The following is an 83,980-nucleotide window of genomic DNA, read 5'->3' on the forward strand; positions in this document are numbered from 1 at the left end:
AGGCGGGCATTCGTCTGGCAAGGATCACCCGTCATGGCGGCATGGAATGCGGTCGCGGGAATGGATCGAGACAAGAGCGGAGATCAACGATCTGGCGCGAGAGATAAGAGAGATCGAGCGCTTGATTTAGGTAATCGCACGAGCCACTTTAGTTCTTTTTTGGTGCCAAACGACATATTAAGCTTGCGCAAACACCTTTTAGTGCTAAATAGGAATCATCTAACCGGTGGGGTTCGCGCCATCGGATAAGCCGCTCGCAAGGGCGGCTTTTTCATTTATAGAATTGGTGAACACATGACTGCACATCGTGTTTCGGTCTACATCGATGGCTTCAATCTCTATCACGCTCTCGATGATCTTGGCGAAAGTCATCTAAAATGGCTCGACCTTTGGGCGTTGTCCGAAACACTGATCCGACAGAACGAGGCAGTCACTACTGTAAAATACTTCTCAGCGTATGCGACGTGGATGCCGGCTAGCTATCGCCGCCATCAGAGATACGTGGCTGCATTGCAAGCCCGAGGCGTCCAGTTCATTGAAGGCCGCTTCAAAGAAAAGCCGATGCAGTGCAAGAGTTGCAATGTACGCTATAAAGCTCACGAAGAGAAAGAAACCGATGTGAATATCGGCGTTCAGCTTATGGCTGATGGCTTAAAGGATAGGTTCGACCGTGCCCTGGTCATTTCCGCTGACACTGATTTGAATGAGGCTGTGACGCTTACTAAGGCAGAAACAGCAGGCAAACAGATCGACCTGGTAGCCCCTCCAAAGCGCAAGGGGCGAAACTCAGTAGCTTTGTTCGAGGTAACAGTAGGCCGCGTACGGCGCTCTCTACTGCCCCCTCAGATCGTTCTGGAGGACAAAACCATCATCCGACCAATTGAATACGACCCTCCGATAACCTAATCAAACAGCGCACTACCGCACTACCGCGCAATCCTGCCACCTCCGCCATCAGGCCCCTACCTCTGCCGGAACTACCTGCGTGATGCTGGCTTTGCTGGTCTTTGATCCTCAACAAGCCGCTCGGCTCGGTCAAAGTGCTTTCTAAGGTCTTCAAATTGGCTTGCGACAGCGGTCGCGTAATGCGTTACAACTCAATAATGGAATTTGTTAGGGTAGCTAATAGACAACGGCCCGCAAGAGCGGGCCGTTTGGTATAGTTTCACCTGATTAACAGCCACAGGTTGGGCAAGTATATTCGTTGAGCTCTTTGATGAATTCACAGCCAGGGTCGAGAGCGGGTTTGCGGTCTGCAATAGCTATTGTAGCAGTCGCACCAAGCAGCGTCATCGCAACTGCGGCGGTTTGAATAAGATGTTTCATGGCAAAGGTTCCTTTCGGTTTGTTGCCGTGATCCAAACATACGGTCAGAGTGTTGTTGACCAAAGAAGCTAAAGGAAAAGTGTGTTTGTTGAGTCGCCGTTAATATGGCCTTTTGGTCACAGGTCATAGAGATTGACTTGTATATGTAGGGCCATAAAAGTCAGCGACTTAAACTCCAATATCGTAGTATTCCTTCAGTATGCTACGAAAATGTGATCACAAAAAATAGGCGCTGGCAACGGAGCTTGAACCTCCGTCCACCCAGCTCGATCACCGATTTTCGAAAGTTGGGAGTGAGTTTTTCTCGGTCCAACACAAACCGCCGCAAGTTTGGCCATCTGGAACACCTAATTTCCCCAACTCAAGGATGTGCCGTAGTTCGTCCTTCTTGAAAGTCTCAGATGTTTTCGCCGGCCAGCTGGCGGTGAAAGCAGTAGATACAGGCGCAGCGAATAGATGCCTTCGAATGAGAGAACTGCAAGGCGTGACGATGGAACTGAAAAACACTTCTTGTCCCGAACCCGCACTTCGATAGTCTGTCCAAACAAGCGCGTGGAGTTTGGACATGTTTCGAAAGTTATTCGGGTTTAAAAAAGACAATAGCCCGGACGAACCAACAACCAAACCACGGTCTGTTCAACTGGACTCAAACCAACAGGTTCAATTTCTCTCCCTCTTTACTTCACCCGCTGATGTAGCGAAGCGCCTGAACGCCAATCATACGGCCCTTTGGGAAGATAAGTTGGGTGCGCCAGTCTTTGACGTAATTGCCGCTCTGACAGACGCAGAACTACTGCGAGAGGCAACCCTTTCCGAAAAGCTTGAAGCCTCTTTCAAGTTGAGCGAGCTGAAGGAAATGGCTTCTTCTCAAGGTGTGAAAGCGAGCGGTAAAAAAGCAGATATCGCAGAACGGATCGCAAGTAGTTCACGCACTGGCTTTTGCGATGAACTTGGAGGTCGGAACATTTTGATCTGCACCGACAGAGCCCAAGATGCGGTTTCGGAACACAAGGCCGCAAAAAAACTGGACTTAGAGCGAGCTCAATTGCGCACTTTAGAATTATTGCGGGCCCGTAATTTTTCCGAAGCTTGTAATATCGTTTGTCGGTATGAGGAGGCTCAGTTTTATCAACGCGGTATAGGTGTGAATTGGAAATCTGCCGACCAGAGGCTTTTCAAAGAAATTACCATAATTTTCAAAGCGAACCCTGGATTTCACAAGTCCCGTTATGGCGGCGTATCCCAAGCCAGCAGAGAGCTTGCGGCAATGTTTTCCTTGTGGGGAACTGAACGTTTCGGGCGGGTAATATCAGATGAGTTGTTAGACAATAACGACAAAAACAGAGTACTCGCCGCGCGTATGCTTTTGTTCTTTGCCCGCAACAAACTGCAAGTCGATCAGGCCAAGAGATTGTCACAAGGTTATCGGTTTGAAGTTTTGAAGGTCAAGGATCGAAACTCGACCTGTCTCGCCTGTCGAAGCGATGACGGGCACCTTTATGATTTGGATAATGTTCCCGAGTTGCCGCACCCTGACTGCAATTGCGAAGTAGGTTGCAGGTGCAATGCGGTGCTGGTGCCGCCCAGCAACCGCTAGAGCTTGGCCTAGATCGAAAATGAACCGAAAGGGCAGAACTGCGAGGGCACTGAAACTTTCTTAACAATTCAGAAGGTCGCTTTCACCAACAGCGATAAGGGGGATATTTAGGGGGATACAAAAACTCGAAAATCCACCAACGCATTGATAAGAAATGGGATTTATGGATAATATGGTGCCCAGAAGAGGACTCGAACCTCCACGTCCATACGGACACTAGCACCTGAAGCTAGCGCGTCTACCAATTCCGCCATCTGGGCACGGGTTGGTGAAGCAGGCATTTAGTCCTGTGGGCGGGGGGTGTCAACGCGATTCGATGGAAATTCCCAAATTTGTTCAACCTCTCTGTGCCGGCCCAACGTAAAGGTACAAAGTCGTGATGAAAAACCTGGGGTTTCATGTCGCGGTCTGGCCTTGCGACTTGTTCCGGAGCGCGCGGGGGGCTATTGCATCAGACACGACACCAGCGGAGGCGAGCCATGTCGAAACTTGTCACTATTTACGGCGGGTCCGGATTTGTCGGACGCCACATAGCACAGCGTATGGCCAAAGAAGGCTGGCGTGTGCGTGTCGCAGTGCGCCGTCCGAATGAGGCGATGTTCGTAAAACCTTATGGGTCGGTCGGACAAGTGGAGCCGGTATTCTGCAATGTGCGGGATGATGCGTCTGTGGCCGGTGTTATGGCCGGGGCTGATGCGGTAGTGAACTGTGTTGGCATTCTGTCGGATCGGGGCAAGAATACTTTTGATGCGGTGCAGCATGAGGGTGCCGAGCGCATCGCGCGCATCGCGTCCGAGCAAGGTGTGGCGACGATGGTGCATCTGTCGGCAATTGCCGACACCGAGACGGAAAGTGATTACGCAACCTCAAAGGCGCTGGGCGAAGAGGGTGTGATTCAACACATGCCGAACGCAATGATTTTGCGGCCTTCTGTGATCTTTGGGCAGGACGACGGCTTCTTTAACCGTTTTGCGTCGATGTCGCGCATGGGTCCGATGTTGCCGATCATTGGGGGCGAAACCAAGTTCCAGCCGGTGTTCGTCGATGATGTGGCGCAGGCTGCTGTCATGGGCATTTTGGGTCAGGCCGAGGGTGTTTATGAGCTTGGTGGTCCTGAGGTGAAGACGCTGCGAGGCTGGATTGGTGAGATGCTTGAGGTCGTACAGCGCAAGCGCATTGTAATGAACTTGCCGTTCTGGCTGGGCCGGGTGATGGCCTTTGGTTTTGGCTTGATGCAGACCGTAACCTTTGGCTTGGTGCACAACTCGGTGCTGACTAAGGATCAGGTGAGGCTGTTGAAGATAGACAATGTTGTGTCCGAGGGTGCGAAAGGGTTTGACGATCTGGGTATTCGCCCGCTGGCACCCGAGACTATTTTGCCGGACTATTTGTGGCGCTACCGCCCGTCCGGTCAGTATGACGCAATCAAGGATTCAGCGCGAAATATGAAGATCTGATTGCGCGACATTAGAGATATAGAGGCGGGTCCAGGTGGCCCGCCTTTTTTGTTAGCTGTACGCGATAACTAGCAGTGTTGCGCCAAGGATCACGCGGTAGATGACGTAGGGTGTGAAACTGACGGATTTCAACAGGCGCATCATCAGGGTCAGTGCAAGTAGGGCTGCAAAGAAAGAAAAGACCGCAGCCAGAGCCATATCGCGCAACATTGCGACATCGGCTTGGGTTGCGACGTCCAAACCGAGCAAGGTGCCGCTGGCAAAGATGGTCGGGATCGACATCAGCATGGCAATCTTAGCGGCGTCAGAGCGTTCATATCCAAGAAAGCGCGCGCCGGTGATCGTTATACCCGACCGTGAGGTTCCGGGGATCAGAGCAACGGCCTGCCAAACACCGAGCAGCCAGGCGTCTTTGGTGGACCAGTCCGCTTCGGTTTTTGTGCTGGCGCCTTTTTGGTCTGCCCACCAGAGCACGAGTCCGAAACCCAGCATGGTCCAGCCAATCAGTGCAACAGACCGCATTGCGTCGTTGAGGCCTGTGACCTTTAGGAAAAGCCCTGCGATTATCACCGGGATTGTCGCGACGATCAGCAGATAGGCGAGTTTACTACCGGGCGTGTCGCGCTTTCCGGTCAGGGCGCGTGGCAGGCCAAGGATGGCAAGGCGGACGTCGGACCAGAAATAGAGGATCACTGCGCCCAGTGTGCCTACGTGGGCAGCGACGTCGATGGCCAGTCCCTGATCGTCAAGCCCAACCAGATTCGGCAGCAAAATCAGATGGCCCGAGGAGCTTATCGGAAGAAATTCTGTGATGCCCTGGATGACGGCGACCAAAAGAATGTGAAAGATTGGCATGGCCATCAGGTTCCTTGCATTGATACACAACGTATAAGTGCCCAATTTTTCAAAGGAAATATGCATTTTAGATCCGACTCGGACCTAAAAAACCGGATTGATCACCAAAATTGACCCCATGCCACATAAAAAACTGATATATACGTCAGTATGACTGACTTTTATATCCTTTCCGAACTCTTTACAGACACATTCTGACGGAAAAGCAGGAGGCAGCGACGTGGCTAAGCAACCGATGTTGAAATTTGTATCTGTGGAACGTGACATGCCGGTGAAGCGGGATGCCAGCGTGCGCAAAGAAGATTTCAATGAAATCTATGCGGAGTTCGCCAAGGCCAAGGCCGAGGAGCAGTCAAGCCGGTGCAGCCAATGTGGTGTGCCGTATTGCCAAAGCCATTGCCCGTTGCACAACAATATCCCTGATTGGCTGCGCCTGACGGCGACGGGTCGGTTGGAAGAAGCCTATGCTGTCAGCCAAGCCACCAACACCTTTCCGGAAATCTGTGGCCGTATCTGCCCGCAGGACCGTCTGTGTGAAGGCAACTGCGTGATTGAACAGTCCGGCCACGGCACTGTGACCATCGGCTCGGTTGAGAAATACATCACCGATACCGCGTGGGAAAAGGGGTGGGTCAAACCCGCGTCTCCGAGCCAAGAGCGCGCTGAAAGCGTTGGCATCATCGGGGCGGGTCCTGGTGGTCTGGCCGCCGCAGATCGCCTGCGTCGCGCGGGCATTCAGGTGACGATATATGACCGTTATGACCGCGCTGGCGGCTTGCTGACCTATGGCATTCCCGGCTTCAAGTTGGAGAAAGACGTGGTCATGCGTCGCAACCAGCTGCTGGCTGACGGTGGTGTGACCTTCAAGATGAACTGTGAAATTGGCACAGACATCTCTTTTGCTGAAATCCGCGCTGCGCATAACGCGGTGATTATCGCGACTGGTGTCTATAAAAGCCGTGATTTGCAAGGGCCGGGCGCCGGTGCCAAGGGCATCGTAAAGGCGATTGATTATCTGACGGCGTCCAACCGTCAGGACTTTGGCGACAGCGTGCCGGAGATCGAAAGCGGTGAGCTGAATGCCGAGGGCAAGAAGGTTGTTGTGATCGGTGGCGGCGACACCGCGATGGATTGTGTGCGCACAGCGATCCGCCAAGGCGCTGACAGCGTGAAATGTCTGTATCGCCGCGACAAGGCCAACATGCCCGGCTCGCAGCGTGAAACGCAGAACGCCGAAGAAGAAGGTGTGGAATTTGTCTGGCTGAGCGCGCCCAAAGGGTTCACCGGCGGCGACGCCGTAGAAGGTGTGATGGTGCAGAAGATGCGTTTGGGTCAGCCCGATGCGTCGGGCCGTCAAAGCCCCGAAGTGATCGAAGGCGCGGATTATGTCGAAGAAGCCGATCTGGTGATCAAGGCGCTGGGCTTCTCTCCTGAAGATCTGCCGACCCTTTGGGACGAACCTGAGCTGGGAGTGACCCGTTGGGGCACTGTAAAGGCGCAGTTCACCACGGGTGCGACGGACCTAGAGGGCGTTTATGCGGTGGGTGACATCGTGCGCGGCGCATCGCTTGTGGTTTGGGCCATCAAAGACGGCCGCGATTGCGCCGATGCGATTGTTGAAAAGCTGGGCGTTCCGACGGCTGTGGCCGCCGAATAAGGCACTCGGCATCGCGTCGGTATTGCGTCTGTATCGCGACAGTGCCGATGCACGCCCCCAAAACACGAAACGTCAGAACAGCTGACCAAGATGATGAAAAGGTAAATGGCATGGTAACCCGAAGCGGACATTGCATGTGTGGCGCGGTGACTTTCACCGCGACCGACGTGTCGTCCGAATTCGGGGCCTGTTATTGCGAGATGTGCCGCCGTTGGAATGGCGACCGTTTTGTCGGGGTGCATGTGCCGATTGCCGCGATGCAGATAAACGGCGCGAACCAGATATCTACTCACAAAAGTTCGGATTGGGCCGCGCGGTCGTTCTGCAAAGCCTGCGGATCGAACCTTTGGTATCGTCTGACCGATGGGCCTGATGCTGGGAACTACTCTGTGGCGCTGGGCCTGTTTGACGATGTGAGTGGCATGAAGCTGGCGCGGGAGTTTTTCGTGGACCGCAAGGATTGTCTGTTCGACCTGCCGGAAGGGCGGATCCAGATGACCACGGCAGAGATTAACGCGAAATATGGTTTGTCTGAGGAGGCACCATGAAAAAATCACTTTCTGCCATAATCGGGCTAATCACCGCAACTTCTGCGATGAGCGCTGATGTGTCCGTTGGGGATGTTTTTCTTTGCACCTCTGAACATGACCTTCCACCCGTGGCTGCCTTGGTGGGCAAATTGGAGACTTGGGGCGATCTAGAGATCGGCGGCGAGGTTGAGAATAAGATCATCGCGCATCTTCAACTGACCGGCATTTCCGAAACTCAGGAATTGCCAACAGTGTTTCATAGTCCGTTCGCTTTGGAGGCGATTGCGCCTTGCTTGGCCGAGCGGATTGATCAAGGAAAGCAACCGCAAGATCCATTTCTTGGCGGTCGTGACGAGTGGCTTACGGCCGTTCGAAAATCAGAAGCTGGGGTCTTCTCGATCAGTCCCGCGCAAGCGTATTGGATGATCTTGGGGGTCGTGGACCAGAATGGAGGGTTCAACCAATGACCAAGTATGACGACAACTGGGTGCGCGAAGAAGAAGCCAAGCGCAAGTTCATGGCCGAGAACGGTCTGTATGAAGAGAGCGAGGAGCACTCGTCTTGTGGCGTGGGCCTTGTGGTCAGCATTGATGGCAAACCCAGCCGCAAAGTGGTTGAGGCGGGCATTACTGCGCTGAAGGCGATCTGGCACCGTGGTGCTGTGGATGCGGACGGCATGACCGGCGATGGTGCGGGTATTCATGTGCAAATTCCGGTCAACTTTTTCTATGATCAGATCAAGCGCACGGGCCATGAGCCGATCAAAGACGAGCTGATGGCTGTGGGTCAGGTGTTCCTGCCGCGCACCGATCATGGTGCGCAGGAAAGCTGTCGCACGATTGTGGAAACCGAAGTTCTGAAGATGGGCTATCGCATCTATGGCTGGCGCCACGTGCCGGTGGATGTGACCTGTCTGGGCGAAAAGGCCAACGCGACGCGGCCCGAGATCGAGCAGATCCTGATCACCAATTCCAAAGGTGTCGATGAGGAGACGTTTGAGCGCGAACTGTATGTGATCCGTCGCCGTATCGAGAAAGCCGCGTTGGCGGCAAACATCAACGGGCTTTATATCGCGTCGTTGTCGTGCCGCTCGATCATTTACAAAGGCATGATGTTGGCCGAGCAGGTGGCGGTGTTCTATCCCGACCTGCTGGACGAACGTTTTGAAAGTGCGTTTGCGCTGTATCACCAGCGGTATTCGACCAACACTTTCCCGCAGTGGTGGCTGGCACAGCCGTTCCGCATGTTGGCCCACAACGGTGAGATCAACACGCTCAGGGGCAACCTGAACTGGATGAAAAGCCACGAGATCCGCATGGCGTCGGCCTCGTTTGGCGATCACGCCGAAGACATCAAGCCGATCGTGCCAGGTGGCGCGTCGGATTCCGCGGCTTTGGACGGTGTGTTTGAGGTTCTGGTGCGCGCTGGGCGCTCTGCTCCGATGGCAAAAACCATGCTGGTGCCCGAGAGCTGGTCCAAGCAGGCAGTTGAGCTGCCGCAGTCGTGGCGCGACATGTATTCCTATTGCAACTCGGTGATGGAGCCATGGGACGGTCCGGCCGCCTTGGCGATGACCGATGGTCGTTGGGTGTGTGCGGGTCTGGACCGCAACGGCCTGCGCCCGATGCGCTATGTTGTGACGGGCGACGGGTTGCTGATTTCCGGTTCGGAGGCCGGAATGGTGCCGATTGACGAGGCAACGGTTGTTGAAAAGGGTGCGCTTGGTCCCGGTCAGTTGCTGGCTGTGGATATGAAAGAGGGCAAGCTCTATCACGACACAGAGATCAAGGATAAACTGGCGGGCGCACGTCCGTTTGGCGAGTGGGTTGGCAAGATCCGCGATTTGGCCGGCGAGCTGCAAAGCGTGACCGAGACCGCAACGTTTGCCGGCGAAGATTTGCGGCAGCGACAAATCGCGGCCGGGTATTCGATGGAAGAGGTCGAGCAGATCCTTGCGCCGATGGCTGAGGATGGCAAAGAGGCGCTGGCGTCGATGGGGGATGACACCCCGAGCGCGGTTCTGTCCAAGCTTTACCGCCCGCTGAGCCACTTCTTCCGCCAGAACTTTTCTCAGGTGACAAACCCGCCAATCGACAGTTTGCGTGAATACCGCGTGATGAGCCTGAAGACGCGGTTCGGCAATTTGAAGAACGTGCTGGGCGAAGACGGCAGCCAGACCGAGATTGTCATGCTGGAAAGCCCGTTTGTGGCCAACAAGCAGTTCGACATGCTGCTGGAAGCGTTTGACGACACGGTTGTGCGGATTGAATGTACTTTTGATGCGGGTGAAGGCGCGTTGCAGGCGGGTCTGGAGCGTATTCGCGCGGAAGCCGAAGACGCTGTGCGGTCCGGTGCCGGGCATATCGTGCTGAGCGACGAAGCGCAGGGGGCCGACAAAGTTGCCATGCCGATGATCCTCGCGACCAGCGCAGTGCACAGCCACCTGACACGCAAAGGTCTGCGGACTTTCTGTTCGCTGAACGTGCGCTCCGCAGAATGTATCGACCCGCATTACTTTGCTGTGCTGATCGGCGCAGGCGCCACGGTGGTGAACGCCTATCTGGCGGAAGACACGCTGGCAGATCGCATTGCGCGCAATCTGGCGGATGGCACTTTGACCGAGAACATGGCGCGCTATCGCGAAGCCATCGACCAAGGTCTTCTCAAGATCATGGCGAAGATGGGCATCTCGGTGATCTCGTCTTATCGCGGTGGTCTGAACTTTGAAGCTGTGGGTTTGAGCCGCGCGATGTGTGCGGAATATTTCCCCGGCATGACCAGCCGGATTTCCGGCATTGGCGTCAGCGGCATCCAACGCAAGGCCGAGCAGATCCACGCCAAAGGCTTCCTGAGTGGCACAGACGTGTTGCCCGTTGGTGGGTTCTACAAAGCGCGTAAGTCGGGTGAGACCCACGCGTGGGGCGCACAGTCGATGCACATGCTGCAAGCGGCCTGTAACCGCGCGAGCTATGAGCTGTGGAAACAGTATAGCGCCAAGATGCGGGCCAACCCGCCCATCCATTTGCGCGACCTGCTGGACATCAAGGCGATTGGCAAACCGATCCCGATTGAAGAAGTTGAAAGCATCACCGCGATCCGCAAGCGGTTCGTAACGCCGGGCATGTCGTTGGGGGCGTTGTCGCCTGAGGCGCACAAGACACTCAACGTGGCGATGAACCGGATCGGTGCCAAGTCGGATTCCGGTGAGGGCGGCGAAGATCCGGCGCACTTTGTGCCGGAGCCAAATGGCGACAACCCGTCAGCAAAAATCAAGCAGGTGGCGTCGGGTCGTTTTGGCGTGACAGCCGAATATCTGAACCAGTGTGAAGAGCTGGAAATCAAAGTTGCACAGGGCGCCAAGCCCGGTGAGGGCGGCCAGTTGCCGGGTATGAAGGTCACCGACCTGATTGCGCGTCTGCGCCACTCGACCAAAGGTGTGACGCTGATTTCGCCTCCGCCGCACCACGACATTTACTCGATCGAGGATTTGGCGCAGCTGATCTATGATCTCAAGCAGATCAACCCGCGCTGTAAGGTGACGGTGAAGCTGGTGGCGTCTAGCGGCGTCGGCACAATTGCTGCCGGTGTGGCGAAAGCCAAAGCCGACATCATCCTGATCTCGGGCCACAATGGCGGCACCGGTGCATCGCCTGCGACGTCGATCAAATACTGTGGTCTGCCGTGGGAAATGGGTCTGACCGAAGCGCATCAGGTTCTGGCGATGAACAAGCTGCGCGAGCGGGTGACTTTGCGGACCGACGGTGGTTTGCGTACAGGTCGTGACATTGTCATGGCGGCGATGATGGGTGCCGAGGAATACGGCATCGGCACCGCGGCGTTGATCGCGATGGGCTGTATCATGGTGCGTCAGTGCCAGTCCAACACTTGCCCGGTTGGTGTGTGTACACAGGACGAAGACCTGCGTGCGAAATACACCGGATCTGCGGACAAAGTGGTCAACCTGATCACCTTCTATGCGCAGGAAGTGCGTGAGATTCTGGCCAGCATCGGGGCGCGTAGCCTTGGGGACGTCATTGGTCGCGCGGACCTGTTGGCGCAGGTTAGCCGTGGGTCGGCGCATCTGGATGATCTGGATCTCAACCCGCTGTTGATCACCGTCGATGGCGCGCATGACATCGTTTATAATCGCGACAAAGACCGCAACTATGTGCCTGATACGCTGGATGCGGAAATCGTGCGGGACGCGGCGCGGTTCCTTGAGGACGGCGAGAAGATGCAATTGTCGTATGCGGTGCAGAACACGCACCGGACCGTGGGCACACGCACCTCGAGCCATATCGTGCGCAACTTTGGTATGCGCAATGCGCTGCAGGATGATCACCTGACGGTCAAGCTGACCGGGTCTGCGGGTCAGTCGTTGGGTGCGTTTGCGGCGCCTGGTCTGAAGATTGAAGTGTCGGGTGATGCCAACGATTACGTCGGCAAAGGCTTGTCGGGCGGCACCGTGGTGGTGCGTCCGCCAATGGCAAGTCCGCTTACGGCGGCTGATAACACGATCATCGGCAACACCGTGCTTTATGGTGCAACCGATGGCCATCTGTTTGCGGCCGGTCGCGCAGGGGAACGGTTCGCTGTTCGAAACTCTGGTGCGAAGGTTGTGATTGAGGGCTGTGGCGCCTGTGGGTGTGAATACATGACTGGCGGTATTGCCGTGATCCTTGGTGAGGTCGGCGCGAACTTTGGCGCGGGTATGACCGGCGGCATGGCTTATCTGTATGATCCCGATGGCAAAGCCGAAAACGTCATGAACATGGAAACCTTGGTGACCTGTCCAGTGACGGTTAAGCACTGGGAAGATCAGCTGAAAGGTTTGGTGGAGCGCCATGTGGCAGAGACCGGCAGTCGCAAGGCTGCGGATATCCTGCAGCACTGGGACATGGAGAAGGGCAACTTCCTTCAGGTTTGCCCCAAAGAGATGCTGGTGCATATTCCTCATCCGCTGACCAACGAAAGCGCGGCGGTTCCGGCGGAATGAGGCTGCAATAGAGACTTAAAATCCCCCGTTGGTGACAACCGGCGGGGGTTTTTGTTTGCGTTTTCAGCTTTGGGCGGTACACCGCCCGCTGTTATCTGAAGTCTCGCCGTGACGCGGGAATTGATTTAGAACCATCAATATCAACTTGGCTGCGGAGTGGAGTTTCATGCGATTTATTAAACCGATGTTGGGTTTGATACTGTTGGTGCAGGCAAGCGCCTCGCGTGCGGGGGATTGCGGATATGAGGCATGCTGGGGCGCAGTGGCGATTGGGCCAAACGGTGCTTGGGGCTATTCTCACAGCCAACAGAGCGAAAGCGAAGCGCGGCTTTCGGTGCGCAGTGCCTGTGAGGACGATTGCAACGTGATCGAGACGTTTTACAACGCCTGTGGCGTCCTGGCAGAAGCCAGCAATGGCGGCTGGGGTTTTGGAACGGCTGACACAACTGCGCGGGCAGCGGAAACCGCACTAGAATACTGCGATGGCTATGGGTCGAACTGTGAGGTTCGGGTTTGGGTGTGCTCGAAGTGAGCGAGGAGGCTTGCGAGCGCGGGTAGGACGCTTTACTTCCTTTCCTTGAGAGCGGCAGCGGGCGTCCATGGCAAAGAAGTCAAAGAAAAAGCAGAAGAAACCCGAGCCACGTTGGTTGCGACGGCGGTGGTTGAAGGCGCGGTATTGGCTGCGCCGTGCGGCGGTTTGGGGTGTCTCTTTGACGTTTTTGGCCGTGGTGTTCTTTGCGATTGTGAACCCGCCAATCACCTGGACGATGCTTAGCGAAAAGCGCCGCGTGGGGCATCTGGATCATCAATGGACCCCGATGGAGCAGATCGCACCGGTGATGGCGCGGTCTGTCGTGGCGGCAGAAGATGCCAATTTCTGTCTACACTGGGGGTTTGACGTGGCCGCGATCCGGGACGCAATCGAGGATGGCGGCGGGCGCGGGGCATCGACCCTGACACAGCAAACGGTCAAGAACGTCTATCTGTGGCAAGGGCGCAGTTATGTCCGCAAGGCGCTGGAGGCGGTGTTGACGCCTTTGGTGGAAATCGGCTGGTCCAAGCGGCGAATTCTTGAGGTCTATCTTAACATTGCCGAATTTGACGAAGGTGTTTTTGGTGTCGAGGCGGCGGCGCGGCATTACTTTGGCGTGGGGCCTGAGAGTTTGAGCGCCACACAGGCGGCGCGGTTGGCGGCGGTGTTGCCCAATCCGAAAGCCAGATCCGCGAGCCAGCCAACGGCGCGGTTGCGTCGACGGGCGGCAGCGATCATGGATGGAGCCGAAACCATACGCGGGGAGTCGCGCGACGCTTGTTTTGCGGATTGAATTACCCGTAAGGTCGGGGCATTGAAGGCGAAATGCTCAAACCAAGTGATGTTGTGATGAATCGACTGTTCCATGTGCCTATGTCTCCGTTTTGCCGCAAGGTGCGCCTGTGCATGGGCGAGAAGCGGCTGGAGGTGGAGCTGGTGGAGGAGCGGTATTGGGAGCAAGATCCCGATTTTCTGCGCCGCAACCCCGCCGCGAAGGTGCCGATCCTGAAGATGGACGGCAAAATGATGGCCGACAGCAATGCCATTTGTGAGTATCTGGAAGAGAAATATCCGGAGCCTGCGCTGATGCCGCGCGATGCGGATGGCCGGTATGAAGTGCGGCGGCTGGTGGCGTGGTTTGATGACAAATTCCACCACGAGGTGACGTCCAAGCTTTTGTATGAGCGGGTCAACAAGAAGCTGATGGGGGCCGGATATCCGGACAGCGGCAACGTGAAGGCAGGCGCCAAGGCGATCAAGTATCATCTGGATTACATGACCTGGCTGCTGGATCACCGGCGTTGGCTGGCTGGCGATGTGATGACGATGGCGGATTTTGCTGCTGCCGCGCACTTGTCGGCGTTGGACTATATTTCGGATGTGGACTGGAACCGGTCTCAGGTGGTCAAGGATTGGTACGCGACAATCAAATCGCGGCCCGCGTTCCGTGCCATTCTGGCGGATCAGGTGCCGGGATTTCCGCCGCCTGCACATTATGCCGATCTGGATTTTTGATCCTGTGACAGCGCAAGGGGGCTGTCTGCCCCCTCGGCCTGCGGCCGTACCCCCGAAGGTTTTTTGGGAACAAAAAAGCCGGGGTGCGCAATGAGTGACGACCTGAAAGCGCGATTGGTGGCGGAGGCGCAAGCCATCGGGTTTGATATGGCACAGGTGTGTCGGCCGGATGCGGTGCCGCAGGTTGCGGCGGGTTTGGCGGGGTTTCTGGCCAAGGACTATCACGGAACAATGGGATGGCTGGCGGATCGCACACATTGGCGGTCCGATCCGGCGGCGCTGTGGCCGGAGGCGCGGTCGGTGATCGTTCTGGGTGAGAGTTATACGCCCCAGCATGATCCGCTGGCTGTGCACCAGATGCCGGATCGTGGCGCGATTTCGGTTTATGCGCAAAACCGCGATTATCACGACACGGTCAAGAAGCGGCTCAAGCGGTTGGCGCGGTGGTTGATTGCCGAAACTGGGGACGCGACGCAGGTGAAGGTGTTTGTCGACACGGCGCCTGTGCCGGAGAAACCGCTGGGGCAGGCCTCGGGGCTGGGATGGCAGGGCAAACACACCAATCTTGTGAGTCGTGATCTGGGGTCCTGGTTCTTTATCGGGTCGGTGTTCACGACCGTGGAAATAGAGACTGATCCAGCGGAAATTGATCATTGTGGATCTTGCCGAGCTTGTCTGGATGCCTGTCCGACGGGGGCGTTTCCCTCGCCGCATCAGATTGATGCGCGGCGCTGTATCTCTTATCTGACAATCGAGCATCACGGGCCCGTCGCGGAAGAGCTGCGCGCCCTGATGGGCAACCGGATTTATGGCTGTGACGACTGTCTTGGGGTGTGTCCGTGGAACAAATTCGCCCAAGAAGCGCGGGAGGTGAAATATCACGCCCGCACAGAGTTGGTGGCACCCAAACTGGCAGACCTTGCGGCGTTCGATGATGCCGGGTTTCGAGCCCATTTTTCTGGGTCACCAATCAAACGGATCGGGCGCGACAGATTTGTCCGCAATGTGCTTTACGCCATCGGAAATTCGGGAGATTTTGCCTTGTTAGAGACTGCGTTAGGGCTGTGTGAAGACACCGATCCGGTTGTGGCAGATGCCGCCCGCTGGGCCGTGGCGAGGCTGCGGGATGAGTGAGCGGCCTGACCTGATTGGCTATCGCTATAGCGTTTACACGTGGATTGCGCGGCTTGCGTTGCGGGTGATCGAACAGCCATACAATTACCACGAGATCAATCCGTTTGAACCCATGACGGTTGCGGAAGCGGAGCTGCTGCCGTTTGGCCGCGTGCCGGTTTTACGCCATCAGGGTCAGACGGTATACGAGACAGGCGCGATCACTCGCTATCTGGCGCGTTGTTTTGATCGTGACGATCTGCTGGGGATAACGCCACAGGTCATGGCGCAGGTGGACCAGGTTATCGGGATCATCGACGCATATGGCTATTGGCCGATGGTGCGGCAGGTGTTTTCGCATGGGATGTTCCGGCCGCATCTTGGTCTGGAAGCAGACGCGGATGTAATCAGAGAGGGTCTTATGAACGCGCGACCGGTTTTGCAAAAATTAGAGTCTATTGCTGCGGAAAAGAGGGTTCTGAGCGGTATTGATTGGTCCCTTGCGGACGTGCATTTGGCGCCGGTTATGGACTATTTTCTGCGTGTGCCTGAGGCCCGGGATCTGCTGAAAACCTATCCGGCGCTTTGGGCGTGGTGGGAGGACATTTGGACAGCTGACGCCCTGCGGGAGACGGTGCCGGAATTTGGCGCAGGATCAGCCGGATAAGGATGTAAGAAGGGCTTTTCTCAAGCCCAGACGTATCAGAGACATGGACAAGAAAACCCGCCAGATCTGGCGGGCTATCTCGCTGTGATTTGATGTGGGCTTAGCGCCCTCTGTGACGACCACGCATGGCAATCAGGCGCAGACGCCAAACGTCCACACCCGCATAGCTGGCTTCGGTCGGGCAATCGCGGTCTCGCATTCTCTTTGCAACCTTCCAGACAGGGCCAATTTCCACGTGGAGTCCGGGCGCGCGAAACTCGTCGTTGTGGTCACTTCGCCGCCATCAGTTGTAAGCTTTGCCTCACCTACTTTGAGGGCGCCTGATAGCGGGAATCCCGATGATTCCAGGATCCCCTGAGATTGCAAGATACGCGCAGCGAGGCGTTGAACGTCTTTGTTATTCTTCAGCCCATACTCAACAATCTGATTGAGAATACTGTCGTTGTAAGCGGTCCACCATGTTGCGTCATTCTTGCGTGCCGGTGTCGCGGATTCCTTCAGGAATTTGTCCGGCAGACCTATCTCGGGTTTTTCAAATTCAGGCCCGATCGGCGCGCAACCAGAAAGCAATCCAAGCACAACCGCCCGCCGCGAAAGAAAGAGGGCGGAAGAATTTGACCTCATGCGTCTTTGGTCTCCGGTTCTGCTGCGGCTTTGGCTTCATGCGCCAGAGGTTCGTCCCAATCAACGTCTGAAACCTTCAATTCAACAGTGTCTGCCTCATAGTTCGGCGTCATGATTTGCACGTTGTTTTCATTGAACACGTCGGTGATGTTCTTGTGCAACTCGCTGAGCAGCAAAGGCAGGTAAGAGCCTCGGGTTGTAAAGGCATTGATCTGATAGTTCGCGGCGAAATCCAGCAGACCGGTGATTAAAACGAACGGGGCAGGTGATTTCTTGAGGCCGCTCGTACGTCGTGCTGCTTCGACCAGCATGGCCTCGATCTTTTTGCGTGGTTCCTCATAGCCGATGCCAACGGTTGTGTGTAAAACCAGCCCCTTGCCGTCGATCTTGCTGGAATAGTTGATCACTTCGGTTGAGAGCAGGGTTGCGTTCGGGATCGAGATCAGCTCGTTTTTGACGGACTTCAGATAGGTTTCCATCAGCCGGATCTGCATCACGTCGCCATAGTGGTCGCCCACGCGAATGCGGTCGCCCACGTTCATGGAGCGTTTGTAGAGCACAAACAGACCGGCCAATACGTTGGAAATCACCGAGTTTGAACCCAGCGACACCATGACCCCGACGAGAATTGTCAGGCCTTGAAAAGCCGCCGAATCCGAGCCCGGAATATAGGGGAAACAAATTACAGCGGCGGTCAGGATCAGACCGCCACGGATCAAGTTGTAGGTTGGCCAGATCCAGTGATCCTCAAAGGATTTGAGTTCCACCACCCCCTGATCAACGCTTTCGAAGAACAGATAGACGCCGCGGATCAGCCAGCGGGTGATTGCGATGATGATGGCGATTGTGATCAGGTTAGGCAGATACGCGACAAAGCCATTAAGCAGGCCGAGGATCGGATCCGTCACGTAGCGGATCAGCAGTTCGGCGACCGGACGCGTGTTGGGGAAAGATCGCAACACAAAGGATAGATAGTAGTAGAAGCCGGTGAACAGGGTGATGTCGACCAAGAGCCGGATCACAAATTTGGCAATGTCTGACACAGCCTGACTTTGGACGATGTCGCGTGTGGCTTCCTGAATGGCGAGGGTGCGTCGCTTGACGATCTGCGCCACAAGGCGGGGCGCCCGTTTGCGCAGCCACAGCAAAAGGACGCAATAAAAGGCAAAGGCAACCGACCAACCGAGTGCTGTGTAGGTGCTGTGAGAAAAGGCTTCGTCCGTGCGATTGGCGCGGTAGCGCAGGATGGCCTCCTTGATGGCGTCAGATTGCAATGAGGACAGAACCGGCAATTCCGTCTGTTCGAAGTCGGAGTCGGCCTGTGTTGTGACGCTAACCAAAACGCCATCGGCGAATATAGATCGGCCCAATTCATTGCGCTCAATGGTCATCACAACGGATGTGGTTTCGTTGGATCCTGCCACCTGAATGATACGCGCGACCACCAATGCAGCCCGCTCTTCGGCCGGTAGTGCTGTGGAACCACGCACGGCAAAGAGCACTTCGCCGTCCACTTCGACCGCCTGCACAAAGGTTTCGTCGTCAAGCGCGGGTTGGCCGGAGTCTTCAAGCGCTTCTTCCTGCGCCCAGACAGGGGCTGCGCAAAGAAGCAGAACCATCAGGAGTCGCAACATGTGTGAGACAATTGCCATTCCGGCGGCCCTCCCCGGTTCAAAAAAGGTTGTTGAAAATGCTTTTATGAGAACGCTAGACGCCACGTGGCGGTTCTCAAAGGGGTTTTTTGAAAAGGAAAAGCCGGGCACAAAAAAGCCCGCCGAAATTGGCGGGCTTTTTCGGGATAAATTGGGCTTATCTGTTGTGATGCCGGTTGCGCATCGCAATGAGGCGTAGGCGCAGGGCGTTGAGCTTGATAAAGCCCGCCGCGTCGCTTTGATCGTAGGCGCCTTCGTCATCTTCAAAGGTGACGTGCTCTTCGGAATAGAGCGATTCATCAGACCAGCGGCCGACGGTGCTCACCGAGCCTTTGTAGAGTTTCAGGCGCACGGTGCCGGAGACATGTTCCTGGCTGATGTCGATGGCCGCTTGCAGCATTTCGCGTTCCGGCGAGTACCAAAAGCCGTTGTAGATCAGCTCGGCATAGCGCGGCATGAGTTCATCTTTCAGGTGCATCGCGCCGCGGTCCATGGTGATGGATTCGATGCCGCGGTGGGCTTCTAGAAGAACGGTGCCGCCGGGGGTTTCGTAAACCCCGCGCGATTTCATGCCAACAAAGCGCCCCTCAACCAGGTCGAGACGGCCAACGCCGTGCGCGCCGCCAACTTCGTTGAGCTTGGTCAGGATCGTTGCAGGGCTCATGGCCTCGCCGTTGATGCTAACGGGGTCGCCTTTTTCAAAGCCGACCTCGATGAACTCGGGGGTGTCGGGCGCGTCTTCGGGGTGCACCGTGCGCTGATAGACGTAATCCGGTGCCTCGACAGCGGGATCTTCCAGCACTTTGCCCTCGGATGAGGTGTGCAGCAGGTTTGCGTCGACCGAAAACGGCGCTTCGCCACGCTTGTCTGTGGCGATCGGGATTTGGTTCTTCTCAGCGAAATCCAAGAGCTTGGTGCGCGAGGACAGATCCCATTCACGCCAAGGTGCGATCACCTTGATGTCGGGGTCCAGCGCGTAGGCCGCCAGTTCAAAGCGCACCTGATCGTTGCCCTTGCCGGTGGCGCCGTGCGACACGGCATCGGCGCCGGTTTCCTTGGCGATTTCAATCAGACGTTTGGAGATCAGCGGGCGCGCAATCGAGGTGCCCAGAAGATACAGACCTTCGTAGACCGCGTTGGCGCGGAACATCGGGAACACAAAGTCTCGGACGAACTCTTCTCGGACATCTTCGATGTAGATGTTCTCTGGCTTGATACCCAGCAGTTCAGCCTTTTGACGGGCTGGTTCAAGTTCTTCGCCTTGACCCAGGTCCGCGGTAAAGGTCACCACTTCACAGCCATATTCAGTTTGCAGCCACTTCAGGATGATCGAGGTATCCAGACCACCGGAATAGGCCAGCACAACTTTCTTCGGAGCCGACATGTTTATTTCCCTCTTCGTGTAACGCCAGCGCGATAACGGGTTTTGGCAGGCAGGGCAAGGTGACGGGTTAACCGGACTTGCTTTTGTTGCCCTGCATGGTGTTTTCTGCCGGAAAGAAAACGAGATTTGAGGGTGATATTATGCAAGGTTGGACTATTTTCGCGCATTCGGTGCGCTTGGTGGCGCGAAATTGGCGGGAGGCGCTGAAGATCTTCTTGGTGCCAAGCTTGATTGCTGCGGTCATCGTCGGGATCGCTCTGACGTCTAGCGGGTTCTCTTATTCGATGGTGACGAGCGAAAGCACGTCATCGGCTGAGTTCGCTTCCGGGACGACGATTGCTGCGATTTTACTCGGCTATCTTGCAGTCTTGATCATCGCCTTTTGGTGCGTTGTGACTTGGCATCGGTTTGTTCTTCTTGAGGAATACCCCCAAAGCTGGATTCCTCCCTTTCGGTTTGATCGTATCCTGTCCTACTTCGGGCATGGTTTGCTGCTGGGTTTGGTTGCAATTGCATTGATGATCCCGATTGCAGCGATCATCGCGTTGATGGCGAGCATGGGTCTTGAAGGATTGGCCGTAGTCATCGCCATTCCGGTGTATATTTTCGTTATCGTCGTTATGTATCGCCTTGTCCCCATTTTGCCAGCTGCCGCGATTGGCAAACCGCTGAAACTTAGAGAAAGCTTTGACGCAACAAAGGGTGCGGCGGGCGCGATCCTGTTGCTTCTGGTCATCAGCTTTATTGTTAATTTTCTGGCACAGTTCGTTGCTGGCCTGATTGGCAGTTTGGTGCCAGCAATCGGAGTGGTGGCGCTGTTCCTTGCGAGCCTATTCTTGTCGATGGTCAATATCTCCGTCCTGACCACCTTTTATGGCCTGTACATCGAAGGTCGTCCCATCGACTGACCCTTGCCACCGACACGCACTTCGGTATGTGATCGGGCATGTCTGATTTTAAATCCAGTGCCCGGTCCGCCGTTGCCGCCATGCGCGAGGTGTTTCCCGCGACGCCGCTGCAACTGAATGCCCATCTGTCGCAGCGCTTTGGGGCGGATGTCTGGCTTAAACGCGAGGATTTGACGCCGGTGCGGTCCTACAAATTGCGCGGCGCGTTTAACGCGATGCGCAAGAAGCGGGCCGAAGCGCCGGATCAGCGTATTTTTGTTTGCGCAAGTGCGGGCAATCACGCGCAGGGCGTGGCATTTATGTGCCAGCATTTTGATGTGCAGGGTGTGATCTTTATGCCGGTGACAACGCCGCAGCAAAAGATTTTCAAGACGCAGGTTTTTGGCGGTGACAACGTCGAAATCCGCCTTGTTGGGGACTATTTCGACGACACGCTGGCCGCCGCCAAAGTTTATTGCACAGAAGCCGGTGCGGTTTTTTTGTCACCGTTTGACGACGAGGAGGTGATCGAAGGGCAGGCGGCTGTGGCTGTCGAAGTCGAGGATCAATTGGGCCGTGTGCCGGATCACATCATTCTGCCAGTGGGTGGCGGCGGGCTGAGTTCCGGTGTGCGTAGTTATTTTGGTGAGGCCACGCGATACACGTTTGTGGAACCGTCCGGTGCCGCCAGCCTTGCCGCCGCCGTTGAGGCGGGACATCCGGTCACGCTCAATCAGATTGACGGGTTTGTGGATGGCGCCGCTGTGGCGCGCATTGGCGATCTGACCTTTGCGCGGTTGGCGGACGTTTCAGGCGACGATGTGATTGCCGCCTCGGAAGACCGCATTTGCGCCACGATGATGGAGATGCTGAACGTCGAAGGCATCGTGTTGGAACCAGCCGGCGCCTTGGCCGTTGACGCGCTTGGCGATGTGGCTGATCAGATCCGTGGCAAGACCGTGGTCTGCGTTGTTTCGGGCGGGAATTTTGATTTTGAGCGGCTGCCCGAGGTGAAAGAGCGGGCGCAACGGTTTTCCGGCGTGAAGAAGTATTTCATACTGCGTATGCCGCAGAGACCGGGCGCGTTGCGGGATTTTCTTGAAACTTTGGGGCCTGAAGACGATATCGCGCGCTTTGAGTACCTTAAGAAATCTGCGCGCAATTTCGGGTCGGTGCTGATCGGAATTGAAACGGCGCACGCCGAAAATTTCGAAGCGCTGTTTGAGCGCATCGAACAGGCCGGAATGACGTTTACCGACATCACCAACGATGAAACGCTGGGTGAGTTTGTGCTTTAGGCTGCGGCCAGCTTTTGCTCAAACGCCACTTTGCTGTCGGCAAAGGCATTGAGGATCGCTGAAAGATCGACCGTTGCTGCCTTGCCGGCGGCAGAGGCAGCTTCGCCCGCTTGGCACAGTTGAGAAAATGTCTCAAACCCGAGATTAAGTGCACTGCCTTTCAGGAAGTGCAAATCCGCCTCAAGTGTTGACAGCTCGGGCGCTGCGCGCAGGCGCGCGATGGCTTCTTCCACCTCATCGAGGAAAAGCTCGACAACTTCGTCAAAATCTTCAACTCCGATTTCGTCTCGCAGCTCTTGCACCCGGTCCCAATCGATCATGGGTCACTCCTTTTGTCTTTGGTTTGGAGTATCTCAGAAAAGTGTTAACAAAAGCTGGTCGATAAAATTTTTACTAAACATTGCTTTTTGTTGACGCTCCATTAAGTGAATGGACCCTAGAGTTTGTTAAGATTCCCAAGAATCTGAAGGATTAGCCGAACGTGTTGAACACCAAAATGCAAACTGCAGAATTTGCGCCTAATACCGGTGTGATTCGTCGCGTTCTTGTCGTGGACGATAGCCGGGTCCAGCGTCGCATTCTGAGTGTTTCGCTTAAACGCGAAGGATATGAGGTGATCGAGGCCGCTTCAGGCCAGGATGCGCTTGAGATTTGTCGCGAAGATTTGCCTGACCTAATCTTGTCGGATTGGATGATGCCGGGGATGTCCGGTCTGGAATTTTGTCGTGAGCTGCGTGCCCTGCCGCAGGACGCTTATTGCTATTTCATCCTTCTGACCTCCAAAAGTGAAAAAGGTGAGGTTGCGCAGGGGTTTGATGCAGGTGCGGACGATTTTCTGACCAAGCCGGTCAATGGCTATGAGTTGCGCGCGCGGATCAGTGCGGGTGAGCGAATTTTGCGGATGCAACACGAACTGACCAACAAGAACCGCGTGATCGGCGACACATTGGATGAGCTGCAGCGCCTGTATGATTCGTTGGATGCAGACCTTTTGGCCGCAAAGAAACTGCAGCAATCGTTGGTGCCGGATCGGTTTCGTGATTTTGGTCCGGCTGCCGTGTCGCTGCTTTTGCAATCTTCGGGTCATGTCGGTGGCGATCTTGTGGGGTACTATCGCATTTCCGATACGCGCGTCGGGTTGTATTCCATCGACGTCTCCGGCCACGGTATCAGCTCTGCGTTGATCACTGCGCGGTTGGCGGGGTATTTGTCATCCTCGTCTCCTGAGCAGAACGTCGCGATGCAGGTTTATCCGGATGGGTCACATGAACATCTGGAACCAAAAGAAGTTGTGGCGCGCCTGAACGAGATCATTCTCGACGAGATGGAGACCGAGCATTATTTCACCATGCTGCTGGCGGACGTCGACCTTGAGACTGGCAAAATTGTTATGGCGCAAGCCGGACACCCGCATCCGCTTATTCAGCGCGCCGATGGCACCATTGAGCAGGACGGGCCCGGTGGTTTGCCGGTTGGCCTGATCCCGGGCGCGGAGTTTTCGCAGTTTGAATTGGCACTGCACCCAGGTGATCGACTGTTTATGATGTCGGATGGCGTGACCGAATGCCCCGACACTGCAAACGGCATGCTGGGCGAAGACGGTTTTGAAAAGATGGTGCAGGGCCTCAAAGGTCACGCGCTTGACGAAACCCTGCAGGCGATCGTCTGGCAGTTGGATTCGTTTAAGGGCGGTCAGGGATTTCCGGATGACATCTCTGGCATCCTATTTGAATATCGCGGCGCCTAAGTCAGAAATGTTCTGACAAAATGCCGGTCACCGGAATTGGCCAGTGCTTTTGTGGCGACCTCAATCGGCATCCAGACCGCCGTGTGATCTGCTTCGGGTGGTGGTCCCAAACGTCGCGCTGGGCGAGCGGCGTAGATGGTGCAAAGCTTCTCGGCCCATTTGTCGTACTCCGGCATATATGTGAACCGGCGAAACGCCCCTAAACGACGCGGCGCACCCATGGAATATCCAGTTTCCTCATAGACTTCGCGATGAAGCGCCGACACCGGCGATTCGCCTGCATCGATTCCGCCGCCGGGCAGTTGAAACTCGTCATGCGGCGCGCCTTGGTAGGTCACCAGCATGTCCGACCCACGCAACAAGATTGCATAGGCGCCGGGTCGCAGCACATACCGTCGACCGACCTCTGGCGGTTTGCCAAAACGTGGTATCATTGGTGAAACCCCTTTTTGTGGCCCTTGCTGGCCCTATATAGTCGCGGTATGGCAAGCGAAGGCCGATAAGGAAACCCCATGAAACCCGCAAACACTATCGCCTGGGACGACACAGTTCTGCCGTTCCAATTGGACAAATCTGACATTCGCGGCCGCGTGGCGCGTCTTGACGGCGTGCTGTCGGGCGTTCTGAAGCAGCATGCGTATCCGGAAACGGTTGAGGCGTTGGTGGCCGAAATGGCCCTGCTGACCGCGTTGATCGGGCAGACCATCAGCTTGCGTTGGAAGCTGTCGCTTCAGGTGCAGACCAATGGTCCTGTGCGCATGATTGCCACGGATTATTTTGCTCCCACCGCTGAAGGTGAGCCAGCGCGCATCCGCGCTTATGCCAGCTTTGATGAGGAGCGTCTGACCGATGGCGCGCCGTTTGATCAGCTTGGCAAAGGCTATTTTGCGGTGCTGATCGACCAAGGCGAAGGCACCAAACCCTACCAGGGCATCTCTGCTCTGACGGGTGGTTCGCTGCAGGCCTCGGCGGAGGCGTATTTCGCGCAGTCCGAACAGCTGGCGACGCGGTTCTCTCTCAAGTTCGGCAAGTCGATTGAACCCGGTGTGGGTGAACATTGGCGCGCCGGCGGCGTCATGCTGCAACACATGCCTAAAGCCAGCCCGCATGTTTCGGGCGAAGGCGGCAGCGGCGAAGAAGGTCTGTTGTTGGCTGAAGATGTGTTGAACGAAGATGAGGCCGAGAACTGGAACCGTGCCAACATTTTGTTGGATACGGTTGAAGAGCTGGAAATGATCGGCCCCTCGGTGCCGCCGACCGACCTGTTGGTGCGTCTGTTCCACGAAGAGCAGCCGCGTGTTTACGATGCACAGGCTGTGAAGTTTGGCTGTACCTGTTCCGAGGAGCGTGTACGTCAATCGCTGTCGATCTATTCGGCGAAGGACATCAAAACGATGACCACAGACGATGGCCGCGTGACCGCCGACTGCCAGTTCTGCGGCACACATTATGTCCTTGATCCGACCACGGTCGGGTTTGAGGCCAAGACATCTGATGGAGACGCCGCGGGTGTCTGACCCCACAGTCTCCCTGAGGGCTGCGCTGTCCCTAGATAGCGCAGCCTCTTCCGATTTTGATCTTAATCCGGACGTTGTTTTGCCCAAGGGTCGCAAGCTGCGCCCCGCAGGCGTGCTGGTGCCGATTGAGATGCGCGGCGACGTTCCGCATGTGATCCTGACCAAGCGCGCCAGCCACCTAAAGCATCACCCCGGCCAGATCGCTTTTCCCGGCGGTAAGCAGGATGAAAGTGATGCGGATGTGATTGCCGCGGCCCTGCGTGAAGCACACGAAGAGATCGGCCTGCCGACCGGCCATGTGGATGTGATTGGCACTTTGCCCACACATGAAACCGTGACCAGTTTTACCATCACACCTGTTTTGGGCCTCGTTAGAGACGCATTTGACGTGAAACCCGAACCTGGCGAGGTCGAAGAAGTGTTCCGTGTGCCACTTGCACACGTGACGGACCCGCAGCGCTTTTCAGTGCAATCGCGCCGCTGGCAGGGACATCGCCGTCACTACTTTACCGTTCCCTTCGGCCCCTATTACATATGGGGGGCAACAGCGCGCATCCTGCGGGGGCTGGCGGAACGAATGGACAGGATATGAAAGTCACCGGCGACTGGTTGACCGATCCAGCCACGCAAAAAGTCTGTGCGGCCTTGACCGATGCGGGGTTTGACGCGCTGTTTGTCGGTGGTTGTGTGCGCAATGCGCTGCTGGATGCGCCGGTGAATGACATCGACATATCCACCAACGCGTTGCCGGAACAAGTTATGGACCTGGCCAAGGCGGCCGGTCTGAACGCGGTTCCGACAGGCATCGAGCACGGCACAATCACAGTTGTGTCGCACCATATTCCACATGAAATCACCACCTTTCGCCGGGACGTGGAAACCGATGGTCGCCGCGCGGTGGTGGCGTTTTCCGACAGCGCCGAAGATGATGCCCGTCGTCGGGATTTCACAATGAACGCGCTTTATGCGGCGCCTGATGGCACGGTTGTTGATCCGCTGGGCGGGATGGTGGACCTGAAGGCGCGTCGGTTGCGGTTTATTGATGATGCTCAAGACCGCATTCGCGAAGATTACCTCCGCATCCTGCGGTATTTCCGGTTTCACGCAATCTATGGCGACCCCAATGCAGGTATGGATTCGGATGCGTTGGCGGCGATTGCCGCAAACATTGATGGGCTTGCAGCCTTGTCGCGCGAACGGGTTGGGACCGAGATCAAGAAACTGCTTGCCGCGCCCGATCCGGCGCCGGCGGTGGCCGCGATGCGGTCTACCGGCGTGCTGACAGCGACCTTGCACGGCACCGATGACAAAGCGCTCGCGCCGCTTGTGCATCTTGAAGGGGTTTTTGGCATCGCGCCTGAACCAATCCGTCGTCTCACCAGTCTGGGTGGCGTTGGACTTACCGAAGCCCTGCGGCTGTCCAAACGCGATTCGCGCATGTTGGCGGATCTGCGGGACGGGGTGGAGAACACGATGGGCCCTGCCGAATTGGGATATCGGTTGGGCATGGACGCCGGCCTGTCGGTGATGCTCTTGCGGTCCGCGATGATGGAGCTGCCGATGGATCCGACCGCGCCAGTCGAGGTCAAACGCGGTGCTGTGGCGGAGTTTCCGATCCGGCCCGCCGATCTGATGCCCGATCATTCCGGCCCCGCGCTGGGCGCGGCACTCAAGGCGTTGGAGCAGCGTTGGGTCGACAGCGGTCTGACGATGGGGAAAGCGGATTTGTTGGCCACTTTGGACGGCTGAGGCAGACCTATGTCGACACGTGCCTTATCAGGCGGCGTTTCTTGCGGTTTCAAAGGTATGGGAACTGTCACCGCGCATTCACGGCCGCACCGATTGACAGCGTGCGGACCATGCGGCAATCTGGCCGAACCTGAAATGAAGGAGGGTGCAAGATGTATCGCGGAATCTGGTTGTCATAAGCACAAGCTGACCGCATTCGCGTGGCCGGCGGCTGCGCTTTCACATTTTGTCCTGTCTTTCTTTGGGTTTCCCCATGTTTAAATTTTTCGAAAACCTCGTCGACCCGTATTGCGACTACGTCGAATCCGACCAGCCGCCCACTGATCTATGGCCCTTCATGAAGGGCTATTCCGAGCCTTTCAAACGGGTGTTTTTGCTGGCTGCGATCATGTCTGTGGTGGTTGCCGCCGTCGAAATCGGTCTTATCGGCTATATGGGCCGCATCGTTGATCTGTTGGTTGGCGATCCGGCGCAGGTCTGGTCCAACAACAAGGTCGAATTCAGTCTGGTCATCGCGTTTGTGCTGTTGATTCGGCCGCTTCTGCAGGGGCTGGACGTGCTTTTGTTGAACAACGCCATGTTGCCGAACTTTGGCACGTTGATCCGCTGGCGGGCGCATAAACATGTTTTGCGTCAATCGGTTGGCTGGTTCGAAAACGACTTTGCCGGTCGCATTGCCAACCGCATAATGCAGACGCCGCCCGCGGCCGGCGAGGCGATGTTTCAGGTTTTTGACGCGATCACGTTTTCCATCGCTTACGTGGTTGGCGCGACGATTTTGCTGATGGATGCCGATCCACGTTTGGTTCTTCCGATGCTGATTTGGTTGGTGCTTTATGGTGTGCTGGTGCGGTGGACGGTTGTGCGCGTTGGCCCGGCCTCGCAAAAAGCATCGGATGCCCGCTCACAAGTGACGGGCCGCGTGGTGGATGCCTATACCAACATCCATTCGGTGAAGCTTTTTGCGCACAATCAGCGGGAGCTCGAATACGCCAAAGATGCCATCGAATATTCGCGCGAAACCTTTCAGGCAGAGATGCGGATTTTCACCATCATGGATGTGGTTTTGGTGTTCCTGAACGGCCTGTTGATTGTGAGCGTCGTTGGCTGGGCAATCTGGCTTTGGATGCAGGGGCAGGCCAGCGTGGGTGTTGTTGCTGCGGCGACGGCATTGACTTTGCGGCTCAACGCGATGACCGGGTGGATCATGTGGGCGCTGACCTCGTTCTTTCGGCAACTTGGTGTGGTGGCCGAAGGTATGGAAACCATCGCGCAGCCGATTGATCTGGTGGATGACGCGTCAGCAAAACCTTTGCAACTGTCTGATGGTAAAGTGGAAATCGACGCGCTGTCGCACCATTATGGGCGCGGGTCCGGTGGGTTGGATGCGATTTCATTGACCATTAACCCGGGTGAAAAGATCGGCCTGATCGGGCGCAGCGGCGCGGGAAAATCGACCCTCGTGAAGCTGTTGCTTCGGTTTTACGATGTCGAATCCGGTCGGATTTTGATCGACGATCAGGACATCGCCAAAGTCACGCAAAACAGTTTGCGCGACGAGATCGGCATGGTGCAACAGGACAGTTCGTTGCTGCACCGGTCCGTGCGGGATAATCTGTTGTATGGCCGCCCAGATGCCTCTGAGGACATGATGATTGCCGCGGCGAAGAAGGCCGAAGCGCATGAGTTTATTCTTGATCTTGTCGATCCACAGGGGCGGGCGGGGTATGACGCACACGTGGGCGAGCGCGGGGTGAAACTGTCCGGTGGTCAGCGTCAACGGATCACGCTGGCACGGGTGATTTTGAAGGATGCGCCGATACTGCTGCTGGATGAGGCAACCAGTGCGCTCGACAGCGAGGTTGAGGCCGCGATTCAACGCACGCTTTACGGCATGATGGCGGGCAAAACCGTGATCGCGATTGCGCACCGACTTTCGACAATCGCGGAAATGGACCGGATTCTGGTTCTGGACGCTGGCAAGATTGTTGAACAGGGCAGTCACGCGGATCTGTTGGCCAAGGGCGGGCTGTATGCCGGATTCTGGGCGCGGCAGTCTGGCGGGTTCCTCAACGCGGATGAAACCCCCGAGTAAATTGACCCATGCGCGTCCGCCCTGTAGGGGACGCGCATGAGCCAGATTACCATTCAGCGACTGGGCTTGCACGGCGACGGGATCGCCGACGGGCCGATTTATGCACCTTTGACCCTACCGGGTGAGGAGGTCAGCGGCACCATCGATGGCGACCACCTGCACGATGTGCGGATTGTGACGCCCTCGGGGGATCGGGTGAAGGCGCCGTGTCGGCACTTCAAGGCGTGTGGCGGATGCCTGTTGCAGCACGCGTCCGACAGTTTCCTGCAGAGCTGGAAGGTGGACGTTGTGCGAACCGCGCTGGCGGCGCAGGGGCTTGAGGCCGAGATGCGGCCTATCATCACGACACCTGCCGCCACGCGCCGACGCGCGGTGTTTTCGGCGCGGCGCACCAAGAAGGGCGCAACAGTTGGCTTTCATGCGCGCGCGTCGGGCGTGATCACGGAAATACCGGATTGTCAGTTGCTGGACCCCGCTTTGTTGCCTGCAATGAAGATCGTCGGGGAGTTCGCCCGAATCGGTGGGTCTCGCAAAGGTGAAATCAGCGCTACGGTGACGGTGTCTGCTGGCGGATTAGACGTGTCGATCAAAGGGGGAAAACCTTTGGACGGTCCGTTTTTGTCGCAACTTGCACAGGAAACCGAGCGGCATAAATTGGCGCGCCTGACGTGGGACGGCGAGGTCGTTGCCACGCGCGTGACGCCATATCAAACGTTTGGTGCTGCGAAGGTTGTGCCACCTCCCGGCGCCTTTTTGCAGGCCACCCCGCAGGGCGAATCGGCGCTTTTGGCGGCGGTTCAAGACGCGATTACCCAAGGCAACAAGGGGATCGACCTGTTTGCCGGATGCGGCACGTTCACCTTGCCGATGGCGCAGCGCGCGCAGATGCATGGCGTTGAGGGACAGCGCGACATGTTGGATGCGTTGGACGCAGGCTGGCGCATGGCAGACGGGCTAAAGCACGTCACCACTGAGGCGCGCGATCTGTTCCGCAATCCGATTATCGCCGAGGATTTGCAGTTTGATTTTGCGGTTATCGATCCACCGCGCGCCGGCGCAGACGCGCAAGTTGCGGAACTGGCGGCGTCTGATGTGTCCGAAATCGCGTTTGTCAGCTGTAACCCCGTGACGTTTGCGCGTGATGCAGCGCAGCTTGTACAGGCGGGATATAGATTGGATTGGGTGCAGGTTGTGGATCAGTTCCGTTGGTCCAGCCACATCGAAGTGGCCGCACGGTTTAGTCGCAATTGAAGATAGTAACGGCGACGTGACGGGTTTTTGCTACTTTCTTCTGGTATGAAATCGAGGCAAACAGGCAAAAACAATAATCCACTGAGGCCACGTCGATGCGTTATATTTTTATGAGTCTACTTCTTGTCGTGTCCTTTGGCATGGCGGGATGTGCGTCCAAGTTCAAAACCTACAATGGTCCGGAAGTGACGCGAATCGTGGTCTTTAAGGAAGACCGGCGCATGCATTTGATGCACCACGATAAGGTGCTGAAGTCTTATGATGTCGACCTTGGCTTTGCTCCGGACGGTCACAAGCAATTCGAAGGCGACGGGCGTACGCCGGAAGGGCAATACTGGATCGACCGACGCAATCCAAACAGCCAGTTCTACCTGTCGGTTGGTATCAACTATCCAAACAACGCCGATCGTGCCTATGCCCGGGCACAAGGAAAATCACCGGGCGGGGATATCTTTATTCACGGCCAGCCGGAGGTGTTTCGCAACAAGCGAGCGGATTGGACGGCGGGCTGTATTTCGGTAACCAACAAAGAGATGCGCGACATTTATGCGATGGTTCAGAAAAACACGCAGGTGTCGATCTACCCCTGATCAGCCATCAAAATTGGCGATATCTGTGGTGGCGAAAGTGGGTTGGCCCATGACGAGAGTCCACCAGATCTTGCCGTTTTGCTCTTGAAACCAAGCAAATCCCATGTCGCGTGCGTTTGGATCAAGCAGGACAGACTTTGTGTCGCTTTGTTCCATCCACGCTGCGAGAGTTTCCATTTCGGTCTCATAGGTTTCGGAGATGGTTTCACCGGTCAGTTCGCCTGCGTATCCCACGCGAGCAACCCGGTCGAGCGGCGAGGAGCCGTCGGAGCCAAAGTGCCAAGGGCGATTTTGCAATGCCATGTCGCGGGCGTGTGTGGCGGCAGCTGCGTTTAGCTGCGCGTTGTATTCTACCGGGACCGCGCCAGAGGCCTGGCGCAGCGCATTGATGCTGTCGAGAACGCGGAATTGGATCTTGTTGGTTGCTCCGGACGAAATTTTATATTGTTTCGCACCGGAGTATCCGCCTGTGGTGCCACAAGCGGCCAGACCCAGAGTCAGGACGAGAAGAAGTGAGATTAACCGCATGTGGACCCCGTTTGTGGTGGTTTTGCATTTTGCAATGATCTACCTGCAAGGAGTTGACATGAAAACCCACATCGGCGTGACTCGGCCCGTCTGACGATTGATTGATTTGCGACTGAGGCTTTCGGGCAATAATGTAACGCAGAATATTTAGGAATGTCTGGGAGAGCACCATGACACGAAGAAACAGGACTGAGTTGGGGCGGCGCGCCTTTTTGGCAGCGGGTACCGCGTTTGCAGCTGGCGCCCCGGCGATCGCGCAAACTGAAGACAGCACAACCGAAGTTGAACGTGATATCAACGAGGCAGTGGTGCGTAATATCTCCAGCTTCCGCTCTCTGGACTGGCGACCTTATTTTGACTCGCTGAGAAATGGCGCGGTGCTGGTCGATATCACCAGCCGGGCGTTGCACTACTGGTCCGAAGATGAGGCCGTTTATAAGCTTTATCCGACATCGGTACCGTTGACCGAGGATCTGACGCGCAAAGGCCGCACCAAAGTGGTGCGTAAGGTGGAGGGCCCGAGCTGGCGCCCGACCCCGTCGATGCTTAAACGCAACCCCGAGTGGCCGCCTTTTGTGGGCCCGGGTCCGGATAACCCTTTGGGAACGCACGCTCTTTATCTTAGCTGGACCTATTACCGTATCCACGGCACGCACGACACGCGCAAGATTGGTCGTCGGTCGTCAAACGGCTGCATTGGGTTGTACAACGAACACATTTCCGAGCTGTTTGCGTTGACCAATGTGGGCACGCAAGTGTTGCTAATTTGACGACATTTTGCAGATAGGCAGTCAGTATGGCTAAACTAATGTTTGCAAAGACTAGTTTTTGCTGTTTAGACAATGACACGAAATTTAGTCTTGGGTGCTTGTCATCGCCCTCAAATCATTTTGATGGCAAGCGAATTCTGGAGGATACTATGAAGAAACTCGTTCTCGCTGCCGCACTGACAGCCGCTGCTTCGACTGCATTTGCAGGTTCCATGGCCGATCCGGTTGTAGAAGCTCCAATCATTGAAGAAGCCGCTTCCAGCTCTAATGCTGCAATCTGGGTTCCGCTGATTCTGTTGGCCGTTATCGTGGCCGCAGCAGCAAACTAATTCACGTTTCAAAACGTGTTCGGAAAAGGCGAAGCTTTGGCTTCGCCTTTTTCTTTTGGGTGCGGGTTTAGTCCGCGACCCAGCCGCCCAAATTCTGGTCGATGATGTCGCACAGGGCATCAACGTGCGGCGCGTCTGAGTTCAGGCAGGGGATGTACAAAAACTCCTCACCACCAGCTTCTTCAAAGCTCTCTTTGATCTCCTCGTTGATTTCTTCCAGCGTTTCGATGCAATCCGCCGAAAACGCGGGCGCCACAACAGCGATGCTTTTCTTGCCTTCTTCCTTGGCCAGTCGCGCGACTTCTTCCACCGTATAGGGCTGCAGCCAGTCCTCTGGGCCGAATTGCGACTGGAAAGTCGTGCGCAGCTCGGTTTTCTCCCAGCCCAGACGTTCCTGCAGCAGGCGCGTGGTTTTCTGACATTGGCAGTGATACGGGTCGCCCTCCATCAGATACCGCTTGGGCATGCCGTGATAAGACACAACAAGCAGCTCCGGGCGCGTCTCTTGTGAGGCGTAGGCGTTTTCGATCGAGGTCGCGAGCGCGTCGATATAGGATGGGTGGTCAAAATAAGCTGACACGGTGCGGGCGGCAGGTTGCCACTTTTCCTGCATCAGGGCGCGGAAAAACTGGTCGTTTGCGGTGGCGGTCGTGGCGCCGGCGTATTGCGGATAGAGCGGGAAAAACAGAATGCGTTCACAGCCAGCGGCCACCATTGCCCGTACTTTGGACATCGTGGACGGGTTGCCGTAGCGCATGCAGAATTCCACCATGACCTGATCACCGTGGCGGTTTTGCAATTGGGCAGCAATGGCTGCGGTTTGGTCTTTGGTAATCACCATCAGGGGGCTTTCGCCCTTTTGCTTGTCCCAAATCGATTCGTAGGCTGCACCGCTGGAAAACGGGCGTTTGGTCAGAATGATCAGCTGCAGGATCGGCTGCCATTTCCACCACGGGTAATCGATGACGCGTTTGTCCGAGAGAAACTCGTTCAAATAGCGCCGCATGGGCCAGTAGGTGTAATCATCCGGCGTGCCGAGGTTGGCCAGAAGGATACCGGTTTTGCCTTGCGGAATGGCCGGGTGGTCGGCTGGGGCGTGGGCTGGGCTGGCGATGTCTTTCATCACAATTGGTCCAATGTCGTTGCGCCGTTATTTCGGCAATTTGATTTCGGATGCGCCAAGCGCATCTGCAAGGCGGGTCGACGCGGACCCGGGGCGGAGCGGTTGCGGCTGGCTGTCGTCGGGGGACCAACCGGTCATGAAGATCATGTCAAACGTGGCCGGGATTCGACCGTTGTCCATGAAGGTCTCTACGTAGAGGTTTGCGGCGCGGATCAACACATCCCGGCGCGTTGGTCGGCGCAACCGCTGTTCGAGCGCATTGGTTTCACCCATCGCGCGCAAATCTTTCATCAAGGCCCACGGGCTTTCATAAGTCACCTTGAGGGGCACCGAGTCAGCCACCGGCAGGGCAAGCCCCGCGCGCTGCAGCAAAGCGCCCATATCGCGGATTTCACCCATCGGAACCACGCGAGGTGACAAGCCACCGGTTATTTCACTTTCCGCCTGCGCCAAGGTGGCGCGCAATTCATGCAGGGTTTGTCCGCCAAAGGTCACTGCCAGAAACAATCCGTCCGCACAGAGCGCGCGGCGGCATTGGATAATTTGGCCGACAGGGTCATCGGCCCAATGCAGGCCAAGGGCGTGGATCACTAGATCATGGGCGCCTTCTTGCAAGTCGAGCAGGTCTGCGTCGGGAACAATAACGGCGTTGGGCACAACTTTGCGCCAGACATCCGGGTAGCCGGTCACAATGGCGGGTCGCGTAAACCCCCTGTTAACCAAGGTTAGGCGATCCTGAACTTCCTCAATCGCGGCATCGTGCAGAAACATGCCTTTGGCATGGTCCGCTCGGGCACGGTTGCGCATCAGGGCCTTGCGATCGGTGAGTTTCGGTTGGGTCTGCATGAGGCGGACAATATGACGAAGATTGGCAAGTTTCAAACAGCGTTACAGTGGGTTTTCCCGCCGCGTTGCGTAGCCTGTGGCGGGTTGGTGGAAAGCGACTTTGGTCTGTGCGGGTTCTGCTGGGCGCAGACGCCATTTTTGGGAGGCCCGCAGTGTGATTTTTGCGGTGTTCCGGTGCTGGCGGAAAACTATGATGACACTCTGATCTGTGATGACTGCCAATTGTATGAGCGACCGTGGCACGCCGGCAGCGCGGCGTTGGTCTATGAGGGTGTGGCGCGCAAACTGGTCTTGGCGTTGAAACATGGAGACCGTCAGGACATCGCGCGGCCGGCGGCGCGGTGGATGGCTGCGGCGGCCAAGCCGTTATTGGGAGGAGATGCGCTTGTGGTGCCTGTGCCGCTGCATTGGAGTCGCCTTCTGAAGCGGCGTTACAATCAGGCCGCGTTGTTGGGGCAGCATATGGCGCGGTATCTGGATATTCCGTTTTGTCCTGACGCGCTGGTGCGCCCTAAAGGTGGCGGCAGCACCGAAGGATTGAGCACACAAGAGCGGTTCGAAAAACTCGATGGCGCGTTTGAGCCACACCGAAAACGGGGCGCGCGGATGGCGGGGCGACACGTGATCTTGGTGGATGACGTGATGACCAGCGGCGCCACATTGACCAGCGCGGCACAAGCCTGTTTGCGGGCCGATGCCAAAGAAGTGTGTGTCGTAACACTGGCGCGCGTTGCAAAGGACGCCTAAATGCCTGACAAATGTTGAAACACCAAGGATCGCGCCATGTCTGCCGTTGAAATCTACACCAGCCCGCTTTGCGGGTTTTGCCACGCCGCCAAACGCCTGTTGAACCAGAAAGGTGTGGAGTATTCCGAGGTGGACGTGCTTGCCAATCCGGATCGCAAACCGGAGATGATCCAGCGCGCCAACGGCGGTCGCACTGTGCCGCAGATTTTTGTTGGCGAAACCCATGTCGGTGGTTGTGACGACCTTTATGCGTTGGAGCGCGCGGGCAAACTCGACGCACTTTTGAGCGCCTGATCCTGATGCGGGTCGCGCTTCTTCAGATCACATCGTCAGATCAGCCATCAGACAATCTGGCAATGGTCGAGGACATGATCCGCAGCGCGGCCGCCAACGGGGCGGGCTGTGTGTTCACGCCCGAAGTGACGAACTGCGTCTCCATGAGCCGCCGTCACCAGTTGGAGGTGCTGCGGGCTGAGGACGAAGACAGGATGCTGGCACGGGTGCGCGACATCTGTGCAGAGCTTGGTGTCTGGGTATCCCTTGGAAGTTTGGCGTTAAAAACCGATGATGCGGACGGGCGGTTTGCCAACCGGTCTTTTGTAATTGATGGCACAGGCAGAATTGTTGCGCGCTATGACAAGATCCACATGTTTGATGTGGAGGTTACACCGGAAGAAACCTATCGCGAATCCGATGGATATCGTCCGGGCACGCACGCCAGCACGGTCGAAAGCCCGTGTGGCCATTTGGGGCTGAGCATTTGCTATGACCTGAGATTTCCGCATCTCTATCGGGCGCTGGCCAAGGCGGGTGCGCAGGTTCTGACGATTCCGGCGGCGTTTTCGCCAGTCACGGGTGCGGCGCATTGGGACGTGTTGCTGCGCGCACGGGCAATCGAATCAGGGTGTTTCGCGGTTGCTGCGGCGCAAACTGGTCAGCATCCGGCTTCTTCGGGCAGGTCGCGCCGCACTTTTGGGCATTCGATGGTGGTTGCGCCCTGGGGAGAGGTTTTGGCCGATGCCGGGACGGAACCGGGGATCACATATGTTGATCTTGACCTGTCGATGGTGGACAAAGCCCGCAGACAAGTGCCCGCGTTGGGCCATGATCGAGAATTCGACGGACCTTGATGAACGAGAAAAGCGGCCTAGCCATCACTTTGTTTGGTGAGATCCTCATGGTGGATCAACTCGCCCGTACGCGCCTGACCAAGGCGCTGCCAAAAGGGATGGAGCTGTCGCATTTTTCGGTGCTCAACCATCTGGATCGCACCAACAGTGAACGCAGCCCGGCGCAGTTGGCCAAAACGTTTCACGTTACACGCGGGGCAATGACCAATACGTTGCACAAGCTTGAGCTTGCGGGGCATGTGCATATCCGTCCCGATTGGGACGATGCGCGGCGCAAGATGGTGGCAATCAGCCCCGCAGGCCGACAGGCGCGGGATGCCGCACTTGCCGGAATGGAGCCGCTGATTCGCGATATTGTCGAAGACCTTGGCGATGCGCGTGTGCGCGCTGCCCTGCCGATCCTGCGGGAGCTGCGGTTGCGTCTTGAGGACGAAACCTAACGCTATTCCACTGGTTTGGTGCTGGCGGTGACGTAGTTCACACTTAGGTCACGGGCGGAAATCGACCAGCTCCAGGCCACCGGATTGAACACGAATCCCTTGCGGTCCACCGGTGTCAGGCCGGCTTTTTCCATCAGAGCAAACAGTTCGTCCGGCGTGATGAACTTGTGCCACTCGTGCGTGCCTTTGGGCAGCCAACGCATCACAAATTCCGCGCCGACGATTGCCACCGCAAAGCTTTTGGGATTGCGGTTGATCGTTGAACACAAGTGCAAGCCACCCGGTTTGAGCAGTTGACGACACGCGGTCAGAAAGCTCAGCGGATCGGCCACATGTTCAACCACTTCCATGTTCAGCACGATGTCGAACTGTTCGCCTGCTGCGGCCATGTCTTCGGCAGCGGTGTGGCGATAGTCGATGGTCAGACCGGATTGTTCGGCGTGCAGCTGTGCCACGGGGATGTTGCCGCCCGCCGCATCCGCGCCAACAACCTCGGCCCCTAGCCGCGCCATGGGTTCGGACAAAAGGCCGCCGCCGCAGCCGATATCGAGCAGCCGCAGACCGGCAAAGGGCTTGTTGGCTGACAAGTCACGATTGAACTCTGCCGCGATCTGGGACGTAATGTAGTCTAGGCGACAGGGATTAAGCATGTGGAGAGGCTTGAATTTGCCTTTTGGATCCCACCATTCGGCTGCCATAGCTTCGAATTTGGCAACTTCAGCAGGGTCGACGGTGGTCTGAGAGGCTTGCATTTCATTCTCTCCGTGGGTCATGTGGGCTGTCTCTAAAGTTAAGGAACGACATGGACAAAAACTCGGGCCAAAAGCGCGCAGTGCAGTACCTTTACCCTCCGGTCGAGCCCTTTGACCAGAGCATGCTGGACGTGGGCGATGGGCATCAGGTTTATGTTGAGCAATCCGGCAATCCCGACGGGTTGCCAGTGGTTGTGGTGCACGGCGGTCCGGGCGGCGGGTGCAGTCCGGCGATGCGGCGGTATTTTGATCCGAAAGTGTATCGTGTCATCCTGTTTGATCAGCGGGGCTGTGGTCGGTCGCGACCTCATGCCAGTATTGAGGCCAACACCACGTGGCATCTGGTTGCGGATATGGAACTTATTCGTACTACGTTGGGCATCAGCGATTGGATCGTCTTTGGCGGCAGCTGGGGCGCGACGCTGTCGCTGCTTTACGCGCAGACCCATCCTGAACGGGCGGTGTGTTTGGTGCTGCGGGGTGTGTTCCTGATGATGCAGCGCGAACTGGATTGGTTTTACGGCGGCGGCGCGGGTCATTTCTGGCCGGAACCGTGGGAACGGTTCACCTCAATTGTGCCTGAGGAGGAACATGGGGATTTCATTGAGGCCTATTACCATCGATTGTTCTGTGGCGACCGCGCGACCGAGGTGAAATACGCGCGCGCCTGGGCTTCGTGGGAGAATACGCTGGCGTCAGTTTATTCCACCGGCGTGGGGGGCGAGGCGCCTGCCGAGTACGCACGGGCGTTCTCGCGATTGGAGAATCACTATTTCCGCAACAAGGGTTTCCTAGAGTTTGACGGACAAATTCTGGGGCATATGGACCGAATTCGTGACATTCCCGGATTCATCGTGCAGGGGCGGTATGACATGATTTGCCCGCCGAAATCGGCGCACGACCTAGCGAAAAGTTGGGGTGAGATGGCGGATCTGCGGATGGTACGCAATGCAGGGCATGCTTTGTCCGAGCCGGGAATCAGCGCGGAATTGGTGCGGATCATGGATCAGTTGGCCCGAGCGTGAGGCGGCGTGGTATGATGGGTCTGGACATCTGGTCTTTCACATCGTCTGATCGCTGTCCGGAGTTGGAGAAATAACCATGTCACGGATCAGTAGGCGGAGCCTTTTGACCAGCGGTGCCGCAGCGGGTGTGCTTGCGGCCAGCGGTCTTGCCCTTGCGGCTGTTCCGAAAACCGGTGGCACGTTGCGGGCGGTGCTGCCCGGTGCATCAATCGATGACACGTGGGACGCGCGCACCCATTCCGAGCTTTTCATGATGGCGGCCGCGCATGGCGCGGTGTTTGATTGTCTGACCGAGATCGGTCCTGACGGTGCGCTGCGTGGAGAATTGGCGCAAAGCTGGGACGCGAGCCCTGATGCGCGGGTTTGGACGTTTGATCTGCGACGCGATGTGACCTTTCACAATGGCAAAGCGTTTGGTGCAGATGATGTGCTTGAGACATTTGCTTTGCACGGGGCAACAAGCGGGTCACCGGCGGCGCCTTTGCTGGCGGGTGTCCGTGATATTCGCAAGCTCACCGACCATCAGGTGCAGTTTGAATTGACCGCCCCAAACGCAGATTTCCCTTATCTTCTATCGGACTACCATTTGGTGATCTATCCGGCGGGATATGTCGAACTGGCGATGATCGGCGGGATTGGCACGGGGTTGTATCGGGTCGCGAGCTTTGAGCCCGGTGTGGTTTTTCGCGCAACACGCGTTGACGGGCACTACAAGGATGGCAAAGCGGGCTTTTTTGACAGTTTGGAGTTTCACGCGGCTTCGTCGAGTGAAGGCCTTAGGTTGCTGCAAGACGGCACGACGGATGCTGTGGGCCAAATCAGCGCATCAGATGCGGCACAGTTGGCCGATTGGCACGGGGTTCGCCTGCAGAAAGCCACAGGCAATGCGCACGTGGCTTTGTCCGTCAATATAGGCGGCGATAATGGTTTGAACCTGCGTCGGGCGTTGCAACATGGCGTTAATCGCCGCGCGTTGCTGGATGACGTGTTGCTCGGGCACGGCGACATCGGGCGAGACACGCCGGTGGGACCGGCAAACCAGTATTTCGCAGCCAAACTGGATGCACCTGTGTTTGATCCGGATCTGGCGCGGCATTATTTGAAGGCATCCGGTGTGGATCGGCTGGATTTGGCGTTGAGCCAACACCTTCCGACGCCGGTTTCGGAGCTTGGCACGGCGATTTCCAGCCAAATTGGCGTGCTTGGCCTGCCAGTGAAGCTGGGCAAAGGGTCGGCTGGCCTGCACTCCAGCGCCGGGCGGGCCACTGAGGATTGGGCGTTGTCGACTTATCTGACGGCTGGCGCGCCATGGAATACGTCAAACTGGACGCATCCGATGTTTGAAGATCTGTTGCTTTCGGCGCGGGCAGAGCTGGATTCGGCCAGGCGACGGGCGGTCTATGAGGACATCCAACGCCTACTGCAAACCGAAGGCGCATTGACGGTGCCAGTGTTTGTCGACCACCTTCAGGCAGTGAGTGATCGCATTGCCACACCGTCGGCAATTGGCCGCCATTGGGCGATGGACAACGCGCGATTTGCGGAGCGGTGGTGGCGCGCCTGAGCCGGCACAACAATTGGCCCTTGCAGACTCAGGTCATCGGACGTATATCGCTCTCAACAGCGGCGCGGTCGGGGTAACCCGAACGCTCCACCGGGAAATATCGACGGGCCGCGCGCCCGTTTTTTTGTGCTTGGAATACATCAATGAGTGACCTGATTGCCAAAGCGGCAATTGACCGTAAACTTGCCGAGATCGTCGGCCCCATTGTCGAAGACATGGGGTTCGAGCTTGTGCGTTTGCGTCTGATGGGCGGCAAGACCCACACGTTGCAGATCATGGCCGAGCGCCCTGATGGCGGCATCGAAGTGGACGAATGCGCCAAGATTTCCAATGCGGTTAGCGCCGCGCTGGACGTCGAAGACCCGCTTGTCGACAGCTATACGTTGGAAGTCGGCAGCCCGGGCATCGACCGCCCGCTGACGCGACTCAAGGATTTTGACACCTATGAGGGCTATGAGGCCAAACTGGAAACCAGCGAGCTGATTGACGGTCGCAAGCGGTTCCGTGGCATTCTGGCAGGTGTCGAAGGTGACGAAGTTCTGATCAACATCGAAGATCAAGGCGAAGCAGTGACAGTTGGGCTGACGTTTGACTGGCTGGCTGAGGCCAAACTGACGCTGACGGATGAGCTGATCAAAGAAATGCTGAAGGCCCGCAAAGACGCGGGTGTTTTGAACGAAGACCAATTTGACGACATCGAGACCGACGCGTCCAACGACACGTCCGAGGAGTAATACCAATGGCAATCACCTCTGCAAACCAGCTTGAGCTTCTGCAAACCGCCGAAGCTGTGGCCCGTGAAAAGATGATCGACCCCAATCTTGTGGTCGAAGCGATGGAAGAGTCGCTCGCGCGTGCCGCCAAGAGCCGCTACGGCGCTGAGATGGACATCCGCGTGGCGATTGACCGCAAGACCGGCAAAGCAACGTTTACCCGTGTACGCACCGTGGTCGAGGACGAAGAGCTTGAGAACTATCAGGCTGAGTTCACCGTTGAGCAAGCCAAGCAATACATGGAAAATCCCGAAGTCGGCCAGCTGTACGTAGAAGAAGTACCGCCAGTTGAAATGGGGCGCATCGCCGCGCAATCCGCCAAGCAGGTGATCCTGCAAAAAGTGCGTGAAGCCGAGCGTGACCGTCAGTTTGCAGAATTTCAGGACCGCGTTGGCACCATTATCAACGGTCAGGTCAAACGCGAAGAATACGGCAACGTCATCGTCGACGTGGGTCGTGGCGAAGCCATTCTGCGCCGCAATGAGAAAATTGGCCGCGAAAGCTATCGCCCGAATGATCGCATCCGTTGCTTCATTAAAGACGTGCGACGCGAGACCCGTGGTCCGCAGATTTTCCTGAGCCGCACCGCGCCGGAATTCATGGCCGAGTTGTTCAAGATGGAAGTGCCGGAAATCTATGACGGCATCATCGAGATCAAGGCAGTTGCCCGTGATCCCGGATCGCGCGCCAAAATCGCCGTGATCAGCAACGATGGTTCGATCGATCCTGTGGGTGCCTGTGTTGGTATGCGCGGGTCGCGTGTTCAGGCCGTTGTGAACGAGCTTCAGGGTGAAAAAATCGACATCATCCCTTGGAACGAAGATCAGCCGACATTCCTTGTGAACGCTCTGCAGCCTGCGGAAGTGTCCAAAGTTGTTCTGGATGAAGAAGCCGGAAAAATCGAAGTGGTTGTTCCTGATGAGCAGCTGTCGCTGGCCATCGGTCGCCGTGGCCAGAACGTGCGTCTGGCCAGCCAGCTGACCGCGCTGGACATCGACATCATGACCGAGGCCGAGGAATCGGAACGCCGTCAGAAAGAATTTGAAGAGCGCACCGCGCTGTTCATGGAAACGCTGGATCTGGATGAGTTCTTTGCCCAGCTTCTGGTGTCGGAAGGCTTCTCCAACCTCGAAGAAGTGGCCTATGTCGAAGTGGACGAATTGCTGGTGATCGACGGTGTCGACGAAGACACAGCCAACGAGCTGCAAGCGCGCGCCCGTGACTATATCGAAGCCAAAAACAAAGCCGCGCTGGATGCCGCCCGCGAATTGGGTGTCGAGGACAGCCTGATTGCATTTGAAGGCCTCACACCCCAGATGATTGAAGCGCTGGCCAAAGACAGCGTTCTGACGCTTGAAGACTTTGCGACTTGTGCCGACTGGGAACTGGCCGGTGGCTGGACCAATGTGGATGGCGAGCGTGTCAAAGACGACGGCGTTCTTGAGCCCTTTGGTATGACGCTAGAAACTGCGCAAGACATGGTGATGACCGCGCGAATCGTTTTGGGCTGGGTCGATCCAGCCGAGCTGGAAGCTGATGCCGAAGACGGCGACAGCGAAACAGCCTCTGACGAGGAAGCCGAGGCCTGATCTCAGGCCTCGGAGTCATGACATGAGCCGCGGCGGGCGGGCCACCGAAAGGCCATCCGAACCGGAGCGTAAGTGCATCGCCACAGGCGAGGTCCTGCCCACAGTTGGGTTGGTACGCTTTGTGGTGGGGCCGGACGATGCGGTGGTGCCCGACGTCAAAGGCAAATTGCCTGGGCGTGGAATATGGGTATTGGCCGATCGCGCGGCGATCACCAAAGCGGCGTCCAAGGGGGTTTTCTCTCGGGCCGCCAAACAGAAAGTACAGGTGCCGGAAGGCCTTGTAGACGAAGTTGAGCGCCAATTGGCCCATCGTGTGATCGAGCTCGTGAGCTTGTCGCGCCGGGCAGGTACGGCGGTGACCGGATACGAAAAGGTCAAAGACTGGCTGGTCAAGGACGTGGCAGAGATTTTGCTGCAGGCCTCTGACGGATCCGAGCGCGGAAAAATGAAACTACGCCCTCCAGATGAGGGCCACTACTTTGACTGCCTGACGGCCAGCGAATTGGGTTTGGCATTTGGGCGACAAACTGTGATACATGGGGCGCTTGCGTCTGGCGGACTTACTCAACGTGTTGTAGAGGAAGCCCTAAGATTAAAAGGCGTACGCGAGAAATCGGTGGTAGCGGCCACCGGGAAGGACAAGAAATCCAGATGAGCGATAACGACGGTAAAAAAACCCTGGGCCTGCGCGGCAGTGGTCGCCCCGGCAACGTGAAGCAGAGCTTTAGCCACGGGCGTACCAAAAACGTTGTGGTAGAGACAAAGCGCAAGCGTGTGGTTGTACCGAAGCCAGGAGCCGCCAAACCGGGTGCTGGCTCTGGCAAGGTTGCGGGTGATCCTTCGCGGCGTCCAGCGGGCATTTCCGATGCCGAAATGGAACGCCGGATGAAGGCATTGCAGGCTGCCAAGGCCCGTGAGGTCGAGGAAGCCGCAACGCGCGAGGCTGAAGAAAAGAAACGTGCCGAAGCGCGCGAGCGTCGCCGTCAGGAAGCCGAGACCAAAGAGCGCGAACAGCGCGAGGCCGAAGAGCGTGCACGCCAGAAAGCCGAGGCCGAAGAGACTGCAAAACGCGAAGCCGAGGACGCTGCAAAGCGCGCCGCGGCCGAAGCTGCGGCACCTGCGCCGGCACCGTCTTCTGCGCCTCAGGGCCGTGGTGCACCGACCAACAAACCTGCACCAGCAGCCACTCCGCGCAAATCCGACCGCGAGCGCGAACAGCGCAACACACGCGGCAAGGGTCGCGACGATGGTCGCCGGTCCGGTAAGCTGACACTGGGTCAGGCCACAGGCGGCGAAGGCAATCGCCATCGCTCCATGGCCGCGATGAAGCGCAAGCAAGAGCGCGCGCGTCAGAAAGCCATGGGTGGCACGGTCGAGCGCGAAAAGGTTGTGCGCGACGTGCAGTTGCCTGAGGCAATTGTGGTGTCCGAGCTGGCCAACCGTATGGCCGAGCGTGTTGGTGAAGTTGTGAAGTCGCTCATGAATATGGGTATGATGGTCACACAGAACGAGACAATCGATGCCGACACAGCTGAGCTGATCATCGAGGAATTTGGCCACAAAGTGGTGCGTGTTTCCGATTCAGACGTGGAAGATGTGATTTCCGAGGTCGAAGACGCGGAAAAAGATCTGAAGCCACGTCCGCCGGTCATCACCATCATGGGTCACGTTGACCACGGTAAAACCTCGCTGCTTGATGCGATCCGTGACGCCCGCGTTGTTGCTGGCGAAGCTGGCGGCATTACCCAGCACATCGGTGCCTATCAGGTGACAACCGAAGGCGGCACAGTTCTGTCGTTCCTCGACACTCCGGGTCACGCGGCGTTTACGTCGATGCGCTCGCGCGGTGCTCAGGTGACGGACATTGTTGTTCTGGTTGTGGCCGCAGACGATTCGGTCATGCCGCAGACGATTGAGGCGATCAACCACGCCAAAGCGGCAGAAGTGCCAATGATCGTGGCGATCAACAAAATCGACCGCGAAGGTGCCGACCCCAACAAAGTGCGCGCAGAGTTGTTGCAGCACGAAGTGATTGTTGAGGCCATGTCTGGTGACGTGCAGGACGTTGAAGTTTCTGCGATCACGGGTCAGGGGCTTGATGAGTTGTTGGAAGCCATCGCGCTGCAGTCCGAGATTCTTGAATTGAAAGCCAACCCTGATCGCGCAGCACAAGGTGCGGTGATCGAGGCGCAGCTGGACGTGGGTCGTGGCCCTGTCGCAACCGTTCTGATTCAAACCGGTACATTGCGCCAAGGCGATATCTTTGTTGTGGGTGAGCAGTACGGTAAGGTTCGTGCGCTGATCAACGACAAAGGCGACCGTGTGAAAGAGGCTGGTCCGTCGGTGCCTGTCGAGGTTCTGGGTCTGAACGGCACACCTGAGGCGGGCGATGTTTTGAACGTCACCGAGACCGAAGGGCAAGCGCGCGAGATTGCGGAATACCGCGAGCAAGCCGCCAAGGACAAACGTGCAGCAGCCGGTGCAGCGACCACGCTGGAACAGCTGATGCAGAAGGCAAAAGAAGACGAAGACGTCGCCGAACTGCCGATCCTTGTGAAAACCGACGTGCAGGGCTCTGCCGAAGCCATCGTTCAGGCGATGGAAAAAATCGGCAACGGCGAAGTTCGCGTTCGGGTTCTGCACTCCGGTGTGGGCGCGATCACGGAAAGCGACGTGGGTCTGGCCGAAGCAAGCGGCGCGCCAATCATGGGCTTTAACGTGCGTGCAAACGCATCTGCCCGTAACAGCGCCAACCAAAAAGGCGTCGAGATCCGGTACTATTCGGTGATCTATGACCTTGTGGACGATGTGAAAGCGGCGGCCTCTGGCCTGCTGAGCGCAGAAATTCGCGAGAACTTCATCGGCTATGCCAACATCAAAGAGGTCTTCAAAGTGACCGGTGTGGGCAAGGTTGCCGGCTGTCTGGTGACTGAAGGCGTCGCCCGTCGTTCGGCTGGTGTGCGTTTGCTGCGTGACAACGTGGTGATCCACGAAGGTACGCTGAAAACGCTCAAGCGCTTCAAAGACGAAGTTGCGGAAGTTCAGTCCGGTCAAGAATGCGGTATGGCGTTTGAGAACTATGACGACGTGCGCGCTGACGATGTTATCGAGATCTTCGAACGCGAAGAAGTTACTCGGACGCTGGACTAAGCGGTCACGTCAAAACCAAAAAGAAAAGGCCGCCTCAATCGGGCGGCCTTTTCTTTTATCGGTTGAGTGTCGAAATTGGCTTTCCGGAGAAAATCTTGTCTCCGACTTGAACGGAAATTCTGCCATCTGGCAAATTCCCGACCACTGTTCCTTGAATAGACACACAGCTGCCCACAGTAATGGTGCGTAACATGTCAATTCCCCCAGTTGATTGACAGGTTTCTATTGATCTTACTTCTCGCGAAAACGCAAAAAGTTCTCACGATGCACCATTATTAGCCACATTCAAGAAACAATAGAACCCTATCTTTTGGTCTTGGGCCTGTTTCTACAGCCTTGGGGCGATCACACCCAATCGCGGATCATCGGGATCAGCGGGATATCCGCTGGCGGCATATCGAAGTCGCGCAGCTTTTCCGGTCGCGCCCACTTCAGAACCTGACCTTCGCGCGCGCTGGGTGTGCCTTCCCATTTTCGGCAGGCAAACAGCGGCATTAACAGGTGGAAATCATCGTAAGTATGTGAGGCAAACGTCAGCGGCGCCAGACAGCTTTGCCACGTGTTGATGCCAAGTTCCTCGTCAAGTTCCCGGATCAAGGCCACCTCTGGGGTTTCCCCGGGTTCCACTTTGCCGCCTGGGAATTCCCACAGACCGGCCATAGATTTTCCCTCTGGTCGCTGCGCCAAAAGAATGCGGCCATCGACGTCAATCAGGCAAACAGCGGACACAAGCACGGTTTTCACGAGCGGTAATCCGCATTGATCGTTATGTAGCCATGCGTCAAATCGCAGGTCCATACGGTGGATTCAGAGGAACCCAAGCCCAGGTCCACGGTGATATTGATGGTTTGCGCCTTCATATACTCGGCTCCTGCGTCCTCGGAGTAATCCGGAGAGACCCAACCCGCCTCGGCCACGGGAATGTCGCCGAATTTAATCGTGAGAAGGTCGCGGTCTGCCGCGGCACCGGATTTGCCGATGGCCATGACAATGCGACCCCAGTTGGGATCTTCGCCCGCGATGGCAGTTTTCACCAAGGGCGAGTTGGCGATAGCCAGTGCATGGGTGCGTGCGTCCTGCTCGGTTGCGGCGCCTTGAACAGTGATTTCAACGAATTTCGTGGCGCCCTCACCATCACGCACCACTTGATGCGCCAGATCCAGCATCACCTCATGCAGCGCTGTGCGGAACGCAGCGTCTTCGGTCACATCCACACCGCTTTGACCGGTGGCGGCCAAAAGAAGGGTGTCAGACGTCGACGTATCGCTGTCCACGGTGATGCTGTTGAATGTCTTTTCATTCAGGTCCGACAGCATCACCTGCAGAGGGGCGCGTTCGATTTTGGCGTCGGTAAAGATATAGACCAGCATTGTTGCCATGTCGGGCGCAATCATGCCGGAGCCTTTGGCGATGCCGGCAATTTTCACTTCACCACTTGCCGTTTGGATCACACGGGCCGCGCCTTTGGCAAAGGTGTCGGTGGTGCGTATGGCTTCTGCGGCATCCGGCAAAGTGTGCGGGCTGAGAGTAGCCGCCATATCGGCGAGCTTCGCGGTGATGCGGTCATGTGGCAGCGGTTCACCAATCACGCCGGTTGAGCTGGAAAACACCCGCTCTTCCGGCACGTTCAAAGCCTGCGCCACTGCATTGGTCACGGCCTTGGTCGATTCAACGCCGTTCTTGCCGGTAAAGGCGTTGGCGTTGCCTGCGTTGACCACAATGGCCGCGCCCTGATCGCCGGAACCGCCAATTTTCTCCTGACAGTCCAGCACCGCAGCCGAGCGTGTCGCGGATTTGGTGAAAACGCCGGTCACGACGGTGCCGGCGGCGAGTTCCGCGATCATAACGTCCTTGCGACCGGTGTATTTTACGCCAGCCTCAGTGGTGGCAAAACGGGCACCCGCGATCTCTGGTAGGTCCGGAAACCGTGCAGGCGCCAGCGGGGAAACGTGGTTGATCGTGGCCATGGTCAGTCCTGCGCAATTGGGTCAGCGATCAGATCAGAACGTTTCAGAATTTCCGGGTCGATCTCTGCTGCATCGGTTTTTTCGATGGTCGCCTCGGCAGACAGCGTCGCGATATACTCGCGAACCGCTTCCTCCTGCGCTGTGTCGATCAGTTCCTGGCGGGTCTCTTCAAACGAAGGTGCTGTGACGGCGCGTGCGTTGTTCAGCTTGATAACGTGCCACCCAAACTGCGTTTGGACCGGCGCCGAAATGTCGCCGACAGTCATGGTGGCCACCGCGTCTTCGAACTGTTTGACCATTTGACCGTTGCCAAACCAGCCCAGTTCGCCTCCGGACGGGCCGGAGGGGCCGGTCGATTTTGCTTTTGCCAATTCAGCAAAATCGGCACCGGCTTCAAGTTCAGCGACGAGAGATTTCGCTTCATCTTCGGTGGTCACAAGAATGTGGCTGGCATTGAACTCGGTCTCTTCACTTAAGTGCGCGAAGCGACGCTCGTAGAGCTCCTGGAGGTCCGCGTCGCCGATTTCATGCACGTCCACAAAATCCTCTAGCGCCTTCGTTGCCAGCAGCGCGCGTTTTTCGTTCTCAAGCATCAAAACAACCGAAAGAGGTACGTCCCCGCCAAATGTATGCGTCAGGGCGGTTTGCTGGATCAACTGTTCAAGAATGCTGTCAAAAAGTACATTTGAGGGAAGGTCTTTGTACTGGTCCGGCAGGGCTTCGCGCACGGCAATCATTTGGCCGAGGGTGATGTCAATTCCGTTCACAGTGGCCATCACGGTTTTGGCAGAAAGTGCCTCTTCTGCGGCGACGGGAGATGCAAACATAAGAGCTATGGCACCGGCGCGCAGAAAATTGAGGGTTTTTGACATCGTTTCGTCCTTGGCTGTGGCCGCATGGGTCGGCGGCGTTGACACTGTTTGACCCGCCCCTTACATCGCTTTGAGGCTTAGGCAAACGCTTGTTTCCCCTCTTGTATGAGGGTAGCGGCGGGACAGCAAGAAATAGCCTCGTACGAATGCGTCAACGAAGGACACGACAACCATGCTCGGATTGGGAAAAATCGCCAAAAAGGTCTTCGGAACGCCGAACGACCGTAAGATCAAGGCGACAGGTCCACTCGTAGACAAGATCACCGCGTTGGAGCCGGAGTTTGAAAAACTCTCCGACGATGAGATCATCGCCAAAACGCAAGCATTGTCGGAACGCGCCAAAGGCGGTGAGTCGCTGGATGCGCTTTTGCCAGAAGCGTTTGCCAACTGTCGCGAAGCCGCAAAGCGCGCGCTGGGACTGCGCGCCTTTGATGTGCAGCTGATGGGTGGCATTTTCCTGCACGAAGGCAACATTTCGGAGATGAAAACCGGCGAAGGCAAGACCCTTGTGGCGACCTTTCCGGCTTATCTCAACGCGCTGACTGGCAAAGGTGTGCACGTTGTGACGGTCAACGATTACCTCGCCCGTCGGGATGCCGAATGGATGGCCAACGTGTTCACTGCGCTTGGCATGACCACCGGCGTTGTTGTGCCACAGCAGCCCGAAGACGAAAAACGTGCGGCTTATGCCTGTGACATCACCTATGCCACCAATAACGAGCTGGGTTTTGATTATCTGCGCGACAACATGAAGTCCGAACTGGCCGACATGAGTCAGCGCGAGCATAACTTTGCCATCGTGGATGAGGTCGACAGTATTCTGGTTGACGAAGCGCGCACACCGTTGATCATTTCCGGTCAGGCGCAGGATCGCACCGACCTTTATGTTGCCATCGACAAGCTGATCCCGGACGTGCTGGAAGAACATTACGAGCTCGACGAAAAATCGCGCAACGTGACCTTCACGGATGAGGGGAACGAGTTTCTCGAAGAGCACCTTCTGGCGCGCGGTTTGCTGCCCGAAGGTCAGAGCCTTTATGACCCCGAAAGCACCACGATTGTACACCACATCAATCAGGGTCTGCGGGCGCACAAGCTGTTCACGAAGGACAAAGACTATATCGTTCGCGACCGTCAGGTCGTGCTGATCGATGAATTTACCGGACGTATGATGACAGGCCGTCGTCTGTCGGACGGGTTGCATCAGGCAATTGAAGCCAAAGAAGGGTGCGACATTCAGCCGGAAAACGTGACCTTGGCTCAGGTGACCTTTCAGAACTACTTTCGGCTTTATAACAAACTTGGCGGGATGACCGGTACTGCGTCGACGGAAGCCGAAGAATTTGCGGAAATCTATGGTCTTGGTGTGGTCGAAGTTCCGACCAACCGGCCGATTGCGCGATTGGATGATGACGACGCTGTGTATCGGACCGCGCGTGAAAAATTCGAAGCGATTGTTAAAACCATCAAAGAGGCCAGCGAAAAAGGCCAGCCGATTCTGGTGGGTACCACGTCGATCGAAAAATCTGAGTTCCTGTCTGGTGAACTCGATAAAGCCGGCGTCACACACAACGTATTGAACGCCCGTCAGCACGAAAAAGAAGCACAGATCGTGGCCGACGCAGGCAAGTTGGGCGCGGTGACCATCGCAACCAACATGGCTGGCCGTGGCACGGACATCAAATTGGGCGGCAACGTCGAATTCAAAGTTCTTGAGGCGATTGCTGCCGGCCCCGAAGGCGATCACGAGGCCATTCGCGCCGAAATCGAAGAGGGTCACAAGGCAGATGAGCAGGCGGTAAAAGAGGCGGGCGGCTTGTTCGTTCTGGCCACTGAGCGTCACGAAAGCCGTCGTATTGATAATCAGCTGCGGGGCCGCTCTGGCCGTCAAGGCGACCCGGGCCGTTCATCCTTTTTCCTGAGTCTCGAAGACGATCTGATGCGCATCTTTGGCTCTGACCGGCTGGACAAGGTTTTGTCGTCGCTGGGCATGGAAGAGGGCGAGGCGATCATTCACCCGTGGGTGAACAAGTCGCTGGAACGCGCGCAAGCCAAGGTCGAAGGCCGCAACTTTGACATTCGCAAACAGCTTTTGAAGTTTGACGATGTGATGAACGAGCAGCGTAAAGTGATCTTTGGCCAACGCCGTGAGATCATGGAAGCCGAAGATCTGTCGGATGTGGCGCAGGACATGCGCCATGACGTGATCGGTGAGCTTGTTGATCAATATATGCCGCCGAAGACCTACGCCGATCAGTGGGACACCGAGGGGCTTTATGCCGCTGTCATCGAACGGCTTGGCCTGGATGTGCCTGTGATCGAGTGGGCAGACGAAGAAGGCGTGGATGACGAGCAAATTCGCGAGCGCCTTGAGACCAAAGCAGACGAAATGATGGCGGCCAAGGCTGTCAACTTTGGCCCCGAAGCAATGCGCATGATTGAAAAGCAGATCCTGCTGCAGACCATCGACGCAAAGTGGCGTGAGCACCTTTTGACGCTGGAGCATTTGCGGTCAGTGGTTGGGTTCCGCGGCTATGCGCAACGTGACCCGCTGAACGAATACAAAAACGAATCTTTCCAGTTGTTTGAAAGCATGCTCGACAGCCTGCGGGAGGATGTGACCACAACTCTGGCGCGGATTCGCCCCATTTCCGAGGATGAGCAGCGCGAATTGGCGCAGCAGATGCAGCAGCGCCAAGACGGGGCACCACAAGTGTCTGTCGCGGGTGCTCCGGAGGATGACGCACCTGTTCCGAACCCTGAAAATGCGGCCGAAGGCTTTGATGAAGACAATGCGGAAACTTGGGGAAATCCGGGCCGCAACGACAAGTGTCCCTGTGGGTCCGGCAAGAAATTCAAGCACTGCCATGGTCGTTTGACCTGACCTAATTGCGACAGACTTAAATCAAAAGGGCGCCTTAAGGGTGCCCTTTTTGTTTGGGAGATTGGCCTCCGTATTTATGTATCGGAGGCTTTCATGGCCAATATGAGAAACGTGTACCGACGCTATTCTATGGCGTGTGCGACGATGACCATTGCCATCTTTATTGGCTTTATTATGGAGCGTACCGAGGCCAGCCAGGCGCCCGTTGGAATGCAGGGCGCGGCACCTGTGTCTGCTTCGACTGCGATGAAGGTCAGTCTCGGGGGCGGTGTTTTGTCCACTCCGAAACGTCCTGTTGCCGATGGGCTTCCGATGATGCCCAGTGACCACGGCGCGCAAGCCAGCTTGCCAGTTGCTCCGGTGCTTGTCGCGGTTGCAGAAGACGTGCCTGTAGGGTTGATCCCTCAGGAAGAAGTCGTGCCAGCCATGTCGTGTGATGTGTCCCTTGCCGCCGAAGGTGCGGCCGGTGCAATGGTGCGACTGGTCCTCAACGCTCCGTGTCACACAGGGGAGCGTGTTTCGGTCCATCACGGCGATCTAAAGTTCACCGAAATGGTCGGCAACGATGGCTTTCTGGATCTCATGGTGCCCGCGCTCTCAACCAATGCGGTGTTTGCCGTGCTGTTTGCCAACGGTGACGGTGCGACAGCGACCGCCGCTGTGGACAGCCTGATGTTTTATGACCGCACAGTTATTCGGTGGACCGGTGAGAGCGGGGTTGAGCTGCACGCTCGTGAATTCGGCGCAGAATATGGCGAAGCTGGCCACGTCTGGCGTGGTCGCGCACGCGACATCTCAGCGATGATCGGGGGCGTTGGCGGCTTTTTGACGCCTTTGGGTAATCCCAGCATCCCAGACGCTGCACGCGCCGAGGTTTATACGTTTCCCAGCGTGACTGCGGCACAAAGTGGATCGATTGCGCTGAGCGTTGAGGCCGAAATCACGGATGGAAACTGCGGTCGGACAATCCACGTCAAGGCGGGCAAGATCGAGGCGGGTAAATCGGTGTCGTCCCGGCAAATGCAGCTGGAAATTCCGGCCTGTGACGCTGTGGGGCAATTTCTGGTGTTGAAAAACCTCGTCGAAGACCTGACAATCGCGCAAAAATAAGCTGGCGGTCAGGAATTCCAAATGTTGCGATTTTGTGCGGCGGTTTGCGCCGCACTTTCATTTAGTCTGAGCGCCGGAATCGTCTCGGCGCAGGATGTGACGCTTAAGTCGCACGATGGTGCTGTGGAAATAATCGGCACCCTTCTGGGGTTTGATGGAGAATTCTACCGCGTCGATACCATCTATGGCGAATTGACGGTCGACGGGTCCGGCGTGACCTGTGACGGCCCGGGATGTCCCAATCTTATCAACTTTGTAGCCGATGTGGCGATCTCCGGATCTGAAAGCATGGCTGAGGTTTTGATGCCGGCGTTGCTTGAAGCGTTTGCTCTGAGAAACGGGTTCACGGTGACGCGAAAAGACTTCGAAGAGACCCGGTTTGAGTATCATCTGAGTCAGCTCGAAACCGGTGATCTGCGTGCGCGCTTTCGCTTTCACGCTAGTAATGCCGACGAAGGGTTTGCCGATTTGCTTGCGGATGAGGCGGACATTGCAATGTCGCTGCGTGAAATCCGCCCGCAAGAGGCCGCATTTGGATATGAAGCTGGGCTTGGGGATATGAGTAACACCAACCGCAGCCGCGTTCTCGCGCTGGACGGGATGGTGCCAATTGTGGCTGCCAACAATCCAATCTCGTCTATATCATTGGTCCAGTTGGCAGAGATTTACGCGGGAAAAATCAGCAACTGGAGCGAATTGGGCGGCCCCGATGCACCGATTTCGACCCATCTGGCGGCGGCCAAATCTGGCTTCGCGCAAGCGGTCGAAGATCAACTGATGGTGCGAGCAAATTTGGCGTTTCAGCCGGAAGTTATTCGTCATAATCGAAACCCCGACCTTCTCACCGCGGTGCAACGCGATCCATTTTCCATTGGAATCACTAGTTTTTCTGACACATCAAGCACCAAAGTTCTGACACTTACAGGAAGTTGCGGCTTCTCTTTGGAAGCGTCGCGACGCACGATCAAGACCGAGGACTACCCCCTGAATGCGCCGATGTTCTTGTATTTTCCTGCGCGGCGGTTGCCTAAGCTGGTGCGGGACTTTCTGGCGTACACACGCGGGCCGTCTGCACAGGTTGTGATCCGGCGGGCGGGGTTTGTGGATCAGACCTCTGAGGAAATCGCGATCAACAGTCAGGGTGACCGGCTGGCCAACGCAATTTCGGTTGTCGGCGAAGACCTGACCTTTGAAGACACACAGGAAATGATGGCTACTTTGTTGGGCAAAAAACGCCTGACGACGTCGTTTCGTTTTCAGACCGGATCGTCGCGACTGGATGCGCAGTCCAGATCCAACGTTCATCAACTGGCCCGGGCCATAGAAGGCGGCAGGTACGACACCAGAAAGTTATATTTCGTGGGGTTTTCCGACGGTGAGGGGCCGGCAAAAATCAACCGCAACATCGCCTTGAAGCGTGCCGAAACGGTGCGGGATGCGGTGCTTGCGGCGGCTGAGACGGCGAATTTGGAACGCTTGTCGTTTGACACGATTGCCTTTGGTGAGGCCATGCCTATGGCGTGTGATGATACCTCGTGGGGGCGGCAAGTGAACCGGCGGGTCGAGATCTGGGTCGACTGAGCTACAGATACCCCTCGGCACGAAAGCTGAGTTCGCGGGATTTACCAATGATCAGATGGTCATGCAGCGTGAGGCCAAGCGCCTGCGCGGCCGTGTCGATTTGATGGGTCATTGAGATGTCACTGTCCGAGGGTGAGGGATCGCCCGATGGGTGATTGTGCACTAAAATCAGCGCACTGGCATTGAGTTCGAGCGCCCGTTTCGCCACCTCGCGCGGGTAGACGGGGACGTGATTTACTGTGCCCTGCGCTTGCGCCTCGTCCGCGATGAGGGTGTTTTTGGTGTCGAGATACAGCACGCGGAACTGTTCGGTATCGCGGTGTGCCATGGTGGTGTGGCAATAGGCGATCAACGCGTCCCAGCCGGACAGCACGTGCCGCTGCATAACACGGCTGCGGGCCAGTCTGTGGGCGGCGGCCTCGACGATCTTGAGCTCGGTCACAACCGCATCACCGACGCCGGAAACCTCCTGCAGACGTAAAACGGGTGCGGAGACCACGCCGTTGAAATCTCCGAATGTTTCCAGAAGTTTATGGGCCAGTGGTTTGACGTCCTGACGTGGGATGGCGCGGAACAGGACCAGTTCCAGCATCTCGTAATCTGGCAAAGCATCTGCGCCGCCAGACAGAAACCGCGCGCGCAGGCGCTTGCGGTGGTCGCCAATATAAGACGGCACTTTGCCCGTCGGCAGAGGCGCGGCGGGGGCCTCGTCGGCGTCAAAAAGCGGCAAAGGGCGATCTGAAAAACTGCGGGGGTCAGACATGGTTCCAAGTTGCGCCCACATGGTAAATCAAAGGTTAACGAAGTAACGGCAGCCCCAATCCTTGAGCGAAAACCCTTGTCTGTAACGCGTCGGTATATCGTCGGTATCGCGACAGTGCCGATTTCGGTTGTCCGATGCTGGTTTCGGTGGGACAGTTGCCGCAGTTTGGCGCGCCGCAACGGTGATCCACAATTGGCGGAGACATCCATGCGACTTTTCTTTGCGGCCCTAATCGCTGTTTTTTCGACCAGCGTTGTGCAGGCCCAAACCATCGACCGGATTCTAGAACGCAACGAGATCCGGCTTGGGTTTCGTTCGGATGCGCCGCCGGTGTCGTTCCAACTGGAAGACGGGTCGCCCACCGGCTACACCCCCGCGCTGTGTGTGCATGTGGCGCAGGGCCTTGTGAACGTGTTGCAAGCTGACAACCTTGAGGTACAGTTTGTCGAAGTTGACGCCAGCGACCGGTTCGAAAAGGTCGCGAGCGGCGAGATAGATCTGTTGTGCGGTGTGGCGACAATTACTTTGGAGCGACGGGCGCTGGTTGACTTCTCTATCCCAGTCTACGTCGACGGTACGTCGGTTCTTTTGCCAACGACTGCGGAGGAAGATCTGCGGACTTTGAGCGGCAAACGCATTGGTGTCAGGCGTGACACAACCACAGATCGGACGCTGTCCCAGAAATTGGCGAGTGCTGAGATTGACGTCAAAACCACCCGCTTTGTGAACCACGAAGCCGGCATCATCGCGTTGGAGAAACGCGAGATTGACGCTTATTTTGCGGATCAGTCCATCCTTGCCGGACTTTGGATGTCGAGCCCGCGGCGCAATGAGTTGAAACTGGCGCGTGAAATTTTCACGCTGGAGAAGCAAGGCCTTGCCATGGCGCGCGGTGATGCCGATTTCCGTCTTTTGGTGGATGGCATCCTGTCCGGTTTGTATGCCAACGGTACGGTGCGCGAGACGATGGAAAAAACCATTCCCGGTCTGGTGCCGGGGCCCGGGTTGACTGCATTGTTTATGCTGGCGCCTGAGGTGGACTAAGTCATTCAAATTGTCAGGTCAGGCGCGGTTCTTTTTAGTCCTACTGGTAGGGTTCTTTTGACTTGTGTGGAGAGTAGAGTTGGAGTCTTTTGCTCAAAACAACTTTGAGAAGACTATTCCATGATCCGAATAAATATGACTGTTGCGCTCATTGCCGTGTTGGCTTTGGCCGGATGTATGACGACGACGGCTGAGGCGCCAATTCCGAGCTATGCGGGGGTGGAGAGAGAATACGTTCAATGGAACGGGAAGACTTGGCGGGTTTATGAAAACGATGCAGCAGGAAGAATACTCGTCACTCCGAATAAGGAAGGCATCGGTTCGTCAGGCCTTAGTGGAAACTCGGCTCCTAAAGTTATGAGGCTGGCAGCGCAGCGATACTTCTATGAGAGTGGTCGCGACTGTGAAGTCGGGAGCGACACTTTGCTGTCTGAAAGCGCATATGAATTTCCATACAGCTGTGAGGCATCCACCAAATCCAAGCGCTATTGCGTGTTGGAAAAAGAATGTCAGGACTTTGCGGCCCGCGCATACACAGTGGATCGAAGTTTCGTGGGCGGTCGCTCTGAAAACATGCGTCTGTCATCCAACTATGCGACCATTACCCGGCATCCATCAGAGGAGCTGTTGCTTGTCGCCATGACGAAATATCCGAATTTCGGAGTGAGGGACGATGACTTTGTCGACATCGCTAAGAGCTACTTGAGGCAGCACGCGAGGGGTTGTTCCTTGGGGCGTGAAAAACACCACGTAGACTACGCGACACGGGTGTATTCGGTTTCGTGCTCATGAGGTGAGAGGACAAAGGCAAACAGCTATTGTGGTGACATTTCCGGTTTCGGTCAGGTGGAGGTCGAGCCGACCACGTATGCGCTGAAATCGCGGTCGCGACTGCCGGATGGTCGAGGCCATAGAAAATACCAAATCAAATCCAAAAAGGAAGACGATGAAATATCAATTCACAATTGGTGCGGCGATGCTTGTGGGTGCTTGTCAGACCACCAGCTTTATGCCGGATCAAAATTACGCAAAAGTAGAGCGCCAATCTGTCACCGTGCAGGCCGCGCGAATATTTATTTACGACAAACCGGAACAGCAAAAGATGATGGTGCATCCGCTGGATCGAAACATTAACGCGCCGTTGCTTTTCATTAACTCTGATGAGGTTGTGACGCGGACAGCGGCAAAAAGATACTTCTCTGAAGCTGGGCGCGAATGTGAATTGAATGAGGTCGCGCGGCTTATTGAGCCGGCGGTCTATGAATTCACATATGATTGCGAATAAAAAGAAAGCCCCGCATTGAACCATGCGGGACTTTTCAAATTCGGTGAGACAGGGCTTTACCCCTTCATCGAATCCCAGAAACTTTTGACCGAGCTGAAGAAGCTCGTGCTTTCCGGGTTGTTCTCCTCGCTCAGGTTTTCAAACTCGCGCAACAGCTCTTTTTGGCGGCTGGTGAGTTTCACCGGAGTTTCCACCGCCAGTTCGATCATCATGTCGCCGGAGCCGCCGCCGCGCAGGGCGGGCATGCCTTTGCCGCGCAGGCGCATTTGACGCCCTGATTGTGAGCCTGAGGGGATTTTCACCCGCGAACGGCCGCCGTCGATCGTTGGCACCTCGATGTCGCCGCCAAGGGCTGCGCTGGTCATGCTGACCGGCACGCGACAGAAAAGGTTCACACCGTCTCGTTCGAAGATCTGATGCGGGCTGACCTCGATAAAGATATAGAGATCGCCTGCAGGACCACCGCGCATGCCGGCCTCGCCTTCACCAGCAAGGCGGATGCGGGTGCCGGTTTCCACGCCTGCGGGGATGTTGACCGATAGGGCGCGGTCTTTTTCCACGCGGCCTTGGCCACCACAGGATTTACAGGGATTCTGGATGATCTGACCCAGACCCGAACAGGTCGGACAGGTGCGTTCAACGGTGAAGAAACCCTGCTGCGCGCGCACCTTGCCCATGCCGGAGCATGTCGGGCAGGTGGTGGGTTCAGAACCGCCTTCGGCGCCAGAGCCGTCACAGCCATCACAGGCCACCGAGGTGGGCACATTGATGGTTTTCTGCATGCCGCCAAAGGCGTCTTCGAGTGAAATACGCAGGTTGTAGCGCAGGTCGGCGCCGCGCGAGGCGCGTTGGCGCCCGCCGCCGGGGCGTCCACCGCCGCCGCCACCCATGAAATCGCCGAACAGGTCGTCAAACACGTCGGAGAAGGCCGAGGCAAAGTCGCCCTGACCGGGATGTCCGCCACGTTGTCCGCCGCCCATGCCACCTTCAAAGGCGGCGTGGCCGTAGCGGTCATAGGCCGCTTTTTTCTCGGCGTCTTTCAGAACTTCGTAGGCCTCGTTGGCCTCTTTGAACTGGTTTTCCGCTTCGGGATTGTCGGCGTTGCGGTCGGGGTGCAGTTCTTTGGCTTTGGTACGGTAGCCTTTTTTGATCTCGTCTGCCGAAGCCCCTTTGGCGACGCCAAGCACCTCATAGAAGTCACGTTTTGCCATGGGTTACTCCTTTGGCTGGACTGAAATGGGCCGATCCGGAGGTCGGACCGGCCCGATTTTCAGGTCCGTAAGCGACTTAGCGTTTGCCGTCGTCGAGGTCTTCGAAGTCGGCGTCGACGATGTCGTCATCTGCCGCTGGTCCTGCATCCATGTCAGGGGCCTCTTCGCCGGCCTCTGTCTGAGCCGATTTGTAGATCGCCTCACCCAGACGCATCGCCACTTCCATGACGTTCTGGATGCCGGATTTCAGCTTCTCACCGGTGATGTCCTCTTTCTCGAGGTCATCTTTGAGCGAGGCAATGGCCAGTTCGATGGCTTCGACAGTGGATGGATCCACTTTGTCGCCATGCTCGGCCACCTGTTTCTCGGTGTCGTGCACCAGGCTTTCGGCCTGGTTGCGGGCTTCGATCAACTCGCGGCGCTCTTTGTCGGCCTCGGCGTTGTCTTCCGCGTCCTGCACCATTTTCTCGATGTCGGCATCGGACAGACCACCAGAGGCCTGGATGGTGATTTTCTGCTCTTTGCCGGTGCCTTTGTCAGCCGCGCCCACGGACACGATGCCGTTGGCGTCGATGTCGAAGGTCACTTCGATCTGTGGCATGCCGCGTGGAGCGGGCGGGATGTTTTCGAGGTTGAACTGGCCGAGGATCTTGTTGTCGGTGGCCATTTCACGCTCGCCCTGGAACACACGGATGGTCACGGCGTTCTGGTTGTCTTCGGCGGTGGAGAAGATCTGCGACTTTTTGGTCGGGATCGTTGTGTTGCGGTCGATCAGACGGGTGAACACGCCACCCAGCGTTTCGATGCCCAGCGACAGAGGCGTCACGTCCAGCAGAACCACGTCTTTGACATCGCCTTGCAGAACACCGGCCTGAATGGCGGCGCCCATGGCAACCACTTCGTCAGGGTTCACACCTTTGTGGGGCTCTTTACCGAAGAACTTGGTCACTTCCGCGATAACTTTGGGCATGCGTGTCATACCACCCACGAGAACCACTTCGTCGATCTCGTTTGCGGACAGACCGGCGTCTTTCAACGCGGCGGCACAAGGCTTCAGCGACGCTTTGATCAGGTCGTTGACCAACGATTCAAGCTTGGCACGGGTCAGTTTGATGACCATGTGCAGCGGCGTACCGGTGGCTGGGTCCATCGAGATGAACGGCTGGTTGATCTCGGTCTGGCTGGAGGACGACAGTTCGATCTTGGCTTTCTCGGCAGCTTCTTTCAGACGCTGCAGGGCCATTTTGTCTTTGGTCAGATCGACGCTGTGCTCTTTTTTGAACTGATCCGCGAGGTAGTTCACGATGCGCATGTCAAAGTCTTCACCACCCAAGAACGTGTCGCCGTTGGTGGATTTCACTTCGAACAGGCCATCGTCGATTTCGAGGATGGTTACGTCGAATGTACCGCCGCCGAGGTCATAGACCGCGATGGTTTGGGTTTCTTCTTTGTCCAGACCATAGGCCAGCGCAGCCGCAGTGGGCTCGTTGATGATGCGCAGCACTTCGAGGCCAGCGATTTTGCCGGCATCTTTGGTCGCCTGACGCTGTGCGTCGTTGAAGTAGGCAGGAACGGTGATCACGGCCTGTGTCACGTCTTCGCCAAGATAGGACTCGGCGGTTTCTTTCATCTTGCCAAGAATGAAGGCGGAGAGTTGCGAAGGAGAGTACTTCTCATCCTTTGCTTCGACCCATGCGTCACCGTTGCCACCGTCGATCACAGAGAACGGCATGTTCTTGAGGTCTTTGGCAAGGTTCGCATCGTCGACGCGGCGACCGATCAGGCGCTTGACGCCGAACACGGTGTTTTCCGGGTTGGTAACGGCCTGGCGTTTTGCAGGCTGGCCTACGAGACGCTCGTCATCCGTGAACGCGACGATGGACGGCGTGGTGCGCGCGCCTTCGGCGTTTTCAATTACTTTTGGCTGCGAACCATCCATGATGGCGACGCAGGAGTTTGTTGTACCGAGGTCGATACCGATCACTTTGCTCATTCTGTATCCCTTCTACTTAAGGCGATGTATGGTGCCCGGACCCGATTTGGCATCCGTGCCCCGATCCAGTTGCTTTCCCGCAAGACGGAAAAGCGCTTCGGAGCGTATATAGGGCCACGAAATAAGCCCTGCAACCGCAAGGACGGAACGATTGGGTATGAATCACGACATTTGTTTTGGCAATTGGGCAGAGAACGCGCACGAAGATGAACAAAAGGTTGAAAATTCGCGACTTCGAGGTGCTCAAGGGCTTTCTGTCATCCGACGCACAACACGGGCTGTTGGACGATTTACGCGCCGTTGCGCGTGTGGCGCCGATGCGTTCGCCCGTGACGCGGTGGGGAAAACCGATGAGCGTGAAGATGACCAGCGCCGGGCGGCTTGGCTGGATATCGGATCGGCGCGGTTATCGGTATGAGGCGGAGCATCCGGATGGGATGGCTTGGCCGCCGATACCGGAAACGATTCTGGCGTTGTGGCGTGAGGTCACGGAGTTGGACCGTGAGCCTGATTGCTGCCTGATCAACTACTACGGCGAGGACGCGCGGATGGGGTTGCATCAGGACAAAGACGAAGGCGATTTTGACTGGCCGGTGGTGTCAGTGAGCCTTGGGGATGAGGGGCTGTTTCGCATTGGTGGCACAGAACGGGGCGGCAGCACCGAGTCGGTGTGGCTGCAATCGGGTGACGTGGTGGTGATGGGCGGTGCTGCGCGGCTGGCCTATCACGGTGTGGACAGGATCCGGTTCGGCTCATCACGTTTGTTGCCGGATGGTGGACGGATCAACATCACATTGAGGGTGGTGGACCTTTAAACGTGGCGTCGAATGAAGCGTCCTTGGGTGGCTGGATCAGTATCCGGCGATCGAACAGCACCCTGAGAGCAACGACACCTCGCCACCGTGGCGTTTGAATGCGGCAACCGAAAGACCGAACAAACGATCTGACATGCCGTCTGAGCATTGTTCGCGGCGGAAGGTGGCCACCGAGTCGCCATAGCCCAAAGCCCAGAGGCCCGGCACACCGGAGGCTGGCACCAGCAACCCGGCACCGGGGGTTTCGTAATCGCCAGCAGGTGTTGAGAACTGCACACGTTGACCTTGCACGAACTCTGCGGACCAGAAGGGTTCGGTGCCATAACAGCTGAGCCGTTGGGCGAGCGCGTAGTCGGGGTTGGGCTCTTGTCGTGCCAGATAGCGAAGCGACACCCAGCCGGACCCTTCGCCAGTGTTGACGCGGCCCCAGTTGCCCTCTGCGGTGATAACTTCGACGTCTGTCGCATTATAGGCAAACGAGCCGACGAGAGGCGCACCGGAGGACGCATCAGCGCGAATGTTGAGCACATCGTCGCTGGCGACGTCGGTCACATCATGCAACGCCGGAAAATCCTGCGCCCAAAGCAAGGTCGGCAAAAGAAGGAGAGCGGCAATTAGGCGAATCATCGTTTTGCATTCCAGCTAAGAGAGGCGTGGCGTCGGGTGTAAAATTCGCCCATCAGGCCGATCATCAACAGAACGATGCCAACCATCAGAGGATACATGACCGACGAGTTGCGCGGGAAGTAGTTGATGAAGGCAAAGCCGCGCGATTGATCAATGCAGTGAAACAGCGGGTTCCAGTCAAACATCGCCAACATAAAGCTTGGCAGGGTGTTGGCGACGAACATTTTGCCCGAAGCAATCATATTGGCACGGGCATAGATGGTGGATGCAATCGACACAAACGTCGGAAACCACGGTTTGAGCGCGAGAAACACAGTGCCAATCGCGAGACCAGTGAACCAGCCCAACAGCAACATGCCAAAGGTCGGGATCGGTTGGTCAAACGATATCGGCGTAAAGGCGACGTGATAAACAAACAGGATCGCAAAGAGCGACAAAATTTGAATGTAGAGCGTGCCAAGCGCGGCGGACGCGATCGCGATGATCGTGTTCATCGGCGCGTGTTTCATCATGGGGGAGGACGGACCTTCTGAACCGACGACTGCGCCCAGCGTTTTGGTGTGTGTCAGAAACAGAAACACACCGGACATAAGGTAAATCAGAAAGTCGCCGCGCAAGGCCGCGCTTCGCAGGCCGAGAACCGAGAACATAACGTAGAAGGCGAGCACAAAAATGATCGCCTGAAGCATGTTCATGACAATCGACAGAACCGCATTGCCGTGTGATTTTCGCACGTCCCGCACAATCGAGTGATAAATCAGCTCGAAGATACCAAGTGCCGACGAAAGCGTCGTTTTATGTGCAGTTTGCTGAAACATGACCTGTGCCGTTTTAGGGGTAGTGCTGTTATGTCAGGGAAATCTTGCCGTTCTGTTACACTGCTATCATAAGAGGCGCTGTAGTGCAGTTCAACAAATGCCCGTGTAGGAGAGTTCTTTTGAATTACGATGTGTTGATTCCGATTATCCGCAAGCTTGCAATCGAAGCCGGTGAGAAGATCATGGAGATTTACAACGCCGATGATTTTGACGTGAAGGTCAAATCCGACGACAGCCCGGTGACCGAGGCAGACGAAGCCGCAGACGCGTTGATCTCTGTCGGTTTGCGGGCCGCGTTTCCTGATGTGATGTTGGTCACCGAAGAACAGTCGGAGAGCCACACTGCCAAGGGTGAGACGTTCCTGATTGTGGACCCGCTGGACGGCACCAAAGAATTCATCCACCGCCGCGGCGATTTCACCGTGAACATCGCCTATGTTGAAAAAGGCGTTCCACAACGCGGTGTGGTCTATGCGCCCGCCAAAAACCGCATGTTCTTTACCCAAGCAGATGGGCAAGCGGTCGAAGAAGTTGGTGCGTTTGATCCCGAGGTTGTCGGCGAAACCAGCCCAATCAACGTTGCAAAATCGGACAATGCTGCACTGTTGGTGGTGGCGTCCAAATCGCACCGCGATCAGGCGACGGACGACTACATCAACAAGTACAACGTCAAAGACAGCAAATCTGCTGGCAGTTCGCTGAAATTCTGCCTTGTGGCCACTGGCGAAGCGGACATCTATCCGCGCGTGGGCCGCACCATGGAGTGGGACACGGCCGCAGGGCATGCGGTTCTGTTGGGCGCGGGCGGTCAGGTTGTGCGGTTTGATGACCACACGCCGCTGGTTTACGGCAAAGAAGATTTCGCCAACCCGTTCTTTATCGCCTATGCGCCTGACGTGGCGCTCAAAACCGCCTGATGTCTGTTCTGATCGTTATCCCCGCGCGTTATGCCTCGTCGCGCTATCCCGCCAAACCTTTGGCGGAATTGCGCGGGGCGACCGGTGAGGCCCGCAGCCTGATCCGTCGCAGTTGGGACGCGGCCTGTGCCGTCAAAGGCGTGGACCGCGTTGTGGTGGCAACGGATGACGATCGCATCAAGGACGCAGCCGAAGCGTTCGGCGCCGAAGTGGTGATGACCTCGGAGGCCTGCGCCAACGGCACAGAGCGTTGCGCCGAGGCGTTTGATGCGCTGGGCGGTGGTTTTGACATTGTCGTCAACTTGCAGGGCGATGCCCCGCTGACCCCCGCATGGTTTGTCGAAGACCTTGTCGAAGGGCTGCGCAAGGACACGATGGCCGAAGTGGCGACACCTGTGTTGCGCTGCGATGGCCGAGCGTTGAACGGATTTCTTGAAGATCGGCGCGACGGGCGTGTGGGTGGCACGACGGCGGTGTTTACCACGGACCATCACGCGCTTTATTTCTCCAAGGAAGTGATCCCGTTCACCACTGACAGCTATAGCGACGAAGACGCGACGCCGGTGTTTCACCATGTTGGCGTCTATGCCTATCGTCCGTCAGCATTGGGCGCCTATCCGCGCTGGGCGGCGGGTCCGCTGGAGCAGCTGGAAGGGTTGGAGCAATTGCGGTTCATGGAACATGGGCGGCAAGTGCTGTGCGTCGAGGTTGAGGCGCGGGGGCGGCAGTTCTGGGAGTTGAACAATCCCGAAGATGTGCCTCGGATTGAGGCGATGATGGCCGAGATGGGCGTCGCATGACGCAGCCGCCTGTGAGCGTTATCGTTGTCAGCCGAGGTCGTCCCAAGGCATTGCGACGGACGCTGACGGGCATTTCGCAGCAGGTTTATGCGCAGTTTGAAGTGATCGTTGTGACCGATGCCGAGGGCATGGAAGCGGTCGGGTTTCTTGACTTTGGTCATCAGCTAAAGACGGTCTCGTTTGACGAGGCCAACATTTCGGCCGCGCGTAATCTGGGGATTGCTGCCGCTGCTGGTGAAATTGTTGCGTTCATTGACGATGACGCGGTGCCGGAAACCGGATGGCTTTGGCACTTGATGGCGCCGTTTGACCAACCCGAAGTGTCCGCCGTTGGCGGGTTTGTGCGCGGGCGCAACGGGATCGCGTTTCAATGGCAAGCCCGAAGCGTGGATGGCGCTGCGCGGCACAGCGATATTGCACTGAACAGTGACAAACCGGTGGAAATGAGCCCAGCCCAGGGGCGCGCGATCAAAACCGAAGGCACCAATATGGCCTTTCGCCGTGATGTGATCGCCGAGATGGGTGGCTTTGATCCGGCTTTTCATTTTTACCTCGACGAAACCGATCTGAATATGCGCTTGGCGGAGATGGACGCGGTGACGACGATTGTGCCGCTGGCCGAGGTGCACCACGGATATCTGGAAAGCGTACGGCGGTTGGCCAGTCGGGCGCCGCGTGACCTGAGCGGAATTGGCGCCAGCATGGCGGTTTTTCTGCGCAAGCATTGCCCCGAGGCGGAGCGTGCGGCAGTTTGGAAAGCATTTAAGCGCGAACAAAGGCTGCGGCTGGTGGAATTCATGGTGCGCGGTGAGATGATGCCGGGTGATGTGGCGCGATTGATGCGTGGGTTGCGGCAGGGCTACGATGAGGGGCTTGAGCGTGACATCGCGGTATTGCCGAGGATCCCTCGGGCGCCGGAAGGATTTCGCAGTTTTGAAAGCATTTCGTCCGGTTCCGTTGTGGTGGCTGGCCGCTTTTGGCGCCGCCGCGCGATTTTGCGCGAGGCGCACTGCCATGCGCGCGCGGGGCGGGTGGCGTCGGCTTTTGTGTTTTCGCGTACGGGGCTGTTTCATCGTGTGGCCTATGACGGCGAGGGCTTTTGGGTGCAGACCGGTGGGTTGTTTGGTCGCGCCGGTAGAGACGGGAAACTGTTTCGACTGATCGGGTTTCGCAAGAGGGTGCAGCAGGAAAAACAAAGGGTTGCCCGACAACGCATGTTGTTGGATGAAGGCGCGCACGCCTTTGGGAAGGACAAGACATGACACAGCATCAGCGCACCGCCTTGGTAACAGGATCAGCCGGATTCATCGGCTATCACACCGCCAAGCAGCTGTTGGCGGATGGCTGGCGTGTGATTGGTCTGGACGCGATGACCGACTATTACGATGTGTCGCTCAAGGAGCGTCGTCACGCGATGCTTTTGCAAAACGCCGGTTTCAGCGCGATCAACGCACGACTGGAAGAACCCGGCAAGTTGATGGCGATTTTTGAGGACCATCAGCCCGATGCTGTGATCCATTTGGCGGCGCAAGCTGGTGTGCGATATTCAATTGATGCGCCGCGGTCTTATCTTGAGGCCAACCTGATGGGGACGTTTGATTTGCTGGAGGCGGCGCGGGCCTTTCCACCTGCGCATATGCTGATGGCGTCGACCAGTTCGGTCTATGGCGCAAACACGGAAATGCCCTATGCCGAGACGCATAAGGCGGACAGTCAGATGTCGTTTTATGCGGCCACCAAGAAGGCAAACGAGGCGATGGCGCATTCTTATGCGCATCTTTACGACCTACCGATCACCATGTTCCGGTTCTTTACGGTTTATGGTCCATGGGGGCGGCCGGACATGGCGCTTTTCAAATTCACCAAGGCGATTTTGGAAGGCAACGCGATTGATGTTTACAACCACGGCGACATGATGCGGGACTTCACCTTTATCGACGATCTGGTGGCCGGCATTGTGGCGCTGATCGAGGCGGTGCCCGCAAAACCGGACGCGCGCGAGGCAGTCTATGAGGCCGACAGCCTGAGCGCCGTGGCGCCTTGGCGGGTGTGCAATATCGGCAACGGCCAACCGGTGCAGTTGATGGATTACATCAAGGCGATCGAAACCGCGTTGGGTCAGGAGGCCGAGAAGAATTTCATGCCGATGCAGGCGGGCGATGTGCCGGCGACATGGGCAGATGCGGGTTTGCTGGAACAATTGACCGGACAGATCCCACAGACACCGGTGGAGGTGGGTGTGGCGAAGTTCGTGACGTGGTATCGCGACTTTTACAACGTCTGATCAGTTTTCGCCGACGATGGTCAGCCCGACCTGGTCCGGTTTGTCTCCGGATTCAACCCAGCGTCCCAAAGTGGCCTCGAGCAATTCTGTGTCGCGCTCTTGCACTGCGCGGCGGAGGTCTTGCAACGCGCCAGCAATTTCCAGTTCGGACAGGTAGTTTTCTTGCGCCCGAAGGATTTTGGGGTGAGGCGTCGTCAACATGTCAGAGCCGATCAGCAGCTCTTCGTGGATCTTTTCACCGGGTTGCAGGCCGCTGATCACAACCGGAATATCGCCGTTCGGATTGCGGTCGTTGCGCGGGGTATAACCTGCCGTTTCGATCATCTTGTGGGCGACATCGAGAATTTTGACCGGTTGGCCCATATCCAGCACAAAGACATCGCCACCACGTGAAAAGCTGCCAGCGAGCAGCACAAGCCGCACGGCCTCGTCAACGGTCATGAAAAAGCGGGTGACATCGGGATGCGTGACCGTGACCGGTCCGCCATTGCGGATTTGATCCTGAAACAGCGGGATTACCGAGCCGGAGGAGCCCAGTACATTGCCAAAACGCACCATGGAAAATTTGGTGGTCTCAGCGCGAGTGGCAAGATCCTGAATGACCAGTTCTGCCAGACGTTTGGATGATCCCATAACGGATTCCGGACGCACAGCCTTGTCGGTGGAGACCAGAATAAAGCGGCGCACACCGGCGCGGCGGGCCTCGTCGGCCACGATGCGGGTGCCAAAAACGTTGTTTCGGACGCCCTCAAAAGCGTTGCCTTCGACGATGTTGACGTGTTTGTAGGCGGCTGCGTGAAACACAACGTCGATGTCGTGTTTCTCAAGGGTTTCGCGCACCAGTTCGGGGTTCACAACAGATCCCAAAACGGCCACCAGTTTGACATTCAAACCCATGTCGACCAATTCGCGCTGAATTCGGTAGAGAGCGTGTTCACTATGATCGAGCAGCACGACCTGTGCCGGTCGCAACCGGATCACTTGACGACACAACTCGGAGCCGATGGAGCCGCCCGCGCCGGTCACCAGAATGTTCAGGCCGCGATACGTCGAGTTTGACGACGGCAGATCGGTTTCCAGCGCGTCACGCCCAAGCAGTGCGCGCATTTGCATGGGCTGAGACGAGGTCACCTTTTCGCCGCGCAACACCATGTCGGCGAAGGAGGGAAGCGCCAGGACTTCGCAGCCCAGCCCGCGCAGTTTTTGGGCGAGTCGCAGGCGCACTGCCTGTTCTGCGGAAGGCATGGCAAGGATCACGCGATCAATGCCGATACGTTGCACCAGCATCGCGATATTGTTTGGCGAATGCACCCGCAGGCGAAGTACCGAGAGGTTGTGAAGGTTGGGGTTGTCGTCGACAAAACACGCCACTTCAAATTCGTCATCGGTCTGAAGCGCAGCGGCCAGTTGCTGACCGGTTTGTCCAGCGCCGTAGATCAACACCAGCTTGCGTTTGCGGCGGCTGGCGTAAATGCGTTGTACGATTTTGCGCAGAAGGATCCGCGAGGCCACCGACAATACTGCGTAGATAATGCCGAAATTGAGCAGGGCCGCAAAAGGCACGTGGGGAATGTCATTAGAAACCCACGTCAACGCCTCGCCGGAGACGGTCAACACGGCCGCGATGAGCAAAGTTTGGCCAATGTCGTCTAGCCCGTAAGCGTTGAGCTTGATCGTGTGCAGGCCGAAGAATTTTATGAGGCCAGCGGCCAGCGGCAAGAGAATCACCAGATACAAAGAGAGGTCGAGGAGTCCCAGCGATCCAGTGTCTGCGTGGGTCAATAGCGCGTCGCCAATCAAAACAGCGACCACCACAAGCACCAGATCCAGGCAGATCAGGATGAGCCCTTTTTGGGAGCGTTTTAAGGTAGTTAGAAACTCATAGAGCATTGCTAGTCTCAGTATAAAGCATTCAGGCCGTCAGTTGTGCATTGCCTGTACAAAATCGCTAAAGGAACAAAAAGAATTTTCTCTTTAAGGTGTTATAGCATTGTTTGTGACGAAAATGGAAAACCAGCCAACTTGGGTTCCTCTTTGGGCGAAATCGGCGGAAACTCGCACAAAAAACTAGCATTGTGCCTTGGTGTCCGTTTGGATGCTTTTGGGACACCCGGTTTCGACCAATTTACAACATAAAATCCGTAATTGACCAACTTAAGCGACCAAGATGATAGCCAAGACGATGCAAACCTGTCATTCACTGGCCGCAAAAAGATCGGTGCGAGCTGCAAGTTTTGAGGCAATGTGAATGAATTTTAGGGCTGTTATCGCAGTGATGCTTCTAGCGGTGGGTATGCTGGGCGGTTGTTCGCTCCCACGTGGCGGGCCAATTGCATCTGAGATAGTTGGGAATTCCACACAGGACGACATCGCGATTGAACGCGTCACCCGCACCAGCGCCCGCGACATTCAAAAATGGCCCGCTTCGGGATGGCATGGACATTATCATTGGTTTGCCCGGCAGTCCGGCCCCGGCAACCGGATCATCCGCCCCGGCGATCTGGTCACGCTGACCATTTGGGACAATCAAGACAACTCTCTGCTGCTTGGCCCTGAGCAGCGCAGTGCGCCATTGCGGCCTGAGGAAGTGACCCTCGAAGGTTCGGTTTTTGTGCCTTATGTCGATAACATTCAAGTCAATGGTTTGACGCCACAAGAAGCTCGTAGGGTTATCCAAGACCGCCTCACACCCATCGCCCCTTCGGCGCAGGTGCAGATTGAAGTGAGGTCAGGCCGTCGCAATTCCGCGGATCTGGTGTCGGGTGTGCGCACTCCGGGCAGCTATCCATTGCCGGATCGGAATGTGTCGTTGCTGTCGCTTATTGCGCAGGCGGGCGGTGTGGACGAGTCGGTCGAAAACCCGCTTATTCGGTTGGTCCGAGGCGACCAATCTTATGAAATTCCAATGGACAGTCTTTATAAAGATCCGGCCAAGAACGTCATCTTGCGTGGTGGCGATCAGGTGATTGTAGATGAGGAAGAGCGATTCTTCCTGGCCGTTGGATCGACACAGAAAGAAGAGCAGGTGTTCTTCCACAAGGAACACATCTCGGCGATGGAGGCGTTGGCCATTCTAGGGGGGCTCGTGGATACGCGGGCCAATCCGCAGGGCATTCTGATTTTACGGGAATATCCTGAGTCTGCTGTTCGGGCAGATCGGACTGGGCCGCCGATGCGCCACATGGTGTTTGTGTTTGATATCACCAACGCCGACGGTGTTTACGGCGCTAAGAACTTTCAAATACAACCAAGCGACATTGTGATTGCGTCGGAGTCGGCAGTGAAGCCGGCGCAGGCGGTGATTGCATTGGCTGGGTCGTTGTTTGCCATAAACAACCTGTTTGACTAGGCAGGCATAGCCCGCTTCGCGGCTGTGTAGGGAAAAGGCGAGCAATTTTTCCCCTGCCTAAACGGATTGTTGTAGGTATGAGTGCTATAGTTGGCGCGGGGAGCAGAATGTTCCTTGTCTATAAAAAGAGGTGAGTGATCCATGCGTAGAAAAGTGACCAAGGCGATTTTTCCCGTTGCGGGACTTGGCACCCGATTCCTACCGGCCACCAAATCGGTCCCAAAAGAGATCATGACGTTGGTGGATCGACCGTTGATTCAATACGCAATCGACGAGGCCCGCGAGGCAGGAATCAAGGAATTCATATTTGTCACGTCGCGTGGCAAAGGCGCATTGGAAGACTATTTTGATCATTCTCCGCAATTGGAGCAAGAGCTGCGAAAGAAGGGCAAAGATGACCTGCTTCAGGCGCTCAAAGACACCAATATGGAAAGTGGCGCGATTGCCTATATCCGCCAGCACAAGGCATTGGGTCTTGGGCATGCGGTGTCCTGTGCGCAGCGCCTGATTGCCAATGAACCTTTTGCGGTGATCCTGCCCGACGACGTGATCGCAGGTGAACATGGGTGTTTGAAGCAGATGGTTGACGCCTATGAGGAAACCGGCGGTTGTATGGTCGCCGCCATGGAGGTGCCGCCCACGAAGGCGTCGGCTTATGGTGTTCTGGACGTCAAAGAAGACATGGGCGCGTTGGTGTCTATCAAAGGTATGGTCGAAAAGCCGAAAGCCGATGAGGCGCCGTCCAACCTCGCGGTCATCGGACGGTATATCCTGACGCCGGATGTGTTGCGCAACCTGAACAAACAGGAATCCGGGGCGGGTGGCGAAATCCAACTGACGGATGCGATTGCCAAAGAGATCGAGGCGGAGCGCAACGTTTTTGGCTTCCGTTTCAAGGGGCAGCGGTATGACTGCGGGTCAAAGGCCGGGTTCCTTCAGGCAACCGTGGCGTTTGCATTGGCACGTGATGAACTGCGGGACGAATTGGAAGTTTATCTCGAAGAGATGCTTGCAGCACGCAAGGCAGCACAATAAGCCCGTGGCCATGACTGGCTTGGAGGCTGTGGCGTGAGCAATGTTCTGGTAACCGGAGGAGCGGGCTATATCGGCTCGCACGCCTGCAAAGCGCTGCGCGCGGCCGGTTTCACGCCGGTCACCTACGACAATCTCTGCACCGGCTGGCAAGATGCGGTCAAATTTGGCCCGTTTGAGCTAGGAGAATTGCAAGATCGCGCCCGACTGGATGAGGTGTTTGCCACCTATCAGCCGGTTGCGGTGATGCATTTTGCGGCGCTCAGCCAAGTGGGCGAGAGCATGGCAGAGCCGGGTCGGTATTGGCATAATAACGTGGGCGGATCGCTGACGTTGTTTGAGGCCGCCGTTGCGGCGGGATGCCTGAACGTGGTTTTCAGCTCGACCTGCGCGACATATGGCGATCATGACAACGTGCTTTTGGACGAATCTGTCCAGCAACATCCCATCAATGCCTACGCAAGCTCAAAGCGCGCGATCGAGGATATGTTGCGGGATTTCGAGGGCGCACACGGGTTGCGCAATGTGATCTTCCGTTATTTCAATGTGGCGGGTGCCGATCCTGAGGCCGAGGTGGGTGAGCATCATCAGCCGGAAACACATTTGGTGCCGCTGATGCTGGATGCGATTGCGGGCAAGCGCGATGCGCTGACCATTCATGGCACGGATTACGACACGCCGGATGGTACGTGTATTCGCGACTACGTTCATGTGTGCGATCTGGTGGATGCGCATGTGCTTGGGCTGCGTTGGTTGTTGGACGGCAAGCAAAGCCGTGTGTTTAACCTTGGGTCGGGCACTGGGTTCTCCGTTCGCGAAGTGGTTGACCAGTCCCGCGCTGTCACCAACAAAGCTGTGCCCGTCACCGAAGGGCCGCGCCGCGCGGGGGATTGCACCAAGCTGGTTTCCGGCTCGACACGTGCTGAGAAAGAGCTAGGCTGGACGCCAACACGCTCCAAAATGGACATCATGATCGCAGATGCATGGAGATGGCACCAAACCGGCCATTACGACCGATAGCCCAACCGCCCGCCTGTTTGAACTAACGCGGGTCCTGACGCTCAAGGGCCGTCCGCCCACAGGGGTGGATCGGGTGTGTCTGGCGTATTTGCGGGCGATTGTTCGGGACGCGACGCCCGCCTGGGGATTGGCGCGCACCAAGCTGGGATATGTGCTGGTCGACAAGGATGGCATGCGCCAGCTTTTGGCACGGCTGGTCGGCCAGACGCCGTGGGGCAAACGCGACTGGCTCTCGCGTTTGACACGGGATGCCGACAATTCAAAAAGCGAAACAGAGGCCGACCTGCGTCGATTATGTGTGGCACGCACGGCGCCGTCAGGTTTGTCGCGCATGTTGCGGCGGCATCTGCCAGCGGGAAGCGTGTATATCAATGTGGATCACGCCAATTTTCCGGACCGTGTTTCGAGAGCCGTGAAATCCGTCAAGGACGGCAAAGTCGTGGCCTTTGTTCACGATACTATCCCTCTGGATCTTGCGGATTTTGAGGTGTCCAAGCCCACGGAAGAATTTGCCCGAATGTTTGAGCGTATGCGGCTGAATTGCGATCTGCTGCTCGCCAATTCGGAGGTCACGCGACAGGATGTGGTCCGGCATATGTCAAAGGCGGGTGACGTGCCGCCTATCGTCGTGGCGCATTTGGGCATAGAAGGTGATTTGTTCCAAATCGTGAACAATATGCCCGCGCTGGTATCGACGCCCTATTTCGTGTTTGTGGGCACGATTTCACCCCGCAAAAACGTGAATGTGCTGTTGGATTTATGGGAGCAAATGGCCTCAGAGCAGCCCGCGGATACGCTACCGCATTTGGTGGTTGCCGGTCGGCGCGGATGGAAAAGCGAAGCGCTGTTTGAACGACTGGATGCAAGCCCGCTGAGAGGGATATGCCTGCACGAGTTTAATCAATTGGATGACGCGTCTCTTGGCAACCTTGTGGCGGGGGCATCAGGTCTGCTGTTTCCAAGTGGCGCGGAAGGTTTTGGTCTGCCGCCAGTTGAAGCTGCTGCCGCCGGGGTGCCGGTGGTCTGCAACGAATTGCCCGTGATGCGGGAAATTCTCGGAGATTATCCCATTTACGCAAGCGTTACAGACAGTTATTCATGGTTGCAGGCAATACGGATGTTGGCGCGGGCTGATCAGGATGCGCAGGGTGCGGACGGTCGGCCCGAGACGCGTTTCGAGCCGCCAACCTGGGAGGCGCATTTCAACGCCGTCTTAAGGGTCACGTGATAGTCCGGTGAGTCAAATCCCGGGGAACTGGTTGAAGGTAAGGAAACGGATTGGGCGTTTGGCAATCATATCGGCTTCGGGTTAGACGCCGTTATCGGCTTGGCCGCTCGATCCGGAAGCGGCGCGAGTTGCGTCCGATTGTCAACCGCACGGGCAGCATCAAGCGGGACGATCTGTTGTTGTTTTCGACCCTGCGAAATGAGCTGATCCGTCTCCCGTTTTTCCTCGATTACTATCGCGACAAAGGCATCAACCATTTCCTGATCGTGGACAATGACAGCGATGACGGCTCGCTTGAGTATTTGTCAGAGCAGCCGGATGTGTCCGTCTGGCACACTCGCAGCAGCTATAAGAAGTCGCGGTTTGGCGTGGATTGGCTGAACTGGCTGCAGTTTCGCTATGGGCACGAACATTGGTGCCTGGTGGTCGATCCCGATGAGTTCTTTATCTATCCGTTCTGCGACACGCGCCCCATTCGGGCCCTGACCGACTGGCTGGACGCGTCCTCCATCAAATCTTTCAGCGCGATGTTGCTGGATATGTATCCGCGTGGGCCAATCACCGAGAATCCCTATCGCTCCGGGCAAGACCCTTTGGACATCGCGTGCTGGTTCGATGCCGGCAATTACACGATGTCCAAGAACGCCGCTTATGGAAACCTCTGGATTCAGGGCGGTCCGCGTTCGCGGGTGTTTTTCCCCGACAATCCGGAGCTGGCGCCAGCGTTGAACAAGATCCCGTTGGTGAAATGGAACCGCCGCTATACCTATGTGAGCTCTACTCACATGTTGCTGCCGCGCGGACTCAATCAGGTTTACGATGAATGGGGCGGCGAAAAAGCGTCGGGCCTTTTGTTGCATGCCAAGTTCATCGACACGTTCACCGCAAAAGCCGAGGAAGAGTTGCGACGCAACATGCACTATTCGGCGAGCGTGGAATACCACGCCTATGCGGAACGGCTTCGGGACAACCCCGAGCTTTGGTGCAAGTGGAGTGAAAAATACATCAACTGGCGCCAGCTTGAGATTTTGGGCCTCATGTCCAAGGGGAACTGGGCATGAGCGTGGGAATTCTGATGTTGGTGCACACCGCGTTTGGCCGAGCCGAGCAGGTGGCGCGACATTGGAATAAATACGGCTGCCCTGTGGTTATCCACGTGGATGCCACTGTGAAACCCAAGCAATACAAACGCTTTGTCAAAGCGCTGGAAGATCTGCCTGACGTCAAATTTTGCAAACGCCACAAATGTGAATGGGGCGCTTGGGGCTTGGTGGCGGCGTCACAATCCGCGGCCGAGATGATGTTGCACGAGTTTCCCAGCGTGCGGCATGTTTATCTGACGTCGGGGTCCTGTTTGCCGCTGCGACCGGTGCAGGAATTGAAAGACTATCTCAAGGCCCGCCCGCGCACAGATTTTATCGAAAGCGCGACGACGGCGGATGTACCGTGGACCGTCGGCGGTTTGGACGCAGAGCGGTTTACGCTGCATTTCCCATTCTCATGGAAGCGCAATCGCTATCTGTTTGACAAGTGGGTCGATATTCAGCGGTTCCTGCGCATCAAGCGGCGCATTCCGCATGGCATTGTGCCGCATATGGGCAGCCAGTGGTGGTGCCTGACACGCCAGACCTTGTCGGCCATCCTTGAGGACCCTGAACGCGCAACGTTTGATAAGTATTTTAGTCGCGTCTGGATTCCGGACGAAAGCTACTTCCAGACTCTGTCGCGGCTGTATTCGACAAAGATCGAAAGCCGGTCTTTGACGCTGTCGAAATTCGACTTTCAGGGCAAACCGCATATTTTCTACGACGACCATCTGCAGCTGTTGCGGCGGTCCGATTGTTTTGTGGCGCGCAAGATCTGGCCGCAGGCCAACAAGCTTTACAATGGCTTCATGCGGGACCCTGAGGGCGCCATCAAGATGAGCGAGCCGAACCCTGCCAAGATCGACCGGATCTTTGCCAAAGCGGTGGAACGGCGGACCAAGGGCCGAACGGGGCTTTATATGCAGAGCCGCTACCCCAACGAGGGATGGGAAAACGGCATGACCTTTGGCCGCTATTCGGTGTTTCACGGCTTTTCCGAGCTGTTTGAGGATTTTGAAACCTGGCTGGGACGGACCACCGGGGCGCAGGTGCACGGGCACGTATTCGCGCCGGAACGGGCGGAATTCTCCGGTCGGCAGCGGGTGATAAACGGCGCGCTCAGCAGCTCTCCGAAGCTGCGCGATTATCATTCGATTGCCTTTCTGTCGAACCTGATCTGGAATACCCGTGGTGAGCGGCAGTGTTTTCAGGTGGGACCGCGCGATGAAGGTGCGCCGATTTGGTTCATCGCCAAAGACCCCAATGCGCAGGTCAGTGTGATCAGCGGCGCTTGGGCTGTGCCGTTGTTTAAGTCGAACCTGAATTTCACCGACATCCGGGCAGAGGCCGCGCGACTGCAAAAGCTGGAAAACCTGCAACTCTTTGCGCTGCGCTCGCCCTATGCCAAAGCGCGGGTGCGGATTTGGACCATGGCGGAGTTCATCGAAGCCCCGATGGAGCCGTTGCAGACCATCATCGACGAGATCGGTATTGATCGGGCCCGTCGCCTGTCAGAGGCACCGCGCATGACCGATCTAAGCGGTTTCGGTCAGTTCCTTCAAAACCTCAAGAACCAGGGGATGCACCCCTATCTGATGGGAGACTTTCCTGTCGAACAACCCGAAGGCGGGCAGAAAAAGCCGCCTCGCAAACCTTATCTGGTGCAGTAAACCCGTATGTCCAAGTTTGATTATTTTGTGGTGTTTGCAGAGATGCGCACCGGGTCCAACTTTCTGGAAACCAACATCAACGCTTTTGATGCGCTCAGCTGTCACGGTGAGGCATTCAATCCGCATTTTATCGGGTATCCGAACCGAGATGACGTGCTTGGCGTCACGCTGGAGCAGCGCACAGCCGATCCGGTGGCGTTGTTACGCGCCATCAAAGAAGAGCCCGGTGTGTTGTCGGGGTTTCGATATTTTCATGACCACGATCCGCGTGTGTTGGACACCTGTTTAAACGATCCGCGCTGCGCCAAAATTGTTCTGACGCGCAATCCGCTGGACAGTTACGTCAGCTGGAAAATCGCGCAGGCCACCGGCCAGTGGAAGCTGACGGATGTGCGGCGGCGCAAGGACAGCAAGGTGCGGTTTGACGGGCCGGAGTTCAAACGCCACGTCGAGGATTTGCAGGACTTTCAGGTGACGTTGATGAAGGCGCTGCAGACCAGCGGGCAGACTGCGTTTTACGTGGCCTATGAGGATCTGCAGGACATCGACGTGATGAACGGTCTGGCACGGTATCTGGGCGTTGATGAAACGCTGCCGGCCCTAGACAAATCGCTTAAGCGGCAAAACCCCAGCGCGGTGTCGGAAAAAGTGTCAAATTTTGCCGAGGTGTCGTTGGCTTTGGCGGATTTGGACCGGTTCAATCTGAACCGCACCCCGAATTTCGAACCCCGCCGCGGGTCGGTGGTGCCGACCTATCTGGCCGGCGCGGTGGTGCCGTTGATGTATATGCCAGTGCGCTCGGGCCCTGAGGAACAGGTCGCGGCCTGGCTGGCGGCGCTGGATTCGGTAACCACCAACGGACTGATGACGGATTTTTCTCAGAAGACCCTGCGCAAATGGAAACGCAGCAACAAAGGGCATCGCACCTTTACTGTGGTGCGCCATCCTGTGGCGCGGGTGCACGCGGCGTTCTGTTCGCGCATTCTGAGGACCGACGAGGGCAGCTACTCCAAAATTCGCAACACGCTGCGCAGGGTGCATAAGCTGCCGCTTCCCAAAGAGGGGCCGGGGCCGGACTATGACGTTGCTGCGCATCGGGCGGCGTTTCTGGCGTTTCTGGATTTTGTCAAAGCGAACCTGCAGGGGCAGACCGGCATCCGGCAAGATGCGCATTGGGCGACTCAGTCCGGTGCGATGAGGGGATTCGGTGATTTCGCTTTGCCGGATATGATCGTCCGCGAGGAGGAAATGGGCAGCTATCTTCCCGCGCTGGCGATGCAGGTGGGGCGCAAATCCGTACCTGATTTGCTGCCCGCGAAACCGGACACGCCGATTGCTTTGGAAGCGATTTATGACGAGGAGATCGAAAGCCGGGTACGCGACATTTATCAACGCGACTATATGGTCTTTGGTTTTGAAAAATGGCGCTGAGGTCTTGAGCCTATTTCGGGCGCTCAGAATGGTCAGTTTCCAGATTGATCAGGCGGATTACGCCGCCTGAACTTTGTCGGTTTCTGTCAGAATGGCGAACAAAGTGCTCGCGTTCTGGTTGGCCCGCAGCTTGGTACAGATCGCAGGATCCCGCAGGCTGCGCGACACGCGAGCCAAAGCCTTGAGGTGTTCAACACCTGCGTCTTCGGGCGCAAACAACGCGAAAGCGATGTCCACCGGCTGACGGTCTACGGAATTGAAATCAACAGGTTTTTCCAAAAGGATAAACGCGCCGATGACGCTGTCTATTTCAGGCAGGCGGGCGTGCGGCAGCGCGACGCCCTGACCGACACCCGTTGGCCCGAGGGCCTCGCGTTCTTGCAGGGCCTCAGCGACACGCGGCGCGGACAACCCATAGGTCGCCGCCGCAAGGTCGCCGAATTCCTGAAGCAAACGCTTTCTGCTTGAGGCGGCCGTAACTACTTTGACCGCCTCTGGCTTGAGGATCGATGATAGGTCCATCTTGCCTGTTTCTCCGGACGCGGGACCATGCCCTCATCGCTTTATGTCTGCGGATCAACCCAGCCGATATTGCCGTCCTCACGGCGATAGACCACGTTCAACCCACCTTTGGCTTCGTTCTTGAAAACCAATACGGGGGCTCCGGCAAGTTCCATCTGCATCACTGCTTCACCAACGCTCAGAGATGGGATCTTGGTTTCCATCTCGGCGACGATGACAGGCTGCAGAGTTTCGGGCTCGGCCTCGTGGTCTTCTTGTTCAGGCGCGAGGATATACGCGGCTGCACCGAAAAGTTCAACCGGATCTTGGCGTTCCTTGTGATGATCCTTCAACCGACGCTTGTAGCGGCGCAGTTGTTTGTCCATCTTTTCGCCGCACTGGTCAAAAGCGGCATAGATTTCAGTGGCATGGGCCTTGGCTTGCGCCGTCAGGCCTGTCGACAGGTGGACGGTGGCCTCGCAAACATATTCATGAGCGCTTTTGGAAAACACAATATTCGCATCTGTTGGACGACCGGCATATTTTTCTAAAACCTCACTGAGCTCAGTTTTTACATGAGTCTGCAGTGCTTCGCCGACGTCGATTTGTTTTCCGGTAATTTGGTAACGCATCCTGTCTCCTTTTCGATGACATGTCGAACCATGGGCCGCAGGCCCAAAAATATTCAGGTTCGAATGCTGGAATTCGACAATTCACACTCTGCAATATGACTTGGCCTTTTGAAGAAGGTCATCTGCGTCACAGCGAAGGGTGGCTGAATTGTCATAAAGTATATTTGAGTATTCTGACCGCCGAGAGTCAATGACGCGCGTCAAAAATGCGCCAAATTTCGCTGCCTAATGTTACGAAATCCGAAAGTTGTCGCCCAGATAAACCCGGCGCACGTTTTCGTTTTCCACAACCTCTTCGGGCGTGCCTGACATCAGAACCTTGCCGTCATGCAGAATGTAGGCCCGATCCACGATTTCGAGGGTTTCGCGCACGTTGTGGTCGGTGATCAGCACGCCGATGCCGCGCTTTTTCAGGTCGGACACAAGATGGCGAATGTCACCCACAGAGATCGGGTCAACCCCGGCAAAAGGTTCATCAAGTAAGAGGTATTTGGGATCTGCAGCCAGACACCGCGCGATTTCAACGCGGCGCCGTTCGCCACCCGACAAGGCCAGAGCAGGCGCGCGACGCAGGTGTTCGATAGAGAATTCGCTAAGCAGCTCTTCGAGGCGCTCGCGGCGTTTGTGGCGGTCCTTTTGAGTGATGTCGAGAATGGCGGTGATGTTGTCTTCGACCGAAAGACCGCGAAAGATCGACATTTCCTGCGGCAGATAGCCGATGCCAAGTTTGGCGCGGCGGTACATCGGCAAAGTCGTGGCATCCACGCCGTCAATCACCACGCGCCCGCCTTCGGGCTGCAAAAGCCCCGCGACCGCGTAAAACGTTGTGGTCTTGCCGCTGCCATTTGGGCCGAGCAAGCCGACCACCTCACCGCGGTTCAGTTCCATGGAGAAATCGCGGATCACGACACGCTTGCGATAGGCTTTGCGCAGGCTTTCTACCCTGAGGCCTGACTGCCCTTCGGTCACAGCAAGATCGGGCTTCGCCATGCTTACTGGTTCCTCAGAATGGTTTTGACCCGACCATGCATCTCGGCGGTATTCGATTTCAGATCAACTGTCATTTCGTCTGCAGAAATTGAAGTATTTTCCTGCAATATCATGACGTTACCTGTCATGTGTACAGAGCCGTCTTCGATGCTGTACTCGGCTTTTTCGGCCTCTGCGATGTCCGTGCCTTGTACCAAAAGAACGTCCCCTTCGGCGATCAGGCGGGCAATGCCAACAGTGCCGGTACTATAATGCACATTCACTTTGTTGGCGGTCATATGCATTTCGCCCTGAACAATTTTGACATTCCCGGAGAAAATCGCGCTGCCGTCGTTTTGATTAACCGACAAGCTGTCCGCGGTGACTTCGACCGGCAAGGCGCTGTCTTGCTGCATATTGCCAAAACCAACTTGGAACCCTTGGGCAGAGGCCATTGCCGGAAACAGGCTGATGACTAGAATGAGCAGCGTACGCAGCATGTTTTACGGGTCCTTTGTCGTCGTTTCGGGCGTGTATAGCAGTCGCACACCTTTTGTGAAAAACAAATAGATATCATCACTTTCACCTGCGGGCCGGATCGCCATGCGGCCGGCATCCAGCTGTCCGAAGCCCATCGTCGCGCTCACAGGTCCGCCGGTTTCGGCGCGCACCTGGTCCAAACTCATGGTCAAAGAGTCGGTGTCCAGTTTCAGTCCGGAACTTGTGGTGATGCGCACGCCATCCTCAAGCAACAGGTCCTGAAACGCGCCGTCCATCTCGCCGTGTTCCGCCAAGACGGTGATCATCTGCCCATTGGTCAGGGTGATGCGCGTGTCCAGATCTTCGGCCACAATGCGGGAGGGTTCTTCGGGGTCGGGGTTGGCTTTGGCCGCGGTGACAGCCACCAGATGACCGCTGCTGGTCTGGGATGAAAACGAGGGTGCCGTTACTTGTTGGTCGCGCAGGCGTGTCTCCAGCTCGATGTCGGCAAAGGGAATTGCGCTCTCCAGATCGATGGTGCGGGGCACAAGGAACATGGTCGCCAGCAGCGCCAGCGCCAGCAAAGGCAGGATGACCTTGAGCAAGGCCACCATGTTTGAATATGTGAATCCCCCCGCCATCCGGATTTAGCCGAGTCCGGCCCGCAGGCAATCGTGGATGTGCAAGATGCCTTCGGGTGTGCCGCTGCCTTCTGGGTCGACCACAAACAGACAGGTGATCTTGCGCTGGTTCATGATCGCTACAGCTTCTTCGGCCAGCGCGTTGGGCGAAATCGTTTGCGGTGCGTGTGTCATGACGTCAGCGGCAGACCGATCCAGCAAGCCGGACATATGGCGGCGCAAATCGCCGTCGGTGACGATGCCGCTTAGGGTGCCGTCGGGTCCGGTCACGCCGACAACGCCAAAACCCTTTTGACTGATCTCGATCAGCGCGTCCGACATCGGCGTCGCCTCGGTGATCAGCGGCACGGCATGGTCAGCATGCATCAGGTCGCGTACGCGGGACAGTTGAGCGCCCAGTTTGCCACCGGGGTGAAACTCGCGAAAGTTTTCCGGCGTGAATTTGCGGTGCTCCATCAGCGCCACGGCCAAAGCATCGCCTAGCGCCAGCGTCATGGTGGTCGATGTGGTGGGCACTACGCCTGTGCCACAGGCCTCTTCGGCTTTGGGCAGGATCAGGCCGATGTCGCTTTGCTTGATCAACGTGCTTTCGGCACGGCTGGCCACCCCGATAAGCGGGATGTTGAAGCGCCGCGTGTAGGCCACAAGGTCGGCCAATTCAGGCGTTTCGCCTGAGTTGGAGAGCACCAGTGCAACGTCGCCCTGCGCCATCATGCCCAGGTCGCCGTGGCTGGCCTCGGCGGGGTGCACAAAATGCGCCGGCGTGCCGGTAGAAGCAAATGTCGCCGCGATTTTGCGGGCGATATGGCCGGATTTGCCCATTCCAGAGACAATCACCCGCCCCTTGGCTGACAAAAGCAGCGCCACAGCTTCGCCGATTTCGGCCCCAAGGCTTTCGCCCAACAGGCGCAGCGCCTCGGTTTCGATCGACAGCACGCGTTGTGCCGTGGCGAGGAAGGTATGTTTCTCGGAATCTGTCATCAGTGGGCAAAGATGTCCTGTTCGGGCCAGCCTTCGATATCCAGCTGAGCGCGCATTGGCAGAAAGTCAAAACAGGCTTGCGCCATGTTCATGCGGCCTTCGCGTTCCAGCCGCGTGTTTAATTCTTCGCGCAAACGGTGCAGATACAGCACGTCAGAGGCGGCGTAATCGAGTTGCGCGTTGCTCAGCTTGGGTGCGCCCCAATCGCTCATCTGCTGGTGTTTGGAAATGTCGACACCCAGCAGTTCCTGCAACAGGTTCTTGAGCCCGTGGCGATCAGTATAGGTGCGGATCAGCTTGGAGGCGATCTTGGTGCAATAGACGGGCGCGGTTACGGCCCCAAAGGTGTGAAGCAAAGCGGCGATGTCAAAACGTCCGAAGTGGAAGAGTTTCAACACGTCGGGATTTTGCAGCATGCGCACAAGATTGGGCGCGTCTGTCTGACCTTTGGAGACCTGCACAAGGTGGGCATTGCCGTCGCCGCCAGACATCTGGATCACACACAGCCGGTCGCGGTGTGGGTTAAGCCCCATGGTTTCGCAATCGATGGCCACAAAGGGGCCAAGGTCGAGCCCGTCTGGAAGGTCGTTTTGATACAGGAAGTTCGCCATTTTCGCCTCGGATTTGGAAGTGCCTAGGACTTACGGTGTCCGGGCCGGTGTTTCAATGTTTCATGCAGCAAAGCACATGGGTTCACCTTTTGTAACAGATCGGCATGGGTATTGTGACGTTTTGGCGAAGTTCCTATATTGCCGCCATGGAAAACAGCCCTGTCCTTTCTGTTGAAGACGAGTTGCGCATGTTGGTGGAAACCCGTGCGCGCGAAGCGGGACCGCGCGTGGAGCGGGTAGAAACCCAGGGAGGCGTGTTCTGGATCAAGCGGCCAGAGCGGCTTGGCCTGCGATACCGTCTGCAAAAGGGCGATCCGCGCAAGGCGTTTGAGCGGGAGAGGCTGGGGTTTCATGATCTTAACGAGGCGCAGGGTCCGGCCCCGACCCTTGTGGCAGAGGGAACGGATTTTATCGTTTTGCCCGACTGTGGCCCCAACTTGCGGTATCGTTTACGTACCGAAGCCGACGCCGGCCTGTGCCGCACTATGTTGCTGGACGCGGCGGCGTCTCTGGGTCGGTTGCACGCGCTCGGATTTGCGCATGGGCGCCCCAGTCCCAAGGACATGTGCCGTAAGGGTGATCAGGAAGTCCTGCTGGATTTTGAACGGTACGATCGGCGGAATAATTCGTTGAAAGGCCAAGCCCGTGATTTGGTGATTTGGGCGTTCAACGTGGCCGCCCATTCGCCGCATATGCGCGGTGATCTGGCAGAGGCGTTGGAGGTGCACGGCGATCTGGCGCCTGATGGTTTGCGCGCTGCTGCCGAACAGCTTTGCCGCCGGCTTGTTTGGGCGAACTGGCTGACCAAGCCAATCCAGCTGCGCCCGGGCAACAAGGGACGCGAGTTCAAAGCGATTCCGGTGGTGTTGGATCTGTTTGGAACGCGTGCGTGATCGAGCACAGTTTCAAAGACCGTCGCGCTTTAGAGGTATCAGTTGTGTTTGGAAACTATGCACGCCTGTGACAAACGTGGTGCCTCAAGAGCGCACCAACCTATTGTTTTTAAAAGTTTCTAACTGTCCATCCTTGCGCCATATCCCCTTAAAAATATGAACCAACCTGTCCTGCACTGTCTTGATCTGTCCGGTGGCATCCACTAGCTTAAGGGGGATAAATAGGTGGATAGAACATGCGGGCGCAAAACAGACTTTCGGCATCATTCGTGAAATCTGCACCAACCGGAAAGCACTGCGATGGCGCAGGGCTTTGGCTGGTGAAGCGGGACGATGGCGGCGCGCAGTGGGTACTGCGTGTGACGGTTCACGGACGGCGGCGAGAGATGGGACTTGGCGGATTCCCAACGCTCGGTCTTGCCGAAGCCCGCAAAGCTGCTCAGCGCTGGCGAGACGTGGCCGCAGGTGGTCGCGACCCGATCAAGGAGCGTGAGGCCGAAGAGCGGGCCGCGCGGCGCGAAGATATTTCCCTGTCCATTATCACAGCGGACGCCTTTGAAGCGCGTAAAGCGGAATTGAAAGGTGATGGAACAGCAGGCCGGTGGCTTTCGCCCCTGAACATCCACGTTTTGCCAAAGCTTGGTCGCGTGCCGGTGACGGATCTCGATCAACGCGACTTCC

At 56.8% G+C, this 83,980-nt stretch carries 80 protein-coding genes and 1 tRNA gene; 53 read left to right on the forward strand and 28 right to left on the reverse strand.

Annotated elements, in window-relative coordinates:
• The first annotated feature begins 294 nt into the window (after nt 1-294).
• Nucleotides 295-906, forward strand: a complete 612-nt coding sequence (locus SHIM_RS01500; RefSeq protein ID WP_054000866.1) for an NYN domain-containing protein — start codon at nt 295-297, stop codon at nt 904-906.
• Nucleotides 907-1,173: 267 nt separating this feature from the next.
• Here the strand turns inward: SHIM_RS01500 and SHIM_RS20305 are convergent, their stop codons facing one another.
• Nucleotides 1,174-1,326, reverse strand: a complete 153-nt coding sequence (locus SHIM_RS20305; RefSeq protein WP_193749846.1) for a hypothetical protein — start codon at nt 1,324-1,326, stop codon at nt 1,174-1,176.
• Nucleotides 1,327-1,891: 565 nt separating this feature from the next.
• Here SHIM_RS20305 and SHIM_RS01510 point away from each other — a divergent pair.
• A complete protein-coding gene (locus SHIM_RS01510; protein ID WP_054000868.1) occupies nt 1,892-2,923 on the forward strand; it encodes an SAP domain-containing protein in 1,032 nt (343 codons plus the stop codon).
• A 173-nt stretch (nt 2,924-3,096) separates the two neighbouring features.
• Here the strand turns inward: SHIM_RS01510 and SHIM_RS01515 are convergent.
• Nucleotides 3,097-3,183 (reverse strand) — tRNA-Leu (locus SHIM_RS01515).
• Between the two features lie 219 nt (nt 3,184-3,402).
• On the opposite strand from SHIM_RS01515, the gene SHIM_RS01520 reads away from it, so the two are divergent.
• Nucleotides 3,403-4,380, forward strand: a complete 978-nt coding sequence (locus SHIM_RS01520) for a complex I NDUFA9 subunit family protein (RefSeq protein ID WP_054000869.1) — start codon at nt 3,403-3,405, stop codon at nt 4,378-4,380.
• Between the two features lie 51 nt (nt 4,381-4,431).
• Here the strand turns inward: SHIM_RS01520 and SHIM_RS01525 are convergent, their stop codons facing one another.
• Nucleotides 4,432-5,235 carry an undecaprenyl-diphosphate phosphatase gene (locus SHIM_RS01525; RefSeq protein WP_054000940.1) on the reverse strand — a complete coding sequence of 268 codons (804 nt, stop codon included), beginning with the start codon at nt 5,233-5,235 and terminating at the stop codon, nt 4,432-4,434.
• Nucleotides 5,236-5,455: 220 nt separating this feature from the next.
• Between SHIM_RS01525 and SHIM_RS01530 the strand changes: the two genes are divergently transcribed.
• The 9 genes from SHIM_RS01530 to SHIM_RS01570 all read left to right on the forward strand — a co-directional run bounded on the left by SHIM_RS01530 (nt 5,456) and on the right by SHIM_RS01570 (nt 16,245).
• The gene (locus SHIM_RS01530) at nt 5,456-6,892 is read left to right on the forward strand and encodes an NAD(P)-dependent oxidoreductase (protein WP_054000870.1); all 1,437 of its coding nucleotides are present in this window, start codon (nt 5,456-5,458) and stop codon (nt 6,890-6,892) included.
• Between the two features lie 110 nt (nt 6,893-7,002).
• Nucleotides 7,003-7,440, forward strand: a complete 438-nt coding sequence (locus SHIM_RS01535) for a GFA family protein (RefSeq protein ID WP_193749847.1) — start codon at nt 7,003-7,005, stop codon at nt 7,438-7,440.
• Nucleotides 7,437-7,889, forward strand: a complete 453-nt coding sequence (locus SHIM_RS01540; protein ID WP_054000872.1) for a hypothetical protein — start codon at nt 7,437-7,439, stop codon at nt 7,887-7,889. Before SHIM_RS01535 ends, SHIM_RS01540 begins: the two co-directional genes overlap by 4 nt.
• Nucleotides 7,886-12,418, forward strand: a complete 4,533-nt coding sequence (gene gltB, locus SHIM_RS01545) for a glutamate synthase large subunit (protein WP_054000873.1) — start codon at nt 7,886-7,888, stop codon at nt 12,416-12,418. The genes SHIM_RS01540 and gltB overlap by 4 nt, the downstream gene beginning before the upstream one ends.
• Before the next feature lie 166 nt (nt 12,419-12,584).
• Nucleotides 12,585-12,950 carry a DUF4189 domain-containing protein gene (locus SHIM_RS01550; RefSeq protein ID WP_054000874.1) on the forward strand — a complete coding sequence of 122 codons (366 nt, stop codon included), beginning with the start codon at nt 12,585-12,587 and terminating at the stop codon, nt 12,948-12,950.
• Between the two features lie 67 nt (nt 12,951-13,017).
• Nucleotides 13,018-13,743 carry a monofunctional biosynthetic peptidoglycan transglycosylase gene (gene mtgA / locus SHIM_RS01555; RefSeq protein WP_054000875.1) on the forward strand — a complete coding sequence of 242 codons (726 nt, stop codon included), beginning with the start codon at nt 13,018-13,020 and terminating at the stop codon, nt 13,741-13,743.
• 56 nt (nt 13,744-13,799) lie between these two features.
• On the forward strand, nt 13,800-14,465 hold the full coding sequence (gene fzlA, locus SHIM_RS01560; RefSeq protein ID WP_054000941.1) for an FtsZ-binding protein FzlA: 666 nt from the start codon (nt 13,800-13,802) through the stop codon (nt 14,463-14,465).
• Nucleotides 14,466-14,555: 90 nt separating this feature from the next.
• Complete coding sequence (gene queG / locus SHIM_RS01565; protein ID WP_054000876.1) at nt 14,556-15,599, forward strand: tRNA epoxyqueuosine(34) reductase QueG; 1,044 nt, start codon at nt 14,556-14,558, stop codon at nt 15,597-15,599.
• Nucleotides 15,592-16,245: a glutathione S-transferase family protein gene (locus tag SHIM_RS01570; RefSeq protein WP_054000877.1), complete on the forward strand. Its 654-nt coding sequence runs from the start codon at nt 15,592-15,594 to the stop codon at nt 16,243-16,245. The genes queG and SHIM_RS01570 overlap by 8 nt, the downstream gene beginning before the upstream one ends.
• A 132-nt stretch (nt 16,246-16,377) precedes the next feature.
• Here SHIM_RS01570 and SHIM_RS01575 read toward each other — a convergent pair whose 3' ends face one another.
• From SHIM_RS01575 to SHIM_RS01585, 3 genes are all read right to left on the reverse strand, one after another.
• Nucleotides 16,378-16,824, reverse strand: coding sequence for a hypothetical protein (locus SHIM_RS01575; RefSeq protein WP_054000878.1), 447 nt, complete (start codon nt 16,822-16,824; stop codon nt 16,378-16,380).
• Between the two features lie 41 nt (nt 16,825-16,865).
• A complete protein-coding gene (locus tag SHIM_RS01580; protein WP_082358233.1) occupies nt 16,866-18,503 on the reverse strand; it encodes a mechanosensitive ion channel family protein in 1,638 nt (545 codons plus the stop codon).
• A gap of 175 nt (nt 18,504-18,678) precedes the next feature.
• Complete coding sequence (locus tag SHIM_RS01585) at nt 18,679-19,905, reverse strand: argininosuccinate synthase (RefSeq protein ID WP_054000880.1); 1,227 nt, start codon at nt 19,903-19,905, stop codon at nt 18,679-18,681.
• A 140-nt stretch (nt 19,906-20,045) separates the two neighbouring features.
• On the opposite strand from SHIM_RS01585, the gene SHIM_RS01590 reads away from it, so the two are divergent.
• Nucleotides 20,046-20,813, forward strand: a complete 768-nt coding sequence (locus tag SHIM_RS01590; protein WP_152926381.1) for a hypothetical protein — start codon at nt 20,046-20,048, stop codon at nt 20,811-20,813.
• 38 nt (nt 20,814-20,851) lie between these two features.
• Nucleotides 20,852-22,090, forward strand: coding sequence for a threonine ammonia-lyase IlvA (gene ilvA, locus SHIM_RS01595; protein WP_054000882.1), 1,239 nt, complete (start codon nt 20,852-20,854; stop codon nt 22,088-22,090).
• Here ilvA and SHIM_RS01600 read toward each other — a convergent pair.
• On the reverse strand, nt 22,087-22,410 hold the full coding sequence (locus SHIM_RS01600; RefSeq protein ID WP_054000883.1) for an Hpt domain-containing protein: 324 nt from the start codon (nt 22,408-22,410) through the stop codon (nt 22,087-22,089). The two genes, ilvA and SHIM_RS01600, sit on opposite strands and share 4 nt — an antisense overlap.
• 176 nt (nt 22,411-22,586) lie before the next feature.
• Between SHIM_RS01600 and SHIM_RS01605 the strand changes: the two genes are divergently transcribed.
• On the forward strand, nt 22,587-23,837 hold the full coding sequence (locus tag SHIM_RS01605) for a PP2C family protein-serine/threonine phosphatase (protein ID WP_054000942.1): 1,251 nt from the start codon (nt 22,587-22,589) through the stop codon (nt 23,835-23,837).
• Here SHIM_RS01605 and SHIM_RS01610 read toward each other — a convergent pair.
• Entirely contained in the window at nt 23,834-24,271 is a 438-nt protein-coding gene (locus SHIM_RS01610) for an NUDIX hydrolase (protein ID WP_054000884.1), read from the reverse strand. The two genes, SHIM_RS01605 and SHIM_RS01610, sit on opposite strands and share 4 nt — an antisense overlap.
• Nucleotides 24,272-24,349: 78 nt before the next feature.
• Between SHIM_RS01610 and hslO the strand changes: the two genes are divergently transcribed.
• The 6 genes from hslO (at nt 24,350) to SHIM_RS01640 (ending at nt 31,039) form a co-directional block, all read left to right on the forward strand.
• Nucleotides 24,350-25,354 (forward strand): Hsp33 family molecular chaperone HslO, encoded by a 1,005-nt coding sequence (hslO, locus tag SHIM_RS01615; protein WP_054000885.1) that lies wholly within the window; start codon nt 24,350-24,352, stop codon nt 25,352-25,354.
• Nucleotides 25,347-25,946 carry a CoA pyrophosphatase gene (locus SHIM_RS01620; protein WP_241488765.1) on the forward strand — a complete coding sequence of 200 codons (600 nt, stop codon included), beginning with the start codon at nt 25,347-25,349 and terminating at the stop codon, nt 25,944-25,946. The genes hslO and SHIM_RS01620 overlap by 8 nt, the downstream gene beginning before the upstream one ends.
• Nucleotides 25,943-27,103: a CCA tRNA nucleotidyltransferase gene (locus SHIM_RS01625; RefSeq protein ID WP_054000887.1), complete on the forward strand. Its 1,161-nt coding sequence runs from the start codon at nt 25,943-25,945 to the stop codon at nt 27,101-27,103. The genes SHIM_RS01620 and SHIM_RS01625 overlap by 4 nt, the downstream gene beginning before the upstream one ends.
• 253 nt (nt 27,104-27,356) lie before the next feature.
• Entirely contained in the window at nt 27,357-29,198 is a 1,842-nt protein-coding gene (locus tag SHIM_RS01630; protein ID WP_054000888.1) for an ABC transporter ATP-binding protein, read from the forward strand.
• A 36-nt stretch (nt 29,199-29,234) separates the two neighbouring features.
• Complete coding sequence (locus SHIM_RS01635; protein WP_054000889.1) at nt 29,235-30,449, forward strand: class I SAM-dependent RNA methyltransferase; 1,215 nt, start codon at nt 29,235-29,237, stop codon at nt 30,447-30,449.
• Nucleotides 30,450-30,559: 110 nt separating this feature from the next.
• On the forward strand, nt 30,560-31,039 hold the full coding sequence (locus SHIM_RS01640; protein ID WP_241488766.1) for a L,D-transpeptidase family protein: 480 nt from the start codon (nt 30,560-30,562) through the stop codon (nt 31,037-31,039).
• On the opposite strand, the gene SHIM_RS01645 is transcribed toward SHIM_RS01640, so the two are convergent.
• Nucleotides 31,040-31,567, reverse strand: coding sequence for a CAP domain-containing protein (locus tag SHIM_RS01645; protein WP_054000891.1), 528 nt, complete (start codon nt 31,565-31,567; stop codon nt 31,040-31,042). It abuts the gene before it with no gap.
• 170 nt (nt 31,568-31,737) lie between these two features.
• Between SHIM_RS01645 and SHIM_RS01650 the strand changes: the two genes are divergently transcribed.
• Together SHIM_RS01650 and SHIM_RS01655 are read left to right on the forward strand one after the other, a co-directional pair.
• Nucleotides 31,738-32,337: a L,D-transpeptidase gene (locus tag SHIM_RS01650; protein WP_054000892.1), complete on the forward strand. Its 600-nt coding sequence runs from the start codon at nt 31,738-31,740 to the stop codon at nt 32,335-32,337.
• A gap of 149 nt (nt 32,338-32,486) precedes the next feature.
• Entirely contained in the window at nt 32,487-32,666 is a 180-nt protein-coding gene (locus SHIM_RS01655) for a hypothetical protein (RefSeq protein WP_054000893.1), read from the forward strand.
• 67 nt (nt 32,667-32,733) lie between these two features.
• Here the strand turns inward: SHIM_RS01655 and hemH are convergent, their stop codons facing one another.
• Both hemH and SHIM_RS01665 read right to left on the reverse strand, forming a co-directional pair.
• Nucleotides 32,734-33,789 (reverse strand): ferrochelatase, encoded by a 1,056-nt coding sequence (gene hemH, locus SHIM_RS01660; RefSeq protein ID WP_054000894.1) that lies wholly within the window; start codon nt 33,787-33,789, stop codon nt 32,734-32,736.
• Nucleotides 33,790-33,816: 27 nt separating this feature from the next.
• The gene (locus SHIM_RS01665; RefSeq protein ID WP_054000895.1) at nt 33,817-34,635 is read right to left on the reverse strand and encodes a hypothetical protein; all 819 of its coding nucleotides are present in this window, start codon (nt 34,633-34,635) and stop codon (nt 33,817-33,819) included.
• A 12-nt stretch (nt 34,636-34,647) separates the two neighbouring features.
• Here SHIM_RS01665 and SHIM_RS01670 point away from each other — a divergent pair, with 12 nt between their 5' ends.
• From SHIM_RS01670 to SHIM_RS01685, 4 genes are read left to right on the forward strand one after another with little or no spacing between them, the layout of a single operon-like run.
• Nucleotides 34,648-35,382, forward strand: coding sequence for a ComF family protein (locus tag SHIM_RS01670; protein ID WP_054000896.1), 735 nt, complete (start codon nt 34,648-34,650; stop codon nt 35,380-35,382).
• Between the two features lie 36 nt (nt 35,383-35,418).
• Nucleotides 35,419-35,676 (forward strand): glutaredoxin 3, encoded by a 258-nt coding sequence (grxC, locus tag SHIM_RS01675; protein ID WP_054000897.1) that lies wholly within the window; start codon nt 35,419-35,421, stop codon nt 35,674-35,676.
• 5 nt (nt 35,677-35,681) lie between these two features.
• Complete coding sequence (locus tag SHIM_RS01680) at nt 35,682-36,512, forward strand: carbon-nitrogen hydrolase family protein (RefSeq protein WP_054000898.1); 831 nt, start codon at nt 35,682-35,684, stop codon at nt 36,510-36,512.
• The gene (locus SHIM_RS01685) at nt 36,512-36,952 is read left to right on the forward strand and encodes a MarR family winged helix-turn-helix transcriptional regulator (RefSeq protein WP_054000899.1); all 441 of its coding nucleotides are present in this window, start codon (nt 36,512-36,514) and stop codon (nt 36,950-36,952) included. Before SHIM_RS01680 ends, SHIM_RS01685 begins: the two co-directional genes overlap by 1 nt.
• A 2-nt stretch (nt 36,953-36,954) precedes the next feature.
• Here SHIM_RS01685 and ubiG read toward each other — a convergent pair whose 3' ends face one another.
• Nucleotides 36,955-37,704, reverse strand: coding sequence for a bifunctional 2-polyprenyl-6-hydroxyphenol methylase/3-demethylubiquinol 3-O-methyltransferase UbiG (ubiG, locus tag SHIM_RS01690; RefSeq protein WP_054000943.1), 750 nt, complete (start codon nt 37,702-37,704; stop codon nt 36,955-36,957).
• A 50-nt stretch (nt 37,705-37,754) separates the two neighbouring features.
• On the opposite strand from ubiG, the gene pip reads away from it, so the two are divergent.
• The 6 genes from pip to infB all read left to right on the forward strand — a co-directional run bounded on the left by pip (nt 37,755) and on the right by infB (nt 45,805).
• Nucleotides 37,755-38,729, forward strand: a complete 975-nt coding sequence (gene pip / locus SHIM_RS01695; protein ID WP_054000900.1) for a prolyl aminopeptidase — start codon at nt 37,755-37,757, stop codon at nt 38,727-38,729.
• Between the two features lie 76 nt (nt 38,730-38,805).
• Nucleotides 38,806-40,293 carry an ABC transporter substrate-binding protein gene (locus SHIM_RS01700; protein WP_054000901.1) on the forward strand — a complete coding sequence of 496 codons (1,488 nt, stop codon included), beginning with the start codon at nt 38,806-38,808 and terminating at the stop codon, nt 40,291-40,293.
• 143 nt (nt 40,294-40,436) lie between these two features.
• The gene (rimP, locus tag SHIM_RS01705) at nt 40,437-41,027 is read left to right on the forward strand and encodes a ribosome maturation factor RimP (RefSeq protein WP_054000902.1); all 591 of its coding nucleotides are present in this window, start codon (nt 40,437-40,439) and stop codon (nt 41,025-41,027) included.
• 5 nt (nt 41,028-41,032) lie between these two features.
• On the forward strand, nt 41,033-42,655 hold the full coding sequence (gene nusA / locus SHIM_RS01710) for a transcription termination factor NusA (protein ID WP_054000903.1): 1,623 nt from the start codon (nt 41,033-41,035) through the stop codon (nt 42,653-42,655).
• A 22-nt stretch (nt 42,656-42,677) separates the two neighbouring features.
• Nucleotides 42,678-43,310: an RNA-binding protein gene (locus SHIM_RS01715; RefSeq protein WP_054000904.1), complete on the forward strand. Its 633-nt coding sequence runs from the start codon at nt 42,678-42,680 to the stop codon at nt 43,308-43,310.
• A complete protein-coding gene (gene infB / locus SHIM_RS01720; protein ID WP_054000905.1) occupies nt 43,307-45,805 on the forward strand; it encodes a translation initiation factor IF-2 in 2,499 nt (832 codons plus the stop codon). Before SHIM_RS01715 ends, infB begins: the two co-directional genes overlap by 4 nt.
• A gap of 345 nt (nt 45,806-46,150) precedes the next feature.
• On the opposite strand, the gene SHIM_RS01725 is transcribed toward infB, so the two are convergent.
• From SHIM_RS01725 to SHIM_RS01735, 3 genes are read right to left on the reverse strand one after another with little or no spacing between them, the layout of a single operon-like run.
• Nucleotides 46,151-46,549, reverse strand: coding sequence for a (deoxy)nucleoside triphosphate pyrophosphohydrolase (locus SHIM_RS01725; protein ID WP_054000906.1), 399 nt, complete (start codon nt 46,547-46,549; stop codon nt 46,151-46,153).
• Complete coding sequence (argJ, locus tag SHIM_RS01730) at nt 46,546-47,772, reverse strand: bifunctional glutamate N-acetyltransferase/amino-acid acetyltransferase ArgJ (RefSeq protein WP_054000907.1); 1,227 nt, start codon at nt 47,770-47,772, stop codon at nt 46,546-46,548. Before argJ ends, SHIM_RS01725 begins: the two co-directional genes overlap by 4 nt.
• A 2-nt stretch (nt 47,773-47,774) precedes the next feature.
• Nucleotides 47,775-48,644, reverse strand: a complete 870-nt coding sequence (locus tag SHIM_RS01735) for a peptidylprolyl isomerase (RefSeq protein ID WP_054000944.1) — start codon at nt 48,642-48,644, stop codon at nt 47,775-47,777.
• Between the two features lie 172 nt (nt 48,645-48,816).
• On the opposite strand from SHIM_RS01735, the gene secA reads away from it, so the two are divergent.
• The 3 genes from secA (at nt 48,817) to SHIM_RS01750 (ending at nt 54,219) form a co-directional block, all read left to right on the forward strand.
• Complete coding sequence (secA, locus tag SHIM_RS01740; protein ID WP_054000908.1) at nt 48,817-51,528, forward strand: preprotein translocase subunit SecA; 2,712 nt, start codon at nt 48,817-48,819, stop codon at nt 51,526-51,528.
• Nucleotides 51,529-51,621: 93 nt separating this feature from the next.
• Nucleotides 51,622-52,638 (forward strand): translocase, encoded by a 1,017-nt coding sequence (locus SHIM_RS01745; RefSeq protein WP_152926383.1) that lies wholly within the window; start codon nt 51,622-51,624, stop codon nt 52,636-52,638.
• 21 nt (nt 52,639-52,659) lie between these two features.
• Nucleotides 52,660-54,219, forward strand: a complete 1,560-nt coding sequence (locus SHIM_RS01750; RefSeq protein WP_054000910.1) for a phosphate ABC transporter substrate-binding/OmpA family protein — start codon at nt 52,660-52,662, stop codon at nt 54,217-54,219.
• A 1-nt stretch (nt 54,220) separates the two neighbouring features.
• Here the strand turns inward: SHIM_RS01750 and radC are convergent, their stop codons facing one another.
• The gene (radC, locus tag SHIM_RS01755) at nt 54,221-54,982 is read right to left on the reverse strand and encodes a RadC family protein (RefSeq protein ID WP_054000945.1); all 762 of its coding nucleotides are present in this window, start codon (nt 54,980-54,982) and stop codon (nt 54,221-54,223) included.
• Nucleotides 54,983-55,189: 207 nt separating this feature from the next.
• Between radC and SHIM_RS01760 the strand changes: the two genes are divergently transcribed.
• From SHIM_RS01760 to SHIM_RS01770, 3 genes are all read left to right on the forward strand, one after another.
• Nucleotides 55,190-56,026, forward strand: coding sequence for an amino acid ABC transporter substrate-binding protein (locus SHIM_RS01760; protein ID WP_152926385.1), 837 nt, complete (start codon nt 55,190-55,192; stop codon nt 56,024-56,026).
• Between the two features lie 120 nt (nt 56,027-56,146).
• The gene (locus SHIM_RS01765) at nt 56,147-56,818 is read left to right on the forward strand and encodes a hypothetical protein (RefSeq protein ID WP_054000912.1); all 672 of its coding nucleotides are present in this window, start codon (nt 56,147-56,149) and stop codon (nt 56,816-56,818) included.
• Nucleotides 56,819-56,924: 106 nt separating this feature from the next.
• Nucleotides 56,925-57,311: a hypothetical protein gene (locus SHIM_RS01770; protein WP_054000913.1), complete on the forward strand. Its 387-nt coding sequence runs from the start codon at nt 56,925-56,927 to the stop codon at nt 57,309-57,311.
• Between the two features lie 56 nt (nt 57,312-57,367).
• Here the strand turns inward: SHIM_RS01770 and dnaJ are convergent, their stop codons facing one another.
• Together dnaJ and dnaK are read right to left on the reverse strand one after the other, a co-directional pair.
• Nucleotides 57,368-58,522 (reverse strand): molecular chaperone DnaJ, encoded by a 1,155-nt coding sequence (gene dnaJ / locus SHIM_RS01775; RefSeq protein ID WP_054000914.1) that lies wholly within the window; start codon nt 58,520-58,522, stop codon nt 57,368-57,370.
• A 76-nt stretch (nt 58,523-58,598) separates the two neighbouring features.
• Nucleotides 58,599-60,515 (reverse strand): molecular chaperone DnaK, encoded by a 1,917-nt coding sequence (gene dnaK / locus SHIM_RS01780; protein WP_054000915.1) that lies wholly within the window; start codon nt 60,513-60,515, stop codon nt 58,599-58,601.
• A gap of 206 nt (nt 60,516-60,721) precedes the next feature.
• Between dnaK and SHIM_RS01785 the strand changes: the two genes are divergently transcribed.
• A complete protein-coding gene (locus SHIM_RS01785; RefSeq protein ID WP_054000916.1) occupies nt 60,722-61,330 on the forward strand; it encodes an alpha-ketoglutarate-dependent dioxygenase AlkB family protein in 609 nt (202 codons plus the stop codon).
• A gap of 36 nt (nt 61,331-61,366) precedes the next feature.
• Here the strand turns inward: SHIM_RS01785 and SHIM_RS01790 are convergent, their stop codons facing one another.
• A complete protein-coding gene (locus SHIM_RS01790) occupies nt 61,367-61,957 on the reverse strand; it encodes an SH3 domain-containing protein (RefSeq protein WP_054000917.1) in 591 nt (196 codons plus the stop codon).
• The gene (locus SHIM_RS01795; protein ID WP_054000918.1) at nt 61,954-62,775 is read right to left on the reverse strand and encodes an ABC transporter permease; all 822 of its coding nucleotides are present in this window, start codon (nt 62,773-62,775) and stop codon (nt 61,954-61,956) included. Before SHIM_RS01795 ends, SHIM_RS01790 begins: the two co-directional genes overlap by 4 nt.
• A gap of 119 nt (nt 62,776-62,894) precedes the next feature.
• On the opposite strand from SHIM_RS01795, the gene cysQ reads away from it, so the two are divergent.
• The 4 genes from cysQ to SHIM_RS01815 are packed head-to-tail and all read left to right on the forward strand — an operon-like array spanning nt 62,895 to nt 66,776.
• Nucleotides 62,895-63,692 carry a 3'(2'),5'-bisphosphate nucleotidase CysQ gene (gene cysQ, locus SHIM_RS01800; protein ID WP_054000919.1) on the forward strand — a complete coding sequence of 266 codons (798 nt, stop codon included), beginning with the start codon at nt 62,895-62,897 and terminating at the stop codon, nt 63,690-63,692.
• Complete coding sequence (locus tag SHIM_RS01805) at nt 63,692-64,492, forward strand: 3-deoxy-manno-octulosonate cytidylyltransferase (protein WP_054000920.1); 801 nt, start codon at nt 63,692-63,694, stop codon at nt 64,490-64,492. Before cysQ ends, SHIM_RS01805 begins: the two co-directional genes overlap by 1 nt.
• Nucleotides 64,489-65,754, forward strand: a complete 1,266-nt coding sequence (locus SHIM_RS01810) for a glycosyltransferase family 2 protein (RefSeq protein WP_054000921.1) — start codon at nt 64,489-64,491, stop codon at nt 65,752-65,754. The genes SHIM_RS01805 and SHIM_RS01810 overlap by 4 nt, the downstream gene beginning before the upstream one ends.
• Nucleotides 65,751-66,776 (forward strand): NAD-dependent epimerase/dehydratase family protein, encoded by a 1,026-nt coding sequence (locus SHIM_RS01815; RefSeq protein ID WP_054000922.1) that lies wholly within the window; start codon nt 65,751-65,753, stop codon nt 66,774-66,776. The genes SHIM_RS01810 and SHIM_RS01815 overlap by 4 nt, the downstream gene beginning before the upstream one ends.
• On the opposite strand, the gene SHIM_RS01820 is transcribed toward SHIM_RS01815, so the two are convergent.
• Nucleotides 66,777-68,666, reverse strand: coding sequence for a polysaccharide biosynthesis protein (locus SHIM_RS01820; protein WP_054000923.1), 1,890 nt, complete (start codon nt 68,664-68,666; stop codon nt 66,777-66,779). It lies immediately after the preceding gene.
• Between the two features lie 358 nt (nt 68,667-69,024).
• Here SHIM_RS01820 and SHIM_RS01825 point away from each other — a divergent pair, with 358 nt between their 5' ends.
• The 7 genes from SHIM_RS01825 to SHIM_RS01855 all read left to right on the forward strand — a co-directional run bounded on the left by SHIM_RS01825 (nt 69,025) and on the right by SHIM_RS01855 (nt 77,591).
• Nucleotides 69,025-70,125, forward strand: a complete 1,101-nt coding sequence (locus SHIM_RS01825; protein WP_054000924.1) for a polysaccharide biosynthesis/export family protein — start codon at nt 69,025-69,027, stop codon at nt 70,123-70,125.
• A 141-nt stretch (nt 70,126-70,266) separates the two neighbouring features.
• Nucleotides 70,267-71,160 carry a UTP--glucose-1-phosphate uridylyltransferase GalU gene (gene galU, locus SHIM_RS01830; RefSeq protein WP_054000925.1) on the forward strand — a complete coding sequence of 298 codons (894 nt, stop codon included), beginning with the start codon at nt 70,267-70,269 and terminating at the stop codon, nt 71,158-71,160.
• Between the two features lie 33 nt (nt 71,161-71,193).
• Nucleotides 71,194-72,177 (forward strand): UDP-glucose 4-epimerase GalE, encoded by a 984-nt coding sequence (gene galE, locus SHIM_RS01835; protein ID WP_054000926.1) that lies wholly within the window; start codon nt 71,194-71,196, stop codon nt 72,175-72,177.
• Entirely contained in the window at nt 72,137-73,405 is a 1,269-nt protein-coding gene (locus SHIM_RS01840; protein WP_054000927.1) for a glycosyltransferase family 4 protein, read from the forward strand. The genes galE and SHIM_RS01840 overlap by 41 nt, the downstream gene beginning before the upstream one ends.
• Before the next feature lie 110 nt (nt 73,406-73,515).
• A complete protein-coding gene (locus tag SHIM_RS01845) occupies nt 73,516-74,466 on the forward strand; it encodes a glycosyltransferase family 2 protein (protein WP_446740592.1) in 951 nt (316 codons plus the stop codon).
• Nucleotides 74,463-76,160 (forward strand): DUF5927 domain-containing protein, encoded by a 1,698-nt coding sequence (locus SHIM_RS01850; RefSeq protein WP_054000929.1) that lies wholly within the window; start codon nt 74,463-74,465, stop codon nt 76,158-76,160. The genes SHIM_RS01845 and SHIM_RS01850 overlap by 4 nt, the downstream gene beginning before the upstream one ends.
• Before the next feature lie 6 nt (nt 76,161-76,166).
• Nucleotides 76,167-77,591 carry a sulfotransferase family 2 domain-containing protein gene (locus SHIM_RS01855; protein WP_054000930.1) on the forward strand — a complete coding sequence of 475 codons (1,425 nt, stop codon included), beginning with the start codon at nt 76,167-76,169 and terminating at the stop codon, nt 77,589-77,591.
• Between the two features lie 57 nt (nt 77,592-77,648).
• On the opposite strand, the gene SHIM_RS01860 is transcribed toward SHIM_RS01855, so the two are convergent.
• From SHIM_RS01860 to SHIM_RS01890, 7 genes are all read right to left on the reverse strand, one after another.
• A complete protein-coding gene (locus tag SHIM_RS01860; protein ID WP_054000931.1) occupies nt 77,649-78,113 on the reverse strand; it encodes a PTS sugar transporter subunit IIA in 465 nt (154 codons plus the stop codon).
• 41 nt (nt 78,114-78,154) lie between these two features.
• On the reverse strand, nt 78,155-78,724 hold the full coding sequence (gene hpf, locus SHIM_RS01865) for a ribosome hibernation-promoting factor, HPF/YfiA family (protein WP_054000932.1): 570 nt from the start codon (nt 78,722-78,724) through the stop codon (nt 78,155-78,157).
• 231 nt (nt 78,725-78,955) lie between these two features.
• Nucleotides 78,956-79,714, reverse strand: coding sequence for an LPS export ABC transporter ATP-binding protein (gene lptB, locus SHIM_RS01870; protein ID WP_054000933.1), 759 nt, complete (start codon nt 79,712-79,714; stop codon nt 78,956-78,958).
• A 2-nt stretch (nt 79,715-79,716) separates the two neighbouring features.
• Nucleotides 79,717-80,193: a lipopolysaccharide transport periplasmic protein LptA gene (gene lptA / locus SHIM_RS01875; RefSeq protein ID WP_054000934.1), complete on the reverse strand. Its 477-nt coding sequence runs from the start codon at nt 80,191-80,193 to the stop codon at nt 79,717-79,719.
• Nucleotides 80,194-80,196: 3 nt separating this feature from the next.
• Complete coding sequence (gene lptC / locus SHIM_RS01880) at nt 80,197-80,814, reverse strand: LPS export ABC transporter periplasmic protein LptC (protein ID WP_054000935.1); 618 nt, start codon at nt 80,812-80,814, stop codon at nt 80,197-80,199.
• Nucleotides 80,815-80,820: 6 nt separating this feature from the next.
• On the reverse strand, nt 80,821-81,795 hold the full coding sequence (locus SHIM_RS01885) for a KpsF/GutQ family sugar-phosphate isomerase (protein WP_054000936.1): 975 nt from the start codon (nt 81,793-81,795) through the stop codon (nt 80,821-80,823).
• Entirely contained in the window at nt 81,795-82,406 is a 612-nt protein-coding gene (locus tag SHIM_RS01890; RefSeq protein WP_054000937.1) for a ribonuclease D, read from the reverse strand. The genes SHIM_RS01885 and SHIM_RS01890 overlap by 1 nt, the downstream gene beginning before the upstream one ends.
• A 104-nt stretch (nt 82,407-82,510) precedes the next feature.
• Here SHIM_RS01890 and SHIM_RS01895 point away from each other — a divergent pair, with 104 nt between their 5' ends.
• Both SHIM_RS01895 and SHIM_RS01905 read left to right on the forward strand, forming a co-directional pair.
• Nucleotides 82,511-83,299: a hypothetical protein gene (locus tag SHIM_RS01895; protein ID WP_054000938.1), complete on the forward strand. Its 789-nt coding sequence runs from the start codon at nt 82,511-82,513 to the stop codon at nt 83,297-83,299.
• 269 nt (nt 83,300-83,568) lie between these two features.
• On the forward strand, nt 83,569-83,980 hold a 412-nt coding region (locus SHIM_RS01905), incomplete at its 3' end, for an Arm DNA-binding domain-containing protein (RefSeq protein ID WP_342585502.1).

Origin of the sequence: Shimia sp. SK013, assembly GCF_001292625.1 — a bacterium.
GTDB lineage: Bacteria > Pseudomonadota > Alphaproteobacteria > Rhodobacterales > Rhodobacteraceae > Shimia.

Bases quoted from the DNA above. Each gene is read 5' to 3' on its own strand.
- SHIM_RS01745 (WP_152926383.1), top strand. From the start codon at position 51,622: ATGGCCAATATGAGAAACGTGTACCGACGCTATTCTATGGCGTGTGCG.
- SHIM_RS01585 (WP_054000880.1), bottom strand. From the start codon at position 19,905: ATGTCGGCTCCGAAGAAAGTTGTGCTGGCCTATTCCGGTGGTCTGGAT.
- queG (WP_054000876.1), top strand. From the start codon at position 14,556: ATGAGTGACGACCTGAAAGCGCGATTGGTGGCGGAGGCGCAAGCCATC.
- SHIM_RS01525 (WP_054000940.1), bottom strand. From the start codon at position 5,235: ATGCCAATCTTTCACATTCTTTTGGTCGCCGTCATCCAGGGCATCACA.
- lptA (WP_054000934.1), bottom strand. From the start codon at position 80,193: ATGCTGCGTACGCTGCTCATTCTAGTCATCAGCCTGTTTCCGGCAATG.
- SHIM_RS01810 (WP_054000921.1), top strand. From the start codon at position 64,489: ATGACGCAGCCGCCTGTGAGCGTTATCGTTGTCAGCCGAGGTCGTCCC.
- SHIM_RS01770 (WP_054000913.1), top strand. From the start codon at position 56,925: ATGGTCGAGGCCATAGAAAATACCAAATCAAATCCAAAAAGGAAGACG.
- SHIM_RS01680 (WP_054000898.1), top strand. From the start codon at position 35,682: ATGCGGGTCGCGCTTCTTCAGATCACATCGTCAGATCAGCCATCAGAC.
- nusA (WP_054000903.1), top strand. From the start codon at position 41,033: ATGGCAATCACCTCTGCAAACCAGCTTGAGCTTCTGCAAACCGCCGAA.
- SHIM_RS01895 (WP_054000938.1), top strand. From the start codon at position 82,511: ATGGGTATTGTGACGTTTTGGCGAAGTTCCTATATTGCCGCCATGGAA.
- gltB (WP_054000873.1), top strand. From the start codon at position 7,886: ATGACCAAGTATGACGACAACTGGGTGCGCGAAGAAGAAGCCAAGCGC.
- SHIM_RS20305 (WP_193749846.1), bottom strand. From the start codon at position 1,326: ATGAAACATCTTATTCAAACCGCCGCAGTTGCGATGACGCTGCTTGGT.
- SHIM_RS01785 (WP_054000916.1), top strand. From the start codon at position 60,722: ATGAACAAAAGGTTGAAAATTCGCGACTTCGAGGTGCTCAAGGGCTTT.
- SHIM_RS01655 (WP_054000893.1), top strand. From the start codon at position 32,487: ATGAAGAAACTCGTTCTCGCTGCCGCACTGACAGCCGCTGCTTCGACT.
- infB (WP_054000905.1), top strand. From the start codon at position 43,307: ATGAGCGATAACGACGGTAAAAAAACCCTGGGCCTGCGCGGCAGTGGT.
- SHIM_RS01765 (WP_054000912.1), top strand. From the start codon at position 56,147: ATGATCCGAATAAATATGACTGTTGCGCTCATTGCCGTGTTGGCTTTG.
- SHIM_RS01520 (WP_054000869.1), top strand. From the start codon at position 3,403: ATGTCGAAACTTGTCACTATTTACGGCGGGTCCGGATTTGTCGGACGC.
- SHIM_RS01795 (WP_054000918.1), bottom strand. From the start codon at position 62,775: ATGTTTCAGCAAACTGCACATAAAACGACGCTTTCGTCGGCACTTGGT.
- SHIM_RS01570 (WP_054000877.1), top strand. From the start codon at position 15,592: ATGAGTGAGCGGCCTGACCTGATTGGCTATCGCTATAGCGTTTACACG.
- SHIM_RS01715 (WP_054000904.1), top strand. From the start codon at position 42,678: ATGAGCCGCGGCGGGCGGGCCACCGAAAGGCCATCCGAACCGGAGCGT.
- SHIM_RS01790 (WP_054000917.1), bottom strand. From the start codon at position 61,957: ATGATTCGCCTAATTGCCGCTCTCCTTCTTTTGCCGACCTTGCTTTGG.
- SHIM_RS01500 (WP_054000866.1), top strand. From the start codon at position 295: ATGACTGCACATCGTGTTTCGGTCTACATCGATGGCTTCAATCTCTAT.
- SHIM_RS01750 (WP_054000910.1), top strand. From the start codon at position 52,660: ATGTTGCGATTTTGTGCGGCGGTTTGCGCCGCACTTTCATTTAGTCTG.
- SHIM_RS01805 (WP_054000920.1), top strand. From the start codon at position 63,692: ATGTCTGTTCTGATCGTTATCCCCGCGCGTTATGCCTCGTCGCGCTAT.
- pip (WP_054000900.1), top strand. From the start codon at position 37,755: ATGGACAAAAACTCGGGCCAAAAGCGCGCAGTGCAGTACCTTTACCCT.
- SHIM_RS01600 (WP_054000883.1), bottom strand. From the start codon at position 22,410: ATGATCGATTGGGACCGGGTGCAAGAGCTGCGAGACGAAATCGGAGTT.
- ilvA (WP_054000882.1), top strand. From the start codon at position 20,852: ATGTCTGATTTTAAATCCAGTGCCCGGTCCGCCGTTGCCGCCATGCGC.
- SHIM_RS01625 (WP_054000887.1), top strand. From the start codon at position 25,943: ATGAAAGTCACCGGCGACTGGTTGACCGATCCAGCCACGCAAAAAGTC.
- SHIM_RS01580 (WP_082358233.1), bottom strand. From the start codon at position 18,503: ATGTTGCGACTCCTGATGGTTCTGCTTCTTTGCGCAGCCCCTGTCTGG.
- radC (WP_054000945.1), bottom strand. From the start codon at position 54,982: ATGTCTGACCCCCGCAGTTTTTCAGATCGCCCTTTGCCGCTTTTTGAC.
- SHIM_RS01820 (WP_054000923.1), bottom strand. From the start codon at position 68,666: ATGCTCTATGAGTTTCTAACTACCTTAAAACGCTCCCAAAAAGGGCTC.
- SHIM_RS01610 (WP_054000884.1), bottom strand. From the start codon at position 24,271: ATGATACCACGTTTTGGCAAACCGCCAGAGGTCGGTCGACGGTATGTG.
- SHIM_RS01540 (WP_054000872.1), top strand. From the start codon at position 7,437: ATGAAAAAATCACTTTCTGCCATAATCGGGCTAATCACCGCAACTTCT.
- SHIM_RS01550 (WP_054000874.1), top strand. From the start codon at position 12,585: ATGCGATTTATTAAACCGATGTTGGGTTTGATACTGTTGGTGCAGGCA.
- galU (WP_054000925.1), top strand. From the start codon at position 70,267: ATGCGTAGAAAAGTGACCAAGGCGATTTTTCCCGTTGCGGGACTTGGC.
- SHIM_RS01650 (WP_054000892.1), top strand. From the start codon at position 31,738: ATGACACGAAGAAACAGGACTGAGTTGGGGCGGCGCGCCTTTTTGGCA.
- SHIM_RS01605 (WP_054000942.1), top strand. From the start codon at position 22,587: ATGCAAACTGCAGAATTTGCGCCTAATACCGGTGTGATTCGTCGCGTT.
- SHIM_RS01590 (WP_152926381.1), top strand. From the start codon at position 20,046: ATGCAAGGTTGGACTATTTTCGCGCATTCGGTGCGCTTGGTGGCGCGA.
- dnaJ (WP_054000914.1), bottom strand. From the start codon at position 58,522: ATGGCAAAACGTGACTTCTATGAGGTGCTTGGCGTCGCCAAAGGGGCT.
- SHIM_RS01815 (WP_054000922.1), top strand. From the start codon at position 65,751: ATGACACAGCATCAGCGCACCGCCTTGGTAACAGGATCAGCCGGATTC.
- SHIM_RS01890 (WP_054000937.1), bottom strand. From the start codon at position 82,406: ATGGCGAACTTCCTGTATCAAAACGACCTTCCAGACGGGCTCGACCTT.
- argJ (WP_054000907.1), bottom strand. From the start codon at position 47,772: ATGGCCACGATCAACCACGTTTCCCCGCTGGCGCCTGCACGGTTTCCG.
- SHIM_RS01840 (WP_054000927.1), top strand. From the start codon at position 72,137: ATGCATGGAGATGGCACCAAACCGGCCATTACGACCGATAGCCCAACC.
- SHIM_RS01640 (WP_241488766.1), top strand. From the start codon at position 30,560: ATGAGTCTACTTCTTGTCGTGTCCTTTGGCATGGCGGGATGTGCGTCC.
- secA (WP_054000908.1), top strand. From the start codon at position 48,817: ATGCTCGGATTGGGAAAAATCGCCAAAAAGGTCTTCGGAACGCCGAAC.
- hslO (WP_054000885.1), top strand. From the start codon at position 24,350: ATGAAACCCGCAAACACTATCGCCTGGGACGACACAGTTCTGCCGTTC.
- SHIM_RS01670 (WP_054000896.1), top strand. From the start codon at position 34,648: ATGACGAAGATTGGCAAGTTTCAAACAGCGTTACAGTGGGTTTTCCCG.
- SHIM_RS01885 (WP_054000936.1), bottom strand. From the start codon at position 81,795: ATGACAGATTCCGAGAAACATACCTTCCTCGCCACGGCACAACGCGTG.
- SHIM_RS01825 (WP_054000924.1), top strand. From the start codon at position 69,025: ATGAATTTTAGGGCTGTTATCGCAGTGATGCTTCTAGCGGTGGGTATG.
- lptB (WP_054000933.1), bottom strand. From the start codon at position 79,714: ATGGCGAAGCCCGATCTTGCTGTGACCGAAGGGCAGTCAGGCCTCAGG.
- SHIM_RS01535 (WP_193749847.1), top strand. From the start codon at position 7,003: ATGGTAACCCGAAGCGGACATTGCATGTGTGGCGCGGTGACTTTCACC.
- hpf (WP_054000932.1), bottom strand. From the start codon at position 78,724: ATGCGTTACCAAATTACCGGAAAACAAATCGACGTCGGCGAAGCACTG.
- dnaK (WP_054000915.1), bottom strand. From the start codon at position 60,515: ATGAGCAAAGTGATCGGTATCGACCTCGGTACAACAAACTCCTGCGTC.
- SHIM_RS01630 (WP_054000888.1), top strand. From the start codon at position 27,357: ATGTTTAAATTTTTCGAAAACCTCGTCGACCCGTATTGCGACTACGTC.
- hemH (WP_054000894.1), bottom strand. From the start codon at position 33,789: ATGAAAGACATCGCCAGCCCAGCCCACGCCCCAGCCGACCACCCGGCC.
- rimP (WP_054000902.1), top strand. From the start codon at position 40,437: ATGAGTGACCTGATTGCCAAAGCGGCAATTGACCGTAAACTTGCCGAG.
- lptC (WP_054000935.1), bottom strand. From the start codon at position 80,814: ATGGCGGGGGGATTCACATATTCAAACATGGTGGCCTTGCTCAAGGTC.
- SHIM_RS01635 (WP_054000889.1), top strand. From the start codon at position 29,235: ATGAGCCAGATTACCATTCAGCGACTGGGCTTGCACGGCGACGGGATC.
- SHIM_RS01760 (WP_152926385.1), top strand. From the start codon at position 55,190: ATGCGACTTTTCTTTGCGGCCCTAATCGCTGTTTTTTCGACCAGCGTT.
- SHIM_RS01685 (WP_054000899.1), top strand. From the start codon at position 36,512: ATGAACGAGAAAAGCGGCCTAGCCATCACTTTGTTTGGTGAGATCCTC.
- grxC (WP_054000897.1), top strand. From the start codon at position 35,419: ATGTCTGCCGTTGAAATCTACACCAGCCCGCTTTGCGGGTTTTGCCAC.
- SHIM_RS01735 (WP_054000944.1), bottom strand. From the start codon at position 48,644: ATGTCAAAAACCCTCAATTTTCTGCGCGCCGGTGCCATAGCTCTTATG.
- SHIM_RS01855 (WP_054000930.1), top strand. From the start codon at position 76,167: ATGTCCAAGTTTGATTATTTTGTGGTGTTTGCAGAGATGCGCACCGGG.
- SHIM_RS01510 (WP_054000868.1), top strand. From the start codon at position 1,892: ATGTTTCGAAAGTTATTCGGGTTTAAAAAAGACAATAGCCCGGACGAA.
- ubiG (WP_054000943.1), bottom strand. From the start codon at position 37,704: ATGCAAGCCTCTCAGACCACCGTCGACCCTGCTGAAGTTGCCAAATTC.
- SHIM_RS01860 (WP_054000931.1), bottom strand. From the start codon at position 78,113: ATGGACCTATCATCGATCCTCAAGCCAGAGGCGGTCAAAGTAGTTACG.
- fzlA (WP_054000941.1), top strand. From the start codon at position 13,800: ATGAATCGACTGTTCCATGTGCCTATGTCTCCGTTTTGCCGCAAGGTG.
- SHIM_RS01645 (WP_054000891.1), bottom strand. From the start codon at position 31,567: ATGCGGTTAATCTCACTTCTTCTCGTCCTGACTCTGGGTCTGGCCGCT.
- SHIM_RS01700 (WP_054000901.1), top strand. From the start codon at position 38,806: ATGTCACGGATCAGTAGGCGGAGCCTTTTGACCAGCGGTGCCGCAGCG.
- SHIM_RS01665 (WP_054000895.1), bottom strand. From the start codon at position 34,635: ATGCAGACCCAACCGAAACTCACCGATCGCAAGGCCCTGATGCGCAAC.
- mtgA (WP_054000875.1), top strand. From the start codon at position 13,018: ATGGCAAAGAAGTCAAAGAAAAAGCAGAAGAAACCCGAGCCACGTTGG.
- SHIM_RS01850 (WP_054000929.1), top strand. From the start codon at position 74,463: ATGAGCGTGGGAATTCTGATGTTGGTGCACACCGCGTTTGGCCGAGCC.